Genomic DNA, 115,343 nt, shown 5'->3' with positions numbered 1-115,343 from the left:
CGGCGTGACGCCCGAGGAGCGAGCGCGCGAGGCCGCAGCTCCGTCGGTGCACGTCGAGCACGACGAGCACGCCGCAACCACGGTGGGGGGCGCCGCGACGCCGGCGGGGAGCGAGCCGGGCTCCGCGCTGCCGGACGTCGGCGGCATGATCAAGCACTACGAGATCATCCGGAAGCTGGGCCGGGGAGGCATGGGGATCGTGTACCTGGCCAGGGACACGAAGCTCGGGCGCCTCGTCGCGATCAAGCTGCTGCTCGAGTTCAGCGGGCAGGGGAACGAGCGCTTCCTGGACGAGGCGCGGGCCACGGCGCGCTGCCGTCACGAGAACATCGTGGTGATCCACGAGGTGGACGAGATCAAAGGACACCCGTACCTGGTGCTCGAGTACATCAAGGGCCGCACGCTGAGCGAATGGCTGGCCCAGCGCGAGCACCCGAGCGCGCCAGGGCCGCTCGCCGCGATAGGGCCGTCTGGCCCGATGTCGCCCGGCCAGGTGGTCGAGCTGATGATCCCGGTGATCCGCGCGCTGGTCTGCGCGCACGAGCTCGGGATCGTGCACCGCGATCTCAAGCCGGAGAACATCCTCATCGACGACACAGGGAGCATCAAGGTGCTCGACTTCGGGATCGCGAAGCAGCTCGACCTCAGGGTGATGTCGACGCTCACGGGCGCGCAGGCGACGCTCGCGCGAGGCCACGGCGATGGCCACCGGAGCGGGCTCATCGGCACGCCGGCCTACATGTCGCCGGAGCAATTGCTGGGCGGGGACGTCGATCCTCGCTGCGACCTCTGGGCCGTGGGCATCCTCCTGTACACGCTGCTCGTGGGGGTGCACCCGCTCGATCCGTTCTCGGTCGCGCGGCTCGCCGACATCGTGAAGCTCGATCTCCCGATGCCGCGCGTGGCCGCGCGGCGCCCGGACGTGGGCGCGCTCGGCGACCTGGTCGATCGCTGCTTGAAGAAGCGCAAGCACGAGCGCATCGGCTCGGCCAAGGAGCTGCTCGCGGAGCTGGAGGCGCTGCTGCCCGGTCGAAAGGCGCTCGAGCTGGGCGACGACGAGAGCCCTTTCGCAGGGCTGTCCGCGTTCCAGGAGTCGGACGCGGCGCGCTTCTTCGGCCGCGATCGCCAGATCGCCGCCACGACGACGCGGCTGCGCTACCAGCCGCTCCTCACGGTCGTCGGCCCGTCGGGGGCGGGCAAGTCGTCGTTCGTGCGCGCGGGGGTGATCCCGGCGTTGAAGCGCTCCAGCGAGCGGTGGGAGACGTTCATCGTGCGGCCGGGGCGCCGGCCGCTGTCGGCGCTCGTCGATGTGCTCGCGCAGGTGGCCGATGCCGAGGCGGCCAGCTCGGGGTCCGGATCGGCCGAGCTCGCCGACCACGACGGGATCGTCGCCACGCTGCGCGCGCAGCCGGGGCACCTGGGCGCTCGGCTGCGCGCGCGCTGCCGCCGTGAGGGGACGAGGCACCACGCCCTGCTCTTCGTCGATCAGTTCGAGGAGCTGTACACGCTCGGCGCCAGCCGCGAGGAGCGGGCCGCGTTCGTGGCCTGCCTGGAAGGCGTGGCCGACGACGCGTCATCGCCCCTCCGCGTGCTGCTCGCCGTCCGCTCCGACTTCCTCGATCGCATGGCCGATGATCACGACTTCGTGATCGACGTGACGCGCGGCCTGTCGCTGCTGCCGCCGATGGGGCGCGACGGCCTGCGCGACGCGCTGACGAGGCCGCTGGAGGCGGCCGGTCATCGCTTCGAGACGGCCGAGATGGTCGGGGAGATGCTGGGGACGCTCGAGAGTACGCGCAGCCCGCTGCCGCTCTTGCAGTTCACGGCCGCGAAGCTGTGGGAGGCGCGGGATCGCGAGCACCGGCTGCTGACGCGAGACAGCTACGAGAGGCTGGGCGGCGTGGCCGGCGCCCTGTCCGCCCACGCGGACGCGGTGCTCTTGGCGCTGCCGGCGCGTGAGCATCGGCTGGCCCGGGCGGTGCTGGTGCGCCTCGTCACGCCCGAGCGCACGCGCGCTGTGGTCAGCCTGGAGGAGCTCCACGGGGTGGCGCAGAACGGCGAGGGGCCTGCGGGCGAGGCGATCGATCAGGTGGTCCAGCACCTGGCCGGCGCGCGGCTGCTGCTGATCGAGACCGGGGGCGAGCGCGAGGGCACGACGGTGGAGCTCGTGCACGAGTCGCTGATCGAGCGGTGGCCCAAGCTCCGGCAGTGGCTCGCCGAGGGCGAGCAAGACGCGCAGTTCCTGGCCCGGCTGCGCGCCTCGGCGCAGCAGTGGGAGGCGAGCGGCCGGGCCGAGGGGCTGCTCTGGCGCGACCGCGCGGCCCAGGACGCGAGGGCGTGGTACGAGCGCCGGCGCGCCGCGCAGGGCGCCGACGGGCGAGCGGGGCTGGGCAAGCGCGAGGAGCGCTATCTCCTGGCCGTGGTGGAGCTCGCCGAGCGCGCGCGGCGCTTGCGGCGGCAGCTCGCGATGGGCGTGATCGCGACGCTCAGCGCGTTCGCGGTCATGGTGTCGTACCTGGCGATCCGCGCGCAGGCGGACGCGCAGCTGGCGCGCAACGCCACCCGCATGGCCGCGGCGCGCGAGCTGCAATCCGATCCGACGACGGTGCTGGCGCTCGTGCGGGAGGTCGAGCCGCCCGAGGTGCCGCGCGGGTGGGCCACCCTCGCGCGCTGGGCGCTGCACAGCTGGGTCGCGCGCGTGGTGCTCACCCATCCGGATTTCGTCATCCGCGCGGCGTTCAGCCCCGACGGCAAGCGCATCGCGACGATCTGCGCGGACAGGGCCGTGCGGGTGTGGAACGCCGATGGCACGGGCGAGCCGCTGGTCTTTCGTGGCCACGAGGGGCCGATCAACTCGGTGGCGTTCAGCCCCGACGGCGGGCGCATCGTGACGGCGTCGGACGACAGGACAGCGCGGGTGTGGAGCGCCGAGGGTACGGGCGAGCCGCTCGTCCTCCGCGGTCACGAGGAGGGGCTCTATTCGGCGGCGTTCAGCCCCGATGGCGGTCGCATCGTGACGGCGTCGTTCGACAGGACAGCGCGGGTGTGGAAGGCGGATGGCACGGGCGAGCTCCTCGTCCTTCGCGGCCACGCGGAGCCGGTCTATTTCGCCGCGTTCAGCCGCGACGGCGGTCGCATCGTGACGTCGTCGTTCGACAGGACCGCGCGGGTGTGGAACGCCGACGGCACGGGCCAGCCGGTGGTCCTGCCCGGTCACGAGGATGCCGTCTACTCCGCGGCGTTCAGCCCGGATGGCGAGCGCGTCGTCACGGCGTCGTGGGACAAGACGGCGCGGGTGTGGAAGGCGGATGGCACGGGCGAGCCCCGGATCCTGCGCGGTCACGAGGACGTCGTCTACTCTGCGGCGTTCAGCCCGGATGGCGAGCGGATCGTCACGGCGTCGTGGGACAAGACGGCGCGCGTGTGGAACGCCGACGGTACGGGCGAGCCGCGGATCCTGCGTGGCCATCAGGATCGGGTCTACTCGGCGGCGTTCAGCGCCGACGGCAGGCGGATCGTCACGGCGTCCTATGACAAGACGGCGCGGGTGTGGAACGACGAGAGCACGGGTGAGCCCCTCAGCTTCCGTGGGCACGAGGATGCGATCTACGCTGCGGCCTTCAGCCCGGATGGCGAGCGCGTCGTCACGGGGTCATGGGACAAGACGGCGCGCGTGTGGAAGGCCGACGGCTCGGGAGCGCCCGTGATCCTCCGTGGGCACGAGGATGCGGTGTTCTCTGCGGCGTTCAGCCCCGATGGCAGGCGCGTCGTCACCGCGTCCGACGACAAGACAGCGCGGGTGTGGAACGCCGACGGCTCGGGAGAGGTGCTGGTGCTCCGCGGTCACGACAACAGGGTTCGATCTGCGGCGTTCAGCCCTGACGGCAAGCGCATCGTCACGGCGTCATGGGACAAGACGGCGCGCGTGTGGAACGCCGACGGGTCTGGAGAGCCCGTGACGCTCCGTGGTCACGCGGACCGGGTGCGTTCGGCGGCGTTCAGCCCCGACGGCAAGCGCGTCGTCACCGCCTCGTATGACAACACGGCGCGTGTGTGGAACGCCGATGGCACGGGCGAGCCGGTGGTCCTGCGAGGGCACGATCGTTGGGTCGTATCGGCGGCGTTCAGCCATGATGGCAAGCGCGTCGTCACGGCGTCGTGGGACAAGACGGCGCGGGTGTGGAACGCCGACGGCACAGGAATGCCCGTGGTCCTGCGCGGTCACGAGCACTGGGTCAATGCTGCGGCGTTCAGCCCCGACGGCAAGTATGTCGTCACCGCGTCCGACGACAGGACGACGCGGATATGGAATGCCGACGGCACGGGCGAGCCTCTCGTGCTGCGCGGGTCCGACGCGCCCGTCAACGCCGTGGCGTACAGCCCCGATGGCAAGCGCATCGTCACAGGGTCCGACGACAAGGTCGCGCGGGTGTGGACCGACCTCGAGCCGCTCCGCGGCGTCGATGACCCGAAGCTGTGGACGGCGACGACCTACTGCATGCCCGTCGAGCGGAGGATCGAGCTCCTTCGTGTGCCCGAATCCGCCGCCCGGGCGAGCCAGGAGGCCTGTCTGCGGCAGGTCGCCGCGGTCCGCGCGGACGCGCCGGGAGGTCAGGAGGAGTCGGGAGGCCGGCTGGGCAGCACGGCCGGCCGATGACGATCACCCTTCCATCGAGCGCACGCAGGCTCACGCCCGCGAATCCGCGCGCCCTCACGCCGCCCGCAGCCGCCAGACCGCGGGCCGCACCAGCAGGAGCGGCGCTGCGAACCCCGCGATGACGAACGCCCAGACCGTCGCCTCCACGCCGATCCGCCCCGCGAGCCAGCCGGCTGCCAGCGTTCCCGCCGGCAAGAGCGCCCCGGTGAGCACGTGGAGCGTGGCGTCGACCCGGCCGAGCACGTGCAACGGCAGCATGGATTGCCGGGCGCTCACCGCGTGGATCATGAACGCCATCAGGAACGCGTCCCCGACGAGCTGGTGCACAACGAGGGCAGGGACCGCGAGCCGTCCGAGCTGCGCGGCCAGCGGGATGAGCGCGCAGCCGGCTTGACTCATGAACAGGCTGAGGATCATCGCCGGCCCGGCGCCGAGGCGTCGGCCCAGCCAGCCCGCGAGGAAACTGCCGCCCAGCGCGCCGATGCCGCCCACGCTGATGATCAGCCCGACCGTGGTCGTGTCCAGCAGCAGATGCTCCAGGAGATAGAGCATGTACAGCGCGGAGAAGACCCCGCCGAGCAGGAGCGCGTGGGCGCCCATCGCCAGGAAAGTCGCCCCGACCACGGGGTGGCCCAGGCCGTGGCGCAGCCCCACCCGGAGATCCTCGACCAGCGAGGCGTCTCCGTCGCCTCCGCCGCCCGCGGGGACGGCCGGCGCCTCCGCCGCCCGGATGCGCCCGAGGAGCGCCGCCGACACGAGATACGACAGCGCGTCCACCACCATCGTCACCGGCGCCGTCAGCGCCTGGATCAGGATGCCCGCGGCGCCGGGGCCGGCGATCTCCGCGGCGGCCTCGGTCCCCTCCAGCCTGGCGTTTGCCTTGACCAGGTGGTCCTGCCCCACCAGCGCCGGTAAGTAGGCGTTGTCGGCTATCTGAAACAGGGAAGTGGCCATGCCCACCAGCGCGGCCACCGCGGAGAGCTGGAGGAGGGTGAGCGTGCCGGTCCAGGCCGCGATCGGGACCGAGAGGATCAGCGCCGCGCGCACGAGATCCGCGCCGACGAGCAGCGGCCGCTTGCGCGAGCGATCGACGAGCCCGCCAGCGAAGAGCCCCACGAGGACGCCCGGCGCGGTGGACACGGCGGAGAGGACCGCCACGCCAGCAGCGTCGGCCCCGAGGCTCACGATGGCGATCACGGGCAGCGCCGTCCGGCTGACGCGGCTGCCCACCGCGCTCACGGCCTGCGCCGCCCAGAGGCGCAGGAAATCGGGGTGGCGCGACAGGCCGGCGGGCGGGGAGGACATGGAACGGGGCGCGAGCAGAGCAGAAAGAGGAGGGAAGGAGAAGCGCGCACTATCGAACAAGGCCGCCCAAACGGCTCTTCATATGCCGTCGCCACGTCGATACCGTCCATCGAGGACGCGGCTCGCTGGATCGCGCCGGGGCGCCCGCATCCCGCTCGCCTCTCCGGGCAGGCGCGGCTACGAAGGCAGCTCTGGAGTCCCACGCGACCATGCCCACGCTGCTGCGTTCACCGGCCATGAGGCTCGGCGCCGCGCTCGTCGCGATCGCGATGGCGCTCGTCGGCTTCCTGCCCCTCTTCGACGGCCCCGGCTACGAGAGCGCGCTCGCCGCCGGCCTCATCGTCCCGGCCGCCGCGGCGATCGTGACCGCCCTCGACGTCGCCGCGCATCGGCCGCCGCCCGTCGAGGCGTTCCGCCGCGGCGTCGCGAGCGGCGCCCTGCTCGCGGTCGTCGCGTACGCCACCACGCTGGCGCACGGCCTGCGCGCCGGCTTCTGCGACGTGCTCGGCGGCTCGGCGCACTTCGCCCTCGGGCCCGGGCTCGGCGCGGCGCTCGGCGGCGCCTGGGGCGCCGTCGCGGGCGAGCTCGCCGCCGGCATCCGGCGCGACGACGCCGCGCCTCCCCGCCCGGCTTGGCGGCGCCGGTTCGTCGCCGTCCTCGCGGCGCTCGCCGCCCCCCTCGGCTCGATCGGCGTGAGCGCCGTCCGCTTCTACACGAGCCCGATCGTCTTCGCCTACGACCCCTTCGCCGGCTTCTTCAGCGGCACCCTCTACGACACGGTCGTCGACGCGTCCGGGCTGCTGACGTACCGCGCGGGGACGCTGGCCACGCTGTTCGCCGCGTCGGCGCTCGCGCAGCACCTCGTGCACGACGCGAGCGGGCGGGTGTCGTTCCAGCTGCAGGGCCGGCCCGGGCTGCTCCTGCTCGGCGTCGCGAGCGCCGCGCTGAGCGCCGCGACCGTCCTGGAGGGCGAGCGCCTCGGCCACTTCCAGACCTCCGAGAGCATCGCGGCCGAGCTCGGCGCGCTCTCGAAGGGCCATCGCTGCGAGGTCGTCTACCCGCGCGGCATGCGCGAGGCCGACGTCCAGCGCTTCGTGCGCGAGTGCGACGCCCACATCGAGGCCGGCGAGCGCTGGCTCGGGGCGCCCGCGGTGGTCGACGGCGCGCCGCTCCGGGTCCGCGCCTACCTGTTCGAGAGCGCGGCGCAGAAGGGCGCGCTCATGGGCGCGTCGCGCACGTACGTCGCGAAGCCTTGGCGCCGCGAGGTGTACCTGCAGGCCGCCGGCTACCCGCACCCGACGCTCGGGCACGAGATCATGCACGTGCTGGCCGGCGCCTTCGCCCGCGGCCCGTTCAAGATCGCCGGGCGGCTCGGCGGGTGGCTCCCCGACCCGGGGCTCATCGAGGGGATCGCCGTCGCCGGCTCGCCGAGGGAGGGCGAGGACCTGAGCCCGCGCGCGTGGGCCAAGGCGATGAAAGATCTCGGGATCCTGCCGCCGCTCGCGCGCCTGTTCGCGCTCGGCTTCCTCGCCGAGAACTCGTCGACCGCCTACACCGTGAGCGGCGCGTTCGTCGGCCACGTGCGCGCGACGTACGGCGCCGACGCGGTGCGCGCCTGGTACGGCGGCAAGGCGCTGCCGGAGATCACGGGCGCCTCGTGGGCGGTGATGGAGCGCGCGTGGCACGCCGATCTCGACGCGCTCACGCTCCCCGACGCGGCGAAGGCGCAGGCGAAGGCCCGCTTCGATCGGCCGGCGCTCTTCGAGCGGCGCTGCCCGCACGTGGTCGACGCGTGCACCCACGAGGCGGAGGAGCTGCGCGCGCGCGGCGACCACGAGGGCGCCATCGATGCGTACCGGCGCGTGCTGTCGCTCGACCGGAGCCCCGCGCCGCGCATCGCCATCGCGGAGACGCGGCTCGCCAGCGACGCGCCCGGCGAGCGGAGCGAGGGGATCCGCGAGCTCGAGGGCATCGCCGGGGACGCGTCGATCCCGCGTCACCTGCGCGACCGCGCGGCGGAGCGGCTCGGCGACGTCGCGCTCGCGGCGGGCGACAGGGAGCGCGCGGCGGCGTGGTACCGCGAGGTCGCCGGCCGGCTCGTCGACGAGGACCGGCTCCGGACGCTCGACGTGAAGATCGCCGCCGCGAACGATGAGCGCGCCCGCGCGGCCATCGTCGAGCTGCTGATCGGCACGCGCGGCGGCGCGCCCGACAGGCTCCGGGCGGCGGAGCTGCTCGGCGCGTGGGCCGCGCAATCCCCCGGCGATGGCCTGCCCAACTACCTGCTCGGCCGCCATTACCTGAGCGACGGCCGCTTCGACGAGGCCGCCGATCGCCTGGACCGGGCGCTCGCGGCCCACCTGCCCGTCCAGCGGGTCTGGATCGAGGCCGAGCGGCTGCGGCTCGTGGTCGCGTGCGGCGTCGAGGACGTCGAGACCGCCCGCAGGATGTTCGCCCAGTACGCAGCGCACGACGGGGCCGCTGGCACGGGGCCGGCCGTGAGCGAGGAGCGCCGGGACGCCGCCCTCCGCCTGCTCGAGCGCTGCGCGGGCGAGGCGGCCTTGCCTACGTCCCCGGCGACCGCGGGCGACCCGCCGGCCGGACAAAAGTGAAGAATGCCTCTCGTCCCTGCGCGCTGACGTGGTGAGATGTCGTGGAAATGCACGCTGAGCCTGCGAGCGAGAGGGTTGGCCGCCTCGTCGCGCTGAACGCCGTCCTCACCGTCGTGGCCCGCCACTCGAACCTGCTCCTGCCGAGGCCGTTCGAGGAGCTCGCCGCGGCCGTCGGCCGGTTCGCCGCGTTCCAGCTGCTCGCGGTGGTGTTCCCGGAGCCGGAGGGCGGGCTCCGCGCGTACGCGGTCTTCCGCGGCGACGCGCTCGCCGCCGCCCCGTTCGGCGCGCGCCTGCCGGCGCCCGCGGCGCTCTTCCGGCGGGTGTTCGCCGAGGGCGAGCCGTTCTCCTGCGACGACAACCGCGCGGGGAACGCGCTCGCCCAGATGGGGGCCGGCGAGGGGTGTCTCTCGTACGTCGCGCTCCCGGTGCGGGCCGCGCCTCCGGGCGCCGAGCCCGGCCACCCGGCGCGCTCCGGGCCGGCCGGCGCCGGGGCCGGCGGCTTCGGCTGCCCGATCATCGCGGCGCTCGTCGTCGGCTACGGAGAAGCCGGCGCGGCGGCCTCGGCGCCGATCCCGCTCCTCGAGGAGATCGCCGACGCGCTCGGCGCCGGCCTGGATCGCTCGCTGCGCGTCGTCGCCGGGGAGCGCGAGGCCGCCGAGCGGCTGCTCAGGATCCGCGAGCTCGAGGAGCAGCACAGGAACCTCCTCGACAACGCGCCGCTCATCATCTTCCGGCTCGACCCGGAGTCCGGCGAGCTCTCGTTCCTGAACCGGCACGCCGAGCGGCTCCTGGGCGTGCCGGTGGCCGAGGCCCTCAAGACGCCGGGCTTCCTCGGGGAGGCGCACGCCGATCCCGAGGGCGTGATGTGCTTCGAGGACGCCGTCGCGCGGGCCAAGCTCGGGGCCCCGTCGGCCTCCTACGAGGCGCGCCTGCGGCGGCGGGGCGGCGACGCGATCACCGCGCGCGGCACGGTGTACCCGCTCGTCTCGGATCGCGGCCGCGTGGTGGCGATCGAGGGCGTCCTCGCGGACGTGAGCACCGAGCACGCGGCGCGCACGCGGCTCATCCAGGTCGATCGCCTCTCGACGCTCGGCACGCTCGCGGCCGGCGTGGCGCACGAGATCAACAACCCCGCGGCGTTCATCCTGCTCGGCCTGGACATGCTCGACCGCCTCCTGCGCGGCCCGAACGTGCGCATGGAGGGCAGCGCCGCCTCCAGCGCGTCGGAGCTCGTGAAGGAGCTGCGCGACTCGATCAAGCGCATCGTCGACATCGTCCGCGATCTCAAGCTGTTCGCGAGCCCGCCGCAGCCCGAGGGCTCGCGGCGCACGCTGACGGACGCGAACCGCACGGTCGAGTCCGCGCTGAGCCTCACGCGCGGCCAGATCATCGAGCGGGCGCAGATCGTGAAGAACCTCTCCGAGGTGCCGCCGATCCTCATGGATGACGGCCGGCTCGGCCAGGTCATCGTGAACCTCCTCGTCAACGCGGCCCAGGCGATCCCGAAGCCGAGCTCGAAGCACGAGGCCCGCGATCAGACGGTGACGGTCGAGACGCGGAGCGACGGGGAGACGGTCGAGATCGTGGTGAGCGACACCGGCGCCGGCATCGCGGAGGAGAACCTGCCGCGCATCTGGGCGCCCTTCTTCACGACGAAGGGCCCGGAGGTCGGCACGGGGCTCGGGCTGTCGATCAGCCGCGAGATCATCGAGCGCGCGGGCGGGCAGATCACGGCGGAGAGCCCGGTCCCTGGGCGCGTCCCGCCGGGCGGCGCGCGCTTCATCATCTCGCTGCCCGCGGCGGGGCGGACGGACGAGGCGACGCCGAGCGTCTCGCCGGTGCCGCGGCTCGTCTCGAAGCGGGTGCGCGTGCTCGTGGTGGAGGACGAGGCGTCGCTCGCCCGCGCGCTGTCCGATCAGCTGGGCCGCGTGCACGAGGTGGCGCTCGCGCCGAGCGCCGACGCCGCGATGGGGATGCTCGCGGGCGGGCAGCGCTTCGACGTCGTGCTCTGCGATCTGCGCATGCCCGGCATGTCGGGCGACGTCTTCTACACGCGGATCCGCGAGAGCGATCCTGTGCTCGCGCAGGGGTTCATCTTCATGACCGGCGTGGGCTTCGGCGCGGATGTCGAGCGGTTCCTCGCCTCGTCGGGCCGCCCGCTCCTGGAGAAGCCGTTCTCCGCCGAGGACGCGCTCTCCGCGATCGCCGAGGTCGTCTCCGCGAACTCCGCGCCCCGCGCGGAGGCGCGCGACAGCAGCAGGTAGAAGCGCCCGCGCTGTGTCCGCCCGCGCTGTCGCCGGCGGGACGCCGCCGCGCGTCCGTCCACACCGCGCGCGCGATCAGCCGAGGATCTGCGCGCAGAGCCGCTGGAGCTCGCTCAGCGTCTCCGGGGTCGCCTGGAGCGTGATGCGGGAGCGGAGGTCGCCCTCCTGGTAGCTCAGCGTGAGAATGACGACGGGGGCGGCGATCTTCGCCCCGCGGCTCGCGGTCGCGATCGTGTCGACGCGCCACTCGACGCCGGTGAGCAGCTTGCCGTGATCGAGCAGCGCGCCGCGGACGATCTCCCGCCGCACGAGCGCCCTGGCCTGGTCGTAGCCGGCGAGCAGGACGGCCTGGATCTCCTCGGCGTCCTGGCCGGGCGCGAGCGCGGCGATGTCGGCCGCGAGCGCGGCGCGATCGAGGTCGGACTTGCTCGCCTCGCGGATGAGGAAGCGGCACGCCTTGAGCACCCGTGCGAGCGCGTCGGACGCGACCTCGTGCCGGCGGCAGAACGCGTCGAGGAGCCGCTCCACGGCGGCGGACACCGGCTCGCCGAGGCTCGGCCCGAGCGCCTCCCAGAGGCGCTGCCGCGCGCCCTCGGGCAGCTCGAGGAGCCGCCGCAGGTCGACGGCGAGCTCCGGGGGCGGCGGCGATCCGCCGAGGCAGCGGAGCTCGGCGCCGCGCGGGCTCATTGGCTCAGCTTGATCGGGACGTAGAGCGCCCGCATCGTCGCCGCCGTGCCCGCGCGCGTGTACCCGGCGAGGCCGAACAGGACGTTCCACCAGTGACCGTCCGGGGTCTCGCCGTACGAGAACAGGGGGACGAGGTGGAACTCCCACTCCTTGCCGTTCCGCACCCGGTGCTCCCGGTACACGGTGTTGAGCGCGACCTGCGTCACCGACGTCGGGTCCGCGAACCGGAAGAAGAACGGCAAGGCCACCGTGGTGCGCGACGTCGGCGACGCGAAGTCCCAGAGGAACGGCGCGGCGACGAGGTGCGTCGAGTCGCGGTTCCTCCCCGAGTAGAAGAACGGATAGATGTCCGTCTCCCAGCCGGTGAGATCCCGCGTGTGCCGCACGAGCGGCGTGAGCCACGTGGTGTCGCTCAACCCGTAGCGCTTGAAGCGGCCATAGAAGGGGAAGAGGACGAGATCATCGCTGCGCGGCGAGGTGCCCCGGTAATAGAACGGGAGCAGGAACGTCCGCTCGAGATCGATGGCCGGATCCCGGTATTGCCAGAAGAGCGGCGTGATCATGTCGAGCTCCGTCCGCCCTCGGTAGCGAGCGTAGCCCCAGGTCGCGAAGGTGCTCTCCCCCTCCTCGCCGCGCGCCTTCACGAAGAGCGGCGTGATGAGCAGGCTCTTGTTGCCCTCGTACCCGTAGTGGAAGAACGGGAACAGCGTCGTGCGGTCGTAGTTCTTGCCCCAGCTGTGCCAGTAGAAGGGCATCACGTTGAACACGTCGCCCTTGCGGGAGTGCTGCCACATCAGCGGGCCCCACACGTTCGTGGAGCGCTCTCCGACGTCGCTGTAGTGGTAGTAGTGCAAGAGCGGCGGGATGACCTCGTACTCGCTGCTCTCGTCGCGGCCGTAGAAGTAGAGGGGGGCCAGGCCGAGGTGGATCTTGTCGGCGGAGCGCACGTCGCACGCGGGGCCGCCCTTCCAGCTGCAGTAGAGGGGGCCGACCAGGTTGAAGCCGCTCTGCGCCGTGTGATGCGTGAAGGTCAGCAGGGGAGGGATGTGGAAGTAGCCGCTCCCGTCGTCGCGCTTTCCCTCGAAGAAGAGCGGCGCGAGCCAGTTGTCGTGCCGGCCCGGCTCCGCCGCCCGCCCGGGGCTCGCGGGGCGACCCTCGGACTCGCGGTGCATGAACGGGCCGACGATCGTCGTGTACGTGTTCTCGTCCCGGAGCTTCCAGAAGAAGGGGAAGAGCACGTCGGCGTCGACGTCCTTGCTCCGGCGGTTGTAGTAGAGCGGCGTCACCATCGTGGCGCGGTCGCCGGGCATCCGGCGCTCCGCCCACAGGGGGAAGATCGTCCTGAACTGGTAGCTGCCGCTCCGCTCGCTGTAGTAGGGGCCGTACCAGTCGCGCTGGATCTCCGCGGCGCGCCCGACCTCCCACTCGCCGACGTCGTTCGTGCCGATCTGCTTCTTGACCGCGGGCGGCACCGCCAGCGGGTCCTCAGGCAGGGTCGGCTCCTGGGTCTGGATCGGGCTCTCCTCGGACGTCGGCGCCGCGTGCGTCTCCGGCGTGCCGGGCGGCGGCTTCGGCGCGCTCGCGGGCGGCGGCTGCGACATGCCGGGCTGGCCGAAGCCGAGCTGCGCCGCCGCGACGGACGGCGCGGCGAGCGCGGCCAGCGCCGCGGCGAGCGACAGCGCCGATCGCGCGCGCCGAGCGCGGCTCCGCCCCTCGCCCGCCGGCGCGCCGCGCGCCCCTCGCGAGCAGCCCTGCGCTCCCATCGCTTCGGAGGTCAACGCGCTCCCCGCTGGCCGCCGGGCGACGCCTCGAGGGCCCGATCCGCGAGCACGCGCGCCGCACCCTCCAGCGGGATCTCCTCCTGCACGTGCGCCACGAGATCCTTGATCTGGAGCACGCCGCGCTCGATCTCCGCGTCGCCCAAGATCACGCAGAGCCGCGCGCCGAGGGAATCCGCGCGCCGGAGCATCGCCTTGAGCCGCCCGCCGCGCCCGTCGAGCTCGACAGGGACGCCGAGCGCGCGCAGCTGCTTCGCCAGCACGAGCGCCTGATCCGCGCCGCTCTGGCCGAGCGGGGCGAGGAAGCAGCCGGGCCTCCGGCGGGGCGAGGCGCCGGGCATCATCGTGAGCAGCCGCTCCATCCCCATCGCGAAGCCGATCGCGGGCACGCTCGGCCCGCCGAGCCCCGCGACCATGGCGTCGTAGCGGCCGCCGCCCGCGAGCGTGCTCTGGGCGCCGAGATCGCCCGCGGTCGCCTTCACCTCGAAGAGCGTGCGCGTGTAGTAGTCGAGCCCCCGAACGAGCGACCGATCGACGACGTAGTTCACGCCGAGCACGTCGAGGCAGCGGCGCACGCCGTCCCAGTGCGCCCGGTCCGCGTCGTCGAGCAGGTCGAGGATCGACGGCGCGTCGCGCGACACCTCGTGATCGCGCTGGTCCTTCGAGTCGAGGATGCGCAGCGGGTTCTTCGCGAGGCGGCGCTGCGAGTCCTCGCTGAGCTCGTCCTTGCGCGGCGTGTAGTGGGCGAGCAGCGCCTCGCGGTAGCGGTCGCGCGTGCCCGCGCCGCCGAGCGAGTTCACGTGGACGACGAACTCGCCGATGCCGATGCGCTGCAGGAAGCCGGCGACGAGGTCGATCGTCTCGGCGTCGCAGAGCGGCCCGGGATCGCCGAAGAGCTCGCAGCCGGCCTGGTAGAACTGGCGGTAGCGCCCCTTCGCCGGCCGCTCGCCGCGGAACATCGGGCCGAGGTAGTACCAGCGGGTGACCGGCTCCTTCGCGTGGACCGCGTGCTCGACGTAGGCGCGCGCGGCGCCTGCGGTGCCCTCGGGGCGGACGGTGAGGTGATCGCCGTGGCGTTCGAAGGAGTACATCTCCTTCTCGACCACGTCCGTCGTCTCCCCCATCTGGTGCCGGAAGAGCTCCGTCGGCTCGAGCAGCGGCGTGCGCACCTCGGCATAGCCGTGGAGCTCCGCGTGGAGGCGGAAGGCCCCCTCGAGCTTGTGCCAGCGCTCCACCTCTTCGGGGAGGATGTCGTTCATCCCCCGTACCGCGCGCAGTTCCATCGCGCGGCGCTTATGGTCGGTGCTGGCGAGCGGGTCAAGCCGGTCGGATGCTTCCGGGTGACGCTCGGGTCTCGCCGGCGCGTCGCCCGAAGGCTATGGGGTCTTTCCAGAGGCATGGCGAAGGCGAAGGCACGCGCTGCGGCGATCGATCTTGGCAAGGCCCGCGTCGGCGTGGCCGTGACCGACGAGCTCGGGCTCTACGCGCACCCGCGGCCGCTGCTCGACGGGCGGAACCGGAAGGCGCTCCTGGAGGCCCTTGCGGCGCTCGCCCGGGACGAAGGCATCACCCGGTTCCTCGTGGGGCTGCCGCTCGAGATGAACGGGGACGAGGGGCCCGCCGCGCGGCGGGCGGTGGCCTTCGCGCAGGCGCTGGCCGACGCGGCCGGCGTCGAGGTGGAGCTCGTCGACGAGCGGCTGACGACGGTCGAGGCGGCCCGGCGGCTGCGGGACGGGGGCGTCTCGGGGCGGAAGAGCAAGGAGCGCGTCGACGGGGCGGCGGCGGCGCTGCTGCTCCAGGCGTGGCTGGACCGCCGGGGCTAGACCGCTGCACCCCGCTCTGGCCTCGACCGGGAGGCGCGCGGCCACGGATCGCCGGGGCTACCGGCTCTCGCTGCGGAGCAAGAGGTACGCGCCGGCGGCGCCGACCGCGCCGACCGCGAACAGCACGACGTCCCACATGGGCCAAGCGACGCCGGCCGCGCGCCGGAGGACGACGGCCTCCACCACCCGCACGAGCAGCGACGCGAAGCCGTAGGCGCACAGGCCGACCACGATCGGCCGGCGCAGGTTGTCGGCCAGATCGACCGCCTTCATGCTGTTGTTCCAGACGGTCTTGCGCACGTGGCTCGCGCTGATCAGCGCGGGGGTGATCAGCGCGAAGCCGATCCCGGACGCGAGCAGGACGGCCTCGAGGCCCGTCAGGTTGTCGGTCACCTGGCCGCCGCGCGACAGGCGGATGATCGCGGTGACGAGCGTGATCAGGCTGCCGGCGACCCAGAAGAGGCCGAGCGCGAAGAGCAGCAGGATGAGCGGCCTCGCCATGCTCACCTGCTGCGCCTGGCGGAGCTGCATCGTCGGCGCCACGCGCGGCGCCGACGGCATCGACACGCGCGGCCCGGGCACGCCGGGGGCGTCGAGCTCCTTGGGCTCGGCCTCGCTCGTGTCGTAGAGCGCGAGCTCCGCGTCGAGCTCCTCCATCGTCTGGTACCGATGGCCGGGCTCCTTCGCCATGGCCCGCTGGATGATCATCTCGAGCGGCTCGGGGATGCTCGGCTCGAGCGAGCGCGGGCGGGGCGGGTCCTCGGTGAGCACCGCGGTGAGCGTCGCGGTCGGATCGTTGCGGTCGAACGGGCGGCTGCCGGTGAGGGCGCAGTAGAGGATCGCGCCGACGGCGTAGATGTCCGCCCGGTGATCGACGCGCTCGCCGCGGGCCTGCTCCGGCGCCATGTACGAGGGCGTGCCCATGATCATGCCGGTCTGCGTGAGCGCGGCGCCCGGCGCGTCGTCGACCTTGGAGATGCCGAAGTCGATCACCTTGGCCGTCGGCATCGCGAGGTCGCCGGTGAGGAACACGTTCTCCGGCTTCATGTCGCGGTGCACCACGCCCTTCGCGTGGGCCGCGGCGAGCGCCTTGCAGATCTGCCGGACGATGCGCACGGCAGGGCCGGTCTTCATCTTGCCGGCCTCGTTGAGGTAGTCGGCGAGCTCCTTGCCTTCGAGGAACTCGTTCACGAGGAACGGACGGCCCTCCGCGGTGCGGTGGACGTCGAAGACGGTGACGACGTACGGGCTCTGCACCGCGGCCGCGGCCTCGGCCTCGCGCTGGAAGCGCGAGATCACCTGGGGCTGCCGCGCGAACTCCGGGTGCAGCATCTTGATGGCGAACCGCTTGCTGGAGATCCGCGTGTGGCGCGCCTCGTAGACGCGCCCCATGCCGCCCTCGCCGACGACGCGCACGACCGTGTACGTCTCGTTGAGCGTCTTGCCGACGAGGTCGTCGCGGAGCGCGTCGTCCTCCGACTCGTCGAGCGTCGCGGCGTCGCGCGGGCAAACCCTGAACTCGGCCGGGTACCGGACCCCGCAGGTGGGGCAGACCTTGGGGGTCGAGTTGTCGCTCGCGGTGGTCGAGAGCGCGGTGGCGGAGGAGGAGAGGCTCGTCATCGCGTTCGCGATATGAAGGTCCGACTGCGAGCCGCGCGCGTCCGACTGCGGTCGGGAGGCTTCGTCGGGGGGCCGGATGGTGCCGGGCATCGCCGACCGAGGGTAACCAATCGGCCGTTCTGGGGGTGACAAATCGCGCGGCCCGCGTCGACCGCGTTGACGGACCGAGGCACCTGCGTATACTCGCGCGCTCCTCAGCTCACTGGCCTGAACTTCGCGGGCTCCCGCCACTACGGGCGCGGGGCTCACATTCAGGCGTCACTTGGCCAGCCGCCGGTTCCGTTCTTCCGTTTTCGGAGGAGACGAGCCGGCCCGGACGCTCGGTAGCGCACCGGCAGGGCCATGGAGAGCCAGCCATGCTGCATTCTGTTCAGAAGACGGACATCATCCAGAAGTACGCGATCCACGACGGCGACACCGGGTCGCCGGAGGTCCAGATCGCCCTCCTCAGCGAGCGGATCAACCAGCTGCAGGAGCACTTCCGCACGCACCAGAAGGACCACCACTCCCGCCGCGGCCTGCTGAAGCTGGTGAGCCAGCGCCGCCGGCAGCTCGACTACCTGAAGCGCGTCGACATCGAGCGCTACCGCAGCCTCATCAACCGCCTCAACCTCCGCAAGTAGTCGCGGATTTCCGGGCCATCAGGCCTGCCGCCCCCGTGCGAGGCGCGCCTCGCACGCCGGCGCTGCGCGAGAGCAGGCGACCCCGCCTGCCCTCTGCCCGCTGGGCCTGTCTGTCCCACCTGCTGCTCGATCCCACCACCAGCGAGTCACCCCAGCAGCCCGCCCACGTGTGATCGGTGCTGCTCGCGGCCCCGTCCGCATGCGGCCTGGCTCATCTGCGGCTCCGCGCGCGCCTTTCCGCTCCAGCACCCATGCACGCGCGGCCGTTCCGGCCCCTTCCGTTCGGGAGGTTTTGCGGTACGCACCCCTGAACGCCTGCGTTTTGCGCTGGCGAGAGCGGAGCGGACGCTCTAAGGAGGTCATTCATTGACCACGGACCGGCGGGGCGATCGCGCCTCGTCGTTCCCGAGCGCGGGCTTCGCGCGTCTTCGTCTTCGCTTCGTGCGCAGCAGCTCGGCTCCTGCGCAGGAACCGAGGAAGAAGAGCAGCCCCTCGCGCTCGGCGTAGCGCCGCACGCAGCGGCCCTCGCGATCGTGCGAGAGAGAGCTGAAATCCCAATGTTCGTTCGTGAATCCGTCATGGTGGGCGGCCGTGCCCTCACCCTCGAGACCGGCCGCCTCGCCAAGCAGGCTCACGGGGCCGTGCTCGTCACTTACGGCGATACCATGGTGCTCGTGACCGCCGTCTCCCAGGACGAGCGGCCGGGCCTCGACTTCTTCCCCCTCACCTGTGAGTTCGTCGAGAAGACCTACGCCGCCGGCAAGATCCCCGGCGGCTTCTTCAAACGCGAGGCGCGCCAGCGCGAGGAGGAGATCCTCTCGAGCCGCCTCATGGATCGCCCGCTCCGCCCCCTCTTCCCGGAGGGCTTCAAGCGGGACACGCAGATCATCGCGACCGTCCTCTCCAGCGACAAGCAGAACAAGGCGGACGTCCTCGCCCTGACGGGGGCGAGCGCCGCGCTGCACATCTCGGACATCCCGTGGCACGGGCCGGTCGTCGGCGTGCGCGTGGGCCGGCTCGACGGCGAGTTCGTCGCGTACCCCACGGTCGCCGACATCGAGCGCTGCGACATCGATCTCGTCGTCGCCTGCTCGCGCGACGCGATCGTGATGGTCGAGGGCGGCGCGGCGGAGGCGACCGAGACGGAGATCATCGACGCGCTGATGTTCGCGCACGAGACCGCGCAGCCGGTCCTCGATCTGATCGAGAAGATGCGCGCCGCGGTGGGCAAATCGAAGCGCGAGTTCGTCGCGCCGGCGCTGCCGGAGGAGATCAAGCGGCGCGTCGCCCAGATCGTCGACGAGGACCTGAAGGCCGCGACGAAGGTGACCGACAAGAAGGCGCGCTACGACGGGTACAGCTCGCTCAAGAAGAAGCTGACCGAGACGCTGAACGCCGAGCTCGGCGCCGAGAAGCTCCTGCCCCTCCAGGGGCTCGTGAAGGCGGAGTTCGAGGAGCGCAAGGCGCACGTCGTCCGCACCTACGTGATCGAGGAGGGCAAGCGCATCGACGGCCGCGACGGCAGGAGCATCCGGCCCATCATGTGCGAGGTCGGCCTGCTCCCGCGCGTGCACGGCAGCGCCCTGTTCCAGCGCGGCGAGACGCAGGCGATCGTCACGACGACGCTCGGCACCTCGACCGACGAGCAGAAGATCGACGGCCTGATGGGGGAGACGTGGAAGCGCTTCTACCTCCACTACAACTTCCCCCCCTTCTCGACCGGCGAGACGAAGCCGCTCCGCGGCCCCGGCAGGCGCGAGATCGGCCACGGCGCGCTCGCCGAGCGCGCGCTCTCCCGGATGATCCCGGCGCCGGATCAGTTCCCGTACACGATCCGCATCGTGTCGGAGACGCTCGAGTCGAACGGCTCGTCGTCGATGGCGGCCGTCTGCGGCGGGTGCCTCTCGCTCATGGACGCGGGCGTGCCGATCAAGTCGCCCGTCGCGGGCATCGCGATGGGGCTCATCATGGAGGGCCAGCGCTACGCGGTGCTCTCGGACATCCTCGGCGACGAGGATCACCTCGGCGACATGGACTTCAAGGTCTGCGGCACGGCGCGCGGCGTGACCGCGATCCAGATGGACATCAAGATCGCGGGCCTGAGCCGGCAGATCCTGGCGCAGGCGCTGGATCAGGCGCGCGAGGGGCGGCTCCACATCCTGGGCAAGATGCTCGAGACGCTGCCGACCACGCGGCCCGAGCTCAGCCAGTACGCGCCGCGGATCACCACGGTGCGCGTGAAGCCCGACCAGATCCGGCTCATCATCGGCCCCGGCGGCAAGACCATCAAGGGCATCGTCGACCAGACCGGGGTCGCGATCGACGTCGAGGACGACGGCACGGTGAACGTCGCGTCGGCCGACTCCGACGCGGTGAAGAGGGCGCTCGACATCATCAAGGGCCTGACGGCCGAGCCCGAGGTCGGCGCGACCTACAAGGGGACGGTCAAGCGCATCACGGATTTCGGCGCCTTCGTCGAGATCCTCCCGAACACCGACGGCCTGCTGCACATCTCGGAGATGGCCCACACGCGCGTCGAGCGCGTCGAGGACGTCGTCAAGGAGGGAGATTCGCTCGACGTGAAGGTGCTGAGCGTCGATCGCGAGGGGAAGATCCGGCTGAGCCGGCGCGAGCTGCTCCCGCTCCCCGAGGGCGAAGAGGGCGATCGGGCGCGCGAGCGCATGGCGCAGGCGCGCGACGCCGGCCCGCCGCCGCGGCGCGATGGACCGGGCGGGCGGGGCGGCGATCGCGGCGGCGATCGCGGATCGCGGCCCGGCATGGAGCGCGATCGCGGCGGACCGCCGCGCGAGCGCCGAGAGCGCCGCTCCTAGTCACAAGGCCCCAGGCGGGACCTCATGCCGCGCTGCGGCGCGCGCCCGAGCCCTCCCGCCGCTGACTCCCCCTCAGAGAGATCTCCGATTCGCAGCGATCCGCGGCCATGCGCGCGGATCGCCGCCCGCATGCGGGCAAGCGCGCTCCGCTGCTGCGTTGACGCGCGCGTGCGCCGCGCCGCGCCGCGGCTCATCTACCAGCTGCTTTGTTGGAATCCGGTGAAGTCCGCGTGGCCCGTTCACAATCAGGGTAGTGTCGCGACCCCTGCTCGTGGCATGCTCCGCCCGTGCTCGTACGCAGAGCGAAAATCGTCTGTACCATTGGCCCTTCGTGTGACTCTCAAACGACGCTGGAGCAGCTCATCCGCGCCGGTATGGATGTCGCTCGACTCAACTTCTCTCACGGCTCGCATGAGGATCATGGCAAAGCAATCGCCACGGTCCGTGCGGCTGCGGAGGCCTGCGGGAAGCCTGTGGCTATCCTGCAAGACCTCTGCGGCCCGAAAATTCGAGCCGGTCGCTTCCCCGGCAACACCTTCGAGGTGACTGACGGGGCTACCGTGTGGCTGACCGAGGCGAACAGGGACAGCCCTGTCGCGACGCCCGGCGAGATCCCGATCCTCTACGAGGGGCTCGCGTCCGATCTGCAGCCGGGCGACGTCGTCCTGATCGACGACGGCCGCGTCGTCGTCACCGTGACCAAGGTCGAAGGCGACCGCGTCCAGGCCGGCGTGACGCAGGGCGGACGTCTGCGCGATCGCGTCGGCGTCCACCTGCCCGCCAGGCGTGTGCGCATCTCCGCGCTGACCGAGAAGGACAAGGCCGACCTCAGCTTCGGCCTTGCGCAGGGGGTCGACTACGTCGCCCTCTCGTTCGTCCGCAACGCGGACGAGGTCCGGCACGTCCGCGACATCTGCGAGGCCTGGGGTCGCCCGACGCCCATCGTCTCCAAGATCGAGACGCCAGGCGCCATCGACAACCTCGAGGCGATCATCCTCGCCTCGGACGGGGTGATGGTCGCGCGCGGCGATCTCGGCGTGGAGTTCAACCCGGAGCGGGTGCCGATCATCCAGCGCGAGATCCTCGGCCTCGCCCGCGTGCACCAGAAGCCGGTCATCGTCGCGACCGAGATGCTCCAGTCGATGGTGACCGCGACGCGCCCGACGCGCGCCGAGGCGAGCGACGTGGCGACGGCCGTCTTCGACGGCACCGACGCGGTCATGCTCTCGCAGGAGACCGCGACCGGCGCGCACCCGCCGCTCGTCGTGCGGATGATGGCCCGCATCGTGACGGAGGCCGAGCAGAGCTCGTTCTATCGTTACCTCTCGAGCGAGCAGCCCGGGCAGCGCGCCAACGTCCCCGAGGCGACCGCGCGCGCCGCCTGCGACATCGCGAAGGACATCGGCGCGAAGCTGATCGTCGCGTTCACCGAGAGCGGCCTCACCGCGCGGTATGCGTCGAAGGCGCGCCCCGTCGTGCCGATCGTCGCCTTCTCGCCGAACGATACGACGCGCCGGCGCCTCGCGCTGCTCTGGGGCGTGGTGCCGTTCCCCGTCGACGCGCTCCGGAACTCGGACGAGATGATCGAGCGCGCCACCGGGTACCTGCTTGCGAACGGCCTCGTCTCGCCGGGCGACAAGCTCGTCACCATCTTCGGCGCTCCTGTCGGTGTCTCAGGGTCGACCAACACGATTCGGGTGAAGGTCGTTGAATGAGCCTGCCCGCCCGCGATAGGGGCTCGTCGGGCGAGCAGGAACCTCTCTCCAGAAACGCGGGCGCAGAAGTCCTCCCGAAGCTCGAGAAATACGAGCTGATCGAGGAGCTAGGCCACGGCGGGATGGCCACGGTCTACCGCGCCCGCGACCCGCGGCTCCGCCGCGAGGTCGCCGTCAAGATCATCCACAAGCACCTCCGGGAGAACGCGGAGGTCGGCACCCGCTTCGTCGCCGAGGCGCGCGCGGCGGCGAAGCTGCGCCACCCCGGCATCGTCGAGGTGTACGACGTCTCCAGCGAGCAGGACCGCGAGCGCTACCTCGTCGTCGAGCTGCTCCGCGGCGCCACGCTGCGCAAGATCCTGGGCGCTCACCGCGAGATGCCGGCCGAGATCGGCGCCGCGGTGGTGCTCGAGCTGTGCGACGCGCTGGAGCACGCGCACGCGTCGGGGATCATCCACCGCGACGTGAAGCCGGAAAACGTGCTCGTCGAGCTGCCGTCCGACCGCGCCGGCGAGAGCCGGAACGGCGCGAGCGTGGTGATCAAGCTCACCGACTTCGGCATCGCCAAGATCCTCGACGCCCAGGGCGTCACCTCGACGGGGCAGGTGCTCGGCTCTCCGGCGCACATGGCGCCGGAGCAGATCGAGGGCGGCGAGGTCGACGCGCGCACCGACGTGTTCGCGCTCGGGGTGCTCTTCTACGAGTGCCTCGTCGGGCACCTGCCGTTCGAGGGCAAGAACCCGGCGCAGGTGCTCCGCAAGGTGCTCGAGGGGATCTACCCGGAGGCCGAGCGCGAGCGACCCACCGTGGGCGCGCGCTGGAGCCGCATCGTCGCGGGCGCCCTCGCGCACGACATCGCCGCCCGCGCGGCGAGCCCTCGCGCGCTCGCGGATCAGATCCGGGCCGAGCTCACGGCGCTCGGCATCGCGGAGCCGCGCGCCGAGCTCGCCGCCTACTTCGCCGACCCGGCAGGCTACGCCGAGCGGCACGCCGCGCGCCTCGTCCCGCGCCTCGTGGCGCGCGCGGAGGCCGGCCGCAAGCGCGGCGACGTGCCCGGCGCGGCCGCCGACTACAACCGGGCGCTGGCCCTCGCGCCGAACGACCTCACCATCCTCAAGCGGCTCTCGAAGCTGAACGCGAGCCGCAACCGGAAGAAGCTCGCGCTGCGCGCGCTGCTCGTCGCGCTCGGGTCGGTGGCGCTCGGCCTCGCCGCGTTCACGATCGCCCGCGCGCTCCGCGACCCGCCGGTGGACGCGGACGCGCTCGCGGCGGTCGAGCCGCCGACGCCGTCAACGCCGCCGACGCCCATCGACGCCCTCATCCCGTCGCCGAACGTGCGCGCGGTCGCGCCGAGCGCCACGGAGCTCGCGAGCGCGCCGCGGCCCCGCGCGCGGCCCCCGCTGCCGCAGAGCCCGCCCTCCACCGCGCCGACGGAAGACGTCCCGGTGGTGCGCGACGTCGTCTTCCAGATCGTCCCGAGCGGCGCCAAGCTGGTGCTCGATGGCGTCGAGTTCAGCTGGTTCGGCGCGAACAAGGTCACGCCCCTGAAGATCGGCACACACACCGTTCACATCAGCGTGCCCAGCTCGCGGTGCTGCAGGCCGTACTCGGGCGTCATCTCGGTCGTAGCGCCGAAGCCCGGCGTCTCCGCGCCGCAGCGGATCATCCACAAGCTGGAGATCCTGCCCAGCACGGTCGTGCTGAGCGGCGCGCCGCCGAGCGCGCAGGTCGCGTGCCCGCAGATCGGCCTGATCGGCTACGCGGGCACCCCGCAGGCCGTGACCTTGAACGACGTGTCCTGGAGCGGGAGCTGCCTCTTCACGCCCGCGACGCCGGAGGCCGCGGCGCGCGTCGGCAACGTGACGCTGGTGGCCGGCGAGCCGAACACCGTTTCCTGGCCGTCCGGCTGACGGCATCGCCGTCATTGGGGCGTCCGCTCCGGAATTCTCAGCATCCCCGCCCAAACTCCGCTACATCACGGCGCACCCCTTCCGCATGGCTGCGCGAACTCCAGGCAGGAGATCTCCCGGCGCTCGCTCCCCATCGGTCGGGGGCCGCCGCGCCCTGCGCGCGCCGCGGCGCCTCGCGGCGGCGCTCGCCGCCGCCCTCGCGCTCTGCTTCGCGGCGCCGGCGCGCGCCGACGACGTGCAGCAGTTCGAGCTCGCCAAGACGCGCTTCGACGCCGGGCACTACGAGGAGGCCGTGAGCCGCTTCGCGGCGATGCTCGATCCCGCGAACGCGCCCTGCGAGCGCGGGCCGATCGAGGCGGAGGGCAAGCCGTGCAGGATCTCCGAGCCCGGCCTGATCGAGCGGGCGCGCGGCCTCGCCGCCGCGGCGCTCGTGGCGCTTCGGCGCACGGGCGAGGCCGACGCGTACATCGAGCAGATCCTCCTCGACAACCCGGTGTACTCGCCGAACCCTGCGGTGTTCCAGCCCGAGGTCATCGATCGGTTCACCGCGGTCCGGGCGCGCATCCGGGCGCGCATCGAGGAGGTGACGCGGCAGAGGGCCGAGGCCCAGCGCGCTGCGCGGCTGCGGATCGAGCGGAGCCGCGAGGACGAGCGCCGCTGGGTCGCCGAGCTCCATCGCCTCGCGGGGCGCGAGCGGGTCGTGGCGCAGAACTCCCGCTGGACAGCGATGCTGCCCTTCGGCGTGGGGCAGTTTCAGAACGGCGACGATGGGCTCGGCTGGTTCTTCCTGGTGAGCCAGGCCGTCGCCGGCGGGACCTCGATCGTCTCGGCGATAGCGCTGGCCAGCTACGAGAACGTCGACGTCTCGCCGAGGTCCTCGGGGCAGGGCGGCGGCCCGGTGCAGAGCGTCGACATCGACGCGCTGAACAGCCGTATCGGGACCGCGGCCGCCGTCAACCGCGTGGCCTTCGGGGCGTTCGCGACGCTCGCCGCGGCCGGGATCGCCCACGCGCAGATCACGTTCGTCCCCGAGCGGATCTCCTTCCGGACGCGCCCCGTGCCGCCGCCGCCGCCGAGCTTCACCGCCGCGCCGACGATCTCCGTGCTCCCCGGCGGCATGTTCGCGGGGCTCACCGGCCGGTTCTGACCGGAGGAGCCGCGCGGCTCACGCCTTCCGCGCGGCGGCGATCCAGAACCCGCCGAGCTGCGCGAGCGGCGTGTCGCACAGCGCCCACTCCGCCCCGCGCAGGAGGCGCCCGAGGCCGGGCACGCGCATCGCGGCCGCGAACGGCGTCACGATGCGCACCCCGCGCGAGGCGACGACGCGCACGCCGTCCGGCATCAGGGCGGCGGCGGCGCTGGGCGCGTCGAAGCGCGTGAACACGGCGCTCTCCCGGGTCGCGTCGCTGATGGCGCCCGCCGGGCCGAGCCGCTTCACGAGCCCGCGCAGGCTGTAAGGGTTGTAGAACTCGGCGATCACGTGCCCGCCGGGCCGCACCACCCGCGCCATCTCCGACAGCGCGCGGCGGACGTCCTCCACGTGGGCGAGCACCTTGAACGAGCACGCGACGTCGAAGCTCTCGTCGGCGAACGGCAGGTCGGTCGCGCTCCCCTCCACGACGTCGAGACCGCGCTCTCGGGCGCGCTCGAGCATGCCGGGCGAGAGATCGACCCCGCGCGCGGCGCGCGCGAACGCGCGGATCCGCGCGAGCAGGAGCCCGGTCCCACACCCCACCTCGAGCACGTCGCGGCCCTCGCCGAAGCGGCGCACGAAGTCGACCTCGAGCGCGTCGACGAGGTCGTGGTAGCCCCCGGGATCGCGCCCTCCGCGCCGGGCTTCGTAGCGCGCCGAGAACTCGTCGTAGTACGCCCGCGTCGCGCGCAGGCGCTCGTCCGTGCCGACCTCTGCCGTCTGGGCTCCCATGGGCCCGCTATAGTACTCCGCGCCGCGGGCTGCCCGTGTTCCTTGCGCTCCTTGCGCTCCGTGCGCTCCTTGCGATTCACCGCGCCGGGCCGCATCTCTCCTGCGAGGTGACCCATGAAACCCGGCGACCATCCCGATTTCTTCCGCTTCGCGCCGCCCCCAGGGACCTCCCGCGAGAGCTCGATCCGGCTCGATCGCGAGGGCCGTTTCTGGCACGACGGCGCCCGGGTCGACCATCCGGCGATCGAGCGCGGGCTCCGGTCCTGGATCGGGCGGCACCCGGACGACGGCCGGCCGATCCTCACGAACGGCTACGACTGGTGTTACTTCCAGGCCGACGACGCGCCGCTCTTCGTCGACGCGCTCCGGATCGGCGAGGGCGGCGCGGTCTCGCTGCTCCTGTTCGACGGCACGGAGGAGCCGCTCGATCCGGCGACGCTCTCCCTCGGCGAGGACGGCGTCGTGTACGCGCGCGCCCGGGGCGGCGCGCTCGAGGCGCGCTTCTCACGCCATGCGCAGACGCAGCTCGCCCCGCTGCTCGTCGAGGCCGAGCCGCCCACGCTGCGCGTCGGCGGTCGCGAGGTCACGCTGCCCCCGCGGGCCGCGCGCTAGCCCCGCGCGCCGGAGATCCAGAGAGGGATCGCTGTCCCGCGGGGCCGAGGCGGCCGCGCTCGGCTCAGTATCGGTACTGCCAGAGCAGGTCGAGCATGCCCGAGGTCGTCTGGCGCTCGTCGACGCCCACCGTGCCGCGGAGCGTCCAGTGCTCGTTGAAGCGCCAGTCGATGGTGACCTCGGTCCGCGTTCCGCGCTCGCTCGCCGTCCCGCCGGGGGTCGGCCCGCTCGATGCCGCCGAGGCGCTCTGCTGCGCGCCTTCCTGGAAGGTCGCCTGCGCCGTCAGGTTGTCGCTCAGCCGGTAGACCACGCTCGTCCGCAGCGTGCCCTCCGACGTCGTCCCGAACCGCGTCGTCAGCCCGCGCAGCGGCGCGATGCCGCTCAGCAGCGCGTTGAACTGCGCCGCCGCGATCTCGCTGCCGACCGACGCCGCGACGCCGCCGGCCGCGAGGCCCGCGGGGGTCTCGGCGCCCGCGGCCTGCGCGCCCTCCGAGAAATCGGCGCCGAACAAGAGCCGCGCGAGGATGTCCTGCTGCGAGCTCGGCGGGCTCGAGGTGAAGCGCAGCGACCTGTCGGTGATGGGCCGGAGGTTGCCGTTGAAGTCGACGTGGATGCGCGTGCCGTCGGGGGCGTCCCAGTGCGCGGTGACGTTCAGGTGCGGGTTCGACGCCTCCTCCTCGCGCAGGCGCACGCGCCCGCCCTCGATCTCGAACGCCTTGCCGTAGATCTCGAGCTCGCCCCGCGTGACCTCGATGCCGCCCGACACCCGCGTGTCCTCGCCGATCACGACGCGCGGCGGCGCGTCCTCGGCGCCCCTCAGGCGCAGCCGTAGCCCCGCGCCGCTGACGAAGGCGTCGCGCACGTCGAACGTCACGGTGTAGCGGAGCGCGTCCGCCGCGCGCCGCTGCTTCTCCGGCCCGAGCGGGTGCGAGACGGAGATGTCGGGGTTGTCGTCGAGCGGCTGGACGTCGCGGCTGCTCGTGGCCGGCAGCGAGACGCGGAGCGTGGGGACCTCCGGAACCGTCACGTACAGCGCGAGCTCGCCCGGCTTCTTCTCCGCGATGAACGACAGCGCCCCGGAGGCGGTCCCGAGCGGCACCCCCTCGAGCGTGAGCGGGAGGGCCTGGTCCTCGGCGATGGTCAGCGCCCCGGCGCCGTCGCGCAGCGCGAGCCCGGCGAGCCGGAACAGGGCCCAGCCCTGCGCCATCCCGGTCGTGCCCGCCGCGCGGAAGCCCTCGATCCGGAGGACGCCGCCCTCGGCCGTGATGCGGGCGGCCACGTCGCGCAGCTCCTGCCCGAGCTCCGGGATGTGCACGACGCCGTCCGTGACCTGCAGCTGGGCGCGGAGGTTCCCGTCGGCGTCGGACGGGCCGCCGAGCTCGATGCGGAGGTTGCCGTCCAGCATCCCATCGACCTTGCTCAGCAGGCCGCCGACCAGCGGCTGGAGCGCCGCGAGCCGGAAGCGCTCCGCGGAGAGGGCGAGGTCCGTGCGCTCGCCGTCGAGGACCGGGATGAACCCGTCGCGGAAGCGCACGCTGGCGAAGGCGTTCGCGCGGATCTTGCCGCCGCGCCGGCCCTCGAGGGCGAGCTCGGTGACGCGGAGGTTCCCGCGCCCGGCCTCCCGCATCGGGTCGATCCGCAGCGCGAGCACGCCGCGCTCGAAGGCGAGGTCGTTCCCGAGCGTGACGCCCGGCACCGTGAGGCGCGCCTTGAGCGACGGCGCGATGTTGAGGCCGCGCATCTCGATCTCGCCGCTCACGCGCCCGGCGATGCCGCTGTCGGCGAGCAGGGGGATCTCGCCGAGCGGGACCTCGCGCAGCGTCGCGCGGAAGGAGCCGGTCCACGCGGGGGGCGGAGGCGCGCCTTTGCGCGCGCGCGCCGGGACGCCCCCGAGCAGGCGTTCGAGCGGCGCGAGCACCTCGGCGCTCACGGTCGCGATCTCGGCCGCGCCGCGCGTGACGTGCGCGTCCAGCGTGGCCCTCTCGCTGTCGTAGGTGAGCCACGCGTCGAGGTCGGTGGGGAACAGGAGATCCGTCGCGTCCGAGGCGCCCGGCGGCGCATAGGTGAAGCCCCACCAGAGGGTGCGCGCCGTCAGGAACGGACGCTCGATCGTGCCGCTGGCGTACGCGTCGATCCGCACCTCGCCGGCGAGCGGCGGGAGCGCCTCGCGCACGAACGAGGGCAGCGTGGCGAGCTGGTCCATCGCGCGCCGCGGGATGGAGGCGTGCGCGGCGATGGGCGAGCGCAGGAGCGACGACCACCGGTCAGCGAGTGGCCCCGTGAGCGCCTCGAGATCGAGGTCGATGGTGCCGGAGACGTCGGCGAGCAGCCCGCCGTCGTACAGGGTCAGGGCGGCGTCTGCCCTGCCTGTTGCGCCGCTGAACGAGCCCTTGAGCTGCGCGTCGACGAAGCGCGACTCCCAGGCCGGGCGCTCGGCATCCAGCCGATGCGGCCCCGCGAGCGCGAGGCCGTGCGTCCGCACGAGCACGTCGTTCAGCGAAGGCAACGGCTCGCCGGCCGCGCGCGACACCCGGAAGCGGGTCGTGAGCTTGCCGCGCACCTCGCTCACGATGTGGCCGATCGGCATGAGCTGCGCGAGGCACCCGAGGTCCCAGTCGTCCGCGGCGACCTCGGCCTTCCCGACCAGGGTGGTCCAGGTCTCCGCGCGCAGGAGGGGCCCGTCCAGCGTGCCCTCGGCGCCGGACACGCGCACGCTCGCGAGGGTGCCTGCGCACCGCGGCAGGGCGCCGTTCCACGCGCCGTTCGGCGGCTGCCCGCCGTTCCCGTTCGGTTGCGGCGATTTCGCGTCGATGCGCACGGACCCGTCGGCCTTGACCTGGTCGCGCTCGAAGGTCGCCGTGAGCTCCGCCGAGATGCCGGACAGGAACGCGATCTCGCCCCCCGTGAGGCCGAGCCGCACGTGGCCCGAGCGCCCGCGCTCGCGGTCCCGATCGAGCGCGACGTCGACCTCCGCGCGCCCGCGCACGCGGAGCGGGATCCCGAGCATCCGGGCCACGCGGCCGACGTCGATGCCGTCGCCCCGGAGGCGCCCGGTCACGTCATCGCCCCGCACCGCGAGCCGGCCCTTCAGCGAGCCGAGCTCGGCCGAGGAGAGATCGAGCCCCTCGACGGCGAGCCCGCCGGCCGAGGGGCTGATCGCCTTGATCTTCCCCGCGACCGCGGCGCCGTCGCGCTTCAGCTGGAGCTCGACGTCGCGGAGGGCGAGGGGAGTGGAGCTCAGCCGAGCGGAGGCGCTCAGGGAGTCGTCGCCGTCGGTGATCGTCGCGCGGAGCTTCGGCGAGGCGAGCGGGCCGGAGATCTGCGCGGTGACCTCGTCGAGCGTGTGGCCGCCGGCGAGCGCCTCCTTCCCGGAGAGCGAGGCGTCGATCGAGAGCGCGTCGATCGGCCCGGAGACCCGCCCCGCGACGCGCGCGCTGGCGAGCGCGACGTCCGGGCCGGCCCGGAGCCCGGCGAACGCGCCCTCGACGCGCGCGTCGAGCGCTCCCGCGCGGAGGCTCCCCTCGACGCGCACGCGGCCGGCGCCGTCGACCGACCCGGCGAGGCGTGGCGCCGCGGCGATCGCCGGGATGTCGGCCGTCGCCGCGAAGCGGAGGCCCTGGCCGCCTGGCAGGAGCGAGACGGCGGCGTCGATCGGAGCGCCCGGCTCGTGGAGGTGCACGCGCGCGTCGAGCTCGCCGCGGTCGAGGACGAGGTGGACGTCCGCCGCCGGCACGCGCTGCCCGAGCAGCGTGGTGGGCTCGGTCCGCGCCTCGACGGAGAGCCGGAGCAGGTCCCCGAGCTCGACGCGCACCCGGCCGTCCGCGGTGAGCAAGGGCGCCGCGTCCGCCGGCCCGGAGCCGCGCTCCGGCGCGGGCTTCGCCGCGGCAGCGCGGGCGGGCGCAACGCGGGGCAGGGCGGGCGCCAAGCGGGGCAGGGCGCGTACGCCGCGGGGCAGGGTGGGCGCGGCCGGGACAGGCGCCGTGCCCTTCTGCGTCTGCGCCGCGCCGGCCGGGACGGGCGCCGCGCCCGTCTGCGTCGGCGCCGCGCCGCTCGCCGCATCGGGCGAGAGGCGCACGCCGAAGAGCCGCAGATCCACGTCGCGCGCCTGCACCTCCGCGTCGAGCCGCACGGGCCCCGCCACGTCGAGCCGCCCTGTGAGGGCGAGGCCACCGCCCGCCGGGCCGGCAGCGTCTGCCGAGGCCGACGCCACCACGTCGAGCTGAGGGAGATGGCCGTTCACGGCCACGCGCGCGGAGATCGGCTCGGTGAGGGGGTGATCCGGGAGGAGGCTCCGCAGCTGCTCCGGCGTGGCGCGCGGGACGCTCGCCTGCGCCTCGAGGTGCTCCTCGTCGAGCACGGCCCGCGCGGTGACCTCGACGTCGGCGAGCCGACCGGCGAAGCTGCTCCACATCCGGACCTTGTCCCCGGCGCGGAGGTGGTAGTTCGCCGTGCCCGCGGTCCTGGCCGGCAGGAACGCGCGATCCACGAGGCCCGTCTGATCGACGTCGACCGCGACGCCCTCCGGGCCGACGTGCACCGACCCGAAGAGCCGGCTGACGTCGGCGTCCAGCGCGCGCGGCGGAGCGGCCTGCCCGTGGACCCACCCGCGCCCGATCTCGACGTGCGAGAGGGCGACGACGACGTCGCGCGGAGGCCCGCCGGGCGCGGACGAGGGCGGGCTTCGCGGCGGCAGCGGCGTGAACGTGTCGCCGAGGGTGACGCCCCCCGCGCCGTTGTCCTGGACCAGCACGTCGGCCTGCTCGACCCGGATGTACGGGATCTCGATGCGGAGCGGGCCCGCGCCGAAGAGCGCGCCGCGGAGCATCGGGAGCACGTCCGCGCGCGCCTCGAGGCCGCTCGCGCGGATCACCTTGTTCCCCCGTGGATCGAGCGCGACCGCGGATCGGATGCGCACGCCGCTCAGGCTGAGCGCGTCGATCTCGTCGGCGACGATCCGCCCCTGGAACAGCGAGCCGAGGAGCCGGTTCGTGGCGTCGCGGGCCACGCGGCGCGCGGCGGGCGTGTCGAGGTGGAGCGCGACGCCGACGGCCGCGGCGCCCGCGAACGTCAGCGTGAGCCCGAGCGCCGCCGCGACGGCGGAGGCAGCGCGGCGCACGCGTCCCGGCGCGCGCGGCGGCGAGGAGCGCCGCGCCTCGGGTGCGGGGTCGGGCGTCACGGCGGGTAGCTTAGTACGCACGGGGCGTGGCGACCGTGCTGACGCGCGGCGCGACGGCGGGCGGCGGAGGAATACCGCGCCGCCGGGTCGAGCCCCGCGGGGGCGCGTCCGAGCCGGATCCACGCGCGCCGCAGGGAAGCCCTCGCCGGAGCGCCGCGACCTGCGACACGCCGCCACGGTGTGCGCCCGAGGCGCGCCGGAGCGGAGCGGTCAGCCGGCGAGCCGCTCGAGCTCCACGAAGAGCGAGCCGAGCTCCGGCTTCGATCGGAGCGGCGCGCAGAAGCGGCTGGCCAGGTGGAGCAGCTCGGCGTCGAGCTGATCGACCCTCCGCCCGATCTCGGCGATGCGCTCCTGGGACTCCCGGCGCCGCGCCTCGAGCTGCCTGTCGAGCTCTTCGAGGCGCTCGCGCAGCTTCTTGATCTGCGCGTCCACCTCGGCCACCTCGTGCTCGCGGGCGATCGCCTCGCTCTCCGCCTCGTAGTCCGCCTTGCGCGACGCGTACCAGCCCTCGACGAGCTCGGCCAGCCTGCGGTAGCTGGCGGCGAGCTCGAGGTAGGGCTCGGCGAACCCGCACCGGCCCTCCCAGCGCACGGCCTCCTTGTGCGCGATCAGCACCTCGGGGACGAACGCCTGCGTCGCCGCGTTGAGCGGCGCCACCCTGGCGCGGAAGGATCGGGCCTCGTCGCGCGTGAGCGAGGCGTCGACCGTGAGCGCATCCATCGCCCGTCCGATCTGCATCCGGCCGTCCCGCCACTCCTCGGCGACGCCCTCGAGGCGCCGCTGCTCGTCGAGGGCCCTCGAGCGGAGGTCGGCGTGCTCCCGCACGACGCCGCGCAGCGCGTCGAGCTGCCGCTGGATGTCCGCCGGCGCCGACGCGCCGAACGCGCGGGCCGTCATCCGCTCGAACAGCTCGAGCCGGCTGACCCAGGGATCGCGCCCGGCGCCCCTCGAGCGCACGGCCGAGTCGCGCGGCATCGCCTCCGGCGGCGGGGGGAGCGCGATCCGGCTCGCGGCCGCGATCTCCTCGAGCTCCGCGAGCACGCGGTACGCGTCGACGGGGCGCTCGGAGGGATCCTTCGCCAGCAGGGCGCTGACGAGGCGGTCGAGCGCGTCCGGCATCTCCGGAGCCAGTTCCTTGAGGTGCGGCGGCTGCTCGTTCATGTGCTTCAGGATCCAGCTCGCCGGATCCGGCGCGTCGAACGGCAGCCGCTGCGTGATCATCTCGAACATGATGACCCCGAGCGAGTAGAGGTCCGCCGGGGGGCCCGCGTCGATCGTCGTGCTGCGCTCGGGCGCCATGTACTGAGGTGTGCCGAAGATCTCGCCGAGGTTGGTGAGCCGCGCGTCCTGCGCGCAGCGGGCGATGCCGAAGTCGAGGAGCTTCACCCAGTCGCCCTTCAGCAGGAACACGTTCTCCGGCTTGAGATCGCGGTGAACGACGTCGAAGTCGTGCGCTCGGCCGAGGGCGCGCGCCATCTGCACCCAGATGGGCAGCGCCCGCGCGAGCGGCACCCGGCTGCGCTCCACCACGTCGGCGAGGCTCGTCCCCTGGAGCAGCTCCATCACGAGGAAGGGCAGCCCGTCGTCGGTGTCGCCCTGATCGAAGATCTCGATGATGTTCGGGTGCGCGAGCCGCTGGGCGTGCCGTGCCTCGCGCCGGAAGCGCTCCCGCGTCGTCGTGTCCTGCGCGAACTCGCGGTTCAGGATCTTGATGGCGCACGGGGTGCCGATCAGCTTGTTGTACGCCCTGTAGACCGTGGCCATCCCACCGATCCCGAGGCCCTGCTCGATGACGTAGCGGCCCGCGATCGACGTCCCGATGCGGGGATCCTTCTCGGAGACGAGCGACGAGCCGTCGATGAAGCAGAAGGCGCTGTCGGCCGGGTAACGCTGATGGCACTGCGGGCAGGTCTTCATAGCGGGCACGTCGGCTGCAAGGCTACACTCTACGGGGGGCCGCTCTCGAGGGTCAACGCTCGGCGCGCGCCTAGGCGCTTTGTCGAGTCGCGGTGTGCTGCGCTGCCTTGCCCTGCGTGATTCCGCGTAGCCCGGTGTCTCCTCGCGTGGCCCAGTGTCCTCTCACGTGGCTCACGCGTCTCCTCGCATCCTGCGGCCTCCCCTCGCGTCTCCTTGCGTCTCCTTGCGTCTCCTCGCGTCTCCTCGCGTGATTCCAGCGCGGTTTCCGCGTGATTGCCGGCGGTGCGGCGCGCGCCGCGCGGGGGCGCTCCGCGGTATGTTCTCGTGACGTCATGGACGAGGCTCCCTTGCGCGCAGTGGTGATCGGCTCTGGCGTCGGCGGTGCTGCCGCGGCGCTCCTCCTTGCGCACGCCGGCATCCCGACCCTGCTCGTCGAGAGGGAGCGCCGCCTGGGCGGCTCCTCTGCCGCTTACGAGAGGGACGGGTTCCGTGTCGACACAGCCACGCACATGCTCGGCTGTGGCGAGCAGGGCCCGCTCGGCGATGTGCTCCGCCGCGTGGGCCAGGGCGACGCGATCACCTTCCGGCAGGACGACGAGCCGGCGGTGCTCTGTTTCGCGGGCGCCCGCGCCGGGGCAGCGCGCGCTCGCCGCGTCGTCCTGCAAGCCGAGCTCCTCCGGCTCCCCGGGGCCGCCCTGGATCTCGCGCGCGGCCTCGACCTCACGCCGCTGGAGGCCGCGGGCGCCGCGCGTCTCTTCGCGCACGCGGCGGCGATGCGCGACGTCGATCTTGCGGCGTGCGACGACGTGACGGCCGAGGCGTACGTGGCCCGCTTCATTCCGCGCGCCGCGGCCGCCGCTCGGCTCGGCGGGCTGCTTGGCCTGCCGCTGCTGCTGCCAGGGACCGAGGCATCGGCGGGCGAGGCGCTGTTCTCCTTGCGCCGGCTCGCCCGCGCCGGCCGGCAGCGTTATCCCGAGGGCGGCGCGTCGCGGATCCCCGAGGTCTTCTGCCGCTTGGCCCGGGAGCTCGGCGCTGCCGTGTGGACGGGCACGATCGTGCGCCGCGTGCTGGTGCGCGATCGTCGCGTGCGCGGCGTCGAGCTCGAGGATGGAACGGTGCTCCCCGCGCGGATCGTGGTGAGCGCGGCCGGGCTCCAGCGCACGGTCTCGGGCCTCGTCGGCGAGCCGCACTTCCCCGACGCCTACGTGGCGCGCGTCCGTGCGATCACGCCGCGGCCGAGGCTGATCGAGGTCAAGATGGGGCTGCGCAGGCGGCTCGTCGGGGCGGGCGCGCTCGCCGGTCTCGCCGGCGGCGTGGGCGCGCCGGCGCTCCCGTTCTACTGCCTCGCGCCGACGCGCTTCGACCCGTCGCTCGCGCCGCCCGGGCATGAGCTCCTCTGCGCGTGCGCCGTACCTGGTGGGAGCGGCGGCGCCTCGCGCGGTGGACCCGGCGCGACGGTCGACGAGCTCCTGCGCGCGCTGTCGGCGGCGGTCCCCGGCCTGCTCTCCCAGGCGATCTTCATCGACGGATCCCCAGCGGACGGAGGTCGAGAGGCGTGCGCTCCTGGCGGCGAGATCGCGGCGGGGACAGCGCAGACGCCGGGCCAGGTCGGCCGCGCGCGGCCGGCGGTGTACACGCCCGTGCGGGGGCTGTACCTCGCAGGGCGCGCCGCCGGAGGGCGCGGCGCGGGGATGGATCTCGCCGCCTCGAGCGCGATGGAGTGCGTCGACCGCATCCTCGTCGATCTCGGCCGCGATCCCGGCGCGCCCGCGCCGCCCGCGCTGATCGACATCGCCGGCGATCTGCTCGGGCGCGCCGCGGGCTCCTCCGTATCGTGGCTCACCCGCCCCCGCTAGAGCGACGGTCACCCGCTTCGGATACGGGCCCATCTCGACGTTTTCGGTGCTCAGCGCACTGGAGTGCGCTTGCGCGCCGAAAACGCCGATCTGGGCCCGTCTCCTGTGCGGGTGACCGTCGCTCTGCTGTTTCCTGTGCGGGGGTGACCGTCGCTCTGCTGTTTCCTGTGCGGGGGAGAGCGTCGCTCTGAGCTGTAGGGGGCAGAGGTCTGAGCTGTAGGGGGCAGAGGTGGGCGGAAAACGCTCTGGCCCCGCGCTTCAGCGCGTGGTCGTGCTGCCGCGGTTGCCCCGCGCGAGCGCGTCGAGCGGCAGCTTCTGATCCTCGAACACGGCGTCGAGCTCCTCGCTGCCCCGCTCTCGCACGCCTGAGCGCGGCGACAGCTCGGGGCGCACCGAGGACGCTGGGGCCATCCGCGCCGACAGGGGGGCCATCGTCTTGATCGACGGCGGGGGCTCGGCGCCCGGGAGCATGCCGGGCGGGACGGAGCGGACGGAGGGAGGCGAATTCGCCATCGTGCGCAGGGACGGCGGGCTCGGCAGGCTGCGCCTGGAGGAGGGCGGCCCAGCTTGCCCGCTCGACGGCATCGGCGTGGGCCGGCGCGCCGCAGGGCCCCCCGGCAGAGGGCGCGACGAGGGGACCGGCGGCGCGCTCGGCTGCGCGCGCGTCGACGGAGGTGGACCCGACAGGAGCTGTGAGCGCATCGACGGGGGCGGGCTCGACAAGGGCTCGGGGCGCGACGACGGGGGCAGGCTCGACAGGCGGCCGCTCGCGGCGGTCTCCGCGTGCGCAACCGCGGGGCTCGAGAACGGGCGGGCGGAGGGCGGCGGTGTCGATTGCGACCCGCCCGGCGCGTAAGCGCTCGGCTGCGTGCGCGCCAGCGGCGGCGCCGAGGGCACCGGCGGCGGGGAGCGGAACGACGGCGGCGCGCTCGACGGGGGCACCGGGGTGAGCGCGTGGCTCGCGAGGGGCGCCCGGGCCGACGGCGGGGCGGCGGAGCGCGCCGAGGGCGGCGGCAGCGTGCTGTGGCTCGTTGACGTCTCGCGGACCCGCGGCGCGAGGCGGGGATCGGCGCTCGCGCCTGCCCTCTGCTGTGCGCGCGAGTCCCCGCCCGAGGACCCCTTGGAGCCGAAGGTCTCGCTGCGCTGCGCCCCGATCATCGTGTAGCGCCCGCCGCCCTCGTCGCGCCGCCCCGTGTCGCGCTGCGCGTTCATCTCGCGCGTCTCGCGCAGCGCGCCGTTCAGCATCGCTTCGAGCTCTCGCTCGCTGACCTCCTCGTCGAGCCGGAGCAACGTCGAGTGGACGTCCCGGGCGAGCGCCTCGAAATCGGCCGGATCCCTTGCGTAGACGCTGTTGGACAGGAGGATCGCGAGCGGCCGCCGCTCGGCGGCGATCGTCGCGGCGGTGGCCGCATCGCAACGGTGCAGGAGCACCCCGCAGCCCGGCGCCACCGCGAGGCACAGGCTGAAAAGCGCCGGCCACGCGGGATCAAGGACCACAAGAATGCTGGGCACATGAAGCGGGGTTGCGGTGATCTGCGCGCGACGGTCCATGGCAGCCCGAGGATAAACGAAACTGCCGGAGCGATCGTAGTTCTCTTTCTCTGAATCGGTCATTTTTACTCTGCTTGTACGTTCTGCGATGAGGCCAGAGGCGTCGATCTCCTACAGCTCTGTTGCGTGTGCGCCATTCGTTGCGGCGTCGCGTCATCACGTCGTCGCGTCGTCGCGTCGTCGCGTCGTCGCGTCGTCGCGTCATGGCGTCACGGCGTCGTCGTCGTGACATCGACCTTTCGGCTCCCGCGTCCACCCGGTGCGCGTCCTGCACCGGGCGGGCGCGAGCGCCGCGCGCCCCCCGCCGGGATGAGCGGCGGAGGGCGCGCGGCGCGGCAACGCCGGTGTCGCAGTGGGCGTCGCGGTGGGCGCCGTGGGCTCGGTGGACGCCGGGAGATGATGTGGTGCGATGCCTGCGCGGCGCCGCCTCGCTCCGCGGCGCCGCGATCACAGCCCGGTGTAGATGGTGGCGAAGGACGCCGCCTCGCCGCGGAGGAGCAGGCTGAGCCGCGGGTTCGGCACCTTGAAGGTGTGAATCTTGGCGTTCCGCACGTCGAGCACCGCGAAGGCGCCGCCCGGCGTGCTCTCTGCGAGCCCGTTCATGAGCAGGTTCAGCACGACCGAGACGCGCTTGGACGACAGGGGCTCCCCGCGGAAATACATCTTGATGACATGCGGCGTCCCATCGATGACGAGCCCGAGCTCCGGGTTGACGTTGATCTCGAGATCGCCGAGGCGATACGTCGACGCCGGCGGCTCGAACCACGTCATCTTCGTCGAGGCGAGGAACTTGCGATATCCGTTCACCACCGACGGGTAGATGCGGCGGCGCCGCTCGTCGTGCTGCGCGGCGAGGAAGCCGTCGAGCACGCTGGTGGGCTTTCCGCTCCTGTGCATGTCGACGATCGCCTCTCGCACCTGCCTGTAAAAGTCCGTGTGGAGCTCGTCCTTCCGCTCCTTGAACTCCCTGACGCCCGTCAGCTTGGGCGTCCCGGCCTTGAGAACGAAGTCGACAAAGTACGTGAGCGAGATCTTTTCCATGAAGTCTCCTCCAAAACGAAGCATTCCGGCGCGCCATTTACACGCTCATGCGAGAGACACGCCGTCGCGCCGCGTCCTTGATGTCTACCATGGATAGTCATCTTCGACCCGTCGGGAAAGGGATCGATCGGACGGACATTGTCCCAACCTGTCAGGGGCGGACGGCGGGGGCTGTGGCCGGAAAAAATATAGTAATTACGGTTAGTTGCATTGTCTGGTAGGCGCCGGTTCACCCCGCGGCGCGGGGTTCCGCTAGGCTGCCCGAATGGCCATGACGAGAAGAGGCTTGCGCGGCGATGGTAATCGACAGAATCCAGCTGTTGTCCAGGGGATGTCCTGTGGAGAACTCCTGTGGAAAACTGGAGAGGCGGGGGCGTTATCGAGGTGTCGACCCGGTCGGACATGGTCTGTCATAACCACGCCCGCTTCGGCGCTTGACGCCGCTCGCGGGCGGGGGACGGCGCCGGACGCTCCCCCTCGCGCAGGCGGATCGGCCGAGGGGCCTCGATCTGGAGGGGGGCATCGATGATCGACGTCAGGCCCGAGCGCGCGGGGGATGAAGCGGGGATACGCGCCGTTCACCTCGCGGCATTTCCCTCGGCGCTCGAGGCGGATCTCGTGGACAGGCTGCGGGACGCGGGGCGCGCGGCCGTGTCGCTCGTCGCGGAGACGGACGCGGGCATCGTCGGACATGTCCTGTTCAGCCCCGTGACGATCGCCGGCGACGGCGTCCCCGGCAAAGGCGTCGGCCTCGCGCCGCTCGCGGTCTCACCTGGGCTGGAGCGCCGCGGCATCGGCTCTTCGCTGGCGCGACGGGGGATCGCGGCGTGCAGGGACGCCGGCTTCGCGTTCGCCGTCGTCCTCGGATCGCCCGAGTACTACGCGCGGTTCGGGTTCAAGAAGGCAAGCCTGTACGGCCTCGGCAACGAGTACGCGGCGGATGAGGCGTTCATGGCGATCGAGCTCGCGCACGGAGCGCTGGAGCGCGCCCGAGGCGTGGTCGTCTATAGCCCCGAGTTCGCCGTCTTCGCGACCTGAGCCCGGGTCCGGCGTCTTCACGACTGATCTCGCGTCCTCTCCGCCAGATCGCCTTGCCCGTCCCGACGGCGGCCCCACCCGCGCGCTCCGCGCTCCGCCGCCGACCACGTGACGATCGGGCTTGCTGACATACATTTGTGAATGTATATGAAGTGGGTGCGACGGACGAAGGAGGAAGCAGCGGCGACCCGCGAGCAGATCCTCGACGCGGCGCTGCGCGTCTTCAGCCGCAGGGGATACTCGGCGGCGACGCTGCAGGACGTCGCGGCGGAAGCCGGGCTGACGCGGGGCGCGGTCTACTGGCACTTCAAGGGCAAGGTGGAGCTCTACTCGGCGCTGATCGGCGAGCGCTGCGCCAAGGCGAACGAGGTCTTCGCCGAGGCGCTGTCGCCCCGGTACTCGCCGCTCGAATCGATCGAGCGCCTGCTCACGCGATCGCTCGAGTACCTCGAGGAAGATCCGGAGTACCGCGCGGTCCTCTCGATCACGCTGTTCAAGACCGAGCTCACGCCCGAGCTCGAGCCAGGATTCCAGCAGAAGATCGCGAGCGCGCGCCGCCTGGTCGACATGGTCGCCGACCTTGTGCGCAAGGGCATCGCGGCCGGCCAGATCGACCGCGCCACCGACCCGAGGGCTGCCGCCCTCGCGGCCGTCAGCCTCGTGCACGGAGCGACCGCGCTGCACCTCATGGACCCGAAGGTGCTGGAGTCGAGGGCCGTCGTGCGCCGCATGGTCGCGACGTTCCTGCGCGGGCTCCGGCGCTGAGGGCGGTTTTTTTGTGTCGATTTACATACATCCGTGAATGTTTTCTGGAGGTGAGGTCATGTTCCTCAGGGAGTACTGGTATGTTGCCTGTGCGTCCTCGCAGCTCGGGGATGCCCCTCGTGCGGTCCGGGTCCTCGATCGGGACATCGTCGTATTTCGCGGAGGCGGCCGCCGTCCCCGCGCGCTCGCGGATCGCTGCTGCCACCGCGGCGTCAAGCTGTCTCTCGGGCGCGTGACCCAGGGAGCGCTGGCGTGCGGATACCACGGCTGGAGATACAGCGGCGGCGGCGAGTGCGTGCACATCCCGTCGCTCGCGGGGGGCAGGCGCATCCCCGAGAGGTGCGGTGTCCCCGCGTTCCCGTGCGCGGAGCAGGACGGGTATGTGTGGGTCTGGCTCGGCGAGAGCCACGGCGGAGCGCCGCCGCCAGCGCCGAGCATCGACGGCTTTGCGGCGCACCGCTGGGATCAGGGCTCGGTGGAGCTCGGGTGCGCCTCCATCAAAGGCCTGGAGAACAACCTCGACTGGTGTCATCCAGCGTTTGCGCACCCGTGGACTCACTGGCAGTTCTACACCGCGCTGTTCCGCGGCCTGCGCGAGGAGCTCCTCGAGCTGCGGCCGGCGCCCGACGGGATGACGCTGCGCGGGCCGGTCCGCGAGGACGGCGGCGCGCCCGGGCAGCGGTCGCTGCAGACGCTGCTCTCGTTCAAGCTCCCCGACCGCGTCGAGGTGCGCTCGCTGGGAGGCCCCTCGCGCCGGATCGTCCTGCACTTCGTCCCGACCGCGCCCGATCGGTGCCGCCTGGAGTGGATGATCGCGAGGGCGTTGCCCTTCGGGGCGCGCGTGCGTTTTCGCCAGGAAGAGCCGGCGATCCTCCGGCAGGACCGGATCCTCCTGGAGAGCGCGGAGCTCGCCTGCGCGGAACCGGGGGCCCTCCGCGAGCACCACGTCGAGGCGGACGCGCCAGCGCTGCTCCTGCGCCGCATCCTCGAGTCGGCGGCGCGCGGCGAATGGGAGCAGAGGCGAGCGAGCCTGCCGGAGCGGCGGGTGATCCGCGTGATGGCGTGACGGCCCGTCCGCGCAGGCTCCAGGCCTGGAAGACCGAGCTCCAGCGGCGCTGTGGGGGAGGGCGGGCGGGGTCCGGCGCACGAGGCGCGGCAGTCTTGCGGCGCCGCGCGGCGGACGGGAGGCGTCCGGCTCAGGGGGACGCGGCGGACCGGTCGGGCGCTGTGGCCGCGCGCCACGCGGCGGTCGCATCCAGACCGTGCTCGCCGAAGCGAGGGACGTAGTCCCGCTCCACGGCGCGCTCGAGGATCTCGCCGTATCGAGCGGGCGCCATCAGGCCCCAGGCGCGGTCGTCGTCGGAGATCGCCGCGCGCCTCGCGCCGCCAGGGGGCATGTAGCTCCTGCGCAGCCGCGTGAACATGGCGTGGAGCTCGCGCTCCACCAGCTGCCTCACGGCCGGCGCGCACGGCTGCTCGAGCAGGTAACGGAGCAGCGTCCAGCCGAAGTCGCGGTGCCGCACCTCGTCGCGCAGGATGCGGTCGAGCGCCCGGCGCGCGACCGGCACGGTGCACCCCTCGCGGAGCACCTTGAAGAGCGGGACCGCGACCGTCTCTCCCAGGCAGAACACCTCCACGCCCGCCCGGGCGACGGCCACCTCGAGCGCCTCGTCTCCGTTGCTCCTGAGCCCGAGCGTCTCGCGGCGGAGCGCCGGCAAGGCGCCGCCGCCCGCGCGGGCGTGGACGCGATGGCTGAGGCGCGCGTGCGCGAGCTCGTCCTTGACGATGCGGAGGCCGTCGTCGATGAGATCCGGCGATGCGCCCATCTGGATCAGCCAGAGCGTGAGGTGCTGTGTGATCGCCGCCGAGCGGTACTCGGCCTCGACGCGCCGCCCCCACTCGGCGCGCACCGCGTCGCTCGCGGGCGGGAGGGGGGCGCGCTGCCCGCGCGGCGCCTCTGCGTCAGCGGCGCTGTCCTGCTCTGCGTCGGGGGCGTCCTTCATGGGATCACGCTAGGCGGGGAGTCCGGGGGCGGCAAGGCGGGAGACGGGCGCTCGCCGCCCCTGGAGGAGCTCACGGCGACGCGCTCGGGCGCCCGCCCGGCGGCGCGCACACCTTCACCGTCGAGCCGCAAGCGTCACAGGCCTGCTTGTAACAGGGGTTGATGACGAGTTCCTGGCAGCGCGTCCCCCCCGGACACGCCTCGTCGACCTCGCAACCCTGGCTCGGGAAGCAGCCCGCCTGGGCCAGCACGGGTGTCTCCGAGGCGTCGCCGCAGCCTGGCGTGAGCCAGCGACACGCCGGCCCGAGGTTGGCGCACGCATCCTCGGTGGCTGCCGTGAGGCAGACCTCAGGGGGCGGCGGGTTGCAGAAGATCTCGGCTACCTGCCAGCTCCAGGTGTCCTTTTGCTGAACGCACTCGGCCTGGGTCGGCATCGGGCCGCAGCCGGTCATCATCTCGTAGGGGCAAGGCCCGGTCCCTCCCTCGCAGAGGTCCCCGTCGGACGGCATCTTCTCGGGGCACACAGGCGCCGGCGGGTTGCACGTCGGCACGACCGTCTCGGCCCACGTCCCGTCGTCACCGCACGTCAGCATCGTGGGGCAGCTCAAGGCGGGCGCGGCGTCCTCGTAGGGGCACCTCATCCCGGGCTGCACGCAGGCGCTGCCGGCCGCCGGCTTCTCCAGGGGGCACTCCACGGGCGGCGGGTTGCAAGCCGGCGCGTACGGCTCGGACCACGTGGCGTCGTCACCGCACGTCACCGTCGAGGGGCAACCGGTGGGCAGCGGCTCGTCATAGTTGCAGTTCATCCCGGGCTGCGCACACGCGCTGCCGGCCGCCGGCAGCGCCGGCGGGCACTCCGGCGGCGGAGGCGGGTTGCACGTCGCCGTGGGCGCCTGCTCCCACACACCGTCCGAACACGTGTAGTCGATGGGGCGGCCGCACCCGTCGTCGCCATAGCCGCACGAGAGATCGTCCACCTCGCAGCTCGATCCGACCGCGGGCGCCGACTCCGGACAGCTGCCGTCGCTCACCGTGGGAGTGCACCCCGGTAAGGCCATCGCGCCCGTGAGCGAGGCCGCCGCGGCGACGGTCACGATGAACGGCGCCTTCAGCACCTTTCGCTTCTTCTGCATGGCCATGGTTCGATCCGTCCTTTCTCTGGCACAGGTTGGCGCAAGGTTGCGTCCTCGCGCGCTCCGAGGCCGGGTCGAGCAAGCAAGGTGCCAGGGCCATCGATGGCCGAGCTCGGGGTCGTGATGGATGCCAGCAGGAAAGGAAAATGGCAGTCGTGGTGTGTCTCGTCGCGGTGCACAGGGGAGCGCGCGGGCGCCCTCCCGCTCGGGTCATGAGCCGACTCAGCGGCACGCGCCGATCTGCACGTCGTCGATGTTCCAGCCCGACATGGGCGCGCCGCCGAAGGCGATGACGGCGCTGTAGCCGAACCGCACCCTCAAGGTCGAGCTCTTGTAGGGCGTGAGGTCGTAGGTGACGCGCTTCCATCCGGACTCGGTGACATCGTCGTGCGGAGACTCGTAGACGATCCGCCAGCGCGATCCGTCGAAGACCTCGACGCGGGCCTTGTTGCGGTAGGTCGTGTTCAGCCATCGCCAGAACGACAGCGTGACTCGCCCGCTCACGAGCGCGTCGACGGCGGGGCTCGTCAGGTAGCGCTGCGGGTGCGGCGCGGTGACGCTCGGGCTGCCGCCGAGCACCACGCCCGCCACGCCGTTGTCGCCGGCCTCGGTGTGATCGCTCGCCGGATCGGGGAACCCAGCGCGCTGGTCGCTCGACGCCCTCGCCGGCCCGATCTCCCACCCCGCCGCGAGGCTCCACCGGGTCGCGTTGTCCGCGAAGGCCTCCGTGAAGAGGACCCGCGCGGAGCACGGCGCGCTCGGGTCGACGTTCCCGGGGGCGCCGCGGAACGCCGTCGGAGAGGCCGCCGCCCAGTCCAGCGAAAGAGACCCGTCCCCGTCCGCGAGCCACGGCGAGTCCGCCGGGCCGGCGGTGCACGCGGCCGCGGCGAGGCCGCTCAGGACCGCGGCCCGCCCAATCCACCTCTTCATGATCGCTCCTACGAACGTTCAATGCCGGAGGCGCAGACACCCTTCCGCAGGGCCGTCGCGCGGCACCGAGAGCACGTGTTTGTAGGCCTGAAACAGCGCGGCGGATAGGCCATGTGAGCGGCGCCCGATGCGGTGAGATCGGCGTCGCGCGCCCTCCGACGACAGCCGAGCTCCTGCGTCGCCCGGACGAGCTCGACCGCGCGTCCTTCGCGACGCGCGACGGCGCCGCGCGGCCATCGCGACGCGGGCGAGCGCCCGTCGCCGCGCGACGACGGCGCGCTACGCCCCGGGCCGGCGGGCGCGCTCGCGCGACGGACGGATCACCGGGGCGCGGCCGTCATCGGGGCGTGGCCGCGGGCGGCCGGGGCAGCGGGATCGGCCGCTGCAAGATCGCCTGGCGGCTCGTCACGTCGCTGAGCATCAGCGTGAGCATCAGGCCGACGAGGAGCGCCGCCACGATCATGGGGAGGGCGTTCGTGAAGCGCTGCTCGATGAGGTGCATGAAGAAGAGCAGCACGAGCAGCGTCTTCGCCGTGGCGATGAGCAGCGCCGCGACGACGTCGGCCTCGCCGAGGTGGGCCAGCGAGAGGAGGTACGACGCCAGCGTCAGCCCCATGAGGAGGAGCCAGACGATCACGTAGGTCCGCGAGGAGAGGTGCTTGACGGTCATGGGCGCAACGTGCCGTTAGCGGTGCATCAGTGCATCAGGTAGAGCATCGGCCAGAGGAATATCCAGATCACGTCGACCAGGTGCCAGTAGAGGCCGCCGAGCTCGATGTGGGTGTCGTTGCCCGCGCCGTACCGGCGCCGGAAGCACCCCCACGTGAGCCAGCCGAGGACCACGAGCCCCGCCGTGACGTGGATCGCGTGGAGCCCGGTCGTCAGGAAGTAGAGGGTGAAGAACATCTTCGCGCCGGCCTGCGGGAGCTCCTCGAAGCGGTAGGCCGAGCCGGGGAAGATCCCCTCGTGGAAGTGCTGGGTGTACTCGACGCCCTTCAGCACGAGGAAGGCGAGGCCGAGCGCGATGGCGCCGAGCAGGAGGCGGCCGGCCATCGTGGGCCGGTCGAGGCGCACGGCGTAGACGCTCAGCGCGACGAGCAGGCTGCTCGTCAGGAGGATCGCGGTGTTCGAGGTCCCGATGACGGCGTTGTTGTGCGCGACGCCGGCGCTGAACTCGTGGCCGAAGACCGCGCGGTAGGAGGCGTAGAGGGCGAAGAGCCCGGCGAAGAGCAGGATCTCGCTGGCGAGGAAGATCCACATGCCGAAATGCGCGGCGTGGGTCTGCTTCTCGAGATCCTCGAACTGCATGGCCAGCCGCGCCGGCGCGAGCTGCTCAGCGGGCGGTTGAGACTCGGGCATGGGCTTCCTCTTCGGTCAGGTGGTAATCGTACGGGCCGCGATCGATGACCGGCGTCACGGGGAAGTTGTGCTCCGGCGGGATGCGCGGCGTCATCCACTCGTAGCTCCGGGACCTCCATGGATTGGCGCTGGCGCGCGGCCCCCAGCGCAGGGCGATGAGGAGGTTGAGCAGCGCGAGCACGAGCGCGCCCGCGAGCAGGTAGGCCCCGCCCGTCGAGAGGACGTTCAGCCACTGGTACTGCGCCGGATAGCTGTAATAGCGGCGCGGCATCCCGGCGTTGCCCGCCAGGAACTGGGGGAGAAACGTCAGGATGAACCCAAGGAACACCCCGAACGAGGTGAGCAGCCCCATCGGCTCCGAGTAGGCGCGGCCGAACATCTTGGGGAACCAGTAGTGCGCCGCCGCGAGGAACGCTGTGAGCGTGCCGCCCACCATGATGAAATGGAAGTGGGCGACGACGAAATAGGTGTCGTGCCAGTGGACGTCGAGCGACTGCGTGGCCACGGCGACGCCCGTCATGCCGCCGAAGACGAAGAGGAACAGGAACCAGAAGAAATAGAGCATCGGGGTGTTGAACTGGATGGCCCCCCTGTGCAGCGTCGCCACCCAGGTGAAGACCTTGATGGCGGAGAAGATGGCGATGAACATCGAGAACGCGCCGAAGATCCCGGCGTCGAGCTCGCTCATCCCGGCCACGAACATGTGGTGCCCCCACCCCGCGAACCCGATCAGCGCGATGCCGAACGACGAGAGGGCGATCGCCCAGTAGGACGCCGGCTGCCGCTGCGCGAAGGTGCAGACCACCTCGCTGATGACCCCGAGCGCCGGGAGCACCATGATGTAGACGGCAGGGTGGGAGTAGAACCAGAACAGGTGCTGGAACAGCACGGGATCGCCGCCGAGCGTCGGATCGAAGACGCCGAAATGGTAGACGTGGTCCAGCCCGACGAGCAGGATCGTCAGGCCGAGGACGGGCGTCGCGAGCAGCATGATGATGCTCGTGCTGTAGATGGCCCACACGAAGAGCGGCACGCGTCCCCAGCTGATCCCGCGGGCCCGCATCGTGTGGGTCGTGGCGATGAAGTTCACCGCCGTCATGATCGACGAGACGCCGAGGATGAAGATGCCGATCACGACCGGAAGGACGCCCGCGGGCGTGGTCGTGCTGTACGGCGGGTAGAACGTCCAGCCGGTGTCGGCGCCCCCGGCGATCGTCGCCGCCAGCGTGACGACGGCGCCGATCGCGTAGACGTAGAGGCTCGCCAGGTTGAGGCGCGGGAAGGCGAGATCCTTGGCGCCGATCATGATCGGGAGGACGAAGTTCCCGAAGATGTTCGGGATCGACGGGATCATGAAGAGCCAGACCATGACCACGCCGTGGAGCGTGAACATGCGGTTGTAGATCGCCGCGCTGATCACGGTGGGCCCGGGGGTCAGGAGCTCGGTCCGGAGGACCAGCGCGAAGGCGCCGCCGAGCAGGAGCATCAGCACAACGAGCACGTAAAACATGAGCCCGATGCGCTTGTGATCGGTCGTGAGCAGCCACGATCGCACGCCCGCGCCGGCGCGGAGATAATCGACCTCGTGCGCGCCGTGGACGGGCGCTGTCCCCTCGACCTCGTGGGCCATCATGGCGTTACCCCCTCCGGCGTGACGCTGCTCCCGGGGACCCCGCCGTCCCACGGCACGTCGGGGCCGTGAGGGACGTCGCGAAGCGATTTCATGAGCTCGATGATCGCGGCGACGTCGGGCGGCGCGATCTGTCCGAGATAGGACGGCATGACCGGCGGGAACCCGCGGTGCACCGCGGCGAGCGGATCCATGATCGACTCCGTGATGTAGGCCTCGTCGGCGACGCGCTCGCCGCCGGACTCGAGCGGTACGACGGCGCGGTAAAGCCCGGCCCAGCTCGGGCCGACGTGCGGTGTTCCGTCGAGGGTGTGGCAGCGGAGGCAGCCGTGCTTCGCGGCGGCGAGCTCGCCGCGGCTCGGCATCGTCGGCTCCGCCTCGGCGAGCTCGTTCTCCGCCTCGGCGGCGGCCTTCTGCGCGAACGCCGGGGCGCTCGCCAGGCCGCCCGCGAGCCAGCGCTCGTAGTCGACCGGGGCGAGCGCGATCACCTGGCCGCGCATCTCGGAGTGGCTCGTGCCGCAGAACTCCGCGCACAGGATGGGGTAAGCGCCGGGCTCGTTCGCCTCGAACCAGGCCGTTGTGTACCGGCCAGGGATGACGTCCTGCTTGATGCGGAACGCGGGCACGTAGAAGCTGTGGATGACGTCGCGCGACGTCATGATGAGCCGGACCGGCCTGTGCGCGGGGACGTAGAGCACCGAGATCTCGCTGTCTCCCCCCGGATAACCGAACTTCCACATCCACTGCTTGCCCGTGACATAGACGTCGAGCGCGTCGTCCGGCGCCGTGCGCAGGTCGGCGAACTGGCGCGTGCCGATGGTCCAGAACGTGAGGAAGAGGAAGCCCAGCGCGAAGAGCGACACCGTCTCGAGGAAGAGCGCCGGGCGGGCGAACGCCCCGGGGTGCGGCCGCGGCGTGTCCTGGGGCCGCCGGCGATAGCGGATCAGGAAATACCCGCCGATGAGCGTGATGAGGGCGGCGCCGCCCATCGTCACCAGGATGACGAAGTAGTGCAGCCCGTCGATCTCGCGGGCCAGCGAGGAGCGCTGCTCGGGCAAGAAGAGCAGCTGGCGCAGCAGCTCGTTCATCGCGCGCGCTCCAGTCTCCTGCGCCGCCGCCCTTGCCAGCCGAAGAAGGCGACCACCGCGGCGACCCAGGCCAGGATGGCGGCCCCGCCGAGCCTCAGGAAGCCGGCCACATAAGGGCCGTACCGGCGGCTCGCGGGGTCGTAGCGATAACACGTCATGAGCACGCGCTCGAGCGGGGTGCCTATCTGCCCCCGGCTCGCCTCGAGGAGCGAGAGGCGGAGATCGAGGGGGGAGAACTCGATGCCATAGAGGATCCGTGAGATGCGGCCCTGCGGCGTGAGGACGAAGACGGCGGCGGGGTGCGCGTACTGCTCCGTCTGGGGGTCATAAGCGAACCGGAAGCCGAGATCGCCGGCGAGCGCGCGGATCTCGGGCAGCGCGCCGGTCAGAAAGGGCCAGGTCTCCGGCGTCGGCGCGCCGGCCAGGCCGAGGGCCGACAGCGCGGCTGTCCTCTTCCGCGCCGCCGTGGCCGGGGTGTCCCGCGGATCGAAGCTCACCGTGAGCGCGCGGTAGTCCTCGCCCAGCCGGTAATCGAGCTTCGCCATGCCGGCGACCAGGCCGCGCAGCACGAGGCCGCAGAGCGTCGGGCAGCGGTAATAGGCGAGGACCAGGAGGACCGGCCGCCGCCCGTCGAAGTGCTCGGCGAGCGGGGCGCGCCGCCCGTCCATGTCGGTGAAGGGGAGCGCCGTGTCGATGGCGCTCCCGAGGCGCTCCTCGATGTCGGCCTCGCGCGCGGCGGGCGGGAGCGCCGGCGGATCGGCGGCGGCCGCGACCGGCGCGCGCGCGAGCACGAGCGCGAGAAACGCCGTGGTGGACGGGTGTTGCATCCTCATCAGCGGCTCTCCTCCACGACGAGATTCATCGCGTCCTCGATCGGGATCTGCGCGAGCCCGCGGCTGCGGTCGACCCAGCCGAAGCGGCCGAGCTCCTCGCGCTTCCGGCGGTTCAGCGCCGTGCCGATGCCCTCTTCGCCCATCTCCTCGCGCCGGAAGATGCGCTGATCCACCCCGGCCACCTCGTCGCGCGGCAGGGAGATCTCACTGGCGCGCTCGGCGCCCTTCCCCGCGGGGCGGAGCTCCGCCTCGCGCCCGCGCATGAGCATCCAGGCCCAGAGGCCCAGGACGATGAAGATCACGACGACGGCGAACGCGACGGCGAGGATCATCTTCCACTGGACGACATCCTCTTCCTGGTGAACGTCGGGTCGGCGATAGTTGGACGTCATACGCTCTCGTAGCGGAAGGCGGCCGGCAGCGCCGGGTCGTTGACGGGGACGAGCGGCTTGCCGCGCGCCCGCAGCACGGTGAACGCGACGCACGAGCCGACCACGGCGAGGAGCGCCGCCGCGTCGAGCCAGTGGAACGGCGCGCGAGCGCCGGGGGCCTCGGGCGCGACGAGCCAGTGCATGTCGAGGTAGTGCGCGACGAAGATCCAGGCGGCGACGGCCGACAGCCAGGCCGGGCGCCGCTTGATCCTGTAGTTGAGCAGGATCACGAAGGGGATCACGAACCGCGTGAGCACGAGGACGACGGACATGACCGCCCACGGGCCGTGGGAGCGGAGGACGTAGAACTCCACCTCTGCTGGCTTGTTCCCGATCCATATCAGCAGGAGCTGGAAGAACGCGGCGTAGGCCCAGAAGATGGTGAACGCGAGGAGGAGCCGGCCGAGCGCGTAGTAGTGCGACTCGTTCAGCCCGGGCAGGAGCCCGGCGCGCTCGGCGGCGAACGCGAGCACCGTGAGCAGCGCGATCGCCGCGACGAAGCCGCCGGCGAACACGTAGACGGGGAACATCGTGGACACCCACGTCGGCGCGAGGGACATGAGCCAGTCGAAGGCCGCGAACGAGAGCGTGAGCGCGACGGGCGGGAGGCCGGCGACGCTGATCACGCGGAGGCGCCGGCTGTCCGCGAGCGCCGGGTTCGCGTCGCCCGTCATCGATCCGCGCCGGAGCAGGACGCCGAAGACGAGCCAGACAGCGAAGTAGAACCCCGTCCTCACGAGGAAGAACGGGAGGTTCAGGTAGGGCGCCTTGTGGAGCACGATGGATCGGACGTGCTCGTCGCCGATCGACTCGGGGTGGAGCCACTCCCCGTAGAGCGCGCCGAGGCCGAACAGGAGCGGGACGAACAGCGCGCAGAGGAGCGGCAGCGCCCCGACGATCGCCTCCGTGAGGCGGCGGACCGCCACCGGCCATGTCGCGTTCATGGCGTGGCAGGTCATGAGAAAGAGGAGCGCCCCGACCGCCGTGGTCACGGCGAAGGCGTAGGCCGCAAGGTACGCGTAGAAGAGCCGCTCCCGGTCCACGAACGCGCCGATGACGAGCAGCAGGGCGCCGAGGAGCGCGAGGCCGAGGGACCTCGACACGATCGCGCGGCCGCCCCGGAAGATGGGGAATCGCCGGTTCACTGGAGCTCCTTCCGGGCGCGCTCGCGGAGGGGTGGGGGGAGCGCGTCGAGCGCGGTGGCGCGGCTCTTCCCGAGTGCCTTCACATAGGCCACGATCGCCCAGCGCTCCATCAGCTGGACCTGGGTCTCGTACGAGCGCATGAGGCCGTAGCCCTCGACGATGACCCGGTAGATGCGGCCGGGCGGGAACGCCTGCACGCGCGGGTCGACGAGGGACGGCGGGCGCCGCAGCGTCATGTTGCGCGCGACCTCCGACTCTCCATCTCCGGCGATCCCGTGGCAGGCGGCGCAGTGGATCTCGAAGCGCTCCTTCCCGTACTGGAGCAGCTCGAGGGTCACCGGGACCGGGATGCGCGCCACGTACGTTTCGCCCGTGAACCCCTGGGTGAGCCCGGGATCGCCGGTCACGCGGTCGTTCGGCACGGCGCCCGCCGGCGGGTGGCGCATGACCGAGCCGTCGTCGAAGAGGTCTGTCGGCTGGTAGGGCGCGAAGCGCCGCTGCCTGAGCATGCGCTCGAGATCCAGCAGGTCAACGTCGCCGGGCTCGGCGTCGGCCGTGGTCACCGGCGTGCACGAGAGGCAGAGCGCCGCGGCCAGGCAGGAGAGCGAGAGGAGCCGTCCGCGCGTCATGAGCGCTCCTTTCCGGCCCAGGCCACGGTGATGGCGCCGAGATCGGTGAGATCGCGCTCGGCGATGGGGCTGATGAGCGCTGGATCGCGGGCGTCGATGCCGACCCAGAACCGATCGATGGAGGCGCGCTCGAACCCGGGGACGTCGAACACCGGGTGCCAGAGCTCGGGCAGCCGGGCGAGGACGAGCAGCACGACGAAGCCGGTGAGGGAGGACGTGAGCACCATCGTCTCGAAGGTGATCGGTATGAAGGCCGGGGCGGCGTGCGGCGGCCGCCCGCCCACGATGAGCGGGTAGTCGTACGCGTTGCAAAACCACTGGATGATGTAGCCTGCCGCGGTTCCCACGATCGCGAAGGGCAGGATGATCCAGTTGAGCGGCGAGCGGCGGAGTCCGAGCGCCTCATCGACGCCGCGGATGGGGTACGGCGTGAACGCGTCGAGCCGCCGGTATCCCCGGCTCCTGAGCTCCGCGATCGCCCGGAGCATCGCCTCGGGCGTCTCGAACTCGGCGAGCAGTCCTCTCCTCATCTCAGTGCTCCTCCTTGCCGAGCTCGTGGTTCAGCTCCTTGACCTCGGTCACGGGAATGAACGGGAAGAGGCGGAGGAAAATCAGGATGAGCAGCAGGAAGAAGCAGATCGTCCCGATGAACATCGAGATATCGACATACGTCGGGTGGTAGGCGTGCCACGCCGACGGGATGAAATCGCGCTGCAGCCCCATGACGATGATCACGAACCGCTCGGACCACATCCCGACGTTCAGGAGGATCGAGATGATCCAGAGCAGGATCATGTTCTTCCGGACCCGCGGGAACCAGAGCAGCTGGGTGACGAGCACGTTGCAGATCATCTGCACCCAGAAGACCGCTGCGTTCGGCCCGGCGGGGCGCGCGACGAAGAACTGGTAGATCTCGGTCGCCTCTCCGCTGTACCAGGCGACGAAGAGCTCGATGACGTACGAGTAGATGACGATCCAGCCGGTGACGAGCGCCATCTTGCTCAGGTTGTCGATGTGGCGCTGGGTGACGACGTTCTCGAGGTGGAAGATCCGGCGCGCCGGGATGAGCAGCGTCAGCACCATCGCGAAGCCGGAGAAGATGGCTCCGGCGACGAAGAACGGGGGGAAGATGGTCGAGTGCCAGCCCGGGACGAGCGCCATCGCGAAATCGGTGCTCACGATCGAGTGCACCGAGAGCACGAGCGGCGTCGCGAGCCCTGCGAGCAACCCGTAGAGGAGGCGGTAGTGTCGGTAGGTGACCGCGGAGCCGCGCCAGCCGAGCGACAGGACGCCGTAGACGATCCGGCGGAGGCGGTTGGGCGCCCGGTCGCGGAGGGCCGCGAAGTCGGGGATGAGCCCGACGTACCAGAAGACGAGGGAGACCGTGAAGTACGTGAACACGGCCGCGGCGTCCCACGGCAGCGCGCTCTTGAACTGCGGCCATAGCCTCAGCGTCGCGGGGTAGGGGACGAGCCAGTAGGCGAACCATGGCCGGCCGAGGTGCATGAGCGGATAGATGCCTGCCTGGATGACGGCGAAGAGGGTCATCGCCTCGGAGAAGCGGTTGATGCTCGTGCGCCAGCGCTGCTCCAGGAGGAGCAGGATCGCGGAGATGAACGTCCCCGCGTGGCCGATTCCGATCCACCACACGAAGTTGATGATCCCGAACGCCCAGCCCACCGGGATGTTGTTTCCCCAGACCCCGATGCCCGTGGTGATCGTGTAGGTGATGGCGAGCAGGAGCACGGCCGTCCCGGCGCCGGTGATGGCGAACGCCGCCCACCAGAGCCTGGATCGCGGCTTCCAGACGACCGACAGGAGCTCTTCGGAGAGCTCCTCGTCGGTTGGCCGGCCGAGGATGAGGGGCTCCGTCACGGCTCGTCGAGCTCCGGGTTCTTGTTGTCGACGCGCGCGAGGTACATCGTCCTCGGCCGGGTGCCCTGGTCGTGGAGCACCGCGTAGCTCCGCGGCTCGCCCCGCCACGCCACCACCTCCGTCCCCTCGTGCGCGAGAGAGCCGAACTGGATCGCCTGCGTCGGACAGGCCTGCTGGCACGCGGTGACGACCTCTCCGGGGCGGATCGCGCGGTCTTCCACCCGCGCGGCGATCTCCGCCCGGCGGATCCGCTGGACGCAATACGTGCACTTCTCCATCACGCCGCGCTCCCGCACCGTCACGTCGGGGTTGCGCTGGAGCTTCGTGAGCCCCGTGTTGTACGCGCGGAGCTCGCCGTAATCGAACCAGTTGAAGCGGCGGACCTTGTACGGGCAGTTGTTCGAGCAGAACCGCGTCCCGACGCAGCGGTTGTAGGTCATCTCGTTCAGCCCGTCGGGGCTGTGCGTCGTCGCGTTCACGGGACACACGTACTCGCACGGCGCCTTCTCGCAGTGCTGGCACAGCATGGGCTGGTGGACGACGGCCGGGTTGCTCGGGTCTCGCGGGTCGTCGGACACGTACGTGTCGATGCGGAGCCAGTGCATCTCGCGGCTGTTCAGGACCTCCTCCTTGCCCACCACGACGACGTTGTTCTCGGCCTGGCACGCCGTGACGCACGCGCTGCAGCCGGTGCAGATCGAGAGATCGATCGTCATGGCCCATTGGTCCTTCGGCGCCCCGGGGGGAGGCGTCGGGGGCATGAGGGACGGCAATGGCCCCTTGAGCGCCTCCGTGAACTCGGGGCGCTCGCGGTAGACGGCGAGGGGGATCGAGAGCGCTATGGGGCGCCCCTCCAGGCCCCAGTGCCTCTGCGTCAGGGCGAGCTTGTGCTTCTGGTCCGGCCGCTTCGTCACCGAGGCGCCTGCCGCGAAGAAGGGCGCGGCCGCGGTGCGGAGCCGGTACGCGTCGGACCCCACCCCCGCGGCGATCGACTCGGCGCCGCTGCGCCCGTAACCGAGCGCGAGCGACACCGTGCCGTCGGCGTGCCCCGGCGCGACGAGGACCGGTATCGAGATCGTTCGCCCCCCGAGCTCGAGATCGACCACATCCTCGCTCTCGACGCCGAGCGCCTTCGCCGTCGCCGGGCTGAGCAGCGCGGCGTTGTCCCAGGTGAGCTTGGTCATGGGATCGGGCAGCTCGAGGAGCCACGGGTTGTTGGCGAACCGGCCGTCATAGACGCTCGCGTCGGTCGAGAAGGCGACCTCGATGGCGTCCGCCTTCGGCGGGGCCGCCGCCGCGAGCTGCGCGAGCGCCGCGGTCACCCCGTCGAGCCGCAGCTTGGCGTCCTCGCGCGGGGCTGCGGTGCCCTCGACGAGCCCCCGCCGGAGCGCGTCCTCCCAGAACGCATCGAAGTCCGCGCCGCCCCGGCGCGCGGCCCAGGTGTCGCGCAGGAGGTCGCGCGCGCTCTTCTGCGTCTCGCCCGCGAACACCGCGAGCACCTCGGCGGCGGTCCTGCCCTGGAAGAGCGGCTCGATGAGCGGCTGGATCAGCGAGCTCGTGCCGTCGTACGCGCGCGCGTCTCCCCAGGCCTCGAGATCGTGCGCGGCGGGCACGAACCAGTCGCAGCCCGCGGCGGTCTCGTCCTCGTAGAGCCCGAGGTAGGCGCGGCTCGGGACGGAGCGGAGCAGCGCCGGGAGCTCGAGATCCGCGGGCGCCGTGTAAACAACGTTGTTCTCGAGGAGCACGAGGGTATCGACGGCGCCGCGGCGGAGCTCCTCGGCGAGCGCCGTGAGGTCCTGCTCGGCTGCGCCTGCCGTGATCAAGGTCCCCGCGGTGGTCCACGCCGCGCGGTCGTTGCGGAGCGCTGCGTTCATGAGGTGCGCGAGCGCGTGCACCGCGGGAGGCTGCCGCTCCCCCGCGACGACGATGCTCGCCGCGCCCCCGCGCGCGAGATCGCGCGCCACGGCCCGGGCGAAGCGCCTCTCCGCCTCGCTGACCCGCGCCCGGAGCGGATCGAGCGCGCCGAGCGCCTGGGGAGGGATGAGCCCCGGGCGAGCGCCCTCGGTCAGGAGCAGCTCGGCCGCGATCGCCGCGGCGATCGCGGGCACGTCGCTCGGCCGCTTGCGCAGGCGGTGATCGGCCATGCTCCCCGTCGGGGTCAGCCCGGGCTCGATCACATAGAGCCGGTTCATGGTGCCTGTCGGCGAGCCGATGCGCCTGCGCTCCGCGAACTGGCGCGAATACCGCACGCTGAACGGCATCGACGCGAGGAAGTCGGCGTCGAGCGCGAGGATGACGTCGGCTGTCCGGAAGTCGTACTGCGCCTGGAGCGGAGCGCCGAAGGCGAGCTCGGCCCCTCGCGCCGGGTGCGCCGACCGAGCGGGCGCGTAGAACGTGAACCGGGCCGCCGGATAGCGCGCCTGGACGCGGCCGATGAGGTCGAGGAGGAGCGGAGAGCCGGTGGGCCGAAGGACGAACCGGAGCCCGGCGCCGCGATCGCTCCGGGCGCCCTCGAATTGCTGGACGAACGCGCGCCACGTCGCCGGGGCCGCGCCGCGGCGCGCCGCGCGCGCGCGGTGCTGATCGTAGAGGCCGAGCACCGACGCCTGCTCGTAGACGCCGGTCGAGCCGAGGCTCGCCGGGTGCTGCGGATTGCCCTCGACCTTCGTCGGCCGCCCCTCGTGGCTCTCGACGAGGACGCCCGTCGCGAACCCGTCGAGATCCAGGCTGGTGGCGTAATACCGGAGCATGCCCGGCGTCACCTCGGGCGGCGTCGTCACGTAAGGGACGATGTTGTCCCCGGCCCTCGATCTGCACCCGGACACGCCGGCGAGCGCCATGCCAGCGCCGAGGAGCTCGAGCCAGCGCCGCCGGCTCATCGCGGCCGGATTGCCCGCGCTCGCCGGGAGCTCCCGCGCCGCGGCCTCGAGGAGCTCTGGTGACTCGAGGAGCTCCGCGAGGCTGCGCCAGTACGCTTTACCCGTCTTGCCGTCGAGCGCGGCGCTCCACGGGATCTGTTTCTGATCAGCCATCGTCCCTCTTCAGGTCATCGTTGGATCCGCGCCGCCGCCCTGACGGCGCTCCGCTGCTGGCCGCCCATGGCCCCTCGTCCTCTCGCGCTCTCGTAGGTGTCCTGGTCGCTCCTCGATGATCCCCTGTGTGTCGCTCCGTTCGCGCCCGCGCGCGCTCACCTGTGGCAGGCCGAGCAGTGGACGAGGTGCCGCACGCCGAGCTGCTGCGCGATCTGCCGGCCGATCCGCTCCGCGTCGGGGCCCGGGTCCCAGTCCATGTCCGTGATCGCCGAGAGCGGGCGGAGGTGGCGCTCCGGCGCCCTGTGGCACTCGAGGCACCAGCCCATCGTCATCGGCGTCGCCTGCCGGACCTCGGGCATCTGATCCACGCGGCCGTGGCACGTCACGCAGCCGACGCCCTTGTTCACGTGGATCGCGTGGTTGAAATAGACGAAGTCGGGCACGTCGTTGACGCGGTTCCAGACGACCGGCGTGTCCGAGAAATAGCTGTTCCGGACGAGCTCGAGCTTGGGGCTCTGATTCCAGATCTGGCTGTGACAGCCCATGCAGACCGCTGTCGATGGCATGCCCGCCGTGGCCGTCCGCCCGACCGTGTAATGGCAGAACCGGCACTCGATGGCGTCGTCCTGCACGTGGTGCCTGTGGTCGAACTGCACGGGCTGCTGCACGGGCAGGTGCCGCCCGGTGTTCCAGTCCGTGCGCACGTAGATCATCGGCGCTGCCACGGCCGCCGCGCCGCCGAGGAGGACGGCGGCGATGGCGAGTCGGAAAGCGGTGTTGCTCCAGCGCGGAAAAACGGATGCCATGCTCTCGTGTGGTTGGCCTCGCTCGAAGTGCGGCGATGGGGCCAGCTCCATCGATATCGATGCGTGGATCGCACGGCTCGTTTCGCGATCTCGCCGCGCCCCGAACGCCGGCGCAGGCGCGTCAGGGGGAGGCCGCAGCGGCGCCGTCCGGCGTGCGCGCGCGGCGGGCGTCCTCGAACGCGCGCTGGGCGTGAGGGCGCCTCCAACACCGGATCTTCGCCGCCCTGGGCTTCGATCTACGATATCGTCCGGCCATGAGGCCGTCGAGCTCAGCCCTGTCGTCCCTTCCGAGCCTCGCGCTCATTCTGGCCGCCGAGCTCGCGTTCATCGCCTGCTCGCGCGAGGAGTCGATCTCTCCGCTGCCGACCGGCACGACCGGCGGGGCCTCATCGGCCGCAGCCGGCGGAGCGGACGCGAGTGGGGGTGGCAGCAGCGGGGCTGGCGCGAGCGGGACTGGCGGCAGCGAGGCTGGCGGCAGCGGCGTTGGCGGCAGCGGCGTTGGCGGCAGCGGCGTTGGCGGCAGCGGCGTTGGCGGCAGCGGCGTTGGCGGCGGCAGCGCCGCTGGCGGCAGCGGCGGCGGTGAGCCCGCGGAGGGATTCAGCTGTGCGCCGCCGAGCGAGGACGAGGGCGTGCTGAAGCTCGCGACGGTCGTCTCCGGCCTCGATCACCCGCTCCTCGTGAAATCCGCGCCGGGCGACCCCACGCGCCTCTTCATCCTGACGCAGCCTGGCCAGATCCTCGTCCTCGACGACGGAGCGGCGGAACCCAAGGTGTTCCTCGATATTCGGGACCGCGTCCTGTTCAATGACAACGGCGAGCGCGGTCTCCTCGGGCTCGCCTTCCACCCGGATTACGAGGCTGGCGGTCGCTTCTTCGTCCACTACACGGACAAGGCGACGGGCGGCAACGCGCGCGTGGTGGAGTTCGCGCGGGGAGAGCGACCGGACGTGGCCAGTCCAGATCCGGTGGCCACGTACCTCGAGGTCGTGGATCTGCACCGGAACCACAACGGCGGTTCGCTCGAGTTCAGCCCGATCGACGGCTTTCTCTATCTCGGGCTCGGCGACGGCGGGGACAACAACGACGCGGGACCCAACCATGCGGACATCGGCAATGGTCAGGCGCTCACGACGCTGCTCGGGAAGATCCTTCGCCTCGACGTCTCGACACACCCGTACGGCATCCCGGAAGGGAACATGACGGGCGAAGGCGTCCTGCCCGAGATCTGGGACTATGGCTTGCGGAACCCGTACCGCTTCAGCTTCGACGCGTGCACGGGCGATCTCTACATCGCGGACGTCGGTCAGCGCCTCTGGGAAGAGATCGACATCGAGCCGGCCGGGCAGGGACGGAAGAACTACGGCTGGCGCCGGATGGAGGGCGCGCACTGCTTCATTCCCGCGGAGAGCTGCGATCTCGACGGGACCATCACGCTCCCCGCCGCCGAGTACGGCCATGCCGGGCAGGTCATCGAGGATTGCTCGGTCACCGGCGGCTACGTCTACCGGGGCAGCCGGATCCCGTGGCTCCGGGGGAGCTACTTCTACGGCGATTACTGCAGCGGCAGGGTCTGGACGCTCACGTATGAGGGCGGGGTGGCCACGGCGCCCGTCGACCGGACGGACGATCTCGGGTCGTTCGGCTTCCGCATCGCCAGCTTCGGGCAGGACGGGGCCGGCGAGGTCTACGTGGTCGATCTCGGCGGCACCGTGTACCGCATCGATCCGGAATGAGCGCACACGGTCCGGAGTGAGCGCTCAGGCCCCCTTCGCCGCGCCGGCGCACGGCCGTGCGCGCCACGCTGGCGCAGCGCCGCGCCGGCGCCGGCGCCGGCCTTCACATGGACCAGCGGAGTCCGGCGTAGCGCGGGCCGATGACGAGCTCGGGCGGCGGCGCCGGCGCGGAGGCGGCCTGCTTCTCGGGCTGCACCGGCACCTTGCGGCCGCCGATGATGGCCAGCGGGATGCCGACGCCGGCGAGGACGAGCCCGCCGACGACGAGCCCGACCCCGGCGCCTTCCGTGTCGTCTTCCTCGTAGACCTCGTCGTCGGCGAACGGGTCGCTGGAGTCGTATCCGCAGCTGTCGCCGGAGCACGAGGAGGAGGAGGCGAGCACCAGGCCCCCGCCCAGGAGGGCGACGGTGCCGAGGCTCGTCAGGACGATGCCCGTGACCATCATCCCCTTGCTGCGGCGCTTGGTCAGCGGCGCAGCCGGAGGCGCCGGCGCATGCGCGGCGACCGGCGCGAATGGAGCGCCGCTCGCTCGCAGCGCGGCGGCGCCCGCGGGTGCCGTGGCGCCGCTCGGCGGGGGCGCTGCGGCGCCGGCGGGCGCGGGGGGGCCGCTCGGCGGGAGCGCGGCGTCGCGCGCCGGCGCGCCCGGGGGCAGCGGCGGGATGGCCAGCGTCTCCGAGGCGCCCGCCCGGCTGAGCTCCACGGACCTCGCGAACGGCGCTCGGCCGGCGGCGGAGGCCTCGACCGTGTGCTTCCCGGGATCCACGGGCACCGGCGTGCCCCACTGCGCGCGCCCCACGAGGGCGCCGTCGCGCTTCACCTGGAGGTCGGCCGGGGAGTCGGCCGGCGCCGTGATCGTCAGCCGGATGAGCCGCGGCTCGAGCGCGGCGGCGCGCTGCCGGGCGACCTTCTCGCGCTCCAGCTGGCCGGCGGCCTTCGACGCGCCGGCCACCTCGAGGAACATCGACCAGGCGCTCGCCGTCCGGCCGAGCTGCTCGTAGCAGGCCGCGAGGTTGAACTGCGTGCCGATCCCCGGGTCGAGCCGCTGGCTCTCCTCGAGCTTGGGGCACGCGTCGGCGTATTTGCCCTGGGCCATCAGCTGCTTGGCCGCGTCGAACAGCGCCTGCGCGGCCGCCGTGTCGGCCCTCGCGTCGCGGCCGCCCAGCAGGGCGGCAAGGAACATCGCGAGCGCCAGCAGGCGCCCGAGGTGCTGCACGGGCAGGCTCGTCATCGTGGTGTCCTCACTTGCGATCGTCGAACAGGTTGCCGCCGGGCGGCGCAGCGGCCGGGGCGGCGGGCGGCCGGGTGGCCGGAGCCTGCTGCGTGGCGCTCGCGGCGGCCGGGGGTCGCGGCGCGGCGCTCGGCCGCCGCGGCGCGGCGAGCTTGCCGCTGGCCGTCGCCGCGGGGGGGATCTCGGCCGGGGCCGGCGCCGCGGTGCGGTCGTCCGTCGGCGCCGGGGCCTCGGCGCCGCCGGGCGTGACGGTCGGCGAGAGCGACGCGGGCGCGGTCGGCGGCTGTGCCGCGGCGTCCGCCGGCGACGGCGCGGCTGAGGCGCTGGCGGTCGGCTCGGTCGCTGCGCCGTCGCCGCGCGCGCGGGACGTCAGGAACGCGAAGACCGCGATTGCGGCGATCAGCGACACGAAGGCGCCGGCCGCGACGGCGAGCCCCACCGGCCGCTTTCGCGTCACGACCGTCCCGCTCCACGTCGGCGAGGTGTTCAGCGACGTGTTCACAACGGTCGGTGAGGTCACCCCGCTCGCCGAAGGGAGCTCCGGCCGCGGGGGCCCCGAGCTCCGCGAGATCCCGCTGATCCGGTCGACGGAGAGCCGGGCCCGCCCGGTCGCGAACGGCGCGAGCGCCTCGGCCAGCTCCCCGACGTGGCGGAACCGCTGCTCCGGCAGCTTCTCCAGGCACTTGCGGATCACCGCCTCGAGCGCCCGGGGCACGTCGGAGCGGAACGCGGCGAGGGGGCTCGGGATCCCCTGCATGATCGCCACGCAGAGCTGCGGCATCGTCGCGCCGTCGAACGGCGGCGCGCCGGTGAGCAGCTCGAACAGGATGACGCCGAGCGACCAGATGTCGGTGCGCGCGTCGACGTCGCGCGAGGACTTGAGCTGCTCGGGCGACATGTAGAGCGGCGACCCCATGATGGCCTTCGTGTCGGTGATCCGCGGGTCGGAGCCGCCGGTCGCCACCTTCGAGATGCCGAAGTCGAGCACCTTCACGCACGGCGAGCTGTCCGCGCGCCGCGTGAGGAACAGGTTCGCGGGCTTGAGGTCGCGGTGGATGATGCCCGCGGCGTGCGCCTCGGCGAGCGCCTCGCAGGCCTGGAGGACGTACTCGACGGCCGCCTGCGGGGTCATCGGCCCGCCCGCGCGGAGCGCGTCGGCGAGGTCGCTGCCCGACAGGTACTCCATCACCATGTACGGCGTGCCGGACTCGAGCGTCCCGACGTCCGTCACGCGCGCCACGTGCTCGCTCTTGACCTTCACCGCGGCGCGCGCCTCGCGCACGAAGCGCTCGGCGAGCGTGCGCGACTTCGCCGCCTCCGGCAGGAGCAGCTTGATCGCGACCCGCTCCTCCAGCTGGAGGTGGGTCGCGGCGACGACGACGCCCATCCCGCCGGCGCCGATCACCCGCTCGACGCGGTACTTCTCGGCGATGACCTGCCCCGGTCGCACCAGCCCCTCGGCTTCGTCGTGTGTCGGCGCGGTGGTCGTCATGGCTCGGTCCCTTCGCGCGCCGGACCGCGGACCCCGTGAACAGCGCGATCTTTGCGAAAAATCCGGTGCAAAGCCAGCCAACGATAGCCGCCGGACGGACGGCAATCAATCTCGGGGCTTGGCTCCGCCGCGCTGGCGTGGCCTGCGCGCCGTCGGGTTCGTGCCATCACCAGCGCGTGCCGGCGCGCCGCCGCCCGCGCCGGCGCGCCGCCGCCCCTGCCGGCGCGCCGCGTCCCCGTGCCCGCGCGCCGTGGCGTCCCCAGGGTCCCTCCCGTCCTCCCGCCAGGACGCTTCCCCCGGCCGTGAATCCGGGAGAACATCGCTCACCTCATGGAGCACGGTTACCCCGGCGGCGCCAGTGAGCGGCGCCAGCGGATCCTCGAGGCGACAGAGCGGCTCCTCCGCCGGTACGGGCCTGCCAAGACCACCGTCGCCGATATCGCGCGCGAGGCCGAGATCGCGGTCGGCGCCGTGTACCTGGAGTTCGCCTCGAAGGACGCGATCGTCGAGGAGCTCTCCCAGGGCGAGCACCGCGCCGTCATGGCCGCGATGCGCGCCGCCGCGGCCGGGGACGGCGTGCCCTTCTGCGACCGGCTGCGGGCGGTGTTCGACGCCCGCGCGCGCGCTTTCCTCGAGCTCGCCGGCTCGGGCGCGCACGCGTGCGATCTCGTGCATTGCCAGAGCCGCGCCGTGAAGGCAGCCCACGCCCGCTTCCTCGACGAGGAGCGCGCGCTCCTCCGCGATCTCGTCGCGCGCGGCGCCGGCGCCGGCGAGCTCGACGCCGCCGACCCCGAGCTCACCGCGCGCGCCCTCCTGCGCGCCTATGCGAGCTTCGCGCCTCCGTGGCTGTTCCAGAGCTCCCGTGAAGAGGTGGAGGCGATGCTGTCCGCGGTCCACCGGATCGTCCTTTACGGCCTCGTCGGCCGCGAGCCTGCCCGCGCCGCCCGCAAGCCCGAGCGCTGAGTCCGCGCCGTCAGCCTCAGGGCCTGCGCAGGCTCGCGGCCTCGGATACGACCCAGTCCCTGAAGGCGGCCACCGGCTTTCGCCGCAGGCTCGCGCGCGTGCTCACGAGGTAGTAAGCGAGGCCCGTCGGAAGCGCCGGGAGCCTGGGAAAGAGCAGTACCAGGCGGCCGAGATCGAGCTCCGCGGCCGCGAGCGACCAGCGCGCGAGCGCCACCCCCTGACCGCGCACCGCCGCATCCACGAGCATCGACGAGTCGGTGAGCTGGCTCTGGCGCACCCGGGCCGGGAGGCGGCGCGAGCGCTCGCGAAACCAGCGGCCCCAGGCGTCGGGGTGGTCGTCGCCGAGCAACACCTCGTGGCTCAGGTCCTCGACGCGCCAGCGCGCGCGCTTGCTCGCGACGCTCGGCGCGGCGGCCACGATGAGGGCGTCGTCCGCCAGCTTGACGGTGACCAGGCCCGGGTAGCTGCCGAGGCCATAACGGATGCCGATGTCCACAGGCTCTCTCGCGAGATCGATGAGGCGTTCGGTGGCGGAGATGCGCACGTCCACCTCCGGGTGGCTCACAAGGAACTGCCCGAGCCGCGGCACGAGCCAGCGCGCCCCGAACGACGGCGTGACGCTGACCGATACGGCGGGCCGCGCGTCCGCGGCGGGCCGCCGCAAGCGGGCGTTCGCCTCGCGCAGCCGGGCGAACACGACGCCCAGCTCCGCAGCCCAGCGCTCGCCGTCCTCCGTCAGGCTGATGCCGTGCGGCGAGCGCCGGAACAGCGCCGTCTCCAGCGTGTCCTCGAGGGCGCGGATCTGGTGGCTGACGGCTGTCTGGGTCACGCCCAGCTCGCGCGCCGCGTGGGTGACGCTCGAATGGCGCGCCGCGGCCTCGAACGCCTGCAGGGCGGTGAGCGACGGCAGCGGCGGAGGGCGATCCCCCGGGGCGGGGCCGGTCATGAGAATTTCTCATGGTTCATGGAAAACATTCGTTCGCTCGTCCTGATGCGCCGGGGTATCCCGGGAGCCATGAAGCTCTACCGACTCCGATATAGCCCCTTCGCCCGCAAAGTTCAGATGCTTCTCGACCTCCTGGCTCGCCCGTACGAGCTGGTCGAGGTGCCGTACGACGATCGCGACGAGCTGGCCCGCGTGACCGGCGGCTATATCTACGTGCCCGTGCTGGTCGGCGACGACGGCCAGGTGACGGTCGAGTCGCGGCGGATCTGCGAGCTCCTGCTCGAGGACCCTGCCGCCAGGCGCTTGACGCTGGACGCCCTCGAGGGGCCGGTCTGGGCGTACGCGGACTTCTGCGACGGACCGCTCGAGGACGTGCTGTTTCGGGTCGCGTCGCCGCGCATCCGCGACGCCTGGGAGCGGCCGGGTCAGCGCGCCCTGTACACGCTGATCAAGGAGCGCAAGTTCGGCGCCGGCTGTATCGAGCAGTGGGAGCGCGACACGCCGGCGCTGCTCGATCGCGCGCGGACCCTGCTCGCGCCGACCGTCAGGACGCTGAAGCGAGCGCCGTTCCTGTTCGGCGAGGCCCCGAGCCTCGCGGACGCGGCGCTTTACGGCAACCTGGCGATGTTGTTCGAGGCGGACCGGGCGCTGCCCGGAGCGCTGGCGGCGGAGCTGCCGGGGTACATATCCCGGCTCGAGCGGCTCATCCCGTCGCGGTGAGCCTGGGCTCCCCCGCCGCGCTCATCGCCCCGCTTCGCAGGATTCACCAGTTCGGCTCAGCTGCAGATGCCCTCGACGCACTCGCTGCCGCTCGGGCAATCGCAGTTCGCCTCGCAGGAGATGGCCGGCTCCGGCGGGGGCGCGCAATAGCCACCCTCGCACGAGTCGCCCTCGGGGCACTCGCACGAGGCCGCGCACGGCGTCTTGCAGGTCCCTTCGACGCACACGTCGCCGCTCGGGCAGTCGCACGACGCCTGGCAGGCGCCCGGGGTTCCTGGTGAGCTTTCGCCGCCGCCGCTCGCGCTGCTCTCGCCGCCGCTCGCGCTGCTCTCGCCGCCGCTCGCGCTGCTCTCGCCGCCGCTGCTGCTCGCGCCGTCCTCGCCGTCGGGTTCCTCGTCCCGATCCGGGCGCCCGAAGTCGGGAGCGTCGGGAGCGTCGATACAGTCATCGCTCCAGTCGCAGTCGTCGCCAGTCTCGATGTAGCAACCGACCGTCGTCATCGAGATAAAGGACAAAGAGAGACCGAGACCCCACTCGAAGGCCGTGCGCATGTTCATGTGTCATCACTCCTGATCAGCGATGGATCCAGGGCAGCGGCGCGGCTCGTCGGCGCGGCGCCCTCTGCCCACTCGGAGCTGCGTGCCCGCTGCTACGCGCTCCGTTCAACGGATCGCGCCCCTGCGCACGATCTCGACGGCCGCCGGTCCGGAGCTCCCGGGCGGCGGGATGGCCCCCGGCGGTCGATCGCGCCCCCTGGCCGTCGATTTCAGCCGTCCGGACCCCCGGCTGTCGATTTTGCCGACCGGCGTTGAACGTTCCGGACCCCTCCGGGCACGAAACCGACGCGCCGACCATGAACGCTCTCCTCCACGCCGGGCACGACGGGGTGTGCCTCATGTCGACCCGGGCTCTCCGACGCTTGTTGATGGCAAACGGGCAACGCCGCCGGGCGCGTTCGGGTGTAACGATGATGGCGCAGGGATGGACCGAGATGGGACGGAGCGAGCAGCGGGTTTTCCGGGGGCAGAGCCGTCCGGCGACGTCGAGCCCCCGCGCGCCGGGGAGAGGTGGCGACCGATGAAGACCATGGCGCTCCTCATGCCGTTCTTCTTCGCCCGCGGCGCCGAGCGCGCGCAGGACGCGGAGGAGGACCTCGTCGAGCGGCTGCGGCGCGGGGACGCCGCGGCGGTCGGCGAGGCGTACGACAAGCACTACGGCGCGGTGCGCGGGTTCGCCCGCCGCCTCACCGGCGACGACGCGTCCGCCGAGGACCTGGCCCACGACGTCTTCCTCAGCCTGCCGCAGGCCGCGCAGCGGTTCCGCGGCGGCTCGTCGCTCAAGACGTTCCTCATCGCGATCGCGGTCAACCACGCCCGCCACCACCTCCGCTCGGCGGCGCGGCGCCGCGCGGCCATGGAGCGGCTCGCCCTGGAGCCGGACGAGGAGCAGGCGTCGAGCCCCGAGCGGGAGGCCGGCCGCGCCGCGCTCGCCCAGGCCCTGAACCGCGCCCTCGACGCGCTGCCGACGGCGCAGCGCGTGGCGTTCGTGCTCTGCGAGGTCGAGGAGCGCAGCGCGCGAGAGGCATCCGAGATCATGGGCGTGCCCGAGGCCACCGTGCGCACGCGGCTGTTCCACGCCAAGCAGAAGCTCCGGACGCTGCTGGAAGAGAGGGCGCCGTGAAGGAGAAGGACGACGTGCTCCGCGAGGCCGCGCGCGCGCTGCGCGCGGAGGCAGACGCGTCGCGCGGCCGCCGCGACGAGACGCGCGCCCGCGTGATGAGGAGCCTGAAGGCCCAGCGCGCCCGTCGCCTCGCGATGGTCCGCGTGGTGGTCCCGCTGGCCGCCGTGCTCGTCGGATCGGTCGCGTGGGCCTCGGCCGCGCGCTGGTTTCCAGGCGGCTGGGACGACGTCGCGTCGCGGCTCGGGCTGCGCGTCTCCGAGGCGCCCAGCATGCCGCCCGCGCCGCCGCCGCAGCGCGTGCTGTCCGGACAGCGGCGCGCGGCCGAGGCGCCCGCGCCGCCGGAGGCCGAGGCGCCCGCGCCGCCGGAGGCCGAGGCGCCCGCGCCGCCCGCGGCCGAGGCGAGCGCGGAGGCGGTCGCGCCGGAGCAGCCGCCGCTGCCTGCGCCGATCGCGGAGCCCCCGATCACCCCCGCGCCGCCGCGCGCGCAGGTGCTGGCGGTCGCGCCGGTCCGGTCCGCCTCGCGCCCGGTCGCGGCCGTCGCGCCGAGCGCCGCGCGCCTGCCAGCCGCGCCGCGGCCGGCCGCGGGCGATCCGCAGGCCATCGAGCGCCCGCCGGCCGGCCCCGACGCGGACGCGCTCTATCAGGCGGCGCACCGCGCGCACTTCGTCGAGCGCAGCCCGGCGGCCGCGCTCGATGCGTGGAACGCGTACCTGGCCGCCGCCCCGCGCGGCCGCTTCGCGGTGGAGGCCCAGTACAACCGCGCCCTCTGCCTGGTGCGCCTCGGCCGCGCGGACGAGGCGCGGCGGGCGCTCGAGCCGTTCGCGCAGGGCGCCTTCGGCGGCTACCGCCAGACCGAGTCGCGCTCGCTGCTCGAGGCGATGCGCGGCGCGGACGAGTGAACGTCGCGGCGCGTGAACGAACGCGACGCGAGCGGGCACAGCACGGTCGATGAACACACCCGCCCTCGCACCTCTCCCCGCGCCGCCGCGGGGCTCGCCGCGCGGTGACCGGAAGACGTCCGCGCGCGGCGCAGGCCTCCGCGCGGGCGTCCTCCTTCTGCATGCGCTCGCGGCGGCGGGCGCGCTCGCCGCGGTCACCGCGCCTCCCGCGCCTGCGCTCGCCGAGGAGCCGAGCGCCTCGGGCGTCGATCTCGTCGTCGACGGCGTGCCGTGGACGCTCGATCCAGACGCGGTGCGCGCCGCCATCGGGAGCGAGCTCGGCGCCGGCGTGACGCTGGCCCCCGCGGCGACCGCCGGGCGCCCCACGCTCGTCCTTCGCGGCGAGCCCGACGGCCGCGTCACGCTGAGCTACAGCGCCGCGGACGGCCGCCGCATCGAGCGCACCATCGACGTCCCCGCGGAGCCCGATCGCGCCGCCGAGGCGATCGCCCTGCTCGCGGGCAACCTCGTCCGGGACGAGGCGGCGGAGCTCGCGGCGGCGTTCGGCAAGCGCCCGCCCGAGGCGCCGCCCGCCGCGCAGCCGGAGACCGCAGCGCGCCCGGCGCCGCCCGCCGCAGGCGGGAAGTCCGCGCCTCCCCGCGGCGCGCGCCCCGCGCAGGCCGGACGCGGCGCGCAGGCCGCGCGCGCCGCGTCCTCGGAGCCTCTTCGGTGCGCGCTCCCCGGCGCGAAGGCCGTCCTCCTCGGCGCCGACGTCCTCCCGTTCGTCGGCACCTCGACCTTCGACGGCACGAACGTCGTCCGCCGCTACTCGCTGAACCTCATCGCCGGGTACACGGCGGGCGTCGCGGGCCTCGAGCTCGGCGTCGGGGTCAACATCGCTTCGTCGTTCCTGTGCGGCGCGCAGCTCTCGTCCGTCGCCAACCTCGTGCTCGGTCCGGCGCGCGGCGCGCAGATCACGACGGGGCTCAACGTCGCCGGCTCGCTCCAGGGCGCGCAGGTCGGCTCGCTCAACGTCGCCGCCGGCCCGGTCACGGGCGCGCAGGGCGGCGTGATCAACGCCGCCATCGGCGCCGTGGACGGGGCGCAGCTCGGCGTGGCCAACGTCGCGGCGGGCGCCTCGATCGACCTGCAGGTCGGCGTGGCCAACGTCGCCGTGAGCGACGCGACCGACGTGCAGGTCGGCGTGGCCAACGTCGCCGCGGGCGCAGCGACCGACGTGCAGGCCGGCGTCGTCAACGTGGCCGCGGGCAAGTCGACAGGCACGCAGATCAGCGTGGCCAACGTGGCAGCGGGCGAGTCGACAGGCCTGCAGATCGGGCTCCTGAACGTCGCCACCGGCAAGGTGGGGGGCGCGCAGATCGGCCTCGTCAACTACGCCGACGAGTCGCCGTTCTCGCTCGGGCTGCTCAACTTCATCCGCAAGGGCCGCCTGCACGTGGACGTCTGGGGGCTCGAGTCCGGCATCGTGGTGGCCGGCGTCAAGAACGGGAGCGACCACATCCACAACATCTACGGGATCGGCCTTCGCACGATCGGCAACCGCCCTCTCCTGGTCTCCGCGCTCGGCCTGGGCGGCCGCATCTCCATCCACCAGCGCGCCTATATCGACCTCGACGTGCTCGGGTACACGCTCCACGAGCCCTCGACGCTCGAGCCCGCGGCCACGATCGCGCAGGCGCGCGCGCTCCTCGGCTTCCGCCTCTTCCCGGAGCTCGCGATCTTCGGAGGCCCCAGCTTCAACGTCGCGTTCAGCGGCACCCCGAAGGACGCCCAGCTCAGCCCCTACGGCAGCGCCCCCCTCGGCTCCGACGCCAGCAGCACCGAGCGCGCCTGGCCCGGCGTCGTGCTCGGCGTACAGGCGTTCTGATCCTGCCGTCGCGCTCGCTGGCGGGGGCGGGTTGACGGGCGCGTGAACGAATTTACTTTTCGTTCATCGATTCATGGAGCTCGCCCGAGCGGTTGCTCGCGGCGGTCTACGTGAGCCCATCCGCGCGCTGCGCCGCCCTCACGGGCGGAGGTGCGGCGCGCTGTCCACGCAGTCAACCGAACCTTCCACCGATCCGGCACGGATGGCGCGAGCCGACCGCTGCCACAGGAGTTCGCATGAGCCAGCTTCGCAGCGGCGCCAGCGCGCCTCGTTCCCCTTTTCCCCTGCTCCCGCTCCGCACCGGCGTCCTCTTTCCCGGCACCGTGCTCACGCTCCCGGTGGGTCGCCCCCGCTCGGTGGCGCTGCTCAACGCCGTCCACGCCGGCGACGTGATCGGCGTCATCGCGCAGCGCGATCCGAAGCGCGAGGATCCGCGGCGCGAGGACCTCCACGACATCGGCACGTTCGCCCGGGTCGTCGACATCTCGCGCGTCTCGAACGGCTACCGGCTGGTGATCGAGGGGCTCGATCGCTTCGCGCTCTCGGCCCTGGTCGAGACCGAGCCGACGTGGCGGGCCGAGGGCACGCTCGCGCCCGAGTTCCTCGGCGACGCCGAGGAGGCGCGCCTGCTCGCGGCGTCGCTGCGCGAGCGCGCCCGGGAGGTCGGCCCGAAGACGGGGACCAACCTCGCCGAGATCGCCGCGACGAGCCGGGCGGAGCCGGGCGTCTTCGCGGATCAGGTCGCCGGCGCGCTCGGCCTGCCCACCGAGAAGGAGATGGAAGTGCTCTCCGAGCTCCGGGTGGTGCCGCGGCTCCAGCGGGTCGCCGGCCTGCTCGCCGAGGCGTCCGCGCTGGCGGACCTGAAGAAGAAGATCGACGGCGACGTGCGGCGCGAGCTCGGCAAGGGCCAGCGCGAGGCGATCCTCCGCGAGCAGCTCCGGGCCATCCAGAAGGAGCTCGCGGGCGGCGAGGAGGGCGAGGACGAGCTGTCGGCTCTCCGGCGGCGCCTCGACGAGGCCGGGCTCCCCGAGGAGGCGCGCGCGGTCGCCGATCGGGAGCTCCGCCGGCTCGACTCGGTCGGCCCGCAGAGCGCGGAGCACAACGTGATCCGCACGTACCTCGAGTGGATCGCGGACCTGCCGTGGAGCGCGAGGGCGGAGGTGAAGGACGACCTCGACGCGGTGAAGGCGAAGCTCGACGAGGATCACCGCGGCCTCGACGACGTGAAGCGCCGCATCCTGGAGCACATGGCGGTGCTCAAGCTGACCGGGAAGGCGCGCGCGACGATCCTGTGCTTCGCGGGTCCGCCCGGCGTAGGCAAGACCTCGCTCGGCCAGTCGATCGCCGACGCCACGGGCCGCCCGTTCGTGCGCATCTCGCTCGGCGGGGTGCACGACGAGGCGGAGCTGCGCGGCCACCGGCGGACGTACGTCGGCGCGCTGCCCGGCCGGATCGTGCACGCGCTGAAGAAGGCCAAGGTGAGGAACCCGATCGTGCTCCTCGACGAGGTCGACAAGCTGGGCGCCGGGTGGCGGGGCTCGCCCGAGGCGGCGCTCCTGGAGGTGCTCGATCCGGAGCAGAACCGGACGTTCGTCGATCACTACCTGGAGCTCCCGTTCGATCTGTCGGAGGTCGTCTTCCTCTGCACGGTGAACGATCTCGGGGCGCTCTCGGCGCCGCTCCGGGACCGGCTCGAGGTCATCGAGCTGTCCGGCTACACGCCGGACGAGAAGATCGCGATCGCGCGGTCGCACCTCGTCCCGAAGCAGCTCAAGGAGCACGCGATCGACCCGGCGTCGCTGTCGATCACGGACGAGGCGCTCGCGGCGATCGTGCGTGACTACACGCGCGAGGCCGGGGTGCGGCAGCTCGGCCGGGAGATCAAGAAGCTCTGCCGGGCGGTCGCGCTGGAGATCGCGCGCGCGGCGGACGGCAAGGCGCCGCGCGTGGTGGTCGAGGCGAGCAATCTCGGGACGTACCTCGGCAAGATCCGGTTCTTCAGCGACGTGGCGGAGCGGACGAGCGTCGCTGGTGTTGCGACAGGGCTCGCCTGGACGCCGGTGGGCGGGGACATCCTGTTCATCGAGACGTCGCGGATGCCGGGGAAGGGGAGGGTCGAGATCACGGGCCAGCTCGGCGACGTGATGAAAGAGTCGGCGAAGGCGGCGCTCACCTACGTGCGCAGCCACGCGGTCGAGCTCGGCGTCGACACGGCGAAGCTCGAGGCGGAGGACCTGCACATCCACGTCCCTGCGGGCGGCGTGCCCAAGGACGGGCCGTCAGCGGGCGTGACGATGTTCACGGCGCTGACGTCGCTCCTCTCCGGGCGGCGCGTGCGCTCGGACACGGCGATGACGGGCGAGTGCACGCTGCGCGGGCGGGTGCTGCCGGTCGGCGGGATCAAGTCCAAGGTGCTGGCGGCCCACCGCGCGGGGATCACGCGGGTCATCCTGCCGCAGAAGAACGCGCGCGACGCAGAGGAGATCCCGAAGGAGGTGCGGGCCGAGCTGGAGCTCATCTTCGTCGAGGACATGAGCCAGGTGATCGCGGCGGCGCTGGAGGAGGCGCCGATCGAGGCTGCGGCTCCGGGCGGCGCGGCAGGGGCGGCGGCGGGAGAGCCGGCGGCGGCTGCGTAGCGGAGAGGAGAGGGGCTGAGCCGAGCCGCCGCGCCAGCGGGGGGCTGTGCGCGGCGGCGCGCGGGTGGGCGCTCGGCCATCCGCCAAGACTGGGACGGGAGCGCTTGCGCTGAGAACACCGCCCGGCATGTCTCACTTCGGGCCATGCCTTCTGAAACGTTTCGTTGCGCGCCACATAAGGCGCGCCTGGGACGTGGAGCCCCCTGAGAGATTATGGCACCTCGTTCGGTGCTGGCCGCGCCCACCCGCGCGCCGCCGCGCACAGCCCCCCGCCGGCGCTCACGTTGTCTTGTGGGGACCGGGCGGGGGGCGCCGATTCATGACGTGGGCGCGAGCGCGGCTAGGGCGGCCTCGACGGCGAGCGACTTGACCTTCTCCATCGGTACGTCGGTGAACTCGATGACGCAGTCGGAGAGGCCGCCGATGGCGACCACGGCGCGGGCGCGGGCGGCGAGCGAGGGGCGAGGGCCGATGAGAAGGCGCATCAGGCGGCGGCGCCACTCGATCATGCGCATGCCGAGGTCGAGGTAGGCGAGCGTGGCGAGGTCGCGGACCACCATCGTGAGGGTGTCGCGGTGGCGGTGCAGGAGATCGAAGTAGTCGGCGAGAAGGGCTCGGGGGTCAGGCTGCGGGCCGCCCTCGCGCTCGGCGATGAACGCGTCCACGTCCGCGAGCAGCGGCTCGACGATGCTGGCGACGAGCGATTCGCGCGAGTCGAAGTGGTAGTAGAGCGCGGGCTTGGTGATGCCGAGGTGATCGGCGATCTCGCGCAGGCTGGTCCGCTGGACTCCCTGACGCGCGAACAGCTCGCGCGCCACCGCCTGGATTCGCGCCTTGGTGTCGGAGGGCCGGGCTCGGGTCACCCGCGCAGTGTAGCGGTTACTTACCGATCGGTAAGCCTTGTGCAAGGCGGGGCCGAATGCTTACCTATCGGTAAGTAAGGAGAGGCCCATGGAGATCCTCATTTCGGGGGCCAGCATCGCCGGTCCGGTGCTGGCCTACTGGCTCGAGCGGCACGGGTTTCGGCCGACGGTGGTGGAGCGGGCGCCGACGCTGCGCAAGACGGGCGGCCACGCGGTCGACCTGTTTCGGCCGGCGATGGACATCGTCGAGCGGATGGGCGTGCTGGCGCGGGTCGAGGCCAAGAAGACGGGCACCGAGCGCATGACGCTGCTGCGCGAGGGGGTGCAAGGGCAGGTCGACGTCGACGTCGGCCGGCTGATGCACGCGGTGTCCGACCGCCACGTCGAGATCATGCGCGATGATCTCAGCGAGATCTTCCACGACGCGACCCGGGACGACGTCGAGTACGTGTTCGGCGACTCGATCGCCTCGCTCGCCGAGGACGAGGCCGGTGTCGACGTGACGTTCGAGCGCGGCGCGCCGCGGCGCTTCGATCTGGTGATCGGCGCCGACGGGCTGCACTCGAACGTGCGGCGGCTGGTGTTCGGCGAGGAGCGGCAGTTCGCGCGTTTCATCGGCGCCTACCTCGCGGTGATCTCGATCCCCAACTACTTGCAGCTGCACGACCACGCGGTCGTGCTCGGCGGGGTCGGGCGGATGGCGGCGATCTACGGCTCGCACACGATCGACGACGCGCGCGCGGTGTTCCTGTTCCGCAGCCCGCGCGAGCTCGATGTCCACCACCGGGACATCGCGCGGCAGAAGCAATTGCTGCGCGAGGCGTTCGCCGGGGCCGGGTGGGAGGTGCCGCGGCTGATGGCCGAGCTCGATCGGACCCCGGCGTTCTACTTCGACTCGATCACGCAGCTGCGCATGGACTCGTGGTCACGCGGGCGCGTCACCCTGACCGGCGACGCCGGCTATTCGCCGGGGCCGGCGGTCGGCGGCAGCACCAGCCTCGCGGTGGTGGGCGCCTATATCCTCGCCGGCGAGCTGGCCGCGGCCGGCGGCGACCACGCGCGCGCGTTCCAGGCCTGCGAGCGCAAGCTGGCCGACTACGTGCGCCGCAGCCGGGTGTTCGCGCTGAACGCCGCCAGGCGCCTGGTCCCGGGCAGCCGGCTCGAGCTGTGGGCGCTGGCGCAGATCGGCCGCCTTGTCAGCGTGGCTCCGCGCGGGGTGTCGCGCGCGCTGGCCAAGCTGAGCAGCCATGGGGTCCGGCTGCACGACTCGATCGCGCTCGAGGAGTACGCGCGCTGCCTCGCAGCGACACGCCATCAGGCGCCCGCTGGCGGGCATACCGGCGCTACGGAAGCCGAGCAGCTACCGCTGACGTCTTCTCCTCGGCTTCGCGACCAGCTACCCGGTGAACTGGTGCTCCTCCGGAAAGGCATCAACGAGAAGATGTGAGGATGGATCGCGCGGCGTTCCATGGAAAGCGGGAGGCGCGGGACATCGCTCCCTCGACCCGCGCCCGGACGAGCGGCGCGAGCCACTTCTCGACGGCCGAGCGGGCATTAAGCTTCCTCCATGGATCTAGGGGCACGGCTCGCCACGCACGCATTCTCGGCTGGCGCTGCCGGCATCAGCTTCATCGTCCAGCCGATCCCGGGTTCGGACCAGCTGTTCGTCATTCCCATCCAGTACCTGCTCACGGCGTCGCTCGCGAAGGAGCGCGGCGCGCCCCTCTCGAAGGCGGCGTGGTCCCAGGTCCACCAGATCATCTGGGGCGGCGGCGCCCTTCGGCTCGTGCTCACCATGACGCTGGGGCTGATCCCGCTGGCCGGCGCGGTGACGAACGCGTTCACGGCGTTCGTCACGACCGAGTACCTCGGGCACTACGTGGATAGGGCCCTCGACAACCCGGACAAGCCGCCTCCTGCCCTGTCGATCCAGGATATCCTGGACTTCATCACGTCCCTCTTCACCACGCGAGCGCGGTAGGCAAGCGGTCCCTGGGTCGAGCTCACCCTGCGGCTCTTGGAGCCGAAGGACGAGCTCCTCGGGAGCGGCGCGGCGTCACCGCCAGATTCGCCGGTGGTTGCGACGGGAGCGTATCGCCACCGCCGCCACGGACCCCACGACGATCACGGCGGCCGCCGCGATGGCGACGCGCTGGCACGACGCGCGCCGCGGAGCGCTCGGGGGCGCTGGCGCTCCGTTGCGCTCGGCTGCTGGCGCCGGATGTGCAACGAGGCGTCTACACGAGGCGCATGTCCCAGTACGTGACAACCGATCGATCGGCGTGTTCGTCTGCAGCGTTGTCCGGGTGTCCATGGATCTCCGGGGCTCCGTCACGAACAGCGGCGCGCGCGCGGCATTCCCTGGGGGGGAGACATGGCGCTCCTCGCTCCGATGGCTGACCCGGCCCGCTCAGGTCGATTGCGGGAGCGACTCAGGAGCTTGCTGCCCGTCGCGACGCTCCTCGCTCTCGCGCTCGGCCTGCTCGTGTCCGGCCGAGACACCGGCGTCGCGCGGTGGTCGACCCGCGCCATGGACGGCCTCATGCGCTGGTACACAACCCTGGCGCCGGCTGTGATCTTCGTCGTCCTCGTGCCGACGTTCGTGAGCCTGCACCGGCAAGGGCGCCCGGGGCGGCTGCTCGCGTACGTCATGGGTTGGCTCGCCCTCAAGCGTCTGGCCGCGTGCCTGTTCGGGGTCGTCGTCACCTGGCTCGCGTTCGGGCTCCCGCTGCTCCCCAGCCACAGCACGGGCGCGCCGTTCGAGGCCGCGCGCACCCTCTACAGCTCCTCGGGCCTGGTCCTCTCGAGTCCGTGCTTCGTCGCCCTCTACGCCGGCATCGTGACGTCGTTCGCGGCATTACGTGCGCCGCGGGTCGCCCGCTCGCTGGAGCGCGCCGCGGATGCCCTGGAGCGCGCGGGAGGCGCCGTGCAGTGCCTGGTCCCGCTCTTCATGTTCGGGCTCGGCGCCTACCTCCGGAGTCTGCCTGCGCAGCTCGCCACGCAGACGCACGGAGGCCCCCTCGCGCGCGCCTCGATGGGGTCGCTCTCGCTCGGCGCCGGCAGCGCCGGTGGCCTCATGGTCTCCTACCTGCTCGTGTCCGGGATCGTCGGCGCCGCCTGCCTCGGCTTCCATGCGGCGAGCCTGCTGAGGATGAAGGCCGCGCTCCCGGAGTTCTCGCTGCGCGACTATTTCGTCAACTACTGGCTCAAGGTCTATCCGCTGCTGTGGGCATCGTGCAGCGAGGCGCTGGCGACGCCGCTCAACCTGCACCTCGTCCGCAAATGTTACCCGGCGGTGCCGCAGGAGCTCAGGCTCTTCGTGGTGGGCCTCGGCGGCTGGCTCAACGTCAATGGCACGTTGATCTGCGCGTTCGTCATGGCGGGCGCCGCCGCCCGCGTGGTCGGTCATCAGATCTCGCTGCTCGAGCTCACGCTCGTGGTGCCGATCGTGTTCCTGCTCGGGTATGTCGTGCCCGGCGTGCCGGGCGAGCTCGCCCTGTTCGCGGCCCCGCTCGGCCAGGCGCTGCACATCCCCGCGCACCTGCGCCCCTCCTTCATCGCGCTCTACATCGGGTTCAATTTCGGCCTCCCGGACTCCTTCCGGTCGGGCCAGAACTCGACCGACAGCTGCGTGAGCGCCCTCCAGCTGCTCGGCAGGTTGACGCGCCGCCGCGCGCGGCGCGCAGGAGCGAGCGGCACCGCCCGCCCGGCTTCACCGTGAACGCAGCCGCGGGGCGCTGACCCCGGAGCGCGCGAAGCTCAGCCGAGCAGGACCGGTGTTTCGTCTGCGCGCGCGGGCCTCGTGGTCGCCTCCAGATAGGCCTTTCCAATGTCGGCCTCGTCCACGAACCCGACGATCGCGCCCTCGCCGTCGACGACCGGGAGCTCGCGGACGCCGTGCGCCACCATCGCCTCGGTCGCCGTCCGCAGATCGTCGGCGACCGACACGGCCACCGGCGGTTGCATGGCGTCGGCGGCCACGGTCATCCGCTCGAGGTCGTGCTCCACCGCGACGATCCGGAGCGATTCGCCGGTGATGATGCCGACCATCTGGCGCGACGTATCGAGCACCGGGAAGACCTCCTGCCAGCTCGCGTCCGCGGCTCGCAGGAGCATCTCGCGGGCAGGCGTTCCCGGCGCGAACGTCACCAGCGTGCGCTCCTCGATCATGATCTGCCGCACGCGGATGGTCTTGAGCACGTCGAGCGTCGGCACCGGGTGCGCGGGAGACTCGCGCTGGGTCGGGAGCTGCGCGTGGTAGAGCGAGTGCTTCCGCAGCGCGACGAAGGCGACACCTTCGGCGAGCATCAGCGGGACCAGGAGGTCGTAGCTGCCGGCGAGCTCGCACACCATCACGAGGGAGCTCACCGGCACGTGCGCGACGCCGCCGTAGAAGGTGCCCATGCCCACGAGCGCGAAGGCGCCCGGATCGATGCGCGGGTCGTTGAGGAGGAGCGCCGCCGCGCGCCCGAACGCGCCGCCGAAGAGGCCGCCGATGACGAGCGACGGAGCGAAGTCGCCGGCGCACCCGCCGCTGCCGAGCGTGAGCGACGAGGCGACGATCTTGGCGGCGCAGAGCAGGAGCAGGAGCTCCACGCCGCGCCAGCCCGGGTGGAGCCACGGCGCGCCGGTGATCGCGACCTGGACGGCGCCGTAGCCGCCGCCGAGCAGCCCGAGCCCTTGCCCGGGGCTGTCGATCCTGCGGCCGACGAACCAGAGGACGGGCACGCAGAAGAGGCCCAGCGCGAGCCCGCCGAGCCCTGGACGTGCCCAGGGCGGGATCGGCAAGCGCGCCGCGAGCGCCTTCACGCCGCCGAGGCACTTCAAGAAGCCGATCGCGACGAAGGCCAAGACCAGCGCGAGCAGCGCATAGAGAGGGAGGTGCGACGGGATGAACGCATACTTGGGCGCGTGCGCGAAGAGCGTCGATTCGCCGAAGAACGAGATGAAGACCGAGTAGGAGACGACGCTGGCCAGCAGCGCCGGGATCAGCGCCTCCGCCTCGAAATCGTCGCGGTAGAGCACCTCGACGGCGAGCAGGGCGGCGCCGAGCGGCGTGCGGAAGATGGCGGACATCCCGGCCGCGACCCCTGCGAGCATCAGGATGCGATGCTCGCGCCGGCCGACCGCGAGCCCACGCCCCACGAGCGAGCCGAGCGCTCCTCCGATCTGCATCGTCGGCCCCTCGCGACCGCCGGAGCCGCCGGAGCCGAGGGTGAGGATCGACGCGATCGCCTTGACCCACGCGACCCGCTTGCGCATCCGGCCGCCGTGGTGGTGGAAGGCCTGGATCATCGCGTCTCCGCCGCCGCCCGCGGCCTCGGGGGCGAGGCGCCAGGTGAGGATGCCCCCGGCCAACGCTCCGAGCGCCGGGATCACCAGCAGCAACCAGAGCCGGACGTTCCGGTGCTCGGAGCCGCCGCCGCTGAAGATCGCCTCGCCGTGGGCTCGAAGCCGCGCGTAGCCGGCGAGATGGCCGAGGAGCAGCTCCTCGACGAGCTCGAGGGCGCCGAAGAAGAGCACCGCGACCAGGCCCGCGATGGCCCCGACGAGCACGGCATGCAGGATCGTGCGCCCGACGAGCCGGAGATCGAGCGGCGCGATTTCTGAGATGAGCGCGGAGAACGGGCGCAACCGTCGCCTCACGCCGGTGCGATTTGCTGGGACTGGTTCCGGCATGGCGATGGTCATGGTCGCGCCCGGGCGCGGGCGCAACGAGGCTGAGACAGTCCGGTGCACGCCGAGCACACCGTCCTGACGGACGCGTCACATCGTCCTGTCCGCGCCCAGAAGGCGCGCGTCCCCGCCGGCGTCCAGTACATCCGAGAGATTGACGGGCTCGGCGGCCGGTACGGCGCCGAGACGCGGCCGCGCCGCTGACGAGGACGTCGGGGCCGGTCGCTCGGCCGTCCGGAGCCGTGGCTCCGGCGGACGCCAGCGCGGGGGCGGACGCCGGCGCTCGCCCGCTGCGTGATGCCTACTGGCTTGCGACCGCGTCCAACGCGCTTGCGGGGGCTCTCGTCTCGACCTGGGCACCGCTGCCCGATGTCAGGCCGCTGTGCCCAGGTCGAGACGAGCGGGCGAATGCCCTGTAGGTCAGCAGCACCCCCGAGGCGAAGAGGAACGCCGCGAAGAGGCGCCTGTACCTGGCGTTGTCGATCCGGACGTAGACGAGCCGATCGACCAGCAAGAAGACGGCGATGCCCGTCGCCACGTAGATGGCGTGCGCGCCGTAATCGATGCGGGCGTGGGTCGCGGTGGCCACCAGCGTGGCAATCTGGAATACCGCGAACGCACAATAGCCGATGGCGGTCGTGACTCGAGTCGCGTCCTTGTCGTACTTCTTGGCGTGCACCAGGGCGGTGAGGAGCGAGCCGCCCAGGTTCGTAAGGCCGTGCACGACTCCCATCGTGACGAGGTAGGTGCGCTCGTAGCGTATCAGGGACTCGATCGCCGCGCCGATCCGCCGGGAGAAGTCCTTGAGGGCGACGAGCACCAGGAACGGACCGATGATGAAGCCGACGTTGATCTCGACGCTGGTGACGAGCGCCAGGCAAGCCACGATGAAGGGGATCGTGTACAAAAGAATCCTTCGGAAGAGGGGCCAGTCGATCTGGGGCCAGTGCTGGACGATCTGAAGCAGGTTGATGGAGATGGATATCGGCAAGAGCACCGTCAGCGTCGTGGTGAAGGAATACCCCAGCAGGAGGAGGATGGGCGTGCCGAACAGCAGCACCCCGACCCCGAAGACGGACTGGATGGCTGCGGTGATCACGACGGCGATCAGGATGTCACGCGCCATACCCCCCCCCGGAATGTGCACCTCTCGTCGGCTCCGCCAGCCCCTGTGCCTCAGGGACCCTTGGTCACGTCCCTGTCGTCGCTTCGACCCGCGGCCGGGCGCACCTTGCTCGCCACCACCGCGGAGAGCACCGCCTCGTGCAGCGCGCCGTTGGTAGCCACGATGCCGCGCCGGAGGACGAGGTCGTCACTTCGATAGTCGATGGGCGCGCCGTCGAGATCAGACATGCGCCCGCCTGCGGCGGTCAGCACAGCCTCGGGGGCGCAGGTATCCCAGCGCTTGGCGCCTCCGCCGTCGTGCACGTAGAGATCGGCCTGCCCCAGCACGATGCGCGCCACCTTCACGCCGACGGAGCCGCAGGGGACGATGCGTCCGGTGCCGAGGCGATCGAGCAACGGGTCGAGCAGCGGAGGGCGGTGGGAGCGGGAGATCACGATCGTGGCCTCGCGCGGATCGCTCACCGCGCTCACCGAGAGAGGGCGCCGCGCGCCCTGCGCGTCCTCGGCAAACGCTGCGCCGCCGACTCGGCCGGCGATACCCTCGCCGTCGGCCGGCATCACCACCACGCCGAGCACGGCGCGGCCGGCGACGGCGAGGCCGATCATCACCGCGAACTCGCCGATGTGCTCGGTGAACTCGCGCGTGCCGTCGAGAGGATCGACGAACCACACCCGGCGCGAGCCGACGAGGCGGGCCACCTCCGCGGGATCCTCGGGCACACCTTCCTCGGAGAGGATGGCGTCGCCTGGGAAGGATGCGGCCAGGGATTCGCAGATGATGTCGCTCGCCTCTCGGTCGGCGCGCGTCACTGGATCACCCGGTCCCTTGAGCTCGACCGTGAAGGCCGTGGCGTAAATGGCGCGCACGCGACGCTCGGCCGCGCGCGCGATGCGGATCACCTCCTCGATCTCTGGATCAGTATTCATCGTGCCGACGATTAATACCGGGCGCGGCCCACCGCCAGGGGGGGCACCCGCGTGTCACAATGGCGCACAGTCGGCCGCCGTGGGATTGGTATAATGGCAGGGGTTTGCACAGGCACGGCCGCGCCCGTTCATCACGGGCGAAGGCATGGTATCCATGCATAGCCTGTCCGAGCGTCAAGACCGACGCCGCGAGCATGAGGCCGGCGAACGCCCGACGCCGCACGGTCACGCTGATGTGCCTGGAGAGCCTGGCGCCGGCCAGGCTGCCTGCGCACTCGGCGACGCTCAGGGAGACGGCGAGCTGCCAATCGATCGGAGGGTGGGGGAGATGGCCGGCGAGACCAGCCATCGTGTTCATCGCGATGACGAGGATGGAGGTGCCGATCGCGGAGTGCACCGGGGTCCCCGTGAACACGACGAGCAGGGGGACGATAGCAAACCCGCCGCCGAGACCGACCAGGCCGGTCAAGCAACCGACCAGGATCCCCCCTACCGCGAGCACGGCTATAGGCCGCCAGCTCGATCGTGTTCTGCCTTGGTCCTGCGGAAGCTGGCCGCGATCCCAGAGCATCGCGCCGGACGCGACCACGGTGGCCATGAAGAAGATCACCCGGAGGACGTGGTCCGGGATCACACCCGCGATGTGTCCGGAGAGGTACGCTCCCGTCATCGAGGCGAGGCCGAAGGCGAAAGCGTACCGCCAGACGACGGCGTTCTCCATGGCATACGGGACGACGGCGACGAGGCTCATCAGCATGACGGCCACGAGCGAGGTGGCGACCGCGTGGTGGAGCTCGAGCCCGGCGACGGTGGTCAAGAGCAGGACGGTGAGGATCGACGGGCCAGCCCCGAGGATGGCCGATACGATCCCGATGAGCAGACCGAGCGCGGCTATCAGGTACATCGTCATACCCCATACCCCGCTGCGTCGCGCCGTATCGCCGCGCTCCAAGGGGGCGAGCGGTGCCCGCTCGCGCCGCGGAGGTCGCCCGCACCCGCGTACCGCAGACGACGGTCGTGTGTGGGGGCGCCAGCGCGCCCATGCGGAGTGGCATACTGCGTGCCCAAAGCGGTGGCGTACGGATACGTCGAAAGGAGGCGCACAATGGCTTCGATCGAGGGCTTCGTCGTGTGGTTCACCGGGCTGTCGGGGTCCGGCAAATCAACCCTGGCCGCCATGCTGGCCGCCGAGCTGCCGAGGCGGGGCGTGCACGTCGAGTCGCTCGATGGAGACGTCGTCCGCACGCACCTATCGAAGGGGCTCGGGTTCTCGCGAGAGGATCGCGACACCAACATCCGCCGGATCGGCTTCGTCGCCAGGCTCGTGGCGCGCTCCGGCGCGTGCGCGATCACCGCGGCGATCAGCCCCTACCGGGAGATCCGCGACGAGCAGCGGCGCGCGATCGGGCGTTTCTGCGAGGTCTATTGCGAGTGCCCGCTCGATGTGCTCGAACGCCGGGATATCAAGGGGCTCTACGCGCGCGCCCGCGCGGGCGAAATCAAGGGCTTCACCGGCGTCGATGATCCGTATGAGCCGCCGCGCTCGCCCGAGGTGGTCGTTCACACCGATCGCGAGTCGCCCCACGAGAGCCTCGCCAGGATCATCGCCAAGCTCGAGGAGCTCGGGTATATCCGTCCCATGGCGCAGCCGGCCGAGCCGGCGAGGGCGGGCCTCGTGCCCCCGCACGGCGGGGAGCTCGTCGATAGGTTCGTCCGCGGCGACGCCGGACAGCGGCTGCTCGAGCGCGCGGCTCGCTTACCCAGGGTGAGGCTCGATGAGCGCGGGGCGAGCGATCTGGAGCTCATCGGCAATGGCGCCTATTCCCCGCTCAAGGGGTTCATGACGTCGCGGGATTACCTCCGCGTGGTCCGCGAGCGGCGCCTGGAGAGCGGCCTCGTCTGGTCGATCCCGATCACGCTCGCTGTCCCCGACGAGGACGCCGGTCGTCTCTCCCTCGGCAGCGAGGTGGCGCTGGAGTCGCCGGACGGGCGCGTCGTCGGCGTGCTCGAGCTCGTCGACCGCTGGACACCGGACAAGGAGGTCGAGGCGCGCAACGTGTATGGCGCAACGGACGGAAGCCACCCGGGCGTCGCCTACCTGCGGTCGTCGGGCGACGTGTACCTCGGCGGCGAGGTCTGGTTGATCGAGCGGCCGCTCTCACCGCAGTTCCCGGAGTATCCCCGGGATCCGGCGGCGACGCGGGCGGCCTTCGAGGCGCGCGGCTGGCGGCGCGTCGTGGGGTTCCAGACGCGCAATCCGATCCATCGCGCGCACGAGCACATCACCAAGTGTGCGCTCGAGATCACGGACGGGCTCCTGCTCCACCCGCTCGTGGGCGCGACCAAGGCCGGCGACATCCCGGCGGACGTGCGGATGCGTTGCTACGAGCTCTTGCTGGAGAAGTATTACCCCGCAGACCGGGTCGTCCTCGGGCTGTATCCGGCCGCCATGCGCTACGCCGGGCCGCGCGAGGCCATCTTCCACGCGCTCGTGCGCAAGAATTACGGCTGCTCGCACTTCATCGTCGGGCGCGACCACGCTGGCGTCGGGCGCTTCTATGGGACGTACGACGCGCAGCGTGCGTTCGACGACTTCCTCCCGAGCGAGCTCGGCATCGAGCCGCTCAAATTCGAGGAGGCCTTCTGGTCCACCGTCGTCGGCGGGATGGCGACCGACAAGACCGCGCCTGGAGGGCCGGAGACGCGCATCACGCTCTCGGGGACCCAGGTGCGCGAGCTCCTGCGCGCCGGGAAGCTGCCTCCTCCCGAGTTCAGCCGCCCGGAGGTCGCGCAGATCCTTCTTTCAGCGATGCAGGGGCGAGGGCACGATCAGGCCGCCTGACGGCGCCCGCCGGCCGACGCTCCGGGGCGCTCCTCGCCGGTCTCCAGCCAGTGGGCGCAGTCGGTTCCCAGCTTCTCGAGCGCCAGCCGATCGAAGCGCGCGCCCTGCTCGGGGGTGATCTCGGCGCGGTAGTCGCGGGCCGGCCCCTTGTGGAAGAACGCCTTGGGGTCCCGCATGTGTGTACCGGCGAACGGGGCCATCTGCTCGGCCCGCTCGCGCATGTAGCCGAAGGAGCAGTGCTCCAGGATCACATCCAACCGCAGCCTCGTCGGATCGACATCGATGAACTCGGCGATGCGCACGATCTGACCGCGCAGATCCTCCTTGAGCCGCCGGTAATGCACAAGGAGCACGTTCGGCTCGTCCCGGAGCTTCCACCACGATCGCACGACGTCGAACAGGTCACAGCAGCCGTACCCGTCGGTGTCCAACCACTTATCGAAGAACTCCTGCGCGCTCTCCGGAATAACGAGCCGCGTTGGATCGCTCGACCACTCCGCGTGGATGCGGTTGATCTCGTCCATGGTCTTGGCGGAGAACTGACTCAAGTAGTTGTGGAAGCTGATCCCGAGATCCTTGCCGTTTCTGCCGACGAAGATGTAGCGGGCCTGCGCGGCGATGGGCACGGCGTCCGCGGGCAGATGCGACTTCAGCACACGACGCTCGCCGGCCTCCCGCTGCGCCTTCAGCATCGCCAGCATCGCGGCGTGGTCGCCGAAGCTGGAGTCCAGCCAGGGGGACGTGTCCGAGAGAGCGTCTTTCCGCTCCTCTCCGTTGTCGAGGATCTGCTGGATAATGCGCTGGGTCCACGTGGTCCCTGCCTTGAACGGGTCTGCCACGACGATGTCGCCGGAGGTGAAGCCGCCCTGCGCCAGGAAGTCGTTCCAGACAAGGGAGCTGTTAAGGTAGTCCCTGACGACTCGCGTCGGATTGATCAATCTGTCGTTCGTGACCATTGCTCACCCTCCTTTGTCGCTGTTGCGAGCTTTGTCGCTGTTGCGAGCAGGATGTCCGGACGACGGGCCCGCCCCCGCCGAGTGGCCGTCAGCCAGGCGCTCCGCTTCGATTTCACGGCTGGAATCGCTTTTCTTTTCAAGTTTCTTTTCAAGAACCGGACCAACCCCGGATGCATTCCGCGGACCGCCTGCGGGACGCCGCCCGCGCGGCAAGGAGAGCAGACGCGCCGGGTGATAGAGTCCCCGGGTGGTACCTCCAGCATCGCGCGACGCCCCGGAGTCCGCGGCCCACGGCGAGGCCGCCGCCCCGCCTGCAGCGCCCGCGCCGTGGGCGGCGAGCGTTCGCTTCGGGCTCGGCGTCCTGCTCGTCGCCATGGCCGCGGCGGCCTTCGCGATCGCGTTCCGCTCGGCGCTGGCGCTCGCGCTCCACCGCGCCGCGGGCACGTCTGACGTCGTGGCGGCGATGCTCGCGGCGCCGCGCTGGGCGCGGCTCGCCTTGCCGGCCACGGGCGGCCTCCTCGCCGGCCTCCTGGGGATGCTCGTGGCGCGGGCGCCCGCGGGGCACGGCGTCGGCGACGTCATGGAGGCCGTGGTCCTCGGGCGCGTCCGCCTGTCCATGCGCGTCACCCTGCTCAAGTCCGCCGCATCGTGGCTGGCGATCGCGACCGGCGGATCCATCGGCCGCGAGGGGCCGCTCATCCAGTTCGGAGGAGCGGCCGGCAAGCTCGTCAGCGACCGCCTGGGCCTGCCGATCGACCGGGCGCGGCTGCTCATTGCCGCCGGGACCGCCGCCGGGTTCGCGGCGGCCTACAACACCCCGTTCGCCGCGGTGCTGTTCGTGCTGGAGGTCGTCACGGGCATCGTCGTGCTCGACGCGATCGTGCCCGCGCTCATCTCGACGGTGATTGCTGCAGCGATCACGCGCGCGGTCCTCGGCGAGGCCCCCATCTATGGCCAGCGCACGTTCCACCTCCGGTCGCCGGCCGAGCTACTCGCCTTCGCCGGGCTCGGGATCTCCGCGGCGCTGGGCGCCCAGGGGTTCATGCGGCTGCTGTCGTTCGGCGAGCGCCAGTTCCGGCGGCCCTGGCTCGGGCTGCCCTGGCGCCCGGCCGCCGGGGGCGCGCTGGCAGGCGCGGTCGTCGCGTTCCTCCCGGAGGTCGCCGGCAACGGCTACGAGCCGCTCAACGCGGTGCTCGACGGGAGGTTCCCGGTCGGCTTCCTGGCGCTGCTGCTGCTCGGCAAGTGCTTCGCCACGACAGCGTCTGTGTCGTCCGGGAGCCCGGGCGGCGTCTTCACGCCGACCCTCCTGCTCGGCGGAGGAGCCGGCGTCCTCTACGCCTGGGCGCTCTCCCACGCCGGCGTGCCCCTCGGCGAGGCCGGGGGCTACGCGCTGGTCGGGATGGCGGCCGCGACGGCCGCGACAACGCACGCCCCGCTCATGGCCGCGGTGATGGTCTTCGAGCTGTCCGGCGACTACGCCATCGTCCTGCCGCTCGTGCTCGCCACCGCGATCGCGACGCTCGTGTCCCGGCGGCTCCGCCGCGATTCCATCTACACTGCGGAGCTCCGGCAGCGAGGGATCGGCTGGAAGATGACGATGGAAGGGCGGCGCATGGTGGAGCCGGCCGCGGCCCCGCGCGACAGCGCGCGCCGGGGATCCGGTCGCTAGGACGGTGAGCATGTTGAGAGGTTGTGGGGAGCGCCGCCACACCGGGCGAGCCGGCGCCGCCTGCGCCCGCGCCCGCGCCCGTCCAGGTCAAGCCCACCGAGCCCGCGTCGGTTTGATCCGAGCCGAAAAATCCCCGTTGCACGTGCCGGGCTCGGCGATAGATGCTCGGCGCGCCGGGACCTTTCGTTGCCGCGGGACCTCAGGTCGCGCGCCTCGACATCCTCGATCCAGCAGTCCTCGCCCGCTACCTCGTCGTGGAGGTGACCCATGTCCGACGACCGTCTTACCGCCGCAGAGCTCGGCGAGATCTGGGCGGTGCTGTCCCCCGAAGAGCGCGCCGACGGCGTCGAGCACCTCGAGCGGGGCGAGGCGCACAGCTTCTTCCTCGGCCTCGCCGAGCAGGAGCAGGCCGCCGTCCTCCTCGCGATGAAGGCCGGCGAGCGCAGGCTCTGGATGCGGCTCCTCGCGCCCGACGACGCCGCGGACGTGATCCAGCTCGTTCCTCAGGAGCTCCGCGCCTCGCTCCTGGAGATGCTGGACGAGCCGACGCGGCGCGAGGTCGCGGCGCTCATGGCGTACGCCGAGGATGAGGCCGGCGGGCTCATGAGCCCACGGTTCGCGCGGCTGCGGCCCGACATGAGGGTCGGAGAGGCGATCCGGTACCTCCAGCGGCAGGCCCAGGCGAAGCTCGAGACCATCTACTACGCGTACGTGCTCGACCAGGAGCAGCGGCTCCTCGGCGTGGTGTCCTTCCGGGACCTCATCACCGCGCGCAGCGACAAGGCCCTGTCCGAGGTCATGCGGCGGGACGTCATCTCGGTGCCCGATACGCTGGACCAGGAGGCGGTCGCGCGCGTCATCGCGCAGCATGACCTCAACGCGATCCCGGTCGTCGACGCCGAGGGCCGGATCAAAGGCATCGTCACCGTCGACGACATCGTCGACGTCGTCCAGAGCGCGGCGACGGAGGACATCCAGAAGCTCGGCGGCATGGAGGCGCTCGACACGCCCTACATGCAGACCGGCATGGTCGCCCTGGTGAAGAAGCGCGCCGGCTGGCTCTCGGCGCTCTTCCTCGGCGAGATGCTCACCGCGAGCGCGATGGGGCATTACGAGGACGAGATCGCGAGGGCGGTCGTGCTCGCGCTCTTCGTTCCGCTCATCATCTCGAGCGGCGGCAACTCCGGTTCCCAGGCGACGACGCTGATCATCCGCGCGATGGCGCTCGGCGAGGTCACCATCAAGGACTGGTGGAGCATCGTCCGCCGGGAGCTCACCGCCGGCCTCTCGCTCGGCCTCATCCTCGCCACGATCGGCCTGGTCCGCATCCTCGTGTGGCAGGCGATCTTCCACACGTACGGCGAGCACTACCTGCAGGTGGCCGCCACCGTCGCCGCGAGCCTGGTCGGCATCGTCGCCTGGGGGACGCTCGCCGGCGCGATGCTGCCCTTCGTGATCCGCCGGCTGGGATTCGACCCGGCCAGCGCGTCAGCGCCGTTCGTCGCGACCCTCGTCGACGTCTCCGGGCTCGTCATCTACTTCAACGTCGCGCAGGTCATCCTCCAGGGGAGCCTGCTGTGACGCCGTAGACTCCCCCGCCACGCCGCCGACAGCGCGCTGCTCTACCGCGGTTTCCGCCCCCCTCTGCCCCATGCCGAGCAGAGCGGCGGTCTCCCGCACAGGAGACGGGCCCACCTCGGCGTTTTCGGCGCGCAAGCGCACTCCGGTGCGCTGAGCACCGAAAACGCCGAGGTGGGCCCGTATCCGAAGCGGGTGACCGTCGCTCTAGAAGAGCTCCCCGATGCGCCGGAGGAAGCTGCCGCTCGAGAACAGCGCGCGCATGCCTCGCTTGAACCAGCTGTACGACGACGCGGTGTAGGGGAACCAGGTCGGGTCCTTCGACCCCAGCGCGATGCGGTCCGCGTTGATGTGCTTGACGTCGCACATCTGCCGGAGCCCGTCCTCGCCCATCACCCGGCCAAAGCCGCTCTGCTTGACGCCGCCGAACGGCGCGTCGGGGAGGGCGCCGTTCATGAGCACGTCGTTCACCAGCACGCTGCCGGCCTGCAGGCGCTCGGCGAGCCGGCGGGCGTGATCGGTGTCCTCCGAGAAGACATAGGCGTTGAGGCCGAGGTGCGACTCGTTCGCGAGGCGGATCGCCTCCTCCTCGGTCGCGACCTGCATGAACGGTACGACCGGCCCGAAGATCTCCTCGGTCATCACCGTCATCGCGTGATCGCAGCCGGCGAGGATCGTCGGCTCGAAGAACTGGCCCTGCCCCGGCGCGCGCTTGCCGCCGGCCTTCAAGGTCGCCCCCTTGTCGACAGCGTCCTTGATGTGCCGCTCGGCGACGTCGATCTGCGGCGGGAAGATGATCGCCCCCACGTCGACGAACTCCTTGCCCGGATCGCCCTGGTTCAGCCCCTTCGTGATCTCGACGGTCCGCTCGAGCAGCCGGTCGTGGATCTCGCGGTGCGCGTAGACCCGCTCCACCGCGACGCACACCTGCCCCGCGTTCGCGAAGCCGCCGAAGACGATCGCCTGCGCCGTGCGCTCGATGTCCGCGTCCGCGCAGGCGATGAGCGGCGCCTTGCCGCCGAGCTCCATCACGCACGGGATCAGGCGCTCGCCGCAGGCGGCGGCGACCTTCCTGCCGGTGCCGACGCTGCCGGTGAACAGGAGCATCTGGATGCCGCTGTCGATGAGCGCCGCGCCGGTCGGCCCGTAGCCGGCGACGACCTGGAAGAGATCCTCGGGCATGCCCGCGCCGTCCCAGATCTCCTTCTGCTTGAGCGCGATGAGCGGCGTCACCTCGCTCGGCTTGAGCACGGCGGCGTTGCCGGCGACGATCGCCGCGAGCACGTCGCGCAGCGCGAGCTGGAACGGGAAGTTCCACGGCGAGATCACGCCGACCACGCCGCGGGGGACGTAGTGGACCCAGCTGCGCCGGTGCTTGAAGAGGTGGAGCTTGATCTCGTGCGGCTCGAGCGCCTTCGGGGCGACCTGCGCGAAGTACGTCGCCATGTCGGCCGCGACGAGGACCTCGTGCAAGAGCGCCTCGTGGCGCGGCTTGCCGCACTCGCGCGAGAGCAGATCGACGATCTCGTCCGTCCGATCGACGATGGCGTCGCGGAAGCGCAGGACGCGCTGGCAGCGCTCCTCCACGGGCAGCGCGCCCCACGCCTCCTGCGCGCGCCGCGCCCGGGCGACCGCGGCCCGCACCTCCTCGGCGCTCGTGTTCGGGGCCTCTCCAAGGAGCTCCCCGGTCGCGGGCGCGTAGCTGCGGATCGCCCCGCCCCCGTGCCCGTTCATGCCAGGACCGCTGCCGTTGCCCCCGATCGGGCGTTCGCTCACCACCTGACCCATGTTCGATCCCTCCGCCTGTCGAGCCCGCGTCGCTTGCCAGATGGCCTCCGTGGCTCGCTGCTCGACGCCGGGACCCTACCCTTCCCGAGAAGGTACAGCAAATGAGCATTTGCGCTGTTTCCCGATGAATCCCGGCGATTCTCCGGCATGCGCACCGTCGATCCAGCCCCGCGACGTCCGCTGTTGCGTTGCGGACAAATGGTGAGCACACCGTGGTTGCGCCAGGGGGGACCGGCGCCGCGGGCCGCGCCGGTGTGCCCGGGTGAGCCGGGTCGGCGTCTCGGGCGGACTCTCGGCATGACGTCGGCGAGAGGAGCCGCTATAGCCGGACCCCGACATGTTGGAACAACGAGAACTCGATCTCATCGCGGCAGTCGAGCATCCGGATCCGCACCACGTGCTCGGCGCGCACGAAGACGAGGACGACCTGGTGGTCCGCGTCTTTCGACCGGACGCCACCGAGATCGCGGTGGTCCCGGGCGACCCCAGGCTCCGGAAGCAGCCGATGGAGCGCGTCCACCCTGCGGGCCTCTTCGAGGCGCGCTTCCCCGGCGTGTCCTACCCCGCGGACGGACGCTTCCGGTACCAGCTCGAGCTCCGCTTCGCGGACGGCAACTCCTCGGTGGAGCTCGACCCGTACGCCATGCCGCCGACGCTCGGGGACATCGATCGCCACCTCCTGGCCGAGGGGCGGCACTGGGAGCTCTACCGCGTCCTGGGCGCGCACGTGCGCGAGGTGGACGAGGTCTCCGGGACGTCGTTCGCCGTCTGGGCCCCGAACGCGCGGCGGGTGAGCGTCATCGGCGACTTCAACCACTGGGACGGCCGCCGCCACGCGATGCGCCGGATGGGCGAGGGCTTCTGGGAGATCTTCATCCCGGGCCTCGGCGAGGGCGCGCTCTACAAGTACGAGATCAAGACGCCGGAGGGGCACATCACGGTGAAGACCGATCCCGTCGCCCAGGCGATGGAGCTCCGGCCGGCCACCGCCTCGCGGGTCTACACGAGCCGCTACTCGTTCCAGGACGGCGACTGGATGCAGGAGCGCGGCAAGCTCGACTCCCGCAAGAAGCCGATCACGATCTACGAGGTCCACGCCGGCTCCTGGCGGCGCGTTCCGGGCGACGGCCCGCCGTACGAGGGCGGGATGCGCTGGATGACATACCGCGAGCTCGCCGATCACCTCGTCGAGTACGTGGCCGAGCTCGGCTTCACGCACATCGAGCTCATGCCGGTCATGGAGCACCCCTTCGACGGATCGTGGGGTTACCAGGTGGCGGGCTACTTCGCCCCGACCAGCCGCTACGGCGATCCGGACGACCTCCGCTACTTCATCGACCGCTGCCATCAGCGGGGGATCGGCGTGATCCTCGACTGGACCCCCGCGCACTTCCCGAAGGACGCGTGGGCGCTCGGGCGGTTCGACGGCACGGCCCTCTACGAGCACCTCGATCCGCGCCTCGGCGAGCACCGCGAGTGGAACACGTACATCTTCAACTACGGCCGCCACGAGGTGCGGAACTTCCTTGTGGCCAACGCGCTTTACTGGCTCGACGAGTTCCACATCGACGGCCTGCGGGTCGACGCGGTCGCCTCGATGCTCTACCTCGACTACGCCGCGCAGGGCGGCGACTGGGTGCCGAACCGGTATGGCGGCCGCGAGAACATCGAGGCCATCGACTTCATCCGGGAGCTGTCGAACCGGGTGCACGAGCGCTGTCCGGGCGCGATCCTCTGCGCGGAGGAGTCCACCGCCTGGCCGTCGGTGACCCACGCGACGTACGTCGGCGGGCTCGGCTTCGACTTCAAGTGGAACATGGGGTGGATGCACGACACGCTCGACTTCTTCAAGCACGAGCCCATCCACCGCGCCTTCCACTACCACCAGCTCACGTTCGGGCTCATCTATGCCTTCTCCGAGAAGTTCCTCCTGCCGCTGAGCCACGACGAGGTCGTGCACCTCAAGCGGGCGCTGCTCTCGAAGATGCCCGGCGACTACTGGCAGATGCTGGCGAACCTGCGCGCGCTCTACGGCTACATGTGGGCGCACCCGGGCAAGAAGCTGCTCTTCATGGGCGGCGAGATCGGTCAGTTCGCCGAGTGGAGCGAGAAGACGGAGCTCGACTGGGGCCTGCTCTCGGTGCCCGAGCACGCGGGGCTCAAGCGGCTCGTGACGGAGATCAACGCGCTCTACAAGAAGTATCCGGCGATGTACGAGCTCGACGACGAGCACCACGGCTTCCGGTGGATCGACTGCACTGACCACATGCAGACCGTGATCTCGTTCATCCGCTACGGCGACGGCGCGGGAGATCAGATGTCGCCCTCGGGCACGCACGTCGTGTTCATCGGCAATTTCACGCCGGTCCCGCGCCATTCGTACCGGATCGGCGTCCCGCGGCGCGGCGCCTACCTGGAGGTGCTCAACACCGATGCGGTCCAGTACGGCGGCAGCGGCGTGGGCAACCTGGGTCGCGTCCAGGTCGAGGACGTCCCCAGCCACGGGTTCCCGCAATCCATCGTGCTGTCGCTCCCGCCGCTCGGGGTGCTCTGGCTCGTCCCCGAGCGGGACGCGCCGGGCTGAGGCCTCATCCGGCGCCCTGGCACCCAGGGCGCCTTCGCTCGTCGGAGCGAGCGCGCTCCGCGCGGGGCGCGCCTGTTTACTGGGCCTCGTCGGCCGGCGCTGCCTCGCCTCGCCGCGAGCGCCTTGGCAGCCACATGTCCACGGTCGAGACGACCGCCATGGCGCCGAGCGACACCAGCATCGCCACGCCGGAGATGGGCATCAGCGCCGCGGCGCCGGGCGCGCTCCGGATGAGCCAGGGCGCCGCGATGTGCAGCCCGCTCGCGACGACGGCCGCCGCGACGCCCGCGGTGTGGAGCCACGACGGCAGGCGCGCGAGCAGCCAGAGGTGCGCGAGGATCAGCACGTAGACCGGCACGGAGAAGAGGTGAAAATGGGTCACCTCGAGCAGCTTCCGCTCGGAGATCTGCTCGACCAGGACGCGCGGCGCCTCCGGCGTTCCGGGGAGCTCGAGCTCCGGGCCCAGATCGAGCGCGGGCCCCCCGGCCGCGGCGGGCGCCTCGGTCGGGGCAGGCGGCGGCACGGCGACCGCCGCGCCCGCGTAGTAGGCGGCCGCCCCCGCGTCCTGCACCATCGCCCCGTAGAGGCGCCACGACACGAGCAGCCCGATGACCGACGCGAGCGCGAAGGCCGAGTAGAGGAGCTTCGCGCCGAGCGAGAGCGACCTCAGCCGACCGGCTGAAGCTGTGAAATCCCTCACAGACCGCCGCGCTTCAGCGCGAGCTGGAGGACGAGCGCGTCGCGCTTGACGCCGAGCGCCACGGAGCGGGACGAGATGGATGCGCCCGACACGATGTCGATGTCCTTGCCCGCGGTGATCGGGTCGCCCGCCGTCTTGCCGCGGAACTGGGCGCGGAAGCGATCGCCGCGGACCTCGTCGCCGTACGCCTCGCGGTACTCGAGGATCTCGATGCGCTCCACCGCGCCGGCCGTCGAGAACTGCACGGCGAAGTCGATCGGCTCGTGCATCCCCTTCTCTTCGTCCTTGATCGCGTAGCCGTCGATCTTGCCGTCGGACTCCGCGACGTACACCACCCACTCGCGCTTGACCGGCGCACCCAGCTTCTTGCCGAGCTCCTGCGCCTCCGCGTCGCCGAGCACGACCTTGCGATAACCGACCTTCTTCGAGCTCGCGAAGAAGCTCTTCAGGACAGCGGGGACCGTCCAGTACGTCGCGCCGTGGGCGGGCAGCGCCGCCAGGATGAACGTGAGCGCCGCCGCTGCGGCGAAGTGGGCGGTGCGAAGGTCACGAGAAGGACGCATCAAGGCTCCGACGAAGCTGTCATTCGTGAAAGTCAAAGTCAACGGCGTTTGGGCCGCGGATCCGGCGGCGCGGGCGTCAGTCGCGCACCTGCACATCCAGGTAGCGCTCGGCGTTCAGCGCCCACGCTTCCGGGCTGCGGCCGGCCTCGACGTGCGCCACCGCGTCGGCCGCGATCGCGGCGCAGTGATCGAGGTTGCAGTGCAGGAAGAGCGCCTGCCGTCCGAAGGGGACCACGCCGAGCGCGGCGGCGCGGCGCATCGCGGCTCGCCAGTCCCGCAGCCAGCCGCGCCGGTAGAGCGGGTATACGCGGGGCACGAAGCGCTGCCGGGCCTCGAGCGGCGCCACCCCGCGCGGGGCGATGCCGGCGCGCACGAGCTGGTCGAGCAGCGCCTCGAGCGGCGGGCCCGAGGCGAAGTCGCGCCCGCTGCCCCAGGCCCCCTCGGGGATCTCGACGCACAGCACCGTCTCTCCCGGGCGGCGGAGATCGGGCGCGTAGTTCTGCAGCTCGGAGACGCGGCCGAACCAGAAGCGCGGGTCGGGGCAGTAGTACGTCTCCGGGGCGCCGAGCCGCGCGCGCGGGTACGCCAGGTAGACCAGGTAGAGCCCGCGGTGCTCGAGGGGCGCGTCGGGCACGAGATCCGCGAGATCACCGGCGAACAGGATCGGCGCCGCGCCGGCGCGCGCGCCCGCCCCGGCCAGGCCGAGGGCGGTCCCGCACTCGGCCCGGACGCCGGCCTCGGCGAGGCGCGCCTCGAGGTACGTGACGAGGGACGAGATGCCCGCCGGCGGGTAGATGAACCGCGCGAGATCCGCCGCGGCGCCGCCGCGACCGCGGGCGAGCCCCTTGAACAGCGCGAGCGGGCTCGTCGTGCTGATCCGCTTCTTCGCGACGGTCTGGGAGAGCTCCGACGGCGGGATGCCCCAGACCTTCTCGGCGTACGGCCGGTAGAACGACGCGTAGGCCGCCGCTCCGACGCGGTCGCGCACGAACCGCTCGAAGCCGACGTCGTCGCCGGCGCGGGCGCGGTCGTGCTCCCAGCGGGCGAAGGCCGCGCGGCGACCGCGCTGCGCCACGAACCCGAGGCCCATGGCGGCGCCGGCGCGGAGGCCGAGCGCGCGGAGCATCGAGGGCGCGCTCGGCGGGTAGGGGACGTGGCGCTCGCCGAGCACGAGCACCCCGCGGCGCGGGCGCGAGAGGAACGGGGAGCGCGCGTGCACCTCGCGGAAGAGCGGCTGATCGAGGGCTGCCGGGTGGAGCCGGTGCGAGCCGAGATCGCACGGCAGGCCGCGGAACGTCTCGGCGCCGGCGAGCCCGCCGGCCCGCGCCGCGCGCTCGAGGAGGCGCACGCGCCGGCCGGCCCGCGCGAGCAGCAGCGCGGCGTAGAGGCCGGAGATGCCGGCGCCGACCACGAGGCGCTCGGGCCCGGCGTCGTCTGGGCGGAGTGACATGGCGTGCCCGTGTCCGTATCCGGCGCGCTCAGTACATGAACCCGAGGCCGAGGTTGAGCTGCGTCTGATCGAACCCGAGCGTGCGGTCGCGCAGCTGGTAGTCGGCCTTCACGACGACCCCCTGGGTGGGCCGGTACGACGCGCCGAGCGTGAGCTCGCGGACGCCGTACGAGGCGTTGGCCTTGTAGCCCTCGGGGACCGCGGACTGCGTGTCGTACGCCTCGACGCGCGCGAACGGCAGGAGCTCGTGGCTCACGCCGAGCGGGCGGAGCACGTCGTATGCGGCCTCGACATAGCCGCCGCGGATCCGGGTGGCCACGGGGCTCGTGGGATCGATGAAGTTCGGCGCGCCGCTCCCGTTGAACGAGACCATCAGGGCGCGCGCCTCGGGGAGGTGCCACTCGGCGAACAGGATCCGCGTCTCCAGGCCGCTCCTGCGCCAGCGCGCGTCGAGCGACCAGCCGAGGACCGGGACCGAGAGATCCACCGGGGTGCCATCGCGAAGGAAGAACTTGCCCTCGCCGTTCGGGCCAGCGTCGCTCGCGTACACCGACGCGCCTGCGACGACCCCGAGCAGCGGCTCGGCCTCGACGCGCGCGACGGCCGCCCACGCGTTGGCGCGGGCGAGCCCGCCGTTCTGCCGCCCGCCGGCGAGGCCGCCCGCGCGGAAGCCGAGCGGATCGAGGCCGGTCATGGCGTAGGCCTCGAAGCGCAGCCAGTCGAGCGGCTGCCCGAACGCGCCGATCCCGATCTCGCGCCACGTCGAGGGGATGACGAGGGTATCGACCTTGGGCCTGACCACGCCGTGGAACACCGGCGGCTCGTGCCACTGGTTGATGATCCCCATCGGGACGAGCACGAGGCCCGCGCGCAGCCCGAGGGCGCGGCCTACAGCGTTCCACTCGATGTAGGCCTGCTCCAGCTCCGCGGCGCCCGGGCAGCTCGCGCAGGAGATCGAGTGCTCGACCTCGAGCTCGACATAGGACCGGATGTCGGCGGTGAACTCGTGCGCCACGAAGAGCACGAGGCGAGGGATATCGGCGACCCACGCGCGCTCGCCCTCGCGGCCGGTCGTCGTGCCGCGGACATGCACCTCGCCGTAGCCGCCGACGGAGGTGCTGCTGGCGCTCGCTCCGGCGCTTCGGAACCGCTGTTCGGTCAGGCCGCGGACGAGCTCGTGCTCGGGCGCCTCTCCGGCGCCGAGACCGACCGCGGGCTTCCGGGGCTCCGGCGGCAGCGCGGCGTGCTCGGGCGGCAGGTCGAGGACCGGGCCGTCCGGCGCGGGCTGGGCGGTGGGCGCGGGTTGGGCGGTGGGCGCGGGTTGGGCGGTGGGCGCCGGCTGCGCGCTAAGCGCGGGCGGCGTGGCGGGCGCCGGCTGCGGCGCAAGCGCCGGCTGCGCGGCAAGCGCGGGCTGCGTGGCAGGCGCGGGCTGCGCCGCGGCGGCGAAGGGCAGCAGCGCGCCGAGGACGACGCCCGCGGAGCGAGGCCACAAGGACGAGATCGCTTTCATGACGAGGACCGGGAGCCCGGAGGGGCGGGAGTCTTCGCGCCCTTGAAAACGGAGGTCAACCTCGTTTTCAGCGAGGGGGCGCGCCGCGCGGCGCGCGTGAGAGCGCGCCGCCTGCCGGAGGTCCGGCGGGCAGCGCTTCGAGCAGGGCGAGGTCGCTCCAGAGCGCGTCGACGTAGCGCGAGCGCGGGAGCTCGAAGCGGATCGCGATCGTGTAGCCGCGGCCTGCGAGCGCGTCGCGCGCCTCCTGCGAAAGCGCCTCGCTGGTGATGAGCGCGCCGCCCGGCCCGGCCTGCTCGACGCCGCGGACGAGCGCGGCGTCGTCGCGGACGCGCACCGGCAGCCGGCCCGGCGCGCCCTCCTGGATCATCCGGTCCAGGTCGCGCGTGAGCACCGGGCGCGGCGGCGCGCCGGCGTCGCGGAGGAAGCGCACGATCGCGGCCGCCGGCGAGGGCGCCTGGTGCTGGCGAGCGAGCGAGATCGCGTCGGCGAGCCATTGCGCCGCGAGGGCGGCGACGACGGCGAAGGGCGCGGCGCCGCGGAGCGCGCGCCGGCCCGGAGCGCCCTCCGCCGCGGGGCGCGCCGCCGAGAGGGCCGCTGCGCCGGCGGCCATGGCGACGAGGAGGAGCGGGACGAGCGGGAGCCAGTGCCGCGGCTTGTAGGCGATGTTTTGCCCGAGGAGCGCCCAGAGGAAATAAGCGAACGCCGAGGCCCAGAGCTCGGGCTGCTCGCGCAGCGCGCGCGCGGCCCGCCGGAGCGAAGCGACGCGGAGCGCGCCGGCGGCGAGGAGCGCGATCAGGAGGGGCGCGCCGAGCCAGCGCGCCGCCGGCGCGTCAGGCCACGCTCCGCCGAGCCCGTTGGCCCAGATCCCCCAGATCACGCCGCGGAGGCGATCGAGCGGCGACGAGACGGTGATCGCCGTCCCTCCCCAGCGGGTGAAGTGCCCGAGCCCCTGGACCCACGTCGTCGCGACGAGGTCGCGCGGCGTCGCGATCAGCACGAGCGGCACGAGCCACGCGAGCGCGCCGGCCGCGAGGTCGCGGCCGCGCGCGAGCCACGCGAGGCGGCCGCCCTCGCCGCGGGCGATGACGGCGAGGCAAGCCAGCGCGAACGGGAAGTACGAGAGCCGCACGCCGAGCCCGACGCCGAGCAGCACGAGCGCCCAGGTGCGCGTGCGCGCCGCGCGCGCCTCCGCGGCGGTGTCCAGCGGCGCGGCCGGAGCGGCGATCTGCGCGCCGCGGAGGCGCCTCGCGCGGGCGCACAGCCAGAGCGCCGCGGTCACCGTCGCGGTGCCGGCCATGTCGCTGAGGAGCTTCTCGGACGACAGCCAGAGGAACGGCGACGCGAGCGCGAGGACCCCGGCGAACACCGCGGCGCGCGGCCCGGCGACGTCGCGCGCGAGCAGGGCGGTGAAGGCGACGGCGGCCGCGCCCGACGCGGCGCTGACGAGGGCGAGCGCCGCGCGCGGCGTCGCGCCGAGCAGCGCCAGCCCCTTCGCCGCCGCGACGAACACGGGGTAATACGGCGCGTGCGGGCGGAGCTCGACCACGTCGAACCGCTCCACGCCGAGCGCGAACCGGAGCGCGTCGATGTCCTCGTCGTGATCGATGCGGAAGAGCAGGCGCGAGGCGAGCGCGGCGGCGGTGAGCGCGGCGAGCTCGAGCAGCTCGCGCCGCTCGTCCCTCACGAGCCCGAGCCGGATCCCGAGCCGGGCGCGTGCGTCGGCGCGCCGCAGTCCGGCTGATCCACGGTGGCCGCCCCGGCGCTCGTGGTGGCGCCCGAGCCGGACCCCGAGCCGGGGAGCGGCGCCGCCGGCGTGTCGCACTGATCGAACAGCTCCTCGCCCGCGTAGTCGAGGCACGCGGTCGCGAGCGACGCGACGACGAACGTGGCGCCCGCCACGACGAACGCGGTGCGAAGCGATGCCCAGGAGCCCAAGCCAGCCACGCAAGCACCGTGCCGCTGACCCCAACGACTGTCAAGCGCGTGTGTCCCTCGGGTTGCGCCTGCACGGCGGGGCGGAGCGTCGCTCGTTTTTTGCTCCTTCCGGCGCCGCGCGCGTAGGGTCGCGCGCATGGAGTGGCTCGAGTCGATGCACCGCATCCGCGCGCTCAAGCTGGAGCTCGCGCGGATGGATCCACGGCGGGGAATGCCGATCGCGCCGCCGGCCGGGGCCTCCGAGGAGGCGATCGCCGGCGTCGAGCGGCGCCTCGGGATGGCGCTGCCGCCGAGCTATCGGGAGCTGCTCTCGCGGCACGACGGCTGGCCGCAGCTGTTCGCCGGCGCCAGCCTGCTCGGGGTGCGCGCGCTCGCGCGCGGCTCGTACATGGACGTCGGGCGGATGGTGCTCGAGCACTGCGAGGGCGAAGAGGTGCGCGGCGCGGGCGAGCGCGACGGCGCATCGGCGACCGTGCGCGGCCGCTATGGTGCGCGGAGCGCGCTCGTCCCGTTCGGCATCGACGCGGCGGCCGAGACGGTCTTCGCGTGGGATCCCGAGGCGAGGGCGCCTGACGGAGAGCTCGAGATCATCCTCTGGACGAACGACGTCGGGCTGCGCCTGTCGGGCTTCCCGGAGCTCCTCGACATGGTGAAGGACATGCTCGCCGCGGAGCTGGACGATCGCCGCAGGCGCGCCGTCGCGCAGATCGAGCCCGCGGCGCTCGCGCGCGGCGCGGTCGCGTCGCGGAGCCGCGTGCGCGCGGTGGCGGTGCCGCTCACACCTGCACCTCGCCCGCTCCTGCGGAGCGCGCTCACCGGCTGAGCGAGCCTCGCCCCCCGAGCCCGGCCGCTGCGACGCCCGCGCAAGGCTGCGTCCCGCGTACACGGCGCGCTCGTGCGCGACCGTCGCAGACCGCACTCTTTGCGCGCTTCGACCGCGGGCTCCGATGAAGACGAGCCGGTTGTTTCCGCGCGAAGCGTGGGACGTGGTGTACTAGGTGGACCATGACGGATGCCCACCAGCAGCAGCGCTACCGGGTCATCGAGCGGCTAGCTTCGGGCGGCATGGCCGAGGTCTTCCTGGCGGAGAGCGCCGGGATCGAGGGGTTCAAGAAGCAGGTCGCGATCAAGCGCGTGCTCCCGCACCTCAGCGAGAAGAAGCGCTTCATCGCGATGTTCCTCGACGAAGCGCGGCTGTCTGCGCACCTCTCTCACTCCAACGTCGCGCAGGTGTTCGACATCGGCGTCGGCGACAACGCGTACTTCATCGTGATGGAGTACGTCGACGGCGCCGACCTCAAGGCGGTCCTCGAGTCGATGCGCAAGGCCGGCCGCACCCTCCCGGTCGAGTCCGCCGTGTTCATCACGGCGAAGCTCTGCGAGGGGCTCACGTACGCCCACGAGCTCAAGGGGGCCGACGGGCATCCGCTCCAGATCGTCCACCGGGACATGTCGCCTCCGAACGTGCTCATCACGAAGTACGGCGAGGTGAAGATCGTCGACTTCGGCCTCGCGAAGGCGACGAGCCAGCTCGAGAAGAGCGAGGCCGGGATCATCAAGGGCAAGTTCAGCTACCTCTCGCCCGAGGCCGCGCAGGGCCAGGAGGTCGATCACCGCACCGACATCTTCGCGCTCGGCGCGATCCTCTGGGAGATGCTCTCCGGGAAGCGGCTCTTCCTCGGCGACACCGACTACCAGACGGTCAAGCTCGTGCAGCAGGCCCAGATCCCGCCGCTCTCCGAGAGCAACAGGGCGGTTCCCCCCGAGCTCGATCGCATCATCGCCCGCGCGCTGGCCCGCGATCCCGGGGAACGTTACGCCTCGGCGCGCGAGCTCGGACGGGATCTCACGACCTTCCTGTACAGGTTCGGCAGGCCCGTCAGCGCCTACGACATCGCCGAGCACGTCCGCAGCGCCATGGCGCTCCGGAAGCGGGCCCCCACGTCGGACAAGGCGTCGTTCATCGACAGGCTCATCGAGGAGACGCTGCTCGAGTTCACGTCGCTCCCGGACGACAAGGCGGCGCCGAGCACCACGCGCCTGAACGAGCCGCTCAAGATCTCGGCCTTCGAGGACATCGGCAAGTGGGCCGACGAGATCAAGCTCTCGGCGCCGGGGGACAAGCTCTCGGCGCCGGGGGAGGACGTCATGCGGCGGTCCCTCGCCACCGTGTCGGTCGAGGAGGGCAACCTCGCCGCGCTCGAGGAGACGGGGTTCGGCCTTCCGCTTGCCCCTCCATCCGGAGGTCCCTCGTCCAGGCCCGCGGGGCCGCTGCTCGCGCCGCCTGCGCTGGCGCATCCGCCGCTCGAGAGGCGAGCCGTGCCGACCCTGGCCTCCCCGCAGCCCGTACCCGAGGTGCAGCGCCCTGCGCCGCCCTTGCCGCCGCCGCTCGCGCCGCTCGTACCGGCCACGCCGCGCGACCTGGAGCCGGATCCGGCCCCTCCAGCCAGGACCGGGGGCGGCGCGGTGAAGGCCGTGCTGCTCGTCGCCACGCTCGCCGCCCTCGCCGCAGGCGCGTGGTTCGGCGGCCTGATCCCGCACTGACCCGGCGAAGGGAGCGTGCTCCTGCGGCGCCCACGGCCGAGCCATGGGCGCGCTGCGTGCCGCGCGGCGGCGACGTGCCTGGCGCATCTCAACACGCGTCAAGACGCGTCAACACGCCTCAACACACGATTACACGCCGCCCCTGCGAGGCGCGCCGCACCGTGATCGGCGTCGTGGCGCGCTCTCTCGCCGGATGCGTTACTCGGTCCCCTCCGCCTCGTCGTCGTCGTCGTCGTCCTGCTCCTCGAGCTCCCTCTCGAGCTTCTCGATCTCCTCGTCCTCCGTGTCGTCCTGGGAAGGAGCGGCGCGCCCTTCCTGGATCGCCTTCTGGCGAGCCTTCTCCGCGGCGGCGCGGGCCTGGGCCACCTTCTGCAGGATCGCCGGCTTGGGCGCCATCATCAGCGTCATCGTGCGCTGCTCCATCATGGGGCGCACCTCGACGTTCGCGATCTCCTCGCAGTGCTGGACGATCCAGTCGAGCTGCTCCTGCGCCTTCTCCGGGTGGGTGATCTCGCGGCCGCGGAAGCGCACCGTGAACTTCACCTTGTGGCCTGCGCCGAGGAATCGATGCGCAGCCCGGGTCTTGAACTCGAGATCGTGGTCGTCCGTCTTGGGACGGAGCTTGATCTCCTTGATCTCCACCACACTCTGCTTGCGCTTCGCCTCGCGGGCCTTCTTCTTCTCGTCGTACTTGTACTTGCCGAAGTCGAGGATCTTGCAGACCGGGGGATCCGCCTTCGGGTTGACCTCGACGAGGTCGAGCCCCTTCTCCTGTGCTCGGCGCAGCGCCTCGTGGGTCTGCATGATGCCGAGCATCTCGCCATCATCGCCGATGACGCGGATCTCCGGGACGCGGATGCGCTGGTTGATGCGGATCTGCGGCCCCCGCTGGGCCTGCCGAGGGTCGAAGCGTCTCATCGCCATGTGATATTTCGCTGCCTCCTTGTGTTCTGTGCTCTTGAAAGCGACGGGCCGCCGCTCCGCGACCGAGCCCGGTCGTGGCGTCCATCACCACGACAATGTCGCCCGACTCTGCGCCGCAGGCAACGGCGGCAAGCAGGACGAGCGCCGCGGCGCATGGGCGCTCCGGGCCGTGGCGTGCCCGGCTCGACGGGGGTGGGGAAGGGCCTGCCGGGCGAGAGGGGCCGGCCGGAGCGGGAGGTCACGAACCCGATGCGCTCACGGCGCGCCGGGGGAGCTTCCACGCTGCGGCTCGCCGGTCGGCGAGCTCCTCGAACGGCATCGCCGCGAGGTCCTTCTCGAGGTCGCGCGACCCGGGGGCGGTCACGACGTGCTCCGTCGAGCGCCGCACGACGCAAGGGCCATCCGGATCGCTCGTCCGGCCCAGCCCGATCCGGGCCACGTCGTCGCAGAGGAAGTGTGTGTGAAGATCGATGAGGCGCCCGTTGACGTGGGCGCCGGGGATGGGGCGGTTCCTGGCGATGTCGTCCACGAGAGCCTTGCGCACCGTGGTGCGGGCCGCCGAGGCGGCCAGGGCTGTCTGATCGAGGGCCATGAAACCTCGCAGGCTAGGTCACCTGCTGATTTGTAGGCGCGGCCGGTTTCGAACCGGCGACCCCTACCGTGTCAAGGTAGTGCTCTACCACTGAGCTACGCGCCTATGTCCCGCCCGCTCGGCCCGGTGCCGACGAAACGGAGAGCGCCTCCTATCAAGGGGGGTGAAGTCCGTCAAGCGATATGTTTCGTGGGGTCGCTTTTGTCGTGGCGGCCTGGTGACGGATTCGTAGTGCAAGGGCTCGGGCGGCGGCCGTACTCGCCCCGCCCCCGCCGCCTGGTCGAGCAGCCGACGTCGAACCGTCCCGTCGATGGGTCGACGAGCCGGCGGGCAGCCTCAGGCCGATCGCGGCGGGCTCCAGGGCGCGCTCGCGCTCGACGTGCCGCGCGAGCGACCCCTCGGCAGCCGCGCGCGGCGGAAGCGCATTGCGCGGTGGGAGCATGAATTCCCGGAGTTACGTCCGGACACCGAAGATCGCGATCGCCGCGCTACTTCAGGCCGGCCGCTGCGCGGAGGCCGATCGCGCTCGCGCTTGACCTCGCGTGCGGCTCGGGCGACGAACGATTGGATGGCAGGGCCTGACGGTCTAGGCTCGCCGCCGGATCCGGCGGCGGTGATCGCACATGTCGAGGTGGCCGCGGGGAGCGCGCTGTTCGCCGCGCACGCGGCGGTGCCCGGCAATCTGCCGATCGAGCGCGCCGCGTGCGCCAGCGAGGCGATCCGCGGCGCCGCCGCGCGCACGCGCGCCGGGCAGCGCGCGAGCGTCGTGCTGGGCGCCCACGAGCTCGTCGGGGCGCTCGCCGCGCTCGGCGAGGCGGCGGCGGTGCGGACGCCGGTCACCGTTCACGTCATCGAGCGGCGCGGCGGGCTCGCGGTCGGGCGCGACGAGCTCGCGCCTGCGCTCGACGTCGGCGCGGGGGTGCTCGTGACCTGGAGCAGCCAGGAGGCGGCCGACATGACGCTCGTGGCGCGGCGCGCCGCGGAGGACAGCGAGACGCCGTTCCTGCACCTCGTCGACGCGCTGCCGTCGGACGTCTCGGCCCTCGGCGGGGCGCGCGAGCTCGCTGCGCGCTTCCTCGGCTCCGAGCGGAGCGCGCCGACCTTCACCGACGCGGCGCCGGGCGAGAGCGACGGCGACGGCGGGCCTCGGCCGCAGGGCCGCGGCGTCGTCCGGAAGCGGGCCGAGCGGGGCTTCTGCGCGCGCGTCCCGTTCGCGCTCGCCAGCGCGATGCGGGAGCTCTGCGAGCTGACCGGCAGGCCGCTCGGCGCGATCGAGCGCGTCGAGACCGCGGACGCGGAGGAGATCCTGGTCGTCGTCGGCTGCGCGTTCCCGGCGGCCCGCGAGGTCGTGCGCAGCCTGCGCGCGCAGGGCCGCCGCGTCGGCCTCGTGGGCGTGCGCGCGCTCCGCCCGTTCTTCGGCGCCGACGTGGTGAAGACGCTCGGGCGGGCCAAGGCCGTCGTGGTCCTGGAGCCGCTCGACGTGCCGCTCGCGCCGTACGGGCCGGTCGCCGCCGGGGTGAAGGCGGCGTTCGCGGACGCGATCACCTGGGCCCCGGGCTTCCCCGGCGTCGGGCGCATCCCGCCGATCCTCTCCGCGACGTTCGCGACGATCGACGGCACCATCACCGAGCGCGACGTGCGCCTCTCGCTCGCGGAGATCGCGAGCGGGGAGCGCGCTCGCCGGCACATCGTGTTCGGCAGCGACGGCTGACGCCGCGCGGCAGCGGAAGGGAACACAGCCGCGGAATGGGTACGGAAAACGCCGCCAGGCTGCATTCCCCGGACGCCCGGGTGAGCCTGCCCGCCTAGCTCCTTGCGCGACCCTTGGATCCTGGGTATGGAGGCGGGCCCCGGGGGGTTGGGAGAGGCCCGCAATTTGCGGGCGAGCCCGTCGGGGCCCGGAGACACGCGTCACCTTGGCAAGCTCAAACTGGTTCCAGCCGAACGCCGCCCCCGGGCGAGCGGGCAACGCGCCCGCGACGCCGGTCGAAGGTCAATCGCCGCCGTCCGGAGGGCAGGAGGCGCCGCCTTCTTCGCCGTTCGGCGGAGGGGCCTTCCAGTTCCTCATCCTGGCGCTGCCGCTGCTGCTCATCTTCGTGATGACGCGGAGCCAGAACAAGAAGCAGAAGCAGCTCGAGTCGAACCTCAAGGCGGGCGACCGGGTCGCCACGCAGTCCGGGCTCCTCGGCAGGATCGTCGACATCAGCCCGAACTCGCCCAGGGTGAAGCTGGAGATCGCCCCTGGCGTGAACGTGCAGATCCTGAAGAGCGCGATCCAGGGCCCCGACCCGGGCGAGGTCGCGGCGGCGGACGCCAAGGTCGCCGACGCGGCGAAGGAAAAGAAGTCGTAGGCCGGCGCTCGGCCCAACAGGAAGCTTTTTTACCGCCCCCGCGGCGCCCCACTCCATGCTCCTAAACATCTTTCAGTACGGGTTCGCCGGCGTCGCCGGCCTGTGCGTCCTCGGCGCGTGGCTCAGCCGATCGAAGCGCAGCGTCTTCGCCTGGGCGGCGCTCTCCGCAGGCGCCGCCGCGATCGCGGCCCACTACCACGTGTTCTGGGCCCTCGCGACCTTCGGCCTGATGGTGCCGTGGGCGCTGCTCTGCACCGGGCCGTGGATCGATTTCGCGTGGCGGGCAAAGACGGGCTTCGTGCTGTTCCTGGCGCTCGGCTCGGCGCTCGCCATCTACCCGACCTACCACGACGAGCGGTACGGCCGTCCTGTCCACACAGGCCTCTCGTCGGAGGAGGTGGCGGAGCAGGAGACCCAGGCGAGGGCGGGCGAGCTCGGGTTCAGCCGCTTCCTGACCTCGAACATCCCGTTCCGCCTGGTGCGCGGGCTCGATCTGAAGGGCGGCCTCCGCCTCGTCTACACGGTCGACGTCGACGAGGCGATCAGCGACAAGCGGGATCGGTACTACGACGACCTGCGCGCGGCGCTCGCGAGGTCGTTCGGGTTCCACGAGGGCGACAAGCCGCCGACGATCGAGGAGATGCAGAAGCTCCAGACGAAGCTCCGCATCGAGAAGTCGCGCGAGCAGGCGGACACGATCGTGATCACGTTCAACGACCCGGCGGACTCCGAGAAAATCAACGACGAGTTCCTGGCGAAGTTCCTGCACGAGCTGCAGCTCGTGCGCTCGGCGGATCGCCGCGTGGCGAAGTTCCGGATCCGCGACGAGGTCTCGAGCACCATCCGCGACCGGGCGGTGTCGCAGGCCAAGGAGACGGTGCTCCGCCGCGTCGACGGGCTCGGCCTCAAGGAGGCGAGCGTCTCCACGCGCGACGAGGACGTCATCATCGAGGTCCCCGGCGACGACGAGAGCGCGTTCGCCACGATCCGGGAGATCATCAGCCAGACCGCGCGGCTCGAGTTCAAGATGGTCGACGACGACCACGACTTCTTCGAGCCGATCGCGAGGAGCGCCAAGGAAGAGGACCTCCCGAAGGGGCTGACGTTCTCGATCGAGAACGCGCCGGTCGGCCCCGGGAAGACGAAGCCGGTCCACTTCGCGCGGATGGTGCGCGCGGAGCACGAGGAGATGCGCGACACGCTGAAGCGGCTGCGCGAGTGGGTCGGGACGCTCCAGGTCCCGGCGGACAACGAGGTCGGCTACGGCAAGCTGTACGAGTTCAACGAGGAGAAGGACGCCATCGAGGAGATCGGCTGGCGGACGTACTTCCTCTTCAGCAAGGCCGAGATCACGGGCGACATGGTGCGCGACGCGCAGGCGCTCCCGGATCAGCGCGACGGCGGCCTCGGCGGCTGGTACGTGTCGATGGATTTCACCCCGACCGGCGCCGACCGGTTCGAGGACATCACCGGCAGGAACGTCAAGCGGCGCTTCGCCATCATCCTCGACGAGAAGGTCGAGAGCGCGCCGGTCATCCAGACGAAGATCGGCGGCGGCCGCGCGCAGATCACGATGGGCTCGCAGAACCCGGATCAGCAGCTCCAGGACGCGCGCAAGCTCGAGCTGGTGCTCCGGTCGGGCGCGCTGCCGGCCCCGATCTCGCCCTCGAACGAGCAGCGCATCGGCCCGTCGCTGGGCAAGGACGCGATCCAGCAGAGCATGAAGGGGGCCATCGCGAGCGGCGTGCTCGTCGTCGTGTTCATGGTGGTGATCTACAGCCGCGCGGGGCTCATCGCGGACATCGCCGTCATCTTCAACCTCATCCTGCAGATCGCCGTCCTCGCGATGTTCGGGGCGTCGATGACGCTGCCCGGCATCGCCGGCCTGGTGCTCACGATGGGCATCGCGGTCGACGCCAACGTGCTGATCAACGAGCGCATCCGGGAGGAGCTCAGGGCCGGCAAGAGCCCGCGCGCCGCGGTCGACGTCGGCTACGACAAGGCGTTCAGCGCCATCCTCGACGGCCACGTGACCACGCTGCTCTCGGGGCTCATCCTCGCGCAGTACGGCACCGGGCCCATCAAGGGCTTCGCGATCACGCTGATCGTCGGCATCGCGATCAGCCTGTTCACCGGGGTCGTCTGCACCCGCCTGATGTTCGACTGGGCGGTCCGCGGCCGAAAGATCAAGACGCTCTCGCTCGGCTGAGAACGAGGGCGCGCGAGCCGATCTCCGACCTTTGAGGGAGAACGCGCGAGCGGCTCTCCGATTGAGACACGACGATGGAACTCATCAAACCTGGCCGTCAGTTCGACTTCATGAGCAAGCGCTGGCTCTTCATCGGGCTCAGCGCGGTGCTGCTCATCCTGTCGATCATCTCGTTCTTCGTGCCGGGGCCTAAGCTCGGGACCGATTTCAAGGGAGGCACCGAGATCGAGGTCGCCTTCCGGGCTCCGGTCTCGAGCGCCGAGGTCCGCGAGGCCGTCACCAAGTCGGGCTTCGACTCCCCGGACATCGTGTCCGTCGCGGATCAGGCCAACCCGAACCGCTACCTCATCCGGGTCCACGAGGTCTCGACCCTGTCGGAGCAGCAGAAGACAGCGGTGCGCGACCGGATGTGCCTGCCGCCGGAGAACGGCTCCGTCCCCGAGGACCGCTGCCCGCCCGCCGTGCGCGCCACCGAGGTCAAGTTCAGCCCCGGCGGCGACAAGATCTCCACGCGCTACGACGTCGCGCCCGACCTGGAGGGGATCAGGAAGCAGCTCGAGGGCATCGAGGGGGTCGAGCTCAGGGCCGGCGCGAACAACCCGCTCGTCGTGAGCGAGCGCGACCACAAGGTCGAGCTCCACCTGAAGTCGAAGGGCGACCAGCTGATGGATGGCCTCCGGGAGCACCTCGGCGCGGACAAGGTGCCCGAGCAGGCGCTCCGGGTCGAGTGGATCGGCCCGAAGGCCGGCGCGCAGCTGCGCGACGCGGCCATCAAGAGCGTCGCCATCACGATCTTCTTCATCATGGCGTACATCGCGTTCCGGTTCGACATCCGGTTCGCGCCCGGCGGCATCGTCGCGCTCGTGCACGACGTGGGCATCGCGCTCGGCGCGATGGTGATCACGCAGCGGGAGATCACCCTCTCCACGGTCGCCGCGCTGCTCACGATCGTCGGCTACTCGATCACGGACACGGTCGTCGTCTACGACCGGATACGCGAGAACCTGGGGAAGCACCGCGACATGAGCTTCGCGGCCGTCATCAACTTCTCGCTCTCCGAGATGCTCGGGCGAACGATCCTCGTGTCGATGACGACGCTGCTGTCGCTCGTCATGTTCCTCTTCTACGGCACGGGCGTCATCAAGGACTTCGCGTTCACGCTCGTGGTCGGGATCGCCGTCGGGACCTACTCGTCCATCTACGTCGCGGCGCCGCTCACCGAGTGGATCGACCGCCGGTTCTTCGGCTCGAACGCGGGCAAGCGCAGCAAGAAGGTCAGCCGCGTCCGCACGCAGAAGCGCGCCGACGCGGTCGTCTGAGCGCCTCGCCGTGGCCGCGCGTGGACGCGCGGCCTGAGCCGCCCCAGGCCATGGACGCATCCATCCCGCCGGTGTACCCGCTTCTGTGATGAGCACGGCCACCGAGGCGTGGAGGGAGCTCCCCGAGCGCGAGGCGCCGGCCTCGGCTTTGTCCGGCGCGCCGGGCGCCGCGCCCGTCGTGGATCCGGGCGAGGCGTCGGCCGAGGCGCTCGTGATGGCGCGCCAGCTCGGGCTGTCGATCACGGTAGCGGACATCCTGCACCGGGCCGGCTGGGCGCCTGACGAGGCGACCCGGCGCTTCCTCGACCCGCGGCTCTCGCACCTCACGTCGCCGGACGCGATGGCCGATCGCGAGGCGAGCGCGGAGCGGATCGCGCGCGCCGTGCGCGCCGGCGAGCGGATCGCCGTCTTCGGCGACTACGACTGCGACGGGATCACCGCGACCGCCATCATGACCGGCGGGCTGCGCGCCCTCTCGGGCCAGGTGGTGCCGCTCCTCGCGACGCGGGCCGAAGGCAGCTACGGGCTCTCGGCGCCCGCGCTCGAGCGCGTGATGCGCGCCGGTCCCACGCTGCTCATCACGTGCGACTGCGGCTCCAGCGATCACGAGCGGCTGGCCGCGGCCCGCGCGGCCGGCATCGACTGCGTCGTCATCGATCACCACCTCGTGCCGGCCGAGCCGCTCCCCGCGATCGCGTTCCTGAACCCGCACCGCGCCGATTGCGGATTCCCGTACAAGGGGCTCGCCTCGTGCGGGCTCGCGCTCTCGCTCCTGGCCGCCGTGCGCAAGAAGCTCGGCTCGTCGCTCGATCTCCGCCCCTACCTCGACCTCGTGGCGATCGGCACGGTCGCCGACGTCGCTCCGCTGACCGGCGACAACCGCGCGCTCGTGCGGGCCGGCCTTGGCGTGCTCCAGACCGGGCCCCGTCCAGGGCTCCGCGCGCTCGCGGCGCTCGCCAACCTCGATCTCGGGCGCGGCGCGTCCGCCGAGGACGTCGCCTTCCGGATCGCGCCTCGCCTCAACGCGCCCGGTCGGCTCGGCGATCCCGACATCTCCCTGGAGCTCCTGCTCGCGCACGACGGCGTCACCGCCTCCGCGCTCGCCGCCACGGTGGAGCAGGCGCAGATGAAGCGGCGCGCGATCCAGGACGAGATGCTGACCTCCGCGCTCGCCGAGATCGAGCGCGCCGGGTTCGATCGGGATCCTGCGATCGTCATCGCGCGGCAGGGGTTTCACCCCGGCGTGGTCGGCATCGTCGCTGGCAGGATCACGGGGCGCTACGGCAAGCCGACGATCGTGATCGCGCTCGAGGGCGTGAAGGGGCGCGGCTCGGTGCGCGGTCCGGCGGGCGCGCGGCTCCACGACGCGCTCACCCGATGCCGCGCCGAGCTCGTCGGCTTCGGTGGCCACCAGGCCGCGGCCGGCGTCGAGGTGCGCGCCGATCGCGTCGAGGCGCTCCGGGCGGCGTGGTGCGACGCCTTCCGCGAGCAGGACCTCCCGGCCGCCGCGGCGTCCGCGGCCGCCCACGTCCGGCTCGACGATCGCGACGATCCGGCGGCCGTGGCGCGCGATCTCGAGCGGCTCGAGCCGTGCGGCGAGGGCAACCGCCCGTCGTACGTCCTCGTGCCGGGCGCGGCCGTGCGCTCTGCGAGGAACCTGAAGGGCCACCTCAAGCTGGAGCTCACGTTCGCCCGCCGCGAGATCTCGTGCTTCGGGTTCGAGCTGGGCGAGCTCGCGCCGCGGTTCACCGGCAAGCGCGTCGACGTGGTGGGCCGCCTCCGGCGCGACGCCTGGCGCGGCGGGGACGCCGTCGAGATCAGGATCGAGCACGTCGCCGCGTCCGACTGAGCGCGGCGGGCGTCCGCGGCGTGCTAGCGTGAGCGCGTGGCTGAGCCGCTGATCCGGTTCTCGCGTGTGCGCAAGGCCTTCGGTCCGAAGGTCATCTACCGCGACCTGAACCTCGACGTGTACCCGGGCGAGACGATCACCATCATGGGCGGCTCCGGCGTCGGCAAGAGCGTCATGCTCAAGCTGCTCATCCGTCTGCTCGACGCTGACGATGGATCTATCCAATTTCACGGTGAAGAGATCACGCGCCTGAGCGAGTCGCGCATCGCCGGGGTGCGCCAGCGCATCGCGATGCTCTTCCAGGGCGGCGCCCTGTTCGACTCGGTATCGGTCGGTGAGAACGTCGCTTACGGCCTGCACGAGCACTACCGCAAGGAGATGACCGAGGCGCAGATCGCGGATCGGGTCAACTGGGCGCTGTCGCTCGTCGGCCTGCCGGGCATCGAGCAGATGCGCCCGGGGGACCTGTCCGGCGGCATGAAGAAGCGCGTCGGCCTCGCGCGCGCCATCGCGGTGCAGCCCGAGGTGCTGCTCTACGACGAGCCGACGACCGGCCTCGATCCGATCAACACCGAGCGCATCAACCACCTCATCAAGGGGCTGAAGCAGGCGCTCAACGTGACGAGCATCGTGGTGACACACGACATGAAGAGCGCCTTCTCGATCTCGGATCGGATGGCGATGATCTTCCGCGGCGAGGTCATCGCTAGCGGCACCCCGGACGAGTTCCGGGCGTCCACCGATCCGCATGTCGCCGATTTCATCACCGGGACCGCTCCGGTGAACGAGGACGTCCAGACGCTTCTCGGCGCGTGACGATCCCCTCGAGATCGCGCAAGATGCCCTTCTGCATGGGCAGAGCGCGCGATCTGAAGGTCGGACTCTTTGTGCTGGCGGGCCTCGTACTCTCCGCCGTAGTCATTTTCCTGATAGGTGACGAGCGGCGGCTCTTCGACTCCTCCGTCAGCTTCACGACGAACTTCGCCGATGTGCAGGGGCTGAAGCCGGGCGCGCCCATCCGCATGGGAGGCATCGACATCGGTCACGTCGCCGAGGTCGGTTACGGCCCTGATCCGAAGGACACCAAGATCTATGTGAAGCTCGAGATCGTCGAGAGCGAGGCGAGCCGGATCAAGACGGACAGCGTCGCCCAGATCGCGAACAAGGGCCTGCTCGGCGACAAGATGCTGGAGCTCACGAAGGGGCAGAGCCCGGATTCGGTGCCGCCTGGCGGGCAAATCCCCGGCGAGGTGCCGACCGACGTGATGGGCAAGGTCACCGGCATGGCCGAGAAGGCCGAGGCGACGCTCGACAACATCCAGAAGGTCTCGGAGAGCATCGCCGACGAGAAGCTGCACAGGGATCTCCGCGAGACGGTCGCCTCGGCGAACACGCTGATGAAGCAGGTGACCGAGGGGGAAGGCTACCCGCACCGCTTCCTGACCGATCCCGAGGAGGCCGAGCGCATCTCGCGCACCGTGCAGAGCCTGGACCGCCTCAGCACGGAGCTCGCGGGCGCGGTGCGCGAGGTGCGGGGGGTCGTGTCCCGGGTCAAAGAGGGGCCGGGGTTCGCGCACGACGTCATCTATGGCGACGGCCCGCAGAAGCAGGTTCAGCAGTTCGGGAACGCGGCGGACGAGGTCGCCATGACGCTGCGGGGCATCCGCGAGAGCGACAGCCTCGCGCACGACGCGCTCTACGGCGGCAAGGGCGACGGCGCCGAGGCGCTCGCCAACGTGACGGCGATGACCGGCGATCTGCGGGCGATCGTGCACGACATGAGGGCGGGCAAGGGGACCCTCGGCGCCCTGCTGGTCGATCCCTCGATCTACGAGGACATGAAGAGCCTCCTCGGCAACGTGCAGCGCAACGACGTGCTCCGCGCGCTCGTGCGCTACTCGATCAAGCAGGACGAGCAGAAGCCCGCGGTCCAGGTCGGCGGCGCCACGCCGTCGCCCTAGCGGCACATCCGAGCCGCCCGCGCAAGCGTCGGAGCGGCAGCGCCTTGCGTTATCTCGGTCCGCCCTTTATTTCTCAGTGTCTCGATGCCCACGAAGCTCGCTGACCGTCTGTCGGCCGTCGCGCCCAGTGCAACGCTCGCCATGGCGGCGAGGGCGGCGCGCCTCCGCGCCGACGGGCACAGGGTCTACTCCTTCGGCGTGGGCGAGCCTGACTTCGACACGCCCGAGCACATTCGCATCGCGGCGAAGGCGGCGCTGGACGCCGGCGCCACCCACTACACGGCCGTGTCCGGCACCTCCGAGCTGAAGTCGGCGATCTGCGCCGCGACCGAGCAGCACCGCGGCTGGCGGCCGCTGCCGAGCCAGGTCACCGTGAGCTGCGGCGCGAAGCACGCGCTGTTCAACCTCGCGACCGCGCTCTTCGAGCCGGGAGACGAGGTCGTCATCCCGGCGCCTTACTGGGTGAGCTACCCGGAGCAGGTGCGCCTCGTCGGCGCCACGCCGGTCATCGCCAGCACGACCGAGGAGATGGGCTTCCGCCTCACGGCGGACGCGCTCCAGGCCGCGCTCTCTCCGCGGGTGAAGGCGATCATCCTGTGCACGCCCTCCAACCCGACCGGCTCGGCGTATGCGGAGGAGCACCTGCTCCCGCTGCTGGGCGTGCTGCGGCGCCACGACTGCTGGATCATCGTCGACGAGATCTATGCCGATCTCACCTACGACGGGTTCCGGCACGCGTCGCTCCCCGCCCTCGCGGAGGACCTCGCGCCGCGGGTGATCGTCGTCGACGGGGTCAGCAAGACCTTCGCCATGACGGGCTGGCGGATCGGCTGGAGCATCGCGCCGACCGAGGTCGCGAGGGCGCTCGACGTGGTCCAGGGTCAGAGCACCACGAACGCGGCGGCCGTCTCCCAGGCGGCCGCTGTCGCCGCCCTGAACGGGCCCCGCGACGCGGTGTTCGCGATGCGTGCGGCGTTCGCCCGGCGGCGCGCGCTGATGGTCGAGGGGCTCAACGCCGTACCCGGGGTGCGCTGCAGGATGCCGGAGGGCGCGTTCTACGCCTTCGCCGACGTGCGCGGGCTCTGCGGGCGCGCTTTCCAGGGGACGACGCTCGCGAGCGACGAGGACGTGGCGACGTGGATGCTCGAGCAGGCGCACGTGGCCGCGGTCGCCGGCACCCCCTTCGGCGCGCCTGGGTACCTTCGATTTTCGTACGCCTGCGACGAGGATCACATCGAAGCAGGCCTCGCCGCGCTCCGGCGCGCCGTCGCGACGCTCGACTGACCGCGCGCGTCCGATGCGCGAGTCGCGCTGCGCCGGTCTGCGCCGGTGCCCACGCGCGCTCGAAGGGCAGCGGCGCCCGTCCCCGCTCGCTCGACCGCGACGCCGCGCGGACGCGGCAGCCCGCCTGGCTCCGCGCCCCGGTCGCTGATGGCTGGCGCGCAACCGGCGCGCGCGGGCTCCGCGGCCGGCTCGCTGGCCGCGGTCGCCAACGCGCCTTCAGCGGCGACCCGCCAGTTCCGGGCCTACCCCACGGGCCGCCGGCTCCGGGGCTGCCCGAGCGCCGCGAAGAACTTCGACATCGCCAGCGAGTTCTTCTTGTCGAACGCCGATGGTTGGGTTAAAAGCGCCACGTCTTTCCGAAACGGCCGGGTGACAACCGGCTGGCATCGGGCGCATAACTCAGCGGTAGAGTGCGTCCTTCACACGGACGAAGTCGCAGGTTCAAGTCCTGCTGCGCCCACCCCGATTCGCTCCCCTGGTGAGCTGGTTCCACGCGTCGAGCTGTCTGCGTGGCTGTGCCGCTCCCATCAGGTATTGAGCGGCTGCTTCGGAGCATCGAGCCGCCCACGCGGCCGTGGCGAGGCATTCCCTTCGTGCCGGCAGCTTTGTGGGGATGGCGGGCGAGAGGCCGCTCGGCGCCGTCACGTTGACGCGTGAAGCCGGCGAAGCGAGGGGCGCAAGGAGCGCAGGCCGCTCCGGGGTTGGCGAGGTGAAGGCGTCAGCGAGCGGCGCTCGCTGCGGGCGGCGCAGCGGCCGCTTTGTCGTTCCTGCGCTTCTCGATGGCGCTGGCCGTCGCTCGAAGCTCCTTCTGGAGGGGGCCGCACCTGAGGCACTTGCGCGTCCGATGGCCCCGGCATGGCTGGGGGGTGCCCAGCGCCTTGATGTAATGGAGCGCGCGGATATCGCCCTCCTCGCGCACCCTGGCGAGCATCGCCTTGGTGGGGCAGTCCGTGAGGCGGCGCAGATCGTCGGCCACGAGCAGCGCCGGCGACGCGAGCTGCCGCACGCTGCTCTCGATCAGCCGTGTGCTCGCGTGGTCCCTGGGCCAATCGCCGAATTTCGGCGCGGTCACCACCTCATAGAGCAGGTCGGGACCGCGGCTTCCCATGTGCTTGGCCATCAGATCGAACGCCGTGAGGGCGAGGTCCGGGGTGCCGTTCGCTGCCCTCAGGATGATCTGCTTGAGCTCGTCGTTCCCGGCCTCCTCGGGAGCGAACTCGAACAGCCGCTGCGCCGTGAGCAGCGCGGCCGCCATCGCCTTCTCCCGCGCCTGCGCGACCGCGAGCGCCCGGAGGACCGCGGGATCTTCCGGATACCGCTGCGCGAGCGAGCCGAGCGCCGCGCTCCCCGCGGCCTGGGCGCTCTCGAGCTCCGCGGCCTGAGCGCGGGCAGGCGGCGCCTTCGCCGGGGCCTCGGGCTCCGCGGGCGCGAGCGCCGGCGCCGGCTCGGGGGCCGGCGCGCTGCTGCTCTCGCGGACGCTGCTGCTGGGTGCAGCGGCCGGCGAAGGGGCCGGCGAGGCACCGGCGTCCCGCTCGAGCGCCGTCACGACCGTCGGATCGCGCAGCGCTACCGCGCCGCAGACGAGCCCGGTCGCGGCCAGCAGGCCCAGCGCGGCCAGCGTGGCAGCCGTCTTCGGGCGGCCCAGCCCTGATTCACCGACGTGACTCACCGAGCCGCTCATCGCAGCTGCCTCTCCCGCGGAGGACCCGCGGCCTGGTCATCAACCGTAGGGATCGTCGTTCTTCGGCGGCTTCGGCGCGGCCGGCCTGGGCCTGGGGGCCGCCGGCTTGGGCGCCGCGGGCGCCGCCGTCGCCGTGGGGGCCGCGGGCTCTGGCGTCGGGGCGGGCGCCGCAGGCTCCGCCGTCGCCTTGGGCGCCGCGGGCTCCGCCGTCGCCGGGGCCGCAGGCTCCGCCGTCGCCTTGGGCGCCGCAGGCTCCGCGGTCGCCCCGACGGGCGCGGTGGCGTTCGCCGCCGGCGCCGCCGGCGGTTCGGCGGTCGTCGTGGGCGCCGCCGTCCCGGTGGGCGGAGCCTTGTCCGTCGCTGCGGGCACGGCCTCCGTCGGCTGAGGCTTCTCCGCCGGAGCGGCAGGCTTCTCCGCCGGAGCGGCAGGCTTCGCCGCGGGCTGCTCCGGCGCGGCCGGCGGGGTCGCAGGGGGCTTGTCGCTCTGCCCGAAGACGAGCCAGAGCGCGCCGCAGAGCGCCGCCGCGACCAGCAGGATCGTGAGCAGCCGCCCGGTGCCGCTGCTCTCCTCTTCCTGTGCGAGCGGAGCCTGGGCCGCGGGCGCGGGCTTGACCGTGGCCGCCTTGTCTTCCTTCGGCCTGGCGGACGCCGGCTTCACCTTTGCCTGATCGTCCGGCTCCTTTGCTTCCTGGCGCGCAGCCTTGCCGGGCAGATCGTCTGCCGGCGCCCTGTCCGCGACCTCGGCCGGCCTCCTGGCCGCTGCCGCCTTCGCTGGTCTCACCTCGGCCGCGGGCGCGTCCTCCCGTGCTTCTCGCTCGTTCACCAGCTGAGCGACAGCAGGGACCGGTATGGCCGCCGGCTCGGCCAGCGGCCTGACATGCTCCTCTTTCGGCGCCGGAGCGGGCTCGGCCTTCTTCGGCGGGGCGGCCATGAGCGGCTCCTTGGACGGGCCGATCTCGTCCAGCGAGCCGCCGGCGTCGGCGAGCGCTTGCTTCAGCAGCTCGGCCGCCTGCTTCATCATCGTCCGCTCGTCGGGCGGCGGCATCTCCTTCTCGGGGTTCGTCTGCGGGAAGAAGCTGCCGCCCTCCGCGGCGTCGGCCTTCTTCGCCTCGCCCTTGCCCGCGTCGCCCTTCGCCCCGATCGAGCCGAGCCCCAGCATCGTCGACGCCCGCTTCACCTGCGCCTGCGCTGTCTTGGCGGGCGCGGGCTCGGCCTGCGGTGCGCTCGCGGTCGCCGACGGGGCCGTGATCTCCTGCACGTCGTCGCCCAGATCCGCACGGTCGGTGATGCCGGCCTCGAACGCCGACCCGGCGCCTGCCTGCGCGTCGACGAGCCGGGTGATCACAGCCTTGGATTTCTCGTCGATCTTGATGAACTTCACGCCCATGCCCGCCGGGTGCGCGTCGCTCGCCTGCGCGGGCTCGCGCTTCCACACGACGCGGCCGACGCCGGCGATCACGGCTTGCTCGTCCTGCAGACGGATCTCGAACTTGAGCAGCGTGCCAGCGGGGAAGGGCGACGGCGTCTTGATGAAGATGCCGCCACGGCTCACGTCATGCGAGTGGTGCTCGATGAACTCGTCGACCGTGGCGCTCTTGTAGCGGACGGTCATCTGCAGCACTCTCGCTCGCGGATCTTTGCGTGTGTCCTGGGCCATCAGGGTAGAACTCCCGTCTACTTCGCGACTCGCTCCAGCGGATGT

85 protein-coding genes and 2 tRNA genes (1 of these 87 only partly in view) are annotated in these 115,343 nt (G+C 72.1%); 40 read left to right on the top strand and 47 right to left on the bottom strand.

Features of this window, described 5'->3' with window-relative positions; translation table 11 throughout:
• On the top strand, nucleotides 1-4,657 hold the 3' portion of the coding sequence (locus tag WMF19_RS26155; protein ID WP_437892822.1) for an nSTAND1 domain-containing NTPase. The gene continues 533 nt to the left of window position 1, outside the view; the window shows 4,657 of its 5,190 coding nt (coding positions 534-5,190); the start codon falls outside the window, past its left edge; it ends in the stop codon at nucleotides 4,655-4,657.
• A gap of 54 nt (nucleotides 4,658-4,711) precedes the next feature.
• Here WMF19_RS26155 and WMF19_RS26150 read toward each other — a convergent pair whose 3' ends face one another.
• Entirely contained in the window at nucleotides 4,712-5,962 is a 1,251-nt protein-coding gene (locus WMF19_RS26150; RefSeq protein ID WP_437892820.1) for an MFS transporter, read from the bottom strand.
• Between the two features lie 209 nt (nucleotides 5,963-6,171).
• Between WMF19_RS26150 and WMF19_RS26145 the strand changes: the two genes are divergently transcribed.
• Nucleotides 6,172-8,574: a hypothetical protein gene (locus tag WMF19_RS26145; RefSeq protein ID WP_437892818.1), complete on the top strand. Its 2,403-nt coding sequence runs from the start codon at nucleotides 6,172-6,174 to the stop codon at nucleotides 8,572-8,574.
• Nucleotides 8,575-8,621: 47 nt separating this feature from the next.
• Complete coding sequence (locus tag WMF19_RS26140; protein WP_437901678.1) at nucleotides 8,622-10,838, top strand: hybrid sensor histidine kinase/response regulator; 2,217 nt, start codon at nucleotides 8,622-8,624, stop codon at nucleotides 10,836-10,838.
• A 75-nt stretch (nucleotides 10,839-10,913) separates the two neighbouring features.
• Here the strand turns inward: WMF19_RS26140 and WMF19_RS26135 are convergent, their stop codons facing one another.
• Genes WMF19_RS26135 through hisS form a run of 3 tightly spaced genes read right to left on the bottom strand, consistent with a single transcriptional unit; the run spans nucleotide 10,914 to nucleotide 14,562 of the window.
• Complete coding sequence (locus WMF19_RS26135) at nucleotides 10,914-11,525, bottom strand: COMM domain-containing protein (RefSeq protein WP_437892817.1); 612 nt, start codon at nucleotides 11,523-11,525, stop codon at nucleotides 10,914-10,916.
• Complete coding sequence (locus tag WMF19_RS26130) at nucleotides 11,522-13,303, bottom strand: hypothetical protein (protein WP_437892815.1); 1,782 nt, start codon at nucleotides 13,301-13,303, stop codon at nucleotides 11,522-11,524. The genes WMF19_RS26135 and WMF19_RS26130 overlap by 4 nt, the downstream gene beginning before the upstream one ends.
• Nucleotides 13,300-14,562, bottom strand: coding sequence for a histidine--tRNA ligase (gene hisS, locus WMF19_RS26125; protein ID WP_437322598.1), 1,263 nt, complete (start codon nucleotides 14,560-14,562; stop codon nucleotides 13,300-13,302). The genes WMF19_RS26130 and hisS overlap by 4 nt, the downstream gene beginning before the upstream one ends.
• Nucleotides 14,563-14,700: 138 nt before the next feature.
• Between hisS and ruvX the strand changes: the two genes are divergently transcribed.
• Nucleotides 14,701-15,126 carry a Holliday junction resolvase RuvX gene (ruvX, locus tag WMF19_RS26120; protein WP_437322597.1) on the top strand — a complete coding sequence of 142 codons (426 nt, stop codon included), beginning with the start codon at nucleotides 14,701-14,703 and terminating at the stop codon, nucleotides 15,124-15,126.
• A 57-nt stretch (nucleotides 15,127-15,183) separates the two neighbouring features.
• Here ruvX and WMF19_RS26115 read toward each other — a convergent pair whose 3' ends face one another.
• Nucleotides 15,184-16,746, bottom strand: coding sequence for a serine/threonine-protein kinase (locus WMF19_RS26115; RefSeq protein WP_437322596.1), 1,563 nt, complete (start codon nucleotides 16,744-16,746; stop codon nucleotides 15,184-15,186).
• A gap of 356 nt (nucleotides 16,747-17,102) precedes the next feature.
• On the opposite strand from WMF19_RS26115, the gene rpsO reads away from it, so the two are divergent.
• The 5 genes from rpsO (at nucleotide 17,103) to WMF19_RS26090 (ending at nucleotide 24,972) form a co-directional block, all read left to right on the top strand.
• Complete coding sequence (rpsO, locus tag WMF19_RS26110; RefSeq protein ID WP_012237174.1) at nucleotides 17,103-17,369, top strand: 30S ribosomal protein S15; 267 nt, start codon at nucleotides 17,103-17,105, stop codon at nucleotides 17,367-17,369.
• A 557-nt stretch (nucleotides 17,370-17,926) separates the two neighbouring features.
• Nucleotides 17,927-20,200 (top strand): polyribonucleotide nucleotidyltransferase, encoded by a 2,274-nt coding sequence (gene pnp, locus WMF19_RS26105; RefSeq protein ID WP_437892814.1) that lies wholly within the window; start codon nucleotides 17,927-17,929, stop codon nucleotides 20,198-20,200.
• A gap of 287 nt (nucleotides 20,201-20,487) precedes the next feature.
• The gene (gene pyk, locus WMF19_RS26100) at nucleotides 20,488-21,915 is read left to right on the top strand and encodes a pyruvate kinase (protein WP_437322594.1); all 1,428 of its coding nucleotides are present in this window, start codon (nucleotides 20,488-20,490) and stop codon (nucleotides 21,913-21,915) included.
• Nucleotides 21,912-23,825 carry a serine/threonine-protein kinase gene (locus WMF19_RS26095; protein ID WP_437892813.1) on the top strand — a complete coding sequence of 638 codons (1,914 nt, stop codon included), beginning with the start codon at nucleotides 21,912-21,914 and terminating at the stop codon, nucleotides 23,823-23,825. Before pyk ends, WMF19_RS26095 begins: the two co-directional genes overlap by 4 nt.
• Nucleotides 23,826-23,910: 85 nt before the next feature.
• Nucleotides 23,911-24,972 carry a hypothetical protein gene (locus WMF19_RS26090; RefSeq protein WP_437892811.1) on the top strand — a complete coding sequence of 354 codons (1,062 nt, stop codon included), beginning with the start codon at nucleotides 23,911-23,913 and terminating at the stop codon, nucleotides 24,970-24,972.
• Nucleotides 24,973-24,990: 18 nt separating this feature from the next.
• On the opposite strand, the gene WMF19_RS26085 is transcribed toward WMF19_RS26090, so the two are convergent.
• Nucleotides 24,991-25,749 carry a class I SAM-dependent methyltransferase gene (locus WMF19_RS26085; protein WP_437322591.1) on the bottom strand — a complete coding sequence of 253 codons (759 nt, stop codon included), beginning with the start codon at nucleotides 25,747-25,749 and terminating at the stop codon, nucleotides 24,991-24,993.
• Nucleotides 25,750-25,863: 114 nt separating this feature from the next.
• On the opposite strand from WMF19_RS26085, the gene WMF19_RS26080 reads away from it, so the two are divergent.
• The gene (locus WMF19_RS26080; protein WP_437892810.1) at nucleotides 25,864-26,361 is read left to right on the top strand and encodes a hypothetical protein; all 498 of its coding nucleotides are present in this window, start codon (nucleotides 25,864-25,866) and stop codon (nucleotides 26,359-26,361) included.
• A gap of 64 nt (nucleotides 26,362-26,425) precedes the next feature.
• On the opposite strand, the gene WMF19_RS26075 is transcribed toward WMF19_RS26080, so the two are convergent.
• Nucleotides 26,426-31,537 carry a translocation/assembly module TamB domain-containing protein gene (locus WMF19_RS26075; RefSeq protein ID WP_437892809.1) on the bottom strand — a complete coding sequence of 1,704 codons (5,112 nt, stop codon included), beginning with the start codon at nucleotides 31,535-31,537 and terminating at the stop codon, nucleotides 26,426-26,428.
• A 210-nt stretch (nucleotides 31,538-31,747) separates the two neighbouring features.
• Nucleotides 31,748-33,454 carry a protein kinase domain-containing protein gene (locus WMF19_RS26070; RefSeq protein ID WP_437892808.1) on the bottom strand — a complete coding sequence of 569 codons (1,707 nt, stop codon included), beginning with the start codon at nucleotides 33,452-33,454 and terminating at the stop codon, nucleotides 31,748-31,750.
• A 356-nt stretch (nucleotides 33,455-33,810) separates the two neighbouring features.
• Here WMF19_RS26070 and WMF19_RS26065 point away from each other — a divergent pair, with 356 nt between their 5' ends.
• Nucleotides 33,811-35,310: a phytoene desaturase family protein gene (locus WMF19_RS26065; RefSeq protein ID WP_437901677.1), complete on the top strand. Its 1,500-nt coding sequence runs from the start codon at nucleotides 33,811-33,813 to the stop codon at nucleotides 35,308-35,310.
• Between the two features lie 258 nt (nucleotides 35,311-35,568).
• Here the strand turns inward: WMF19_RS26065 and WMF19_RS26060 are convergent, their stop codons facing one another.
• Together WMF19_RS26060 and WMF19_RS26055 are read right to left on the bottom strand one after the other, a co-directional pair.
• Nucleotides 35,569-36,807 (bottom strand): hypothetical protein, encoded by a 1,239-nt coding sequence (locus WMF19_RS26060; RefSeq protein WP_437901585.1) that lies wholly within the window; start codon nucleotides 36,805-36,807, stop codon nucleotides 35,569-35,571.
• A 501-nt stretch (nucleotides 36,808-37,308) separates the two neighbouring features.
• Nucleotides 37,309-37,902 (bottom strand): hypothetical protein, encoded by a 594-nt coding sequence (locus WMF19_RS26055; RefSeq protein WP_437322586.1) that lies wholly within the window; start codon nucleotides 37,900-37,902, stop codon nucleotides 37,309-37,311.
• Nucleotides 37,903-38,427: 525 nt separating this feature from the next.
• Between WMF19_RS26055 and WMF19_RS26050 the strand changes: the two genes are divergently transcribed.
• From WMF19_RS26050 to WMF19_RS26040, 3 genes are all read left to right on the top strand, one after another.
• Complete coding sequence (locus tag WMF19_RS26050) at nucleotides 38,428-38,940, top strand: GNAT family N-acetyltransferase (RefSeq protein WP_437901584.1); 513 nt, start codon at nucleotides 38,428-38,430, stop codon at nucleotides 38,938-38,940.
• Nucleotides 38,941-39,087: 147 nt separating this feature from the next.
• The gene (locus WMF19_RS26045) at nucleotides 39,088-39,705 is read left to right on the top strand and encodes a TetR family transcriptional regulator (RefSeq protein WP_437901583.1); all 618 of its coding nucleotides are present in this window, start codon (nucleotides 39,088-39,090) and stop codon (nucleotides 39,703-39,705) included.
• A gap of 58 nt (nucleotides 39,706-39,763) precedes the next feature.
• On the top strand, nucleotides 39,764-40,771 hold the full coding sequence (locus WMF19_RS26040) for a Rieske 2Fe-2S domain-containing protein (RefSeq protein WP_437901582.1): 1,008 nt from the start codon (nucleotides 39,764-39,766) through the stop codon (nucleotides 40,769-40,771).
• Nucleotides 40,772-40,901: 130 nt separating this feature from the next.
• Here the strand turns inward: WMF19_RS26040 and WMF19_RS26035 are convergent, their stop codons facing one another.
• From WMF19_RS26035 to WMF19_RS25965, 15 genes are all read right to left on the bottom strand, one after another.
• Nucleotides 40,902-41,708: a ferritin-like domain-containing protein gene (locus WMF19_RS26035; protein ID WP_437901581.1), complete on the bottom strand. Its 807-nt coding sequence runs from the start codon at nucleotides 41,706-41,708 to the stop codon at nucleotides 40,902-40,904.
• Nucleotides 41,709-41,778: 70 nt separating this feature from the next.
• On the bottom strand, nucleotides 41,779-42,840 hold the full coding sequence (locus WMF19_RS26030; RefSeq protein ID WP_437901580.1) for a hypothetical protein: 1,062 nt from the start codon (nucleotides 42,838-42,840) through the stop codon (nucleotides 41,779-41,781).
• A 222-nt stretch (nucleotides 42,841-43,062) separates the two neighbouring features.
• Nucleotides 43,063-43,770, bottom strand: coding sequence for a hypothetical protein (locus tag WMF19_RS26025; protein WP_437901579.1), 708 nt, complete (start codon nucleotides 43,768-43,770; stop codon nucleotides 43,063-43,065).
• 337 nt (nucleotides 43,771-44,107) lie between these two features.
• Nucleotides 44,108-44,440, bottom strand: coding sequence for a cytochrome C oxidase subunit IV family protein (locus WMF19_RS26020; RefSeq protein WP_437901578.1), 333 nt, complete (start codon nucleotides 44,438-44,440; stop codon nucleotides 44,108-44,110).
• Between the two features lie 26 nt (nucleotides 44,441-44,466).
• Nucleotides 44,467-45,129 carry a cytochrome c oxidase subunit 3 gene (locus tag WMF19_RS26015; protein WP_437322578.1) on the bottom strand — a complete coding sequence of 221 codons (663 nt, stop codon included), beginning with the start codon at nucleotides 45,127-45,129 and terminating at the stop codon, nucleotides 44,467-44,469.
• A complete protein-coding gene (locus WMF19_RS26010) occupies nucleotides 45,104-46,762 on the bottom strand; it encodes a cytochrome c oxidase subunit I (RefSeq protein ID WP_437901577.1) in 1,659 nt (552 codons plus the stop codon). The genes WMF19_RS26015 and WMF19_RS26010 overlap by 26 nt, the downstream gene beginning before the upstream one ends.
• On the bottom strand, nucleotides 46,759-47,847 hold the full coding sequence (gene coxB, locus WMF19_RS26005; protein ID WP_437901576.1) for a cytochrome c oxidase subunit II: 1,089 nt from the start codon (nucleotides 47,845-47,847) through the stop codon (nucleotides 46,759-46,761). Before coxB ends, WMF19_RS26010 begins: the two co-directional genes overlap by 4 nt.
• Nucleotides 47,844-48,680, bottom strand: a complete 837-nt coding sequence (locus WMF19_RS26000; protein ID WP_437901575.1) for an SCO family protein — start codon at nucleotides 48,678-48,680, stop codon at nucleotides 47,844-47,846. Before WMF19_RS26000 ends, coxB begins: the two co-directional genes overlap by 4 nt.
• A complete protein-coding gene (locus tag WMF19_RS25995) occupies nucleotides 48,680-49,072 on the bottom strand; it encodes a hypothetical protein (protein ID WP_437901574.1) in 393 nt (130 codons plus the stop codon). The genes WMF19_RS26000 and WMF19_RS25995 overlap by 1 nt, the downstream gene beginning before the upstream one ends.
• Complete coding sequence (locus WMF19_RS25990; protein ID WP_437901573.1) at nucleotides 49,069-50,256, bottom strand: hypothetical protein; 1,188 nt, start codon at nucleotides 50,254-50,256, stop codon at nucleotides 49,069-49,071. The genes WMF19_RS25995 and WMF19_RS25990 overlap by 4 nt, the downstream gene beginning before the upstream one ends.
• The gene (locus WMF19_RS25985) at nucleotides 50,253-50,885 is read right to left on the bottom strand and encodes a c-type cytochrome (protein WP_437901572.1); all 633 of its coding nucleotides are present in this window, start codon (nucleotides 50,883-50,885) and stop codon (nucleotides 50,253-50,255) included. Before WMF19_RS25985 ends, WMF19_RS25990 begins: the two co-directional genes overlap by 4 nt.
• Nucleotides 50,882-51,415, bottom strand: coding sequence for a DUF3341 domain-containing protein (locus WMF19_RS25980; protein ID WP_437322571.1), 534 nt, complete (start codon nucleotides 51,413-51,415; stop codon nucleotides 50,882-50,884). The genes WMF19_RS25985 and WMF19_RS25980 overlap by 4 nt, the downstream gene beginning before the upstream one ends.
• A 1-nt stretch (nucleotide 51,416) precedes the next feature.
• A complete protein-coding gene (nrfD, locus tag WMF19_RS25975; RefSeq protein WP_437901571.1) occupies nucleotides 51,417-52,760 on the bottom strand; it encodes an NrfD/PsrC family molybdoenzyme membrane anchor subunit in 1,344 nt (447 codons plus the stop codon).
• Entirely contained in the window at nucleotides 52,757-55,792 is a 3,036-nt protein-coding gene (locus tag WMF19_RS25970) for a TAT-variant-translocated molybdopterin oxidoreductase (RefSeq protein ID WP_437901570.1), read from the bottom strand. Before WMF19_RS25970 ends, nrfD begins: the two co-directional genes overlap by 4 nt.
• Before the next feature lie 155 nt (nucleotides 55,793-55,947).
• Nucleotides 55,948-56,598 carry a cytochrome c3 family protein gene (locus WMF19_RS25965; RefSeq protein WP_437901569.1) on the bottom strand — a complete coding sequence of 217 codons (651 nt, stop codon included), beginning with the start codon at nucleotides 56,596-56,598 and terminating at the stop codon, nucleotides 55,948-55,950.
• 254 nt (nucleotides 56,599-56,852) lie between these two features.
• Between WMF19_RS25965 and WMF19_RS25960 the strand changes: the two genes are divergently transcribed.
• A complete protein-coding gene (locus WMF19_RS25960; RefSeq protein ID WP_437901568.1) occupies nucleotides 56,853-58,331 on the top strand; it encodes a PQQ-dependent sugar dehydrogenase in 1,479 nt (492 codons plus the stop codon).
• A 103-nt stretch (nucleotides 58,332-58,434) separates the two neighbouring features.
• On the opposite strand, the gene WMF19_RS25955 is transcribed toward WMF19_RS25960, so the two are convergent.
• Complete coding sequence (locus WMF19_RS25955) at nucleotides 58,435-59,559, bottom strand: hypothetical protein (protein WP_437901567.1); 1,125 nt, start codon at nucleotides 59,557-59,559, stop codon at nucleotides 58,435-58,437.
• 10 nt (nucleotides 59,560-59,569) lie between these two features.
• Nucleotides 59,570-61,051, bottom strand: coding sequence for a serine/threonine-protein kinase (locus WMF19_RS25950; RefSeq protein WP_437901566.1), 1,482 nt, complete (start codon nucleotides 61,049-61,051; stop codon nucleotides 59,570-59,572).
• Nucleotides 61,052-61,381: 330 nt separating this feature from the next.
• Between WMF19_RS25950 and WMF19_RS25945 the strand changes: the two genes are divergently transcribed.
• Nucleotides 61,382-62,014 carry a TetR/AcrR family transcriptional regulator gene (locus WMF19_RS25945; protein WP_437322564.1) on the top strand — a complete coding sequence of 211 codons (633 nt, stop codon included), beginning with the start codon at nucleotides 61,382-61,384 and terminating at the stop codon, nucleotides 62,012-62,014.
• Between the two features lie 16 nt (nucleotides 62,015-62,030).
• Here the strand turns inward: WMF19_RS25945 and gcvA are convergent, their stop codons facing one another.
• Entirely contained in the window at nucleotides 62,031-62,960 is a 930-nt protein-coding gene (gcvA, locus tag WMF19_RS25940; protein WP_437901565.1) for a transcriptional regulator GcvA, read from the bottom strand.
• A gap of 18 nt (nucleotides 62,961-62,978) precedes the next feature.
• Between gcvA and WMF19_RS25935 the strand changes: the two genes are divergently transcribed.
• Nucleotides 62,979-63,680 carry a glutathione S-transferase family protein gene (locus tag WMF19_RS25935; RefSeq protein WP_437901564.1) on the top strand — a complete coding sequence of 234 codons (702 nt, stop codon included), beginning with the start codon at nucleotides 62,979-62,981 and terminating at the stop codon, nucleotides 63,678-63,680.
• Nucleotides 63,681-63,736: 56 nt separating this feature from the next.
• Here the strand turns inward: WMF19_RS25935 and WMF19_RS25930 are convergent, their stop codons facing one another.
• The gene (locus WMF19_RS25930; protein ID WP_437901563.1) at nucleotides 63,737-64,237 is read right to left on the bottom strand and encodes a hypothetical protein; all 501 of its coding nucleotides are present in this window, start codon (nucleotides 64,235-64,237) and stop codon (nucleotides 63,737-63,739) included.
• Between the two features lie 520 nt (nucleotides 64,238-64,757).
• Here WMF19_RS25930 and WMF19_RS25925 point away from each other — a divergent pair.
• From WMF19_RS25925 to lon, 4 genes are all read left to right on the top strand, one after another.
• Nucleotides 64,758-65,360, top strand: coding sequence for an RNA polymerase sigma factor (locus WMF19_RS25925; RefSeq protein WP_272093424.1), 603 nt, complete (start codon nucleotides 64,758-64,760; stop codon nucleotides 65,358-65,360).
• On the top strand, nucleotides 65,357-66,259 hold the full coding sequence (locus WMF19_RS25920; RefSeq protein WP_437901562.1) for a tetratricopeptide repeat protein: 903 nt from the start codon (nucleotides 65,357-65,359) through the stop codon (nucleotides 66,257-66,259). The genes WMF19_RS25925 and WMF19_RS25920 overlap by 4 nt, the downstream gene beginning before the upstream one ends.
• 49 nt (nucleotides 66,260-66,308) lie before the next feature.
• On the top strand, nucleotides 66,309-68,126 hold the full coding sequence (locus WMF19_RS25915; RefSeq protein WP_437901561.1) for an LA_2272 family surface repeat-containing protein: 1,818 nt from the start codon (nucleotides 66,309-66,311) through the stop codon (nucleotides 68,124-68,126).
• A 236-nt stretch (nucleotides 68,127-68,362) separates the two neighbouring features.
• On the top strand, nucleotides 68,363-70,762 hold the full coding sequence (lon, locus tag WMF19_RS25910; RefSeq protein WP_272093421.1) for an endopeptidase La: 2,400 nt from the start codon (nucleotides 68,363-68,365) through the stop codon (nucleotides 70,760-70,762).
• 317 nt (nucleotides 70,763-71,079) lie between these two features.
• On the opposite strand, the gene WMF19_RS25905 is transcribed toward lon, so the two are convergent.
• Nucleotides 71,080-71,670 carry a TetR/AcrR family transcriptional regulator gene (locus WMF19_RS25905; RefSeq protein WP_437901560.1) on the bottom strand — a complete coding sequence of 197 codons (591 nt, stop codon included), beginning with the start codon at nucleotides 71,668-71,670 and terminating at the stop codon, nucleotides 71,080-71,082.
• Between the two features lie 43 nt (nucleotides 71,671-71,713).
• On the opposite strand from WMF19_RS25905, the gene WMF19_RS25900 reads away from it, so the two are divergent.
• The 3 genes from WMF19_RS25900 (at nucleotide 71,714) to WMF19_RS25890 (ending at nucleotide 75,346) form a co-directional block, all read left to right on the top strand.
• On the top strand, nucleotides 71,714-73,072 hold the full coding sequence (locus WMF19_RS25900; RefSeq protein WP_437901676.1) for an FAD-dependent monooxygenase: 1,359 nt from the start codon (nucleotides 71,714-71,716) through the stop codon (nucleotides 73,070-73,072).
• Between the two features lie 120 nt (nucleotides 73,073-73,192).
• Nucleotides 73,193-73,606 carry a hypothetical protein gene (locus tag WMF19_RS25895; protein WP_437901559.1) on the top strand — a complete coding sequence of 138 codons (414 nt, stop codon included), beginning with the start codon at nucleotides 73,193-73,195 and terminating at the stop codon, nucleotides 73,604-73,606.
• Between the two features lie 459 nt (nucleotides 73,607-74,065).
• A complete protein-coding gene (locus WMF19_RS25890) occupies nucleotides 74,066-75,346 on the top strand; it encodes a cation:dicarboxylate symporter family transporter (protein ID WP_437901558.1) in 1,281 nt (426 codons plus the stop codon).
• A 38-nt stretch (nucleotides 75,347-75,384) separates the two neighbouring features.
• Here the strand turns inward: WMF19_RS25890 and WMF19_RS25885 are convergent, their stop codons facing one another.
• Nucleotides 75,385-77,271, bottom strand: a complete 1,887-nt coding sequence (locus WMF19_RS25885; RefSeq protein ID WP_437901557.1) for a chloride channel protein — start codon at nucleotides 77,269-77,271, stop codon at nucleotides 75,385-75,387.
• A gap of 87 nt (nucleotides 77,272-77,358) precedes the next feature.
• On the opposite strand from WMF19_RS25885, the gene WMF19_RS25880 reads away from it, so the two are divergent.
• Entirely contained in the window at nucleotides 77,359-77,505 is a 147-nt protein-coding gene (locus WMF19_RS25880; RefSeq protein WP_437901556.1) for a hypothetical protein, read from the top strand.
• A gap of 97 nt (nucleotides 77,506-77,602) precedes the next feature.
• On the opposite strand, the gene WMF19_RS25875 is transcribed toward WMF19_RS25880, so the two are convergent.
• The 3 genes from WMF19_RS25875 to WMF19_RS25865 are packed head-to-tail and all read right to left on the bottom strand — an operon-like array spanning nucleotide 77,603 to nucleotide 80,263.
• On the bottom strand, nucleotides 77,603-78,427 hold the full coding sequence (locus WMF19_RS25875; protein WP_437901555.1) for a TSUP family transporter: 825 nt from the start codon (nucleotides 78,425-78,427) through the stop codon (nucleotides 77,603-77,605).
• A 50-nt stretch (nucleotides 78,428-78,477) separates the two neighbouring features.
• Entirely contained in the window at nucleotides 78,478-79,353 is an 876-nt protein-coding gene (locus tag WMF19_RS25870; RefSeq protein ID WP_437901554.1) for a 3'(2'),5'-bisphosphate nucleotidase CysQ family protein, read from the bottom strand.
• Nucleotides 79,343-80,263: a sulfite exporter TauE/SafE family protein gene (locus WMF19_RS25865; RefSeq protein WP_437901553.1), complete on the bottom strand. Its 921-nt coding sequence runs from the start codon at nucleotides 80,261-80,263 to the stop codon at nucleotides 79,343-79,345. The genes WMF19_RS25870 and WMF19_RS25865 overlap by 11 nt, the downstream gene beginning before the upstream one ends.
• A 111-nt stretch (nucleotides 80,264-80,374) precedes the next feature.
• On the opposite strand from WMF19_RS25865, the gene sat reads away from it, so the two are divergent.
• On the top strand, nucleotides 80,375-82,195 hold the full coding sequence (gene sat, locus WMF19_RS25860) for a sulfate adenylyltransferase (protein WP_437901552.1): 1,821 nt from the start codon (nucleotides 80,375-80,377) through the stop codon (nucleotides 82,193-82,195).
• On the opposite strand, the gene WMF19_RS25855 is transcribed toward sat, so the two are convergent.
• A complete protein-coding gene (locus tag WMF19_RS25855) occupies nucleotides 82,183-83,151 on the bottom strand; it encodes a sulfotransferase domain-containing protein (RefSeq protein ID WP_437901551.1) in 969 nt (322 codons plus the stop codon). The two genes, sat and WMF19_RS25855, sit on opposite strands and share 13 nt — an antisense overlap.
• A 247-nt stretch (nucleotides 83,152-83,398) precedes the next feature.
• Here WMF19_RS25855 and WMF19_RS25850 point away from each other — a divergent pair, with 247 nt between their 5' ends.
• Entirely contained in the window at nucleotides 83,399-84,820 is a 1,422-nt protein-coding gene (locus tag WMF19_RS25850) for a chloride channel protein (protein WP_437322547.1), read from the top strand.
• A gap of 267 nt (nucleotides 84,821-85,087) precedes the next feature.
• Nucleotides 85,088-86,401 carry a magnesium transporter gene (gene mgtE / locus WMF19_RS25845; RefSeq protein ID WP_437322546.1) on the top strand — a complete coding sequence of 438 codons (1,314 nt, stop codon included), beginning with the start codon at nucleotides 85,088-85,090 and terminating at the stop codon, nucleotides 86,399-86,401.
• Between the two features lie 204 nt (nucleotides 86,402-86,605).
• On the opposite strand, the gene WMF19_RS25840 is transcribed toward mgtE, so the two are convergent.
• Nucleotides 86,606-88,174, bottom strand: coding sequence for an aldehyde dehydrogenase family protein (locus WMF19_RS25840; protein ID WP_437901550.1), 1,569 nt, complete (start codon nucleotides 88,172-88,174; stop codon nucleotides 86,606-86,608).
• Between the two features lie 349 nt (nucleotides 88,175-88,523).
• On the opposite strand from WMF19_RS25840, the gene glgB reads away from it, so the two are divergent.
• Entirely contained in the window at nucleotides 88,524-90,770 is a 2,247-nt protein-coding gene (glgB, locus tag WMF19_RS25835) for a 1,4-alpha-glucan branching protein GlgB (RefSeq protein ID WP_437901549.1), read from the top strand.
• A gap of 76 nt (nucleotides 90,771-90,846) precedes the next feature.
• Here glgB and WMF19_RS25830 read toward each other — a convergent pair whose 3' ends face one another.
• From WMF19_RS25830 to WMF19_RS25805, 6 genes are all read right to left on the bottom strand, one after another.
• A complete protein-coding gene (locus tag WMF19_RS25830; protein ID WP_437901548.1) occupies nucleotides 90,847-91,470 on the bottom strand; it encodes a hypothetical protein in 624 nt (207 codons plus the stop codon).
• The gene (locus tag WMF19_RS25825) at nucleotides 91,467-92,033 is read right to left on the bottom strand and encodes an FMN-binding protein (RefSeq protein WP_012237124.1); all 567 of its coding nucleotides are present in this window, start codon (nucleotides 92,031-92,033) and stop codon (nucleotides 91,467-91,469) included. Before WMF19_RS25825 ends, WMF19_RS25830 begins: the two co-directional genes overlap by 4 nt.
• A 76-nt stretch (nucleotides 92,034-92,109) precedes the next feature.
• Nucleotides 92,110-93,483 carry an FAD-dependent oxidoreductase gene (locus tag WMF19_RS25820; RefSeq protein WP_437901547.1) on the bottom strand — a complete coding sequence of 458 codons (1,374 nt, stop codon included), beginning with the start codon at nucleotides 93,481-93,483 and terminating at the stop codon, nucleotides 92,110-92,112.
• 28 nt (nucleotides 93,484-93,511) lie between these two features.
• On the bottom strand, nucleotides 93,512-94,975 hold the full coding sequence (locus WMF19_RS25815; protein ID WP_437901546.1) for a hypothetical protein: 1,464 nt from the start codon (nucleotides 94,973-94,975) through the stop codon (nucleotides 93,512-93,514).
• Nucleotides 94,976-95,060: 85 nt separating this feature from the next.
• Nucleotides 95,061-96,677, bottom strand: coding sequence for a hypothetical protein (locus WMF19_RS25810; RefSeq protein ID WP_437901545.1), 1,617 nt, complete (start codon nucleotides 96,675-96,677; stop codon nucleotides 95,061-95,063).
• A complete protein-coding gene (locus WMF19_RS25805) occupies nucleotides 96,674-96,937 on the bottom strand; it encodes a hypothetical protein (protein ID WP_437901544.1) in 264 nt (87 codons plus the stop codon). The genes WMF19_RS25810 and WMF19_RS25805 overlap by 4 nt, the downstream gene beginning before the upstream one ends.
• A gap of 127 nt (nucleotides 96,938-97,064) precedes the next feature.
• On the opposite strand from WMF19_RS25805, the gene WMF19_RS25800 reads away from it, so the two are divergent.
• Together WMF19_RS25800 and WMF19_RS25795 are read left to right on the top strand one after the other, a co-directional pair.
• Nucleotides 97,065-97,751, top strand: coding sequence for an SMI1/KNR4 family protein (locus WMF19_RS25800; protein WP_437901543.1), 687 nt, complete (start codon nucleotides 97,065-97,067; stop codon nucleotides 97,749-97,751).
• Between the two features lie 182 nt (nucleotides 97,752-97,933).
• Entirely contained in the window at nucleotides 97,934-99,472 is a 1,539-nt protein-coding gene (locus WMF19_RS25795) for a serine/threonine protein kinase (protein ID WP_437901542.1), read from the top strand.
• A 198-nt stretch (nucleotides 99,473-99,670) separates the two neighbouring features.
• Here the strand turns inward: WMF19_RS25795 and infC are convergent, their stop codons facing one another.
• The 3 genes from infC to WMF19_RS25780 form a co-directional block, all read right to left on the bottom strand.
• Complete coding sequence (gene infC, locus WMF19_RS25790; RefSeq protein WP_437901541.1) at nucleotides 99,671-100,396, bottom strand: translation initiation factor IF-3; 726 nt, start codon at nucleotides 100,394-100,396, stop codon at nucleotides 99,671-99,673.
• A 238-nt stretch (nucleotides 100,397-100,634) separates the two neighbouring features.
• On the bottom strand, nucleotides 100,635-100,988 hold the full coding sequence (locus WMF19_RS25785; RefSeq protein ID WP_437901540.1) for a hypothetical protein: 354 nt from the start codon (nucleotides 100,986-100,988) through the stop codon (nucleotides 100,635-100,637).
• A 33-nt stretch (nucleotides 100,989-101,021) separates the two neighbouring features.
• Nucleotides 101,022-101,093 (bottom strand) — tRNA-Val (locus WMF19_RS25780).
• A 463-nt stretch (nucleotides 101,094-101,556) separates the two neighbouring features.
• Here WMF19_RS25780 and WMF19_RS25775 point away from each other — a divergent pair.
• From WMF19_RS25775 to WMF19_RS25735, 9 genes are all read left to right on the top strand, one after another.
• Nucleotides 101,557-102,699, top strand: coding sequence for a transketolase (locus tag WMF19_RS25775; RefSeq protein WP_437322533.1), 1,143 nt, complete (start codon nucleotides 101,557-101,559; stop codon nucleotides 102,697-102,699).
• A gap of 205 nt (nucleotides 102,700-102,904) precedes the next feature.
• Nucleotides 102,905-103,339 (top strand): preprotein translocase subunit YajC, encoded by a 435-nt coding sequence (yajC, locus tag WMF19_RS25770; RefSeq protein ID WP_437901539.1) that lies wholly within the window; start codon nucleotides 102,905-102,907, stop codon nucleotides 103,337-103,339.
• 55 nt (nucleotides 103,340-103,394) lie between these two features.
• Nucleotides 103,395-105,548, top strand: coding sequence for a protein translocase subunit SecD (gene secD / locus WMF19_RS25765; protein ID WP_437901538.1), 2,154 nt, complete (start codon nucleotides 103,395-103,397; stop codon nucleotides 105,546-105,548).
• A 74-nt stretch (nucleotides 105,549-105,622) separates the two neighbouring features.
• On the top strand, nucleotides 105,623-106,867 hold the full coding sequence (gene secF / locus WMF19_RS25760) for a protein translocase subunit SecF (RefSeq protein ID WP_437901537.1): 1,245 nt from the start codon (nucleotides 105,623-105,625) through the stop codon (nucleotides 106,865-106,867).
• A gap of 88 nt (nucleotides 106,868-106,955) precedes the next feature.
• Nucleotides 106,956-108,716, top strand: a complete 1,761-nt coding sequence (recJ, locus tag WMF19_RS25755) for a single-stranded-DNA-specific exonuclease RecJ (protein ID WP_437901536.1) — start codon at nucleotides 106,956-106,958, stop codon at nucleotides 108,714-108,716.
• A 36-nt stretch (nucleotides 108,717-108,752) separates the two neighbouring features.
• On the top strand, nucleotides 108,753-109,532 hold the full coding sequence (locus WMF19_RS25750; protein WP_437901535.1) for an ABC transporter ATP-binding protein: 780 nt from the start codon (nucleotides 108,753-108,755) through the stop codon (nucleotides 109,530-109,532).
• 35 nt (nucleotides 109,533-109,567) lie between these two features.
• Nucleotides 109,568-110,677, top strand: a complete 1,110-nt coding sequence (locus WMF19_RS25745; RefSeq protein WP_272093396.1) for an MlaD family protein — start codon at nucleotides 109,568-109,570, stop codon at nucleotides 110,675-110,677.
• A gap of 84 nt (nucleotides 110,678-110,761) precedes the next feature.
• Nucleotides 110,762-111,961: a pyridoxal phosphate-dependent aminotransferase gene (locus WMF19_RS25740; protein ID WP_437322527.1), complete on the top strand. Its 1,200-nt coding sequence runs from the start codon at nucleotides 110,762-110,764 to the stop codon at nucleotides 111,959-111,961.
• 388 nt (nucleotides 111,962-112,349) lie between these two features.
• Nucleotides 112,350-112,421, top strand: a tRNA-Val gene (locus tag WMF19_RS25735).
• A 258-nt stretch (nucleotides 112,422-112,679) separates the two neighbouring features.
• Here WMF19_RS25735 and WMF19_RS25730 read toward each other — a convergent pair.
• Entirely contained in the window at nucleotides 112,680-113,630 is a 951-nt protein-coding gene (locus WMF19_RS25730) for a hypothetical protein (RefSeq protein ID WP_437901534.1), read from the bottom strand.
• Nucleotides 113,631-113,681: 51 nt separating this feature from the next.
• Nucleotides 113,682-115,298, bottom strand: a complete 1,617-nt coding sequence (locus WMF19_RS25725) for a TIGR02266 family protein (RefSeq protein ID WP_437901533.1) — start codon at nucleotides 115,296-115,298, stop codon at nucleotides 113,682-113,684.
• Nucleotides 115,299-115,343: the final 45 nt, after the last annotated feature.

Source organism: Sorangium sp. So ce124, from assembly GCF_051525235.1.
Taxonomy (GTDB): Bacteria; Myxococcota_A; Polyangia; order Polyangiales; family Polyangiaceae; genus Sorangium; species Sorangium atrum.
The sequence above is the reverse complement of the archived record's forward strand: the minus strand, read 5'-3'. Positions and strand labels throughout refer to the sequence as shown.

Bases quoted from the DNA above. Each gene is read 5' to 3' on its own strand.
- WMF19_RS26070 (WP_437892808.1), bottom strand. From the start codon at position 33,454: ATGAAGACCTGCCCGCAGTGCCATCAGCGTTACCCGGCCGACAGCGCC.
- WMF19_RS26020 (WP_437901578.1), bottom strand. From the start codon at position 44,440: ATGACCGTCAAGCACCTCTCCTCGCGGACCTACGTGATCGTCTGGCTC.
- WMF19_RS25915 (WP_437901561.1), top strand. From the start codon at position 66,309: ATGAACACACCCGCCCTCGCACCTCTCCCCGCGCCGCCGCGGGGCTCG.
- pnp (WP_437892814.1), top strand. From the start codon at position 17,927: ATGTTCGTTCGTGAATCCGTCATGGTGGGCGGCCGTGCCCTCACCCTC.
- hisS (WP_437322598.1), bottom strand. From the start codon at position 14,562: ATGAACGACATCCTCCCCGAAGAGGTGGAGCGCTGGCACAAGCTCGAG.
- WMF19_RS26140 (WP_437901678.1), top strand. From the start codon at position 8,622: ATGCACGCTGAGCCTGCGAGCGAGAGGGTTGGCCGCCTCGTCGCGCTG.
- WMF19_RS25965 (WP_437901569.1), bottom strand. From the start codon at position 56,598: ATGGCATCCGTTTTTCCGCGCTGGAGCAACACCGCTTTCCGACTCGCC.
- WMF19_RS26015 (WP_437322578.1), bottom strand. From the start codon at position 45,129: ATGCCCGAGTCTCAACCGCCCGCTGAGCAGCTCGCGCCGGCGCGGCTG.
- WMF19_RS26135 (WP_437892817.1), bottom strand. From the start codon at position 11,525: ATGAGCCCGCGCGGCGCCGAGCTCCGCTGCCTCGGCGGATCGCCGCCG.
- ruvX (WP_437322597.1), top strand. From the start codon at position 14,701: ATGGCGAAGGCGAAGGCACGCGCTGCGGCGATCGATCTTGGCAAGGCC.
- WMF19_RS25995 (WP_437901574.1), bottom strand. From the start codon at position 49,072: ATGACGTCCAACTATCGCCGACCCGACGTTCACCAGGAAGAGGATGTC.
- WMF19_RS26010 (WP_437901577.1), bottom strand. From the start codon at position 46,762: ATGATGGCCCACGAGGTCGAGGGGACAGCGCCCGTCCACGGCGCGCAC.
- WMF19_RS26030 (WP_437901580.1), bottom strand. From the start codon at position 42,840: ATGCAGAAGAAGCGAAAGGTGCTGAAGGCGCCGTTCATCGTGACCGTC.
- WMF19_RS25785 (WP_437901540.1), bottom strand. From the start codon at position 100,988: ATGGCCCTCGATCAGACAGCCCTGGCCGCCTCGGCGGCCCGCACCACG.
- WMF19_RS25825 (WP_012237124.1), bottom strand. From the start codon at position 92,033: ATGCGTCCTTCTCGTGACCTTCGCACCGCCCACTTCGCCGCAGCGGCG.
- WMF19_RS26150 (WP_437892820.1), bottom strand. From the start codon at position 5,962: ATGTCCTCCCCGCCCGCCGGCCTGTCGCGCCACCCCGATTTCCTGCGC.
- coxB (WP_437901576.1), bottom strand. From the start codon at position 47,847: ATGAACGAGCTGCTGCGCCAGCTGCTCTTCTTGCCCGAGCAGCGCTCC.
- WMF19_RS25865 (WP_437901553.1), bottom strand. From the start codon at position 80,263: ATGACGATGTACCTGATAGCCGCGCTCGGTCTGCTCATCGGGATCGTA.
- infC (WP_437901541.1), bottom strand. From the start codon at position 100,396: ATGGCGATGAGACGCTTCGACCCTCGGCAGGCCCAGCGGGGGCCGCAG.
- WMF19_RS25725 (WP_437901533.1), bottom strand. From the start codon at position 115,298: ATGGCCCAGGACACACGCAAAGATCCGCGAGCGAGAGTGCTGCAGATG.
- WMF19_RS25945 (WP_437322564.1), top strand. From the start codon at position 61,382: ATGGAGCACGGTTACCCCGGCGGCGCCAGTGAGCGGCGCCAGCGGATC.
- WMF19_RS26055 (WP_437322586.1), bottom strand. From the start codon at position 37,902: ATGGAAAAGATCTCGCTCACGTACTTTGTCGACTTCGTTCTCAAGGCC.
- WMF19_RS25875 (WP_437901555.1), bottom strand. From the start codon at position 78,427: ATGGCGCGTGACATCCTGATCGCCGTCGTGATCACCGCAGCCATCCAG.
- lon (WP_272093421.1), top strand. From the start codon at position 68,363: ATGAGCCAGCTTCGCAGCGGCGCCAGCGCGCCTCGTTCCCCTTTTCCC.
- WMF19_RS26080 (WP_437892810.1), top strand. From the start codon at position 25,864: ATGAAACCCGGCGACCATCCCGATTTCTTCCGCTTCGCGCCGCCCCCA.
- WMF19_RS25980 (WP_437322571.1), bottom strand. From the start codon at position 51,415: ATGAGGAGAGGACTGCTCGCCGAGTTCGAGACGCCCGAGGCGATGCTC.
- WMF19_RS25740 (WP_437322527.1), top strand. From the start codon at position 110,762: ATGCCCACGAAGCTCGCTGACCGTCTGTCGGCCGTCGCGCCCAGTGCA.
- mgtE (WP_437322546.1), top strand. From the start codon at position 85,088: ATGTCCGACGACCGTCTTACCGCCGCAGAGCTCGGCGAGATCTGGGCG.
- WMF19_RS25950 (WP_437901566.1), bottom strand. From the start codon at position 61,051: ATGACGACCACCGCGCCGACACACGACGAAGCCGAGGGGCTGGTGCGA.
- WMF19_RS25745 (WP_272093396.1), top strand. From the start codon at position 109,568: ATGGGCAGAGCGCGCGATCTGAAGGTCGGACTCTTTGTGCTGGCGGGC.
- WMF19_RS25925 (WP_272093424.1), top strand. From the start codon at position 64,758: ATGAAGACCATGGCGCTCCTCATGCCGTTCTTCTTCGCCCGCGGCGCC.
- WMF19_RS26045 (WP_437901583.1), top strand. From the start codon at position 39,088: ATGAAGTGGGTGCGACGGACGAAGGAGGAAGCAGCGGCGACCCGCGAG.
- WMF19_RS25820 (WP_437901547.1), bottom strand. From the start codon at position 93,483: ATGTCACTCCGCCCAGACGACGCCGGGCCCGAGCGCCTCGTGGTCGGC.
- secD (WP_437901538.1), top strand. From the start codon at position 103,395: ATGCTCCTAAACATCTTTCAGTACGGGTTCGCCGGCGTCGCCGGCCTG.
- WMF19_RS25795 (WP_437901542.1), top strand. From the start codon at position 97,934: ATGACGGATGCCCACCAGCAGCAGCGCTACCGGGTCATCGAGCGGCTA.
- WMF19_RS25960 (WP_437901568.1), top strand. From the start codon at position 56,853: ATGAGGCCGTCGAGCTCAGCCCTGTCGTCCCTTCCGAGCCTCGCGCTC.
- WMF19_RS26115 (WP_437322596.1), bottom strand. From the start codon at position 16,746: ATGACGAGCCTCTCCTCCTCCGCCACCGCGCTCTCGACCACCGCGAGC.
- WMF19_RS26035 (WP_437901581.1), bottom strand. From the start codon at position 41,708: ATGAAGGACGCCCCCGACGCAGAGCAGGACAGCGCCGCTGACGCAGAG.
- WMF19_RS25775 (WP_437322533.1), top strand. From the start codon at position 101,557: ATGGCAGGGCCTGACGGTCTAGGCTCGCCGCCGGATCCGGCGGCGGTG.
- recJ (WP_437901536.1), top strand. From the start codon at position 106,956: ATGAGCACGGCCACCGAGGCGTGGAGGGAGCTCCCCGAGCGCGAGGCG.
- WMF19_RS25900 (WP_437901676.1), top strand. From the start codon at position 71,714: ATGGAGATCCTCATTTCGGGGGCCAGCATCGCCGGTCCGGTGCTGGCC.
- WMF19_RS25855 (WP_437901551.1), bottom strand. From the start codon at position 83,151: ATGGTCACGAACGACAGATTGATCAATCCGACGCGAGTCGTCAGGGAC.
- WMF19_RS25930 (WP_437901563.1), bottom strand. From the start codon at position 64,237: ATGAACATGCGCACGGCCTTCGAGTGGGGTCTCGGTCTCTCTTTGTCC.
- WMF19_RS25955 (WP_437901567.1), bottom strand. From the start codon at position 59,559: ATGACGAGCCTGCCCGTGCAGCACCTCGGGCGCCTGCTGGCGCTCGCG.
- WMF19_RS26040 (WP_437901582.1), top strand. From the start codon at position 39,764: ATGTTCCTCAGGGAGTACTGGTATGTTGCCTGTGCGTCCTCGCAGCTC.
- WMF19_RS26095 (WP_437892813.1), top strand. From the start codon at position 21,912: ATGAGCCTGCCCGCCCGCGATAGGGGCTCGTCGGGCGAGCAGGAACCT.
- WMF19_RS26090 (WP_437892811.1), top strand. From the start codon at position 23,911: ATGGCTGCGCGAACTCCAGGCAGGAGATCTCCCGGCGCTCGCTCCCCA.
- WMF19_RS25970 (WP_437901570.1), bottom strand. From the start codon at position 55,792: ATGGCTGATCAGAAACAGATCCCGTGGAGCGCCGCGCTCGACGGCAAG.
- WMF19_RS26000 (WP_437901575.1), bottom strand. From the start codon at position 48,680: ATGAGGATGCAACACCCGTCCACCACGGCGTTTCTCGCGCTCGTGCTC.
- gcvA (WP_437901565.1), bottom strand. From the start codon at position 62,960: ATGACCGGCCCCGCCCCGGGGGATCGCCCTCCGCCGCTGCCGTCGCTC.
- WMF19_RS26025 (WP_437901579.1), bottom strand. From the start codon at position 43,770: ATGAAGAGGTGGATTGGGCGGGCCGCGGTCCTGAGCGGCCTCGCCGCG.
- WMF19_RS26050 (WP_437901584.1), top strand. From the start codon at position 38,428: ATGATCGACGTCAGGCCCGAGCGCGCGGGGGATGAAGCGGGGATACGC.
- WMF19_RS25870 (WP_437901554.1), bottom strand. From the start codon at position 79,353: ATGAATACTGATCCAGAGATCGAGGAGGTGATCCGCATCGCGCGCGCG.
- secF (WP_437901537.1), top strand. From the start codon at position 105,623: ATGGAACTCATCAAACCTGGCCGTCAGTTCGACTTCATGAGCAAGCGC.
- WMF19_RS25985 (WP_437901572.1), bottom strand. From the start codon at position 50,885: ATGACGCGCGGACGGCTCCTCTCGCTCTCCTGCCTGGCCGCGGCGCTC.
- rpsO (WP_012237174.1), top strand. From the start codon at position 17,103: ATGCTGCATTCTGTTCAGAAGACGGACATCATCCAGAAGTACGCGATC.
- WMF19_RS25935 (WP_437901564.1), top strand. From the start codon at position 62,979: ATGGAAAACATTCGTTCGCTCGTCCTGATGCGCCGGGGTATCCCGGGA.
- WMF19_RS26145 (WP_437892818.1), top strand. From the start codon at position 6,172: ATGCCCACGCTGCTGCGTTCACCGGCCATGAGGCTCGGCGCCGCGCTC.
- WMF19_RS26085 (WP_437322591.1), bottom strand. From the start codon at position 25,749: ATGGGAGCCCAGACGGCAGAGGTCGGCACGGACGAGCGCCTGCGCGCG.
- WMF19_RS25800 (WP_437901543.1), top strand. From the start codon at position 97,065: ATGGAGTGGCTCGAGTCGATGCACCGCATCCGCGCGCTCAAGCTGGAG.
- WMF19_RS25895 (WP_437901559.1), top strand. From the start codon at position 73,193: ATGGATCTAGGGGCACGGCTCGCCACGCACGCATTCTCGGCTGGCGCT.
- glgB (WP_437901549.1), top strand. From the start codon at position 88,524: ATGTTGGAACAACGAGAACTCGATCTCATCGCGGCAGTCGAGCATCCG.